General features: G+C 57.8%; 115 protein-coding genes and 1 tRNA gene (2 of these 116 cut by a window edge). 61 read left to right on the top strand and 55 right to left on the bottom strand.

Annotation, left to right across the window (positions count from 1 at the left end):
• The 5 genes from AC2FIS_RS05280 to AC2FIS_RS05300 all read left to right on the top strand — a co-directional run.
• Positions 1-1,091, top strand: partial view of an ABC transporter substrate-binding protein gene (locus AC2FIS_RS05280; RefSeq protein ID WP_058275605.1) — the 3' portion only. Its footprint begins 496 nt before the window's first position; the window shows 1,091 of its 1,587 coding nt (coding positions 497-1,587); the start codon falls outside the window, past its left edge; its stop codon occupies positions 1,089-1,091.
• 15 nt (positions 1,092-1,106) lie between these two features.
• The gene (locus AC2FIS_RS05285; protein WP_058276793.1) at positions 1,107-2,063 is read left to right on the top strand and encodes an ABC transporter permease; all 957 of its coding nucleotides are present in this window, start codon (positions 1,107-1,109) and stop codon (positions 2,061-2,063) included.
• A complete protein-coding gene (locus tag AC2FIS_RS05290) occupies positions 2,063-2,878 on the top strand; it encodes an ABC transporter permease (RefSeq protein WP_496720964.1) in 816 nt (271 codons plus the stop codon). Before AC2FIS_RS05285 ends, AC2FIS_RS05290 begins: the two co-directional genes overlap by 1 nt.
• Positions 2,875-4,512: an ABC transporter ATP-binding protein gene (locus AC2FIS_RS05295; RefSeq protein WP_496720719.1), complete on the top strand. Its 1,638-nt coding sequence runs from the start codon at positions 2,875-2,877 to the stop codon at positions 4,510-4,512. The genes AC2FIS_RS05290 and AC2FIS_RS05295 overlap by 4 nt, the downstream gene beginning before the upstream one ends.
• 158 nt (positions 4,513-4,670) lie before the next feature.
• Positions 4,671-5,507, top strand: a complete 837-nt coding sequence (locus tag AC2FIS_RS05300) for an alkaline phosphatase family protein (protein ID WP_282119042.1) — start codon at positions 4,671-4,673, stop codon at positions 5,505-5,507.
• Positions 5,508-5,511: 4 nt separating this feature from the next.
• Here AC2FIS_RS05300 and AC2FIS_RS05305 read toward each other — a convergent pair whose 3' ends face one another.
• From AC2FIS_RS05305 to AC2FIS_RS05340, 8 genes are all read right to left on the bottom strand, one after another.
• The gene (locus AC2FIS_RS05305; protein ID WP_496772247.1) at positions 5,512-6,435 is read right to left on the bottom strand and encodes an alpha/beta hydrolase; all 924 of its coding nucleotides are present in this window, start codon (positions 6,433-6,435) and stop codon (positions 5,512-5,514) included.
• Positions 6,436-6,447: 12 nt separating this feature from the next.
• The gene (locus AC2FIS_RS05310) at positions 6,448-8,337 is read right to left on the bottom strand and encodes an acyl-CoA synthetase (protein ID WP_496772248.1); all 1,890 of its coding nucleotides are present in this window, start codon (positions 8,335-8,337) and stop codon (positions 6,448-6,450) included.
• Between the two features lie 154 nt (positions 8,338-8,491).
• Positions 8,492-10,312: an ABC transporter transmembrane domain-containing protein gene (locus AC2FIS_RS05315; protein ID WP_496767767.1), complete on the bottom strand. Its 1,821-nt coding sequence runs from the start codon at positions 10,310-10,312 to the stop codon at positions 8,492-8,494.
• Positions 10,313-10,439: 127 nt separating this feature from the next.
• Positions 10,440-10,514: transfer RNA gene (locus AC2FIS_RS05320), tRNA-Gly, on the bottom strand.
• 136 nt (positions 10,515-10,650) lie between these two features.
• Entirely contained in the window at positions 10,651-11,787 is a 1,137-nt protein-coding gene (gene nagA / locus AC2FIS_RS05325) for an N-acetylglucosamine-6-phosphate deacetylase (RefSeq protein ID WP_496772249.1), read from the bottom strand.
• Positions 11,784-12,812 (bottom strand): SIS domain-containing protein, encoded by a 1,029-nt coding sequence (locus AC2FIS_RS05330; protein WP_496772525.1) that lies wholly within the window; start codon positions 12,810-12,812, stop codon positions 11,784-11,786. Before AC2FIS_RS05330 ends, nagA begins: the two co-directional genes overlap by 4 nt.
• A 19-nt stretch (positions 12,813-12,831) precedes the next feature.
• Complete coding sequence (locus tag AC2FIS_RS05335) at positions 12,832-13,581, bottom strand: GntR family transcriptional regulator (RefSeq protein ID WP_496772250.1); 750 nt, start codon at positions 13,579-13,581, stop codon at positions 12,832-12,834.
• Positions 13,568-14,443: a glucosamine kinase nucleotide-binding domain-containing protein gene (locus AC2FIS_RS05340; RefSeq protein WP_496772251.1), complete on the bottom strand. Its 876-nt coding sequence runs from the start codon at positions 14,441-14,443 to the stop codon at positions 13,568-13,570. The genes AC2FIS_RS05335 and AC2FIS_RS05340 overlap by 14 nt, the downstream gene beginning before the upstream one ends.
• A gap of 169 nt (positions 14,444-14,612) precedes the next feature.
• On the opposite strand from AC2FIS_RS05340, the gene AC2FIS_RS05345 reads away from it, so the two are divergent.
• The 7 genes from AC2FIS_RS05345 to AC2FIS_RS05375 all read left to right on the top strand — a co-directional run bounded on the left by AC2FIS_RS05345 (position 14,613) and on the right by AC2FIS_RS05375 (position 22,743).
• Positions 14,613-15,500 carry an N-acetylmuramic acid 6-phosphate etherase gene (locus AC2FIS_RS05345; RefSeq protein WP_496772252.1) on the top strand — a complete coding sequence of 296 codons (888 nt, stop codon included), beginning with the start codon at positions 14,613-14,615 and terminating at the stop codon, positions 15,498-15,500.
• 25 nt (positions 15,501-15,525) lie between these two features.
• Positions 15,526-16,779, top strand: a complete 1,254-nt coding sequence (locus tag AC2FIS_RS05350) for an ABC transporter substrate-binding protein (protein ID WP_496772253.1) — start codon at positions 15,526-15,528, stop codon at positions 16,777-16,779.
• A gap of 72 nt (positions 16,780-16,851) precedes the next feature.
• Positions 16,852-17,766: a carbohydrate ABC transporter permease gene (locus AC2FIS_RS05355; protein WP_113789909.1), complete on the top strand. Its 915-nt coding sequence runs from the start codon at positions 16,852-16,854 to the stop codon at positions 17,764-17,766.
• Between the two features lie 10 nt (positions 17,767-17,776).
• A complete protein-coding gene (locus AC2FIS_RS05360; protein ID WP_058275926.1) occupies positions 17,777-18,616 on the top strand; it encodes a carbohydrate ABC transporter permease in 840 nt (279 codons plus the stop codon).
• Positions 18,613-19,647 carry a Gfo/Idh/MocA family protein gene (locus AC2FIS_RS05365; RefSeq protein WP_496772254.1) on the top strand — a complete coding sequence of 345 codons (1,035 nt, stop codon included), beginning with the start codon at positions 18,613-18,615 and terminating at the stop codon, positions 19,645-19,647. Before AC2FIS_RS05360 ends, AC2FIS_RS05365 begins: the two co-directional genes overlap by 4 nt.
• Positions 19,644-20,639 (top strand): ABC transporter ATP-binding protein, encoded by a 996-nt coding sequence (locus AC2FIS_RS05370; RefSeq protein ID WP_496772255.1) that lies wholly within the window; start codon positions 19,644-19,646, stop codon positions 20,637-20,639. The genes AC2FIS_RS05365 and AC2FIS_RS05370 overlap by 4 nt, the downstream gene beginning before the upstream one ends.
• A gap of 214 nt (positions 20,640-20,853) precedes the next feature.
• Positions 20,854-22,743 (top strand): PhoX family protein, encoded by a 1,890-nt coding sequence (locus AC2FIS_RS05375; protein ID WP_496772256.1) that lies wholly within the window; start codon positions 20,854-20,856, stop codon positions 22,741-22,743.
• A gap of 50 nt (positions 22,744-22,793) precedes the next feature.
• On the opposite strand, the gene AC2FIS_RS05380 is transcribed toward AC2FIS_RS05375, so the two are convergent.
• Together AC2FIS_RS05380 and AC2FIS_RS05385 are read right to left on the bottom strand one after the other, a co-directional pair.
• A complete protein-coding gene (locus AC2FIS_RS05380; protein ID WP_108859338.1) occupies positions 22,794-23,360 on the bottom strand; it encodes a tetratricopeptide repeat protein in 567 nt (188 codons plus the stop codon).
• Between the two features lie 30 nt (positions 23,361-23,390).
• A complete protein-coding gene (locus AC2FIS_RS05385; protein ID WP_496769002.1) occupies positions 23,391-23,879 on the bottom strand; it encodes an Lrp/AsnC family transcriptional regulator in 489 nt (162 codons plus the stop codon).
• A gap of 102 nt (positions 23,880-23,981) precedes the next feature.
• On the opposite strand from AC2FIS_RS05385, the gene putA reads away from it, so the two are divergent.
• Both putA and AC2FIS_RS05395 read left to right on the top strand, forming a co-directional pair.
• Positions 23,982-27,383: a bifunctional proline dehydrogenase/L-glutamate gamma-semialdehyde dehydrogenase PutA gene (gene putA, locus AC2FIS_RS05390; RefSeq protein ID WP_496772257.1), complete on the top strand. Its 3,402-nt coding sequence runs from the start codon at positions 23,982-23,984 to the stop codon at positions 27,381-27,383.
• 42 nt (positions 27,384-27,425) lie between these two features.
• Positions 27,426-28,169: a rhomboid family intramembrane serine protease gene (locus AC2FIS_RS05395; RefSeq protein ID WP_496704744.1), complete on the top strand. Its 744-nt coding sequence runs from the start codon at positions 27,426-27,428 to the stop codon at positions 28,167-28,169.
• A 7-nt stretch (positions 28,170-28,176) separates the two neighbouring features.
• Here the strand turns inward: AC2FIS_RS05395 and AC2FIS_RS05400 are convergent, their stop codons facing one another.
• Positions 28,177-28,998, bottom strand: coding sequence for an IclR family transcriptional regulator (locus AC2FIS_RS05400; protein ID WP_282119029.1), 822 nt, complete (start codon positions 28,996-28,998; stop codon positions 28,177-28,179).
• 190 nt (positions 28,999-29,188) lie between these two features.
• On the opposite strand from AC2FIS_RS05400, the gene bhcA reads away from it, so the two are divergent.
• The 4 genes from bhcA to bhcD are packed head-to-tail and all read left to right on the top strand — an operon-like array spanning position 29,189 to position 33,532.
• On the top strand, positions 29,189-30,379 hold the full coding sequence (gene bhcA / locus AC2FIS_RS05405; RefSeq protein ID WP_496772258.1) for an L-aspartate--glyoxylate aminotransferase BhcA: 1,191 nt from the start codon (positions 29,189-29,191) through the stop codon (positions 30,377-30,379).
• 11 nt (positions 30,380-30,390) lie between these two features.
• Positions 30,391-31,377 (top strand): beta-hydroxyaspartate dehydratase BhcB, encoded by a 987-nt coding sequence (bhcB, locus tag AC2FIS_RS05410; RefSeq protein ID WP_496772259.1) that lies wholly within the window; start codon positions 30,391-30,393, stop codon positions 31,375-31,377.
• Complete coding sequence (bhcC, locus tag AC2FIS_RS05415) at positions 31,374-32,537, top strand: 3-hydroxy-D-aspartate aldolase BhcC (RefSeq protein WP_496772261.1); 1,164 nt, start codon at positions 31,374-31,376, stop codon at positions 32,535-32,537. Before bhcB ends, bhcC begins: the two co-directional genes overlap by 4 nt.
• An 11-nt stretch (positions 32,538-32,548) precedes the next feature.
• Entirely contained in the window at positions 32,549-33,532 is a 984-nt protein-coding gene (gene bhcD, locus AC2FIS_RS05420; RefSeq protein WP_496772262.1) for an iminosuccinate reductase BhcD, read from the top strand.
• 55 nt (positions 33,533-33,587) lie between these two features.
• Here bhcD and AC2FIS_RS05425 read toward each other — a convergent pair whose 3' ends face one another.
• Complete coding sequence (locus tag AC2FIS_RS05425) at positions 33,588-34,373, bottom strand: inositol monophosphatase family protein (RefSeq protein ID WP_058275936.1); 786 nt, start codon at positions 34,371-34,373, stop codon at positions 33,588-33,590.
• A gap of 96 nt (positions 34,374-34,469) precedes the next feature.
• A complete protein-coding gene (locus AC2FIS_RS05430) occupies positions 34,470-35,375 on the bottom strand; it encodes a LysR family transcriptional regulator (protein WP_496772526.1) in 906 nt (301 codons plus the stop codon).
• 94 nt (positions 35,376-35,469) lie between these two features.
• Here AC2FIS_RS05430 and metF point away from each other — a divergent pair, with 94 nt between their 5' ends.
• Both metF and AC2FIS_RS05440 read left to right on the top strand, forming a co-directional pair.
• The gene (gene metF / locus AC2FIS_RS05435) at positions 35,470-36,336 is read left to right on the top strand and encodes a methylenetetrahydrofolate reductase [NAD(P)H] (RefSeq protein ID WP_496772263.1); all 867 of its coding nucleotides are present in this window, start codon (positions 35,470-35,472) and stop codon (positions 36,334-36,336) included.
• Positions 36,337-36,513: 177 nt separating this feature from the next.
• Positions 36,514-37,164 carry a J domain-containing protein gene (locus AC2FIS_RS05440; protein WP_496772264.1) on the top strand — a complete coding sequence of 217 codons (651 nt, stop codon included), beginning with the start codon at positions 36,514-36,516 and terminating at the stop codon, positions 37,162-37,164.
• 50 nt (positions 37,165-37,214) lie between these two features.
• Here AC2FIS_RS05440 and AC2FIS_RS05445 read toward each other — a convergent pair whose 3' ends face one another.
• Complete coding sequence (locus AC2FIS_RS05445) at positions 37,215-37,733, bottom strand: YHS domain-containing (seleno)protein (RefSeq protein WP_496772265.1); 519 nt, start codon at positions 37,731-37,733, stop codon at positions 37,215-37,217.
• Between the two features lie 250 nt (positions 37,734-37,983).
• On the opposite strand from AC2FIS_RS05445, the gene yghU reads away from it, so the two are divergent.
• Complete coding sequence (yghU, locus tag AC2FIS_RS05450) at positions 37,984-38,862, top strand: glutathione-dependent disulfide-bond oxidoreductase (RefSeq protein ID WP_496772266.1); 879 nt, start codon at positions 37,984-37,986, stop codon at positions 38,860-38,862.
• A 41-nt stretch (positions 38,863-38,903) separates the two neighbouring features.
• On the opposite strand, the gene AC2FIS_RS05455 is transcribed toward yghU, so the two are convergent.
• Positions 38,904-39,692, bottom strand: a complete 789-nt coding sequence (locus AC2FIS_RS05455) for an SseB family protein (protein ID WP_496772267.1) — start codon at positions 39,690-39,692, stop codon at positions 38,904-38,906.
• The gene (locus tag AC2FIS_RS05460; protein ID WP_496772268.1) at positions 39,685-40,272 is read right to left on the bottom strand and encodes a uracil-DNA glycosylase family protein; all 588 of its coding nucleotides are present in this window, start codon (positions 40,270-40,272) and stop codon (positions 39,685-39,687) included. Before AC2FIS_RS05460 ends, AC2FIS_RS05455 begins: the two co-directional genes overlap by 8 nt.
• A gap of 229 nt (positions 40,273-40,501) precedes the next feature.
• On the opposite strand from AC2FIS_RS05460, the gene AC2FIS_RS05465 reads away from it, so the two are divergent.
• The 4 genes from AC2FIS_RS05465 to AC2FIS_RS05480 are packed head-to-tail and all read left to right on the top strand — an operon-like array spanning position 40,502 to position 45,063.
• Positions 40,502-41,161 carry an ABC transporter ATP-binding protein gene (locus tag AC2FIS_RS05465; protein WP_496772269.1) on the top strand — a complete coding sequence of 220 codons (660 nt, stop codon included), beginning with the start codon at positions 40,502-40,504 and terminating at the stop codon, positions 41,159-41,161.
• Complete coding sequence (locus tag AC2FIS_RS05470) at positions 41,139-42,713, top strand: KpsE/RkpR family capsule polysaccharide export protein (protein WP_496772270.1); 1,575 nt, start codon at positions 41,139-41,141, stop codon at positions 42,711-42,713. The genes AC2FIS_RS05465 and AC2FIS_RS05470 overlap by 23 nt, the downstream gene beginning before the upstream one ends.
• A 5-nt stretch (positions 42,714-42,718) precedes the next feature.
• A complete protein-coding gene (kdsA, locus tag AC2FIS_RS05475) occupies positions 42,719-43,552 on the top strand; it encodes a 3-deoxy-8-phosphooctulonate synthase (protein WP_496772272.1) in 834 nt (277 codons plus the stop codon).
• Between the two features lie 14 nt (positions 43,553-43,566).
• Complete coding sequence (locus tag AC2FIS_RS05480; RefSeq protein ID WP_496772273.1) at positions 43,567-45,063, top strand: phosphomannomutase/phosphoglucomutase; 1,497 nt, start codon at positions 43,567-43,569, stop codon at positions 45,061-45,063.
• Between the two features lie 56 nt (positions 45,064-45,119).
• On the opposite strand, the gene AC2FIS_RS05485 is transcribed toward AC2FIS_RS05480, so the two are convergent.
• Positions 45,120-47,069 (bottom strand): AsmA family protein, encoded by a 1,950-nt coding sequence (locus AC2FIS_RS05485; RefSeq protein WP_496772274.1) that lies wholly within the window; start codon positions 47,067-47,069, stop codon positions 45,120-45,122.
• A 94-nt stretch (positions 47,070-47,163) separates the two neighbouring features.
• Between AC2FIS_RS05485 and rimO the strand changes: the two genes are divergently transcribed.
• Positions 47,164-48,552 carry a 30S ribosomal protein S12 methylthiotransferase RimO gene (rimO, locus tag AC2FIS_RS05490; RefSeq protein WP_496772275.1) on the top strand — a complete coding sequence of 463 codons (1,389 nt, stop codon included), beginning with the start codon at positions 47,164-47,166 and terminating at the stop codon, positions 48,550-48,552.
• 610 nt (positions 48,553-49,162) lie between these two features.
• Here rimO and AC2FIS_RS05495 read toward each other — a convergent pair.
• On the bottom strand, positions 49,163-49,351 hold the full coding sequence (locus AC2FIS_RS05495; RefSeq protein ID WP_113789885.1) for a hypothetical protein: 189 nt from the start codon (positions 49,349-49,351) through the stop codon (positions 49,163-49,165).
• Positions 49,352-49,566: 215 nt separating this feature from the next.
• On the opposite strand from AC2FIS_RS05495, the gene AC2FIS_RS05500 reads away from it, so the two are divergent.
• Positions 49,567-49,809: a CDGSH iron-sulfur domain-containing protein gene (locus tag AC2FIS_RS05500; RefSeq protein WP_058275570.1), complete on the top strand. Its 243-nt coding sequence runs from the start codon at positions 49,567-49,569 to the stop codon at positions 49,807-49,809.
• Here the strand turns inward: AC2FIS_RS05500 and AC2FIS_RS05505 are convergent, their stop codons facing one another.
• The 4 genes from AC2FIS_RS05505 to AC2FIS_RS05520 form a co-directional block, all read right to left on the bottom strand.
• Positions 49,810-50,070: a DUF6455 family protein gene (locus AC2FIS_RS05505; RefSeq protein ID WP_496772276.1), complete on the bottom strand. Its 261-nt coding sequence runs from the start codon at positions 50,068-50,070 to the stop codon at positions 49,810-49,812.
• Positions 50,071-50,136: 66 nt separating this feature from the next.
• On the bottom strand, positions 50,137-50,412 hold the full coding sequence (locus AC2FIS_RS05510) for a DUF6455 family protein (protein WP_496772277.1): 276 nt from the start codon (positions 50,410-50,412) through the stop codon (positions 50,137-50,139).
• A 68-nt stretch (positions 50,413-50,480) separates the two neighbouring features.
• Positions 50,481-50,849, bottom strand: a complete 369-nt coding sequence (locus tag AC2FIS_RS05515) for a YigZ family protein (protein ID WP_496772278.1) — start codon at positions 50,847-50,849, stop codon at positions 50,481-50,483.
• Positions 50,846-51,553, bottom strand: coding sequence for a M48 family metallopeptidase (locus AC2FIS_RS05520; RefSeq protein ID WP_496772280.1), 708 nt, complete (start codon positions 51,551-51,553; stop codon positions 50,846-50,848). The genes AC2FIS_RS05515 and AC2FIS_RS05520 overlap by 4 nt, the downstream gene beginning before the upstream one ends.
• A gap of 122 nt (positions 51,554-51,675) precedes the next feature.
• Here AC2FIS_RS05520 and AC2FIS_RS05525 point away from each other — a divergent pair, with 122 nt between their 5' ends.
• On the top strand, positions 51,676-51,924 hold the full coding sequence (locus tag AC2FIS_RS05525) for a DUF8831 family protein (protein WP_108859312.1): 249 nt from the start codon (positions 51,676-51,678) through the stop codon (positions 51,922-51,924).
• Here the strand turns inward: AC2FIS_RS05525 and AC2FIS_RS05530 are convergent.
• Positions 51,912-52,187, bottom strand: a complete 276-nt coding sequence (locus AC2FIS_RS05530) for a DUF167 domain-containing protein (RefSeq protein WP_496772281.1) — start codon at positions 52,185-52,187, stop codon at positions 51,912-51,914. The two genes, AC2FIS_RS05525 and AC2FIS_RS05530, sit on opposite strands and share 13 nt — an antisense overlap.
• 138 nt (positions 52,188-52,325) lie before the next feature.
• On the opposite strand from AC2FIS_RS05530, the gene AC2FIS_RS05535 reads away from it, so the two are divergent.
• Both AC2FIS_RS05535 and AC2FIS_RS05540 read left to right on the top strand, forming a co-directional pair.
• Positions 52,326-52,904 (top strand): nitroreductase family protein, encoded by a 579-nt coding sequence (locus tag AC2FIS_RS05535; protein ID WP_496772282.1) that lies wholly within the window; start codon positions 52,326-52,328, stop codon positions 52,902-52,904.
• Positions 52,901-53,599, top strand: a complete 699-nt coding sequence (locus AC2FIS_RS05540) for an EI24 domain-containing protein (RefSeq protein ID WP_496772283.1) — start codon at positions 52,901-52,903, stop codon at positions 53,597-53,599. Before AC2FIS_RS05535 ends, AC2FIS_RS05540 begins: the two co-directional genes overlap by 4 nt.
• 3 nt (positions 53,600-53,602) lie before the next feature.
• On the opposite strand, the gene AC2FIS_RS05545 is transcribed toward AC2FIS_RS05540, so the two are convergent.
• The gene (locus AC2FIS_RS05545; RefSeq protein WP_058275562.1) at positions 53,603-53,878 is read right to left on the bottom strand and encodes a DUF1467 family protein; all 276 of its coding nucleotides are present in this window, start codon (positions 53,876-53,878) and stop codon (positions 53,603-53,605) included.
• A 21-nt stretch (positions 53,879-53,899) separates the two neighbouring features.
• On the bottom strand, positions 53,900-54,304 hold the full coding sequence (gene mce / locus AC2FIS_RS05550; RefSeq protein ID WP_282168947.1) for a methylmalonyl-CoA epimerase: 405 nt from the start codon (positions 54,302-54,304) through the stop codon (positions 53,900-53,902).
• A 134-nt stretch (positions 54,305-54,438) separates the two neighbouring features.
• On the opposite strand from mce, the gene AC2FIS_RS05555 reads away from it, so the two are divergent.
• Positions 54,439-55,155: a response regulator gene (locus tag AC2FIS_RS05555; RefSeq protein ID WP_282168948.1), complete on the top strand. Its 717-nt coding sequence runs from the start codon at positions 54,439-54,441 to the stop codon at positions 55,153-55,155.
• A 248-nt stretch (positions 55,156-55,403) separates the two neighbouring features.
• Here the strand turns inward: AC2FIS_RS05555 and aspS are convergent, their stop codons facing one another.
• The 4 genes from aspS to AC2FIS_RS05575 all read right to left on the bottom strand — a co-directional run bounded on the left by aspS (position 55,404) and on the right by AC2FIS_RS05575 (position 59,655).
• The gene (aspS, locus tag AC2FIS_RS05560) at positions 55,404-57,179 is read right to left on the bottom strand and encodes an aspartate--tRNA ligase (RefSeq protein WP_496772284.1); all 1,776 of its coding nucleotides are present in this window, start codon (positions 57,177-57,179) and stop codon (positions 55,404-55,406) included.
• A gap of 78 nt (positions 57,180-57,257) precedes the next feature.
• Positions 57,258-57,929 (bottom strand): CPBP family intramembrane glutamic endopeptidase, encoded by a 672-nt coding sequence (locus AC2FIS_RS05565; protein ID WP_496772285.1) that lies wholly within the window; start codon positions 57,927-57,929, stop codon positions 57,258-57,260.
• Entirely contained in the window at positions 57,926-58,573 is a 648-nt protein-coding gene (locus AC2FIS_RS05570; RefSeq protein WP_496772286.1) for an aminotransferase class IV family protein, read from the bottom strand. Before AC2FIS_RS05570 ends, AC2FIS_RS05565 begins: the two co-directional genes overlap by 4 nt.
• On the bottom strand, positions 58,528-59,655 hold the full coding sequence (locus AC2FIS_RS05575; RefSeq protein WP_496772527.1) for an aminodeoxychorismate synthase component I: 1,128 nt from the start codon (positions 59,653-59,655) through the stop codon (positions 58,528-58,530). Before AC2FIS_RS05575 ends, AC2FIS_RS05570 begins: the two co-directional genes overlap by 46 nt.
• 176 nt (positions 59,656-59,831) lie before the next feature.
• Between AC2FIS_RS05575 and carB the strand changes: the two genes are divergently transcribed.
• From carB to AC2FIS_RS05590, 3 genes are all read left to right on the top strand, one after another.
• A complete protein-coding gene (gene carB / locus AC2FIS_RS05580; protein ID WP_496772287.1) occupies positions 59,832-63,176 on the top strand; it encodes a carbamoyl-phosphate synthase large subunit in 3,345 nt (1,114 codons plus the stop codon).
• A 253-nt stretch (positions 63,177-63,429) separates the two neighbouring features.
• Positions 63,430-63,840: a VOC family protein gene (locus AC2FIS_RS05585; protein WP_472723148.1), complete on the top strand. Its 411-nt coding sequence runs from the start codon at positions 63,430-63,432 to the stop codon at positions 63,838-63,840.
• Between the two features lie 94 nt (positions 63,841-63,934).
• Positions 63,935-65,065, top strand: coding sequence for a hypothetical protein (locus AC2FIS_RS05590; RefSeq protein WP_472723147.1), 1,131 nt, complete (start codon positions 63,935-63,937; stop codon positions 65,063-65,065).
• Positions 65,066-65,101: 36 nt separating this feature from the next.
• On the opposite strand, the gene AC2FIS_RS05595 is transcribed toward AC2FIS_RS05590, so the two are convergent.
• Genes AC2FIS_RS05595 through AC2FIS_RS05605 form a run of 3 tightly spaced genes read right to left on the bottom strand, consistent with a single transcriptional unit; the run spans position 65,102 to position 69,662 of the window.
• Positions 65,102-68,149, bottom strand: coding sequence for an efflux RND transporter permease subunit (locus AC2FIS_RS05595; RefSeq protein ID WP_496772288.1), 3,048 nt, complete (start codon positions 68,147-68,149; stop codon positions 65,102-65,104).
• 11 nt (positions 68,150-68,160) lie between these two features.
• Positions 68,161-69,198: an efflux RND transporter periplasmic adaptor subunit gene (locus AC2FIS_RS05600; RefSeq protein ID WP_496772290.1), complete on the bottom strand. Its 1,038-nt coding sequence runs from the start codon at positions 69,196-69,198 to the stop codon at positions 68,161-68,163.
• Entirely contained in the window at positions 69,195-69,662 is a 468-nt protein-coding gene (locus AC2FIS_RS05605; protein WP_496772291.1) for a MarR family winged helix-turn-helix transcriptional regulator, read from the bottom strand. Before AC2FIS_RS05605 ends, AC2FIS_RS05600 begins: the two co-directional genes overlap by 4 nt.
• 168 nt (positions 69,663-69,830) lie before the next feature.
• Here AC2FIS_RS05605 and AC2FIS_RS05610 point away from each other — a divergent pair, with 168 nt between their 5' ends.
• Positions 69,831-70,955: a beta-ketoacyl-ACP synthase III gene (locus AC2FIS_RS05610; RefSeq protein WP_496772529.1), complete on the top strand. Its 1,125-nt coding sequence runs from the start codon at positions 69,831-69,833 to the stop codon at positions 70,953-70,955.
• A 10-nt stretch (positions 70,956-70,965) separates the two neighbouring features.
• On the opposite strand, the gene AC2FIS_RS05615 is transcribed toward AC2FIS_RS05610, so the two are convergent.
• A complete protein-coding gene (locus AC2FIS_RS05615) occupies positions 70,966-71,970 on the bottom strand; it encodes a hypothetical protein (RefSeq protein WP_496772292.1) in 1,005 nt (334 codons plus the stop codon).
• A gap of 63 nt (positions 71,971-72,033) precedes the next feature.
• Positions 72,034-72,495, bottom strand: coding sequence for a hypothetical protein (locus AC2FIS_RS05620; RefSeq protein WP_058275729.1), 462 nt, complete (start codon positions 72,493-72,495; stop codon positions 72,034-72,036).
• A gap of 355 nt (positions 72,496-72,850) precedes the next feature.
• Here AC2FIS_RS05620 and AC2FIS_RS05625 point away from each other — a divergent pair, with 355 nt between their 5' ends.
• Positions 72,851-73,429 (top strand): thymidine kinase, encoded by a 579-nt coding sequence (locus AC2FIS_RS05625; RefSeq protein WP_496772293.1) that lies wholly within the window; start codon positions 72,851-72,853, stop codon positions 73,427-73,429.
• Here the strand turns inward: AC2FIS_RS05625 and AC2FIS_RS05630 are convergent.
• The 5 genes from AC2FIS_RS05630 to AC2FIS_RS05650 form a co-directional block, all read right to left on the bottom strand.
• Positions 73,426-74,376, bottom strand: a complete 951-nt coding sequence (locus AC2FIS_RS05630) for a 2-hydroxyacid dehydrogenase (RefSeq protein WP_496772294.1) — start codon at positions 74,374-74,376, stop codon at positions 73,426-73,428. The genes AC2FIS_RS05625 and AC2FIS_RS05630 overlap by 4 nt on opposite strands.
• Positions 74,376-74,714, bottom strand: coding sequence for a tRNA-binding protein (locus AC2FIS_RS05635; RefSeq protein WP_282151761.1), 339 nt, complete (start codon positions 74,712-74,714; stop codon positions 74,376-74,378). The genes AC2FIS_RS05630 and AC2FIS_RS05635 overlap by 1 nt, the downstream gene beginning before the upstream one ends.
• Positions 74,707-75,522: a pyrroline-5-carboxylate reductase gene (gene proC / locus AC2FIS_RS05640; RefSeq protein WP_282151762.1), complete on the bottom strand. Its 816-nt coding sequence runs from the start codon at positions 75,520-75,522 to the stop codon at positions 74,707-74,709. Before proC ends, AC2FIS_RS05635 begins: the two co-directional genes overlap by 8 nt.
• A gap of 36 nt (positions 75,523-75,558) precedes the next feature.
• A complete protein-coding gene (locus tag AC2FIS_RS05645; RefSeq protein ID WP_058275545.1) occupies positions 75,559-76,059 on the bottom strand; it encodes a type III secretion system chaperone family protein in 501 nt (166 codons plus the stop codon).
• Between the two features lie 313 nt (positions 76,060-76,372).
• Complete coding sequence (locus AC2FIS_RS05650) at positions 76,373-76,621, bottom strand: accessory factor UbiK family protein (RefSeq protein ID WP_496772295.1); 249 nt, start codon at positions 76,619-76,621, stop codon at positions 76,373-76,375.
• Between the two features lie 97 nt (positions 76,622-76,718).
• On the opposite strand from AC2FIS_RS05650, the gene lgt reads away from it, so the two are divergent.
• The 5 genes from lgt (at position 76,719) to AC2FIS_RS05675 (ending at position 80,937) form a co-directional block, all read left to right on the top strand.
• On the top strand, positions 76,719-77,606 hold the full coding sequence (gene lgt / locus AC2FIS_RS05655; RefSeq protein WP_496772296.1) for a prolipoprotein diacylglyceryl transferase: 888 nt from the start codon (positions 76,719-76,721) through the stop codon (positions 77,604-77,606).
• Positions 77,603-78,670, top strand: a complete 1,068-nt coding sequence (locus tag AC2FIS_RS05660; protein ID WP_496772297.1) for a class I SAM-dependent methyltransferase — start codon at positions 77,603-77,605, stop codon at positions 78,668-78,670. The genes lgt and AC2FIS_RS05660 overlap by 4 nt, the downstream gene beginning before the upstream one ends.
• Complete coding sequence (pgeF, locus tag AC2FIS_RS05665) at positions 78,667-79,425, top strand: peptidoglycan editing factor PgeF (RefSeq protein WP_496772298.1); 759 nt, start codon at positions 78,667-78,669, stop codon at positions 79,423-79,425. Before AC2FIS_RS05660 ends, pgeF begins: the two co-directional genes overlap by 4 nt.
• A 337-nt stretch (positions 79,426-79,762) precedes the next feature.
• The gene (locus tag AC2FIS_RS05670) at positions 79,763-79,900 is read left to right on the top strand and encodes a hypothetical protein (protein WP_496772299.1); all 138 of its coding nucleotides are present in this window, start codon (positions 79,763-79,765) and stop codon (positions 79,898-79,900) included.
• Positions 79,901-80,154: 254 nt separating this feature from the next.
• The gene (locus AC2FIS_RS05675; RefSeq protein ID WP_113790034.1) at positions 80,155-80,937 is read left to right on the top strand and encodes a Hint domain-containing protein; all 783 of its coding nucleotides are present in this window, start codon (positions 80,155-80,157) and stop codon (positions 80,935-80,937) included.
• A gap of 116 nt (positions 80,938-81,053) precedes the next feature.
• Here AC2FIS_RS05675 and AC2FIS_RS05680 read toward each other — a convergent pair whose 3' ends face one another.
• The gene (locus tag AC2FIS_RS05680; RefSeq protein WP_058275538.1) at positions 81,054-81,554 is read right to left on the bottom strand and encodes an Lrp/AsnC family transcriptional regulator; all 501 of its coding nucleotides are present in this window, start codon (positions 81,552-81,554) and stop codon (positions 81,054-81,056) included.
• Between the two features lie 226 nt (positions 81,555-81,780).
• Between AC2FIS_RS05680 and trxB the strand changes: the two genes are divergently transcribed.
• From trxB to AC2FIS_RS05705, 5 genes are all read left to right on the top strand, one after another.
• Positions 81,781-82,722, top strand: coding sequence for a thioredoxin-disulfide reductase (gene trxB / locus AC2FIS_RS05685; RefSeq protein WP_282118987.1), 942 nt, complete (start codon positions 81,781-81,783; stop codon positions 82,720-82,722).
• A gap of 4 nt (positions 82,723-82,726) precedes the next feature.
• Complete coding sequence (locus AC2FIS_RS05690) at positions 82,727-83,203, top strand: RES family NAD+ phosphorylase (protein WP_496772301.1); 477 nt, start codon at positions 82,727-82,729, stop codon at positions 83,201-83,203.
• Positions 83,204-83,254: 51 nt separating this feature from the next.
• Positions 83,255-84,925 carry an adenylate/guanylate cyclase domain-containing protein gene (locus AC2FIS_RS05695; protein WP_496772302.1) on the top strand — a complete coding sequence of 557 codons (1,671 nt, stop codon included), beginning with the start codon at positions 83,255-83,257 and terminating at the stop codon, positions 84,923-84,925.
• Positions 84,926-85,131: 206 nt separating this feature from the next.
• A complete protein-coding gene (locus AC2FIS_RS05700) occupies positions 85,132-86,850 on the top strand; it encodes a bifunctional sulfate adenylyltransferase/adenylylsulfate kinase (protein ID WP_496772303.1) in 1,719 nt (572 codons plus the stop codon).
• Between the two features lie 111 nt (positions 86,851-86,961).
• A complete protein-coding gene (locus AC2FIS_RS05705) occupies positions 86,962-87,819 on the top strand; it encodes a glycosyltransferase family 32 protein (protein ID WP_496772304.1) in 858 nt (285 codons plus the stop codon).
• On the opposite strand, the gene AC2FIS_RS05710 is transcribed toward AC2FIS_RS05705, so the two are convergent.
• The 4 genes from AC2FIS_RS05710 to AC2FIS_RS05725 form a co-directional block, all read right to left on the bottom strand.
• A complete protein-coding gene (locus AC2FIS_RS05710) occupies positions 87,816-88,685 on the bottom strand; it encodes a hypothetical protein (protein ID WP_496772305.1) in 870 nt (289 codons plus the stop codon). The two genes, AC2FIS_RS05705 and AC2FIS_RS05710, sit on opposite strands and share 4 nt — an antisense overlap.
• Positions 88,682-89,569, bottom strand: coding sequence for a PhzF family phenazine biosynthesis protein (locus AC2FIS_RS05715; RefSeq protein WP_496772306.1), 888 nt, complete (start codon positions 89,567-89,569; stop codon positions 88,682-88,684). The genes AC2FIS_RS05710 and AC2FIS_RS05715 overlap by 4 nt, the downstream gene beginning before the upstream one ends.
• A gap of 96 nt (positions 89,570-89,665) precedes the next feature.
• Positions 89,666-89,890 carry a DUF1150 family protein gene (locus AC2FIS_RS05720; protein ID WP_058275531.1) on the bottom strand — a complete coding sequence of 75 codons (225 nt, stop codon included), beginning with the start codon at positions 89,888-89,890 and terminating at the stop codon, positions 89,666-89,668.
• A gap of 5 nt (positions 89,891-89,895) precedes the next feature.
• Positions 89,896-90,309 (bottom strand): Hsp20 family protein, encoded by a 414-nt coding sequence (locus AC2FIS_RS05725; RefSeq protein ID WP_058280036.1) that lies wholly within the window; start codon positions 90,307-90,309, stop codon positions 89,896-89,898.
• A gap of 164 nt (positions 90,310-90,473) precedes the next feature.
• Here AC2FIS_RS05725 and AC2FIS_RS05730 point away from each other — a divergent pair, with 164 nt between their 5' ends.
• The 4 genes from AC2FIS_RS05730 to AC2FIS_RS05745 all read left to right on the top strand — a co-directional run bounded on the left by AC2FIS_RS05730 (position 90,474) and on the right by AC2FIS_RS05745 (position 93,083).
• The gene (locus AC2FIS_RS05730; protein ID WP_058275529.1) at positions 90,474-90,698 is read left to right on the top strand and encodes a YdcH family protein; all 225 of its coding nucleotides are present in this window, start codon (positions 90,474-90,476) and stop codon (positions 90,696-90,698) included.
• A gap of 77 nt (positions 90,699-90,775) precedes the next feature.
• Entirely contained in the window at positions 90,776-91,261 is a 486-nt protein-coding gene (purE, locus tag AC2FIS_RS05735) for a 5-(carboxyamino)imidazole ribonucleotide mutase (protein WP_058275727.1), read from the top strand.
• On the top strand, positions 91,258-92,016 hold the full coding sequence (locus AC2FIS_RS05740; protein WP_496772309.1) for an NAD(P)-binding domain-containing protein: 759 nt from the start codon (positions 91,258-91,260) through the stop codon (positions 92,014-92,016). The genes purE and AC2FIS_RS05740 overlap by 4 nt, the downstream gene beginning before the upstream one ends.
• The gene (locus tag AC2FIS_RS05745; RefSeq protein WP_496772311.1) at positions 92,016-93,083 is read left to right on the top strand and encodes a 5-(carboxyamino)imidazole ribonucleotide synthase; all 1,068 of its coding nucleotides are present in this window, start codon (positions 92,016-92,018) and stop codon (positions 93,081-93,083) included. Before AC2FIS_RS05740 ends, AC2FIS_RS05745 begins: the two co-directional genes overlap by 1 nt.
• A 1-nt stretch (position 93,084) precedes the next feature.
• Here AC2FIS_RS05745 and AC2FIS_RS05750 read toward each other — a convergent pair whose 3' ends face one another.
• The 5 genes from AC2FIS_RS05750 to AC2FIS_RS05770 all read right to left on the bottom strand — a co-directional run bounded on the left by AC2FIS_RS05750 (position 93,085) and on the right by AC2FIS_RS05770 (position 98,060).
• Entirely contained in the window at positions 93,085-94,236 is a 1,152-nt protein-coding gene (locus AC2FIS_RS05750; RefSeq protein ID WP_496772312.1) for an alpha-D-ribose 1-methylphosphonate 5-triphosphate diphosphatase, read from the bottom strand.
• Entirely contained in the window at positions 94,233-95,006 is a 774-nt protein-coding gene (locus AC2FIS_RS05755; protein WP_496772313.1) for an alpha/beta fold hydrolase, read from the bottom strand. The genes AC2FIS_RS05750 and AC2FIS_RS05755 overlap by 4 nt, the downstream gene beginning before the upstream one ends.
• Positions 95,007-95,044: 38 nt before the next feature.
• A complete protein-coding gene (locus tag AC2FIS_RS05760; protein ID WP_496772314.1) occupies positions 95,045-95,887 on the bottom strand; it encodes a DMT family transporter in 843 nt (280 codons plus the stop codon).
• A gap of 187 nt (positions 95,888-96,074) precedes the next feature.
• Entirely contained in the window at positions 96,075-97,718 is a 1,644-nt protein-coding gene (gene groL / locus AC2FIS_RS05765; RefSeq protein WP_496772316.1) for a chaperonin GroEL, read from the bottom strand.
• Positions 97,719-97,772: 54 nt separating this feature from the next.
• Positions 97,773-98,060, bottom strand: a complete 288-nt coding sequence (locus tag AC2FIS_RS05770; RefSeq protein ID WP_058275523.1) for a co-chaperone GroES — start codon at positions 98,058-98,060, stop codon at positions 97,773-97,775.
• Between the two features lie 227 nt (positions 98,061-98,287).
• Between AC2FIS_RS05770 and bla the strand changes: the two genes are divergently transcribed.
• Complete coding sequence (gene bla, locus AC2FIS_RS05775) at positions 98,288-99,169, top strand: class A beta-lactamase (protein WP_496772530.1); 882 nt, start codon at positions 98,288-98,290, stop codon at positions 99,167-99,169.
• On the opposite strand, the gene AC2FIS_RS05780 is transcribed toward bla, so the two are convergent.
• Positions 99,166-99,840 carry a DUF2161 domain-containing phosphodiesterase gene (locus AC2FIS_RS05780; RefSeq protein WP_496772317.1) on the bottom strand — a complete coding sequence of 225 codons (675 nt, stop codon included), beginning with the start codon at positions 99,838-99,840 and terminating at the stop codon, positions 99,166-99,168. The genes bla and AC2FIS_RS05780 overlap by 4 nt on opposite strands.
• 19 nt (positions 99,841-99,859) lie before the next feature.
• Here AC2FIS_RS05780 and AC2FIS_RS05785 point away from each other — a divergent pair, with 19 nt between their 5' ends.
• The 8 genes from AC2FIS_RS05785 (at position 99,860) to AC2FIS_RS05820 (ending at position 107,304) form a co-directional block, all read left to right on the top strand.
• Positions 99,860-100,936: a TraB/GumN family protein gene (locus AC2FIS_RS05785; RefSeq protein ID WP_496772318.1), complete on the top strand. Its 1,077-nt coding sequence runs from the start codon at positions 99,860-99,862 to the stop codon at positions 100,934-100,936.
• A 106-nt stretch (positions 100,937-101,042) separates the two neighbouring features.
• Positions 101,043-101,963 (top strand): manganese-dependent inorganic pyrophosphatase, encoded by a 921-nt coding sequence (locus AC2FIS_RS05790; protein WP_496772319.1) that lies wholly within the window; start codon positions 101,043-101,045, stop codon positions 101,961-101,963.
• 134 nt (positions 101,964-102,097) lie between these two features.
• Positions 102,098-103,168: a DUF389 domain-containing protein gene (locus tag AC2FIS_RS05795; RefSeq protein WP_496772320.1), complete on the top strand. Its 1,071-nt coding sequence runs from the start codon at positions 102,098-102,100 to the stop codon at positions 103,166-103,168.
• 109 nt (positions 103,169-103,277) lie between these two features.
• A complete protein-coding gene (locus AC2FIS_RS05800) occupies positions 103,278-104,153 on the top strand; it encodes a TIGR01459 family HAD-type hydrolase (protein ID WP_496772321.1) in 876 nt (291 codons plus the stop codon).
• A gap of 100 nt (positions 104,154-104,253) precedes the next feature.
• Positions 104,254-104,697 (top strand): MaoC family dehydratase, encoded by a 444-nt coding sequence (locus tag AC2FIS_RS05805; protein ID WP_058275996.1) that lies wholly within the window; start codon positions 104,254-104,256, stop codon positions 104,695-104,697.
• 170 nt (positions 104,698-104,867) lie between these two features.
• Entirely contained in the window at positions 104,868-105,800 is a 933-nt protein-coding gene (locus tag AC2FIS_RS05810) for a bifunctional riboflavin kinase/FAD synthetase (RefSeq protein ID WP_496772322.1), read from the top strand.
• Positions 105,797-106,270 carry a YcgN family cysteine cluster protein gene (locus AC2FIS_RS05815; RefSeq protein ID WP_282151787.1) on the top strand — a complete coding sequence of 158 codons (474 nt, stop codon included), beginning with the start codon at positions 105,797-105,799 and terminating at the stop codon, positions 106,268-106,270. The genes AC2FIS_RS05810 and AC2FIS_RS05815 overlap by 4 nt, the downstream gene beginning before the upstream one ends.
• On the top strand, positions 106,270-107,304 hold the full coding sequence (locus AC2FIS_RS05820) for a threonine aldolase family protein (protein ID WP_496772323.1): 1,035 nt from the start codon (positions 106,270-106,272) through the stop codon (positions 107,302-107,304). Before AC2FIS_RS05815 ends, AC2FIS_RS05820 begins: the two co-directional genes overlap by 1 nt.
• 39 nt (positions 107,305-107,343) lie before the next feature.
• Here AC2FIS_RS05820 and AC2FIS_RS05825 read toward each other — a convergent pair whose 3' ends face one another.
• Together AC2FIS_RS05825 and AC2FIS_RS05830 are read right to left on the bottom strand one after the other, a co-directional pair.
• Positions 107,344-108,156 (bottom strand): alpha/beta fold hydrolase, encoded by an 813-nt coding sequence (locus AC2FIS_RS05825; RefSeq protein ID WP_496772324.1) that lies wholly within the window; start codon positions 108,154-108,156, stop codon positions 107,344-107,346.
• Positions 108,153-108,755: a 2-hydroxychromene-2-carboxylate isomerase gene (locus AC2FIS_RS05830; RefSeq protein ID WP_496772325.1), complete on the bottom strand. Its 603-nt coding sequence runs from the start codon at positions 108,753-108,755 to the stop codon at positions 108,153-108,155. Before AC2FIS_RS05830 ends, AC2FIS_RS05825 begins: the two co-directional genes overlap by 4 nt.
• A gap of 107 nt (positions 108,756-108,862) precedes the next feature.
• Here AC2FIS_RS05830 and AC2FIS_RS05835 point away from each other — a divergent pair, with 107 nt between their 5' ends.
• Together AC2FIS_RS05835 and rpiB are read left to right on the top strand one after the other, a co-directional pair.
• Positions 108,863-109,882 carry a ribose-phosphate pyrophosphokinase gene (locus AC2FIS_RS05835; protein WP_058275513.1) on the top strand — a complete coding sequence of 340 codons (1,020 nt, stop codon included), beginning with the start codon at positions 108,863-108,865 and terminating at the stop codon, positions 109,880-109,882.
• Positions 109,883-109,942: 60 nt separating this feature from the next.
• A complete protein-coding gene (rpiB, locus tag AC2FIS_RS05840; protein ID WP_496704819.1) occupies positions 109,943-110,392 on the top strand; it encodes a ribose 5-phosphate isomerase B in 450 nt (149 codons plus the stop codon).
• Positions 110,393-110,448: 56 nt separating this feature from the next.
• Here the strand turns inward: rpiB and AC2FIS_RS05845 are convergent, their stop codons facing one another.
• From AC2FIS_RS05845 to atpD, 3 genes are all read right to left on the bottom strand, one after another.
• The gene (locus AC2FIS_RS05845) at positions 110,449-110,799 is read right to left on the bottom strand and encodes an H-type lectin domain-containing protein (RefSeq protein ID WP_113789831.1); all 351 of its coding nucleotides are present in this window, start codon (positions 110,797-110,799) and stop codon (positions 110,449-110,451) included.
• Positions 110,800-110,915: 116 nt separating this feature from the next.
• Positions 110,916-111,326 (bottom strand): F0F1 ATP synthase subunit epsilon, encoded by a 411-nt coding sequence (locus AC2FIS_RS05850; RefSeq protein ID WP_058276005.1) that lies wholly within the window; start codon positions 111,324-111,326, stop codon positions 110,916-110,918.
• A gap of 12 nt (positions 111,327-111,338) precedes the next feature.
• Positions 111,339-112,038 carry the 3' portion of a F0F1 ATP synthase subunit beta gene (gene atpD, locus AC2FIS_RS05855; RefSeq protein ID WP_496772326.1) on the bottom strand. Its footprint extends 725 nt past the window's final position, so the window shows 700 of its 1,425 coding nt (coding positions 726-1,425); its start codon lies off the right edge, out of view — the gene reads right to left on this strand; the stop codon is at positions 111,339-111,341.

The raw sequence follows: 112,038 nt of genomic DNA on the forward strand, positions 1-112,038 counted from the left end.
GCGACAATTTCCAGGTCACACTGACCGAGCCAAATGCCGACTTGCCTTATCTGATGGCCGACTATCACCTGATCATTCAGCCTGATGGTGGAATGGAAAACCCAGGTGCGGGCATTGGCACCGGACCATACCAGTTGGAAGTCGACGAGCCCGGCGTACGCCACGTGTTCAAGAAGTTCGCCAACCACTGGAACCCCGATTTCGGCAATTTCGACAGCGTCGAAGTAATTGTCATCAACGATGCGACTGCTCGTACGGCTGCTCTGCAATCCGGTCAGGTTCATGCGATCAACCGCGTCGAACCAAAGGTTGCCGATCTGCTGGGCCGCGCCCCGAACTTGACGGTGCACTCGACCGCCGGCCGTGGACATTATGTGTTCATCATGCATTGCGACACCGCGCCGTTCGACAACAACGAACTGCGGCTGGCGCTAAAACACGCAATCAACCGCCAGGACTTGGTCGACAAGGTTCTGCGCGGCTACGGCACAATTGGCAACGACATGCCGATCAATGCGGCATACCCGCTGTTTGACGGCTCTATCCCGCAACGCGACTACAGCCTTGAAAAGGCGGCAGAGCACTATGCGAAGTCGGGCCATGACGGTTCGCCGATCATCCTGCGTGTTGCAGATGGCGCCTTCCCGGGTGCCGTTGACGCAGCGGCCCTGTTCCAGCAAAGCGCGGCTCAGGCCGGTATCCCGCTGGAAATCAAGCGCGAGCCCAACGATGGCTATTGGTCCGAGGTCTGGAACGTTCAGCCGTTCTGCGCATCCTATTGGGGTGGCCGTCCGGTGCAGGATCAGATGTACGCGACAGCGTATCTGTCGACTGCCGACTGGAACGACACCCGCTTCAAGGTGCCAGAGTTCGACGAAATGCTGTTTGCAGCACGGGCCGAACTGGACAACGACAAACGCAAGGACATCTACAGCAAAATGGGCATGATGGTCCGCGACCAGGGCGGTCTGATCTGCCCGATGTTCAACGATTTTGTCGAAGGCGTCACCAATCAGCTCGAAGGTTGGGAAAGCGACCCAACCCAAGAGATGATGAATGGCAACATGTCACGCAAGATGTGGTTCGCCTGATAGGGCCCACGGATAATGCATCCTATCATCAAACTGGTTTCCCAGCGCCTTGCGCTGGGACTCCTGCTTCTCTTCGGTGCATCGGCTCTGATTTTCGGCCTCACCGAAGCCCTGCCTGGGGACGCTGCGCAAGCGGTCCTTGGCCAATCCGCAACCCCCGAGGCGCTGGCAAACCTGCGCGAGGAAATGGGCCTCAACCGTCCCGCTCTAACCCGATATTTCGAATGGTTGGGCGGCATCCTGCAGGGCGATCTGGGTCAGTCTTTGACCAACAAACTCGACATCGCAGAAAGCATCGGAAAGCGCTTGGGGAACACCCTGTTCCTAGCATGTGCTGCAGCCGTGGTTTCCGTGCCGCTAGCTATCTTTCTAGGCCTTCTGGCCGTTCGGTACCGCAACCGCTGGCCTGACAAACTGATTTCTGCAATCACCCTGACAACGGTTTCAATCCCGGAATTCCTGATCGGTTACGTGGTGATCTACTTCGTCTCAGTGAAACTGGGCTGGTTCTCCTCACTCGCAATGATCAACGACACAATGTCCTTCGGGCAAAAGCTCAATGCCATCGCCCTGCCTGCCTTCGTTCTGACACTGGTGGTTCTGGCGCAGATGATGCGAATGACCCGCGCTGCGATCCTGAACCTGATGCAATCGGCCTACATCGAAACGGCTGAACTGAAAGGCCTCTCGAATTTTCAGGTCATTGCACGCCATGCGTTTCCCAACGCGATTTCCCCTATTGTCAACGTTGTGATGCTGAACCTGGCCTATCTGGTTGTGGGCGTCGTCGTTGTCGAAGTGGTGTTTGTATATCCTGGCATGGGGCAATATTTGGTGGATTCGGTGACCAAGCGTGACGTGCCGGTCGTTCTGGCCTGCGGCGTCGTCTTTGCCGCTGTCTATATCGGGCTCAACATGGTTGCCGATATCGTGTCCATCCTTGCCAACCCAAGACTGAGGCATCCGAAATGATGAAGAACATTCCTATTTCGGCTGCCATCGGTCTGTTTTTCACCGGACTGTACTTTTTCATGGCCCTCGCAGCCCCACTGATCGCCCCTTACGGAATGGCCGAAGTGGTCGGTGATGTGTGGGAACCGTCAAGCGCCGAGCATCTGCTGGGTACGGACAATATCGGGCGCGATCTGCTGACACGTATGATCTATGGTGGTCGCACGACAATCTTTATCGCTGCGATGGCCACAATCCTCAGCTTTATCACAGGCACCTCGCTGGGCCTTTTGGCTGCGGTTCTGGGTGGTTGGGCTGACCAGGCGCTTAGCCGGACGGTTGACCTGATCATGTCGATCCCGACGCTGATCCTGGCACTGGTTATCCTGGCGATTGTTCCGGTGACCGTTCCGATCCTGATCCTTGTGATGGGGCTGTTGGACGCCACACGTCCTTACCGACTGTCTCGATCGGTCGCCGTGGACATCAACGTGATGGACTATGTCGAAGCCGCAAAGCTGCGCGGTGAAGGTCGACGCTGGATCATCTTCCGGGAAATCCTGCCAAACGCTCTGTCGCCTCTGGTGGCTGAATTCGGGCTGCGGTTCATCTTCATGGTCCTGTTCATCTCGACCCTGTCGTTCCTGGGTCTGGGCGTCCAGCCGCCGCTGGCGGACTGGGGCGGCATCGTGAAGGAAAACAAGGACGGGATCGTCTATGGCATCGGCGCGGCCCTGTACCCCGCTGTCGCCATCGCAACGCTCGCCATCTCGGTCAACCTTGTGGCTGACTGGGTTCTGAACCGTACCACATCGCTGAAAGGAGGCCGGGGATGAGTGATACCCTTCTCAAGGTCCGCAACCTCAAGATCGGCGCGACCGTCTATCCGCCGGGTGAAAAACCCCATGACATCGAAATCGTGCACGGGGTCAGCTTTGACCTCGAACGCGGCAAGGTGTTGGGGCTGATCGGTGAATCGGGTGCCGGTAAATCGACCATCGGTTTGGCGTCCATGGCTTATGGCCGCGGTGGCGTCGAACTGACCGGTGGAGAAGTCTGGGTCAACGGGCGCGACATTCTGAAGACCCCGCATAGCGATATCCGCAATCTGCGTGGGGGCGAAGTTGCCTATGTCTCGCAATCCGCGGCCGCGTCGTTTAACCCGGCCAAGAAGATCATGGATCAGGTGGTCGAAGCGGCGGTCGAACATAAGAAGTTTTCACGTAAAGAGGCCGAAGGCCGTGCGCGGGAACTGTTCGCCAAGCTAGGGCTGCCCGATCCGGACAATATCGGTGATCGTTACCCGCACCAGGTCTCGGGCGGTCAGCTACAGCGTTGCATGACGGCGCTGGCACTGTGCCCCGAGCCTGATCTGGTTGTGTTTGATGAACCGACCACAGCACTGGATGTGACCACGCAGATCGACGTTCTGATGGCGATCAAAGAGGCCATTCGCGATACTGGCGTTGCTGCGCTCTATATCACGCATGACCTCGCCGTTGTCGCTCAGGTCAGTGATGACATTATGGTTCTGCGGATGGGCAATACGGTCGAATATGGCAATACCGACCAGATCATCAACAACCCGCAGGAAGAGTATACCAAGGCGCTGGTCTCGGTCCGCTCGATCGAGCACGAAGAGAAGAAGCCTACACCGGATGCGGTTTTGAGCGTCGAAGGTATCACCGCGCGCTACAAGGGTTTGAATTTCGACGTGCTACACAACGTCAATGTCGATCTTCACCCGGGGCAGACACTGGCGGTTGTCGGCGAATCCGGCTCGGGCAAGTCGACACTGGCACGGGTGATCACAGGCTTGCTGCCGCCGCGCGATGGTGAGATCACCTTTGCTGGCCGCAAGCTTAGTGGCGATCTGAAAGGCCGCAGCCGTGAAGACCTGCGCGAGTTGCAGATGATCTACCAGATGGCCGACGTGGCAATGAACCCACGCCAGACCGTTGGTACGATCATCGGACGCCCGCTGGAGTTCTACTTCAACATGCGCGGTGCCGAAAAACGCAAGCGGATCGTCGAACTGTTGGATGAGATCGAACTGGGCGAAAAGTACATGGATCGCTATCCGGCGGAACTGTCAGGTGGTCAGAAACAGCGTGTCTGTATCGCGCGGTCGCTGGCGGCCAAGCCCAAGATGATCATCTGTGACGAGGTCACCTCGGCGCTTGATCCACTGGTGGCGGACGGCATCCTGAAACTGCTGTTGGACCTGCAAAAGATCGAGGATGTGGCATACCTGTTCATCACCCACGATCTGGCGACGGTGCGCGCGATCAGCGATAGTATCGCGGTGATGTATCAGGGTCGCGTGGTTCGCTATGGGTCGAAAAGCGAGGTGCTGAGCCCGCCGTTTGACGACTATACCGATCTGCTTCTCAGTTCCGTCCCCGAAATGCATCTGGGTTGGCTGGAAGAGGTCGTTGCCCACCGCAAAATGGAAAGCGCCGGAAACTGACCCCTGCCCTTTCCGTGACAGGTAAGTGAAAAATTGAAATCCCGGCGCCTTGGTCGATGACAGGTGTCGGGATTTTGCTATTGGGGGCGCGAACAGGCAGACCCCTGATCGAGAATCCCCTAGGGTCGCCCGAAATATTTAGTCAAAAGGCCAATGACATGGACCGCAAACTACTCCTTATCATCCTGGACGGTGTTCCGTGGCGCAATTTCCGACGGTTGTTCGGTAACCTTGAAGGTTGGGTCGACAGCGGTGAGGCGCGCGTGTGGAAACTGCGCGCTGTTTTGCCGTCCACGTCCGCCAGCTGCTATGCCTCGATCCACACCGGTGTCACACCACAGGAGCATGGCTGTACCGGCAACGGTAATGTCTTTCGCCTAGGCCATAAGGACGTCTTCAGCCAGGTCCGTGAAGCTGGTGGTGTAACCGGTGCGGTCACCCACAGCTATTGGTCGCAGTTCTTCAACCGCCACCCGTTCGATTACGTCCGCGACATCGAATATGATGAGCCTGAGAGCAAGACAATCAACCACGGCCGCTTTCACACCATGACCGGCTATGGCAAAGCCAATCAGATGACCCCGTCTGACGTGGATCTCTATGCCACTCTGACCAACCTTTGCCTGCGTCATGGGCTGGATTACGGCCTGCTGCATGCCTGCACATTGGATAGTATGGGGCACCGTTTCTACCATGATTGCGAAGAGATGGACCACGCCTGTTTCGTCGCAGACGAGATGCTGGCCCCCTTCATCCCGCGTTGGCGGCAACTAGGCTATGAGGTCATCGTGACCGCCGATCACGGTCAGGACGAACGCGGACATCACGGCGGGCGCAGCCCGCTGCAACAGGAAACGGCACTGTACTACTTTGGCGACGCGGAAGGCCCCGAGGTCGACACGGTGATCGACCAGCTACGGCTGGCGCCTACAATCCTGAACCGGATGGGTGCGCCCATTGCTGAAACGATGAAGGCACAGTCTTTCTTGAAGTAACGGGTTAGTCGTAGGGCCAGATCTGCTGGCCCAGCGCCTCGATCGCGACTGAGATTCGCTCAAAGCTGTCTACCGCCCGCTTAACACTGGTACGCGCGCGCAGATAGCCGTGAACGAGACCCGGCTCGTTGATCCAATGCGCTTGCCCTCCGGCGGCGGAAATCTTGTCGCAATAAGCGCCACCATCATCCCGCAGCGGATCACAATCTGCAGTCACCACCACGGTCGGCGGAAGACCCGAGAAATCTGTGTCATGAAGCGGCGCGAAGGTCGGATCATCTTGCGGGACATCACCACCACAACGCACTTTTTCGTAGAACTGAATCTCATCCAGCGTCAAAAGCGGCGCGTGAGCGTGCTCTATATACGACCCTTTCGTGCTGTCACCACCCAAACCGGGGTAGATCAAGACCTGCCCCAGCACATGGTCCAACTTACCTCGTCCGTATTGGGCGACTGCGGCCGCCAGGTTGCCACCGGCACTGTCACCCGCAAGGACAATCGGGTCGCCGAATTCCTGCGCCACCCAGTTTGTCGCATTCCAGCTGTCCTGAAACTGCGCCGGGTGGACATGTTCAGGACACAGACGGTAGTCCACGGCCACAACCCGATATCCGGTCTGCGCGCAGATCTCGGCGCAAACATCATCGTGGCTGTCCAGACCTCCAACAACAAATCCGCCACCATGAAAATAAGTGACGGTTCGCGTCGGCTGACCCGCATTGTAGACCCGGACAGGCACGCCAAATGCCTGCCTGTCCTCAGTCTCGACCCCCTGCGGGCGGGGTTGGCGAAAGTCGCGACACATCGTGTCGTACACCCGGCGCTGATCCTCGATCGACTGTTCGACCGCGTCATCGGGATAGCTTTCAGCCGTTCGTTTTATGAACGCCCAAGTCTCTTCATCAATCAGACGTTCATAATCCATGTTTCCTCCCGGTCAGGCAGCCCACTCCCACGGCCGGGTGAACGATCCCAGCACTTTGCTGACATCGTCCTCTGCGGAACCCTTCGCGTCAAGCTGCGCAACGAGTCCACGCTTCTTATCGTCGATGACCGAAATGACCCGTGCCTCAAGACCAGCCTCTTCCAACGCGCCGTTATAGATACGCGTGATCGCCTGTTTGCGAAGTTCGGGCTTAAAGACCTTACCGACCGCAGTTTTGGGCAGCTCGTCCAGAATGGTCATGTGCTTGGGTTGTGCCGCGCGTTCATGGACATGCACATTGCAATACTCCATCAGCTCTTTCTCGGTGACCGAGGCCCCATCGACCAGTTCGACAAAGGCGCAAGGCACCTCGCCCGAATAGGCGTCAGGCTGCCCGATGGCACCGGCAAACGCGACAGCATCGTGCCCCAGCAGAGCTTCTTCGATCTCGGCCGGGTCAATGTTGTGACCGCCGCGAATGATCAGGTCCTTGGCACGACCTGTGATCCACAGATAGCCGTCCCCGTCAAAACGTCCCAGATCACCTGTGCGCAGGTATTTGTCGAAGTGGTAAAGACCTACGTTCTTATCCGCCTCAGTATAGGTATTGCCCGCAAAGACACCGGGGTTCGAAATGCAAATCTCACCAATTTCATCTGCGGCGCATTCCTTTGGTCCGTCCGGACCATCCTGCAGGATTTTCACATCTGTATAGGGGAACGGAATACCGATCGAGCCAATCTTCTTTTCCCCGTCCACCGGGTTGCAGGACACCAGACAGGTGGCCTCGGTTAGCCCATAGCCTTCTACGATGGTCACACCGGTCGCTTCTTCGAACCTGCGGAACAGTTCGACGGGCAAAGGCGCTGAACCTGAGAACGCCGTCTTTACGCTTGAGATGTCCGCATCTACGGGGCGCTGCATCTTGGCAGCAATCGCTGTGGGTACGGTGATGATGAACGTTACTTTCCAGCGCTCAATCAATTTCCAGAAATTGTCGAAAACACCGTCGCCGCGATATCCCGCAGGCGTCGGGAAAACCACATGCGCGCCGGATGAGACGGCAGCCATCATGATCACATGCACAGCAAAAACGTGGAACATGGGCAGCGGGCACATGATCACGTCCTCGTCCGAGAACAACAGAGTGTTCCCCAGCCAGCCGTTGTAGACAAGGCCCGAGTATTTGTGCTGCGCGACCTTCGGCATGCCCGTTGTGCCGCCGGTGTGGAAATAGCAGGCAACGCGATCTTCCTTGCTGTCTTCGAAAGTCAGCGTCGTAGGCTGCTTGGCCAGTTCTTTATTGAAGTTCTTGTAATCCGCATGGGCCAGTTTTTCCTTGTCGCCCATCTTTGGACGCAGGAACGGCACCAGCCAGGATTTTGGCGGCGTCAGATAGCGGTTGAGATCAATCTCGAGAATGGTTTTGACGTTGGGCGCGTGGCGCACCGCCTCTTCGACCTTTTGCGCCACATCCGTTTTGGGGAAGGACTTCAACGTCACAACCACTTTGGCACCGGTTTCGCGCAGGATTGCGGCGATCTGCTCGGGCTCTAGCAGCGGGTTGATCGGGTTCACGATCCCTGCGACTGCACCGCCCATCATGGTGACCAGCGTTTCGTTACAGTTGGGCAGCACATAGGCCACCACGTCTTTCTCACCGACACCCAAAGACCGAAAAAGGTTCGCTGCCTGATTGACTTTGCCAAGCAGTTGCGACCACGTCAGAGTCTCGGCCTTGTCTGTCGGACCAGACATGAGCTGAAAGCTGACCGCATCACTGTTCGGAAATTTGCCTGCTGTGCGTGACAGCAACTGGTGGAAAGTGACCGGAACATCCCGATCCTCCCACGACATTTCCTGCTCCATTCTCGCCTTGTCTTCCAAACCCACAAAGGCCATGTGACTCCTCCCTGTTTTTCTCCCGCGTCTTGCGCGGTTTTTTCCAAAACAAGATGGAAGCAAAACCCCGCAGGTGCAAGCGACGGGTTAGAGGGGCCACGCCCAAATTTGTAGAATTACGCAGCGGCGTAAAACTGACTTCCCCAACGTCAGGCTATTCTGCCGCAACTCCGTCGGTGAATTGCAGGCGCGCCAGACGGGCATACAAGCCATCCTGAACGACCAGATCCTCGTGCGTGCCTTGGGCCACGATCTGACCGGCTTCCATCACAACGATCCGATCCGCCTTTTTGACCGTCGCCAGACGGTGGGCCACGATCAGTGTGGTACGCCCGGCGCGCATCTGGTCAACCGCGCCCTGAACCGCGCGTTCGCTTTCGGCATCCAAGGCCGAAGTCGCCTCGTCCAGCAGCAGAACCGGAGCATCACGCAAGATGGCGCGGGCAATCGCTATGCGTTGTTTCTGACCGCCCGACAGCATAACGCCGCGTTCCCCGACAAAGCTGTCATAGCCTTCGGGCAGTTTCGAGATGAACTCATGTGCCGCAGCTGCACGCGCGGCGGCCTCAACCTCGGCATCCGAGGCGTTCAGACGCCCGAACCGAATATTCTCGCGGGCCGAGGCTGCAAAGATGATCGGGTCCTGGGGCACCAATGCCATGTGCTGCCGGAAATCGGATCGGTCGAGGTCACGCAGGTCAACGCCGTCCAGACTGACATGACCTGCATCCGGATCGTAGAACCGCTGGATCATTTGAATCACTGTGGTTTTGCCTGCACCCGATGGACCAACGAAAGCCACGGTTTCACCCGGTTGGATCGACAGGGTCAGATGGTCCAGGGCCACAACATCCGGACGGGCCGGATAGTGGAAGATCACATCCTCAAAACGGATCTCGCCCCGAACAGGTGTAGGCAGCGATGCTGCCTTGTCCGGATCAATCACGGTATCCTGCGCATTCAGCAATTCCACCAGGCGCTCGGTCGCGCCGGCTGCACGTTGCAGCTCGCTCCAAATCTCAGAGAGGGCGGCGACAGAGCCGGCCATGATGATTGAATAGATCACGAACTGGATCAGAACACCTTCGGTCATCACGCCGTTGCGAACGTCGTTTGCCCCCATCCACAGCACGCCGACGATGCCTGAAAATACAAGGAAGATAACGATTACCGTCATTACAGCGCGCGTTTGAATACGCCGAAGAGAAACCGCATAAGAGGTTTCAGTCATATCGCCGAACTGCTTCCGGCTGGCTTTTTCATGCGTAAAGGCCTGAACGGTTTGAACCGCACTCAGTGCCTCGCCCGCGTTACCCGACGAGGCCGCAATCCAGTCCTGATTTTCGCGGCTGAGGACCCGCAAACGACGCCCCAGAACAAGTATCGGCACCACCACAACCGGGATCAGCAAAAGCACCAAACCCGTTAGCTTGGCCGAGGTCAGCAGCATCAGAACCAAACCACCCGCGAACAAAAGCATATTGCGCAACGCAATGGATACGGACGATCCCAGCACAGACTGAATCAGGGTCGTGTCCGTGGTGATACGGCTGAGAACCTCTCCGGTCATGACCCGTTCGTAGAACTCGGGGCTCATTCCTATGACGCGGTTAAACACGGCCTTGCGGATATCGGCCACAACGCGCTCACCCAACCGGGTCACCAACGCATACCGGATGCCAGTTCCCACTGCCAAAATCGCGGCAATGCCCAGTGCCGCCAGAAAGTACCAATCCAGCAATTCGCCATCTTCAATTCGGAAATTGTCGACTACTCGGCGTACCGCAAGTGGCAGGGTTAGCGTCATGCTGGCCGTCAACACCAGCGCCAATACCGCACCCGTCATCAGAGCCCGATACGGCTTCATAAATGGCCAAAGAGACGACAGAACGCCTATCTTCCGCGATCCAGCACGCTCTTCCGTGGCACCGGGTGCAGGTTTGCCCTTAGGCGTGGCTGAGGCAGAGTTCGCCATAATTGGCCCTTACGTCTTTTTCGCACTTAAGTGTTCGCTTCTTGGCGGCCACGGCAAGCCGGGTCAAGAACCACAATATATGACCCAACATAAAAGGGCTATTTGACGCAGAATTTTAGGGCTGATTTGGAGCGGGCGGCGGGAATCGAACCCGCTTCATCAGCTTGGAAGGCTGAGGTAATAGCCAGTATACGACGCCCGCTCAGCGCTGGTCGGTTTAAGCGATGCGTCAGATATCGTCAAGCGCCGTTCGAAGCCAGATTTCAAATTCGTCGACAAAAATTGACAGGCGGTATACCGCATCCCGCAGACAGTCGGTCTGGCAGTTAAAGACAAACTCAAGATTGCGCGGGCAGCCATTCGCAACGGCTGAAATCGGCAGATATCCGGATTACCGAACCGTATTCAAAGACCGTTGGCGGGGCCAACCCGATCAGCTGAGCCGGATAAGAAGTGGCCGCCGCCAGTGCGTCCTGCAACGGCACGCCGACTTGATTGACCAGCACGCCAACGGCGGTCGTCAGGTCCAAATCTGCGCCGGCCAGCGTTCCGTCCGCCAGTGTCAACCTGCCGTCGGTTCGCGTGATTTTGCGGCCTTCAAGGGTGAATTCGGTTTGATCAGTACCCGCCACAGCCATTGCATCGCTGACCAGAAAGATTTGACCCGGCGCAGTTTTCGCAGCCCAGGCAGCGCGCATCGCGGCGGGGTGCACATGGACACCATCGGCAATCATCCCTGCAGACAGCGTTCCGCTGGCCAGCGCCGCGCCGACGAGGCCGGGTTCACGATTGCCCAGCTGACTCATCGCGTTGAACAGATGGGTTACGCAACGCGCACCGGCGGCAGCATACCGCTGGCAAGTCGCAAAATCCGCATCGCTGTGCCCGAGCGAAACAAGGATACCAGCGTCGCTCATGGCGCGGACTTGCTTCTCGGACACAGCCTCGGGGGCGACAGTTACCTTCAGGCAGGGAAGTGCATTTGCGGCTTCTATCAGCGTGTTCAAATCCGCCGCTTCCATCGGCCTTATCAAATTACCGTCGTGCGCCCCTTTCCGCGCGACCGACAAATGCGGCCCTTCCAAATGCAATCCGGCAACGCCCGGCACCTGTGCACGTACCGCCTCGATCGTCGCATCTATTGCTGCGCGGGTTTTGGCGGGTTCGTCGGTGATCAGCGTGGGCAGCAGCGAAATCACACCCAATCGGCGATGGGCACCGGCGATTCTGCGGATCGTTTCGACCGACGGATCATCGTTGAACATAACGCCATCGCCGCCATTGACCTGCAGATCCACAAAACCGGGGCTGAGGATATCGCCGTTCAGATCTACAACGTCCTTTTCCTCGGTCACCTCAGCGTCAGGGAAAACTTCACCCACCCGCCCCTCGCGAAAAACAATCGCGTGGTCGTTTAACAACCGGCTGCCGTCGAAAATCGGCCCGTTTCGAAAGATCACCTTGCGTTCTGTCATACCGTTTCGGTCACTTTTTTAAGGTGCCGCGGTGCGTCCGGGTCGATCCCCCGCGCACTGGCGACGGCCTCTACCATGCTGTAGAAAGACGTAATCGCCGTTATTGGGTCGGTGATCCAATGATCCGTTCGAACCACTGGCAGAGCCTGCGCGCGCGATACTTTGGTGGTCGTCGCAAAGACCGCTGCCCCTTTTTCGGCCAAGGCATCAGCCGCATCGGCAGTCGCCTGTTCAGCTGCATCATTGGCCGCGAACGAAATCACCGGAAACCCTTCTTCGACAATCGACACCGGGCCATGCAGCACTTCGGCCGCTGAATAGCTTTCGGCATGGATTTGGCAGGTCTCCTTGATTTTCAACGCAGCTTCATCAGAGATCGCATAAGAGGGCCCCCGGCCAAGCGTAAACAAAGACCGCCCGGTGATTGTTTCGGCTGCAGCCGACCAATCGCATTGGGCCGCTCGCGCCAGGTATTCGGGCAAGGATTGGATCGCCCCGATCAATTCAGCATCCTCTTTGACCTCGGCCAGCAACCATAGACCGGACACCAACGAGGTCACAAATGTCTTGGTTGCTGCGACGCTCAACTCTGGCCCCGCGTGCAATGGCAGAACCGCATCCGCCACGTCGGCCAGGCGCGATTCCAAGTTGTTGGTCACCGCAATTGTCAGTGCGCCAGAGTTTCGCAAAGACCCTGTCAGGCCCACGATATCCGGGCTTTGGCCGGACTGCGAGATGGACAGGCAGACAGATCCTTTTGCCCTGAGATCCACCCCGTAAATCGAACTGACGGACGGCCCTACTGAGGCAACCGGTAATCCCAGAAGCAGTTCACTGGCGTATTTCAAATAGCTGCAGGCATGGTCGGATGATCCCCGGGCGACCGAGATCAAAAAACGTGGATCCGTATCCCTCACGCTTTGCGCAGCTGCTCGGATATTGTCTGCCCCCGTGCTCAACAGTCTGTCAACGGCATCAGGGATCTCCAGGATTTCCTGACGCATTTTCGAGTTCTTTTCGGACATTTGATCCCGGTCCTTCCGGTTATAGGCGCAATTCAGCGACAAAGTCATAAGCGTCGCCGCGATAGAGCGACCGCGTCATCTCTGCGACCCGCCCGTTTTTTAGAAATGAGATACGCTCGATGTTCAGCCCCGCCGCACCTTCGGGCACCTCCAGCAGTTCGGCTTCTCGCGCGGCTAGATTCAGAGCCGATATCTTTTGCACCGCGCGCACCGGGCGGCGCCCCAGACCATCAAGCACTTCGTACAGAGACGTGGTGACTTCGATTGGGTTCGGCAGAATATCCAGCGGCAGCGCAGCACGTTCCAGCGCCAGCGGACGCCCGTCCGCCTCGCGCAGGCGGTAAATGCGGGATATCTGCTCACCCTCTGATAGATTCAGCGCGTTGATCTCTTCCCGGGTTGGCGCAAATACTCCTCGCTCCAACCACTTTGACGTCGTCTCCATCCCCCGGCTCGACATATCTTCGGTGAACGAGGTCAGGTGTTTCAGCGATTGTTCAACCCTTTGAACACGTTCCCGAATGAAGGACCCTGACCCCTGCCGCTGCTCGATTACACCTTCCTGCACCAGCTCCTGAATCGCCTTGCGTACGGTTACGCGGGATAATTCCGTGATTTCCACCAGTTCCCGTTCGGATGGCAACGATGAGTTCGGCGCAAGGACGCCCGTGTCGATCCCCTCTTGCAACCTGCGCCGCAACTGCACGTAGCGGGGACCATTTTCAGGGGTCAGCCAAAGATCAGAGCGTAGGAATTCAGCAATGCTCATGCGAGACCTCCTTCGCCAAAGCCAGCGCCCCGGTCAACGGATCGCCCGATGGAGGGCGTATCTCTGACTGCATGGCAGCAGGCAGATAGTCCGCATAATGCGGAGAGATACCGCCGGTCAGGCAGATCGCGACTTCTGGCTGCCATCCGAGACGTGCCGCCATATCGGCGATGTAAGTAGCACCGGCCTGCATAATTTTTCTGGCTACGTCATCTCCGGAAACTGCTGCAGTGGTAACCACCGGGGCCAACGCGCCTAACTCTGTCGGCGTCGCCCGTCCGGCAAATTCGACGATCCCTGCACTACCGCCAAAATCATCCAGCAATTTCTGCGTAATATCGCTAGTGACCTGAATTCCATCCACGGAATTCAATGCTTCTGCCAATGCAAAACGCCCTACCCATTGCGCAGATGCTTCATCCCCCAATACTGGCCCCCACCCCCCGGCAAACCGCATCACCCGATCTCTCTGAGAAGCAACAAACGACCCCGTACCACAATGCGCGATAAGCCCATCCTGAGACCCAAGCGCACCGCGAAGCGCGGCGGGCCGGTCATCTGAAACGCGCGCACACGTCAGGCCCAGCGCGCTCTGCACGCGACCGGCAATATGGTCATCTGTGACGCCAGCCAATCCGACAAAGGCGGGCAACTGAGTCAGGTCTTGAACATCTACAGCAAGCATTTGTGCAATCTGGGTGATCCCCGATTTCATCTGCAGAACGGACGCATCGAAGTCCGTCGAGACATTGGCAGCCCCGGTTTCAACGGAATGGACGATACCAGCGACTTCACAAGCAACCCGGCATCGGGTTCCGCCACCGTCTATGGCCAGTACATCATTGCTCAGAGACTCAGTCATGACAATACCATTATAATACCTATTTGAATTTAGGAAGGCTAAAATGGACCAATTCCTGCAGATTCTCCCTATTTTGATACCGAATACGTTGATTTCCGCCGGAAAAATAAAATTATGGACAAGTGGTATTGAATAGGTATTGTATTGGGAACCGCAAAGGGGGATTCTTTTGACGCTGCCGCCAACCGAACAACTGCATCCAGACGCCATCAAGCTGGACCCACAAGACCCTGTCGCCTCAGCTCGGGCGCTGGTTGAGGGGCAGATTGCAGCCGCGACCTCGGCGCGGGGCGCACTGGATGCGATCGCGCGGGGCGGCAACGCCATGGCGCAGACGATCCGCGCGGGCGGCGTTTTGCACTATGTGGCGGCTGGCTCATCCGGGTTGATGGCTGCTGCCGACGCACAAGAGCTGGGCGGCACCTTCTCAATCCCCGCGAACCAACTCCGTATACATATGGCCGGCGGCCTGCCTACCGGTGTCGAAATGCCGGGTGGCGCAGAAGACGAGGCCGACGGGCTTGAGGACGCGCTTTCGACACTGCAACCGTCGGACACGATCATCGCGGTGTCCGCAAGCGGATCGACGCCATACACCCTGACTGCCAGCAATATCGCACAGTCACATGGCGCAACCGTTATCGGAATTGCCAACAATGCAGGCAGCCCTTTGCTGGAAAGCGCGGATATTCCGATTCTTTTGGCAACGCCGCCGGAATTGATCTCGGGCTCGACGCGCATGGGCGCGGGAACGGCCCAGAAAATCGCCCTGAACATGCTGTCATCGCTCATGGCACTGCAACTCGGCCACGTTCACGGCGGCATGATGGTCAACCTTCGCGCCGATAACGACAAGCTGCGCGCGCGCGCAACTGGGATCGTCGCGCGGACCGCCAAAGTTGATATCGAAACAGCAAGGCGCGCGCTGGATGCCGCAAACGGGGACGTGAAGCCGGCGGTTTTGATCGCGGCGCGCGGCATGTCACTCAAGGATGCCTCGACCGTTCTGGATGCAAGCGACGGAGTTCTGCAATCCGCGCTGGAACAAGATAAATGACTGCTAACCAACTGGGAGAACACGAATGAAACGCAATAGCCTGAAACTGGCCTTACTGGGCACGACCCTGATGGCTTCAAGCGCCTATGCCGAGGACGTCACGCTGATCATCGAAAGCTGGCGCAATGACGACCTGACCTTGTGGCAGGAACAGATCATCCCGGCGTTCGAAGCCAAACACCCCGGCATCAAACTGCAGTTCACGCCCTCGGCTCCGGCCGAGTACAACGCTGTGCTGAACTCGAAACTGGATGCGGGTTCAGCCGGTGACCTTATCACGTGCCGCCCGTTCGACGCCTCTTTGGCGCTATTTGAAGCGGGGCACCTGAGCGATCTGTCTTCGGTCGAAGCGATGAGCAACTTCTCGGACGTGGCCAAATCCGCATGGCAGACGGATGACGGCTCGGCCAGCTTCTGTGTTCCCATGGCGTCGGTGATCCACGGCTTTATCTACAACAAGGATGCGTTTGCCGAGCTGGGCATCGAAGTCCCAACGACTGAAGAAGAGTTCTTTGCAGCACTCGACAAGATCAAAGAAGACGGCACCTACATTCCGATGGCGATGGGCACCAACGATCAGTGGGAAGCCGCCACAATGGGCTACAACAACATCGGTCCGAACTACTGGAAAGGTGAAGAAGGTCGTCAGGCCCTTATCGCGGGCGAGCAGAAACTGACAGATGAAGCCTGGACCGCCCCCTACGCCACTCTGGCACGCTGGGGACAGTATCTGGGCGACGGGTATGAGGCACAAACCTATCCCGACAGCCAGAACATCTTCACCCTGGGCCGGGCTGCGATCTACCCTGCCGGATCGTGGGAAATCGCTGGCTTCAACACACAGGCCGACTTTGAGATGGGGGCATTCAAGCCGCCAGTCCAAAACGCAGGCGACACCTGCTATATCTCGGACCACACAGATATCGGCATCGGCATGAACGCCGCCACCGAAAATCCCGAAGCGGCCAAAACATTCCTGGCGTGGGTCGCAAGCCCCGAGTTTGCCGAAATCTTTGGCAACGCCGTGCCGGGCTTCTTCCCGCTGTCCAACACTCCGGTCGAGCTGGCAGATCCGTTGGCCAAGGAGTTCGTCGGATGGCGCGATGAATGTGAATCGACTATCCGTTCGACATATCAGATCCTGTCGCGCGGCACGCCGAACCTTGAGAACGAGACCTGGGGCGCGTCGGTTGCCGCCATCAAGGGCGCCAACAGCCCCGAAGAACTGGGCGCAGACCTGCAAAAAGGTCTGTCCACCTGGTACGCTCCGCACCAGTAAACCGTGATCTGACACATACCCGGGCGGTAGTGATCGCCCGGGTATCCCCGACACCCCATTGAAAGCAATCCCATGAACCGCCCCCGCTTCCGCTGGCATATCCTTGTGTTTCTTGCACCGGCCGTTCTTGTTTACACGGCGGTGATGATCTTCCCGCTGTTCAACACGCTGCGTCTGGCGCTCTATACCGAGATTGACCAAAGCCGCGTATTCGTTGGATTGCAGAACTTTCAAACCCTGTTCTTTGATCCGATCTGGTCCGAACAGTTCTGGAACGCACTGGGCAATAACTTCTGGTTCTTCCTGATCCACATGCTGGTTCAAAACCCGATCGGGATCGCCTTGGCCGCCCTGCTCAGCCACCCGCGCCTGAGGTTTGCGGCCTTGTATCGGTCGGCGATCTTCATTCCCACGATCCTGAGCTTTGTGATTGTCGGGTTCGCGTGGAAACTGATCCTCTCGCCGATCTGGGGAATCGCGCCGTCGATGCTGGACGCCGTCGGGCTCAAGTCGCTGTTCGCCCCATGGCTGGGGAAAGAGGAATACGCGTTGACCACACTGGCGCTGGTCTCGGTCTGGCAGTTTGTCGGCATCCCGATGATGCTGATCTACGCCGCCTTGCTGACCATTCCGGAAGAAATTCTTGAGGCTGGAGAGATCGACGGAATCACCGGAACCGCGGCCTTCTGGAAGATCAAACTGCCGCTGATCCTGCCTTCGATCGGGATCATCTCGATCCTGACCTTCGTGGGGAATTTCAACGCATTCGATCTGATCTACGCGTCACAAGGCGCGCTGGCGGGACCGGACTTCTCGACCGATATTCTTGGTACCTTCATGTACCGCACATTCTTTGGCTTCCAGCTGCAACTGGGTGACCCGCATATGGGTTCGGCTATCGCCGGGGCGATGTTCGCCATCATCCTTGTGGGTGTCTGTATCTACCTGTTCGGCATCCAGACCCGGATGCGCCGGTATCAATTGTGAGGGCCACGCGATGAACAAAGCACGTCATAACCCCCTCAACATGGTCGCGATGCACGGCGCGCTGATCCTGTACACACTGATCGCGCTGTTTCCGGTCTTTGTTATCCTGATCAACAGCTTCAAATCCCGCCGCGCGATCTTTCGCGAACCACTGGCCCTGCCCAATGCGGACAGCTTCTCGATGATCGGCTATGAGACGGTGATGAAGCAGGGTGACTTCTTCCTGTATTTCCAGAACTCGATGATTGTCACCGTGGCATCGCTGTCCTTTATCCTGTTGTTTGGCGCGATGGCCGCCTATGCGTTGTCGGAATACCAGTTCAAGGGCAACCTGATCATGGGGCTGTACCTCGCGCTGGGGATCATGATCCCCATCCGCATCGGCACCGTGGCAATCCTTGAGATGATGGTGGCGACCGGGCTGGTAAACTCGCTCTGGGCGCTGATCCTAGTATATACGGCTCAAGGGTTACCACTGGCCGTATTCATCCTGTCCGAATTCATGCGACAAGTCAGCGATGACCTGAAGAATGCCGGGCGCATCGACGGTTTGTCCGAATACACGATATTCTTCCGCCTTGTTCTGCCTCTGGTCCGGCCCGCGATGGCGACCGTGGCCGTGTTCAACATGATCCCGATCTGGAACGACCTTTGGTTCCCGTTGATCCTGGCCCCAGCCGAAGAAACCAAGACCCTGACGCTGGGAAGCCAAGTGTTCATCGGCCAGTTCGTGACCGATTGGAACGCAGTTCTGTCGGCCCTGTCGATGGCTATTCTGCCGGTGCTTGTCCTGTACGTAATCTTCTCGCGACAGCTGATCCGCGGCATCACATCCGGAGCAGTCAAATGACCCGCGTTCTGGTTGCAGGTCTCGGCAATATGGGTTTGAGCCACGCGCTGGCGCACCATCACCGCCCCGACGCGCAGATCGTTGGTTTGGTGAACCGGTCTGGCCGTGTGGATCACCCGCATCTCACCGATTATCCGGCCTATTCCGATTTCGACTTGGCGCTGGCCGAAACCAAACCCGATCTGGTCGTGGTCGCGACCTACTCTGATAGCCACGCGGACTTTGCATGTGCGGCCATGGAGGCCGGCGCACATGTGTTTGTTGAAAAACCGCTGGCCACCAATGTCGCCGACGCACGACGTGTGGTTGAGGCAGCCGCGCGGCTGAATCGCAAGCTAGTGGTTGGATATATCCTGCGCCATCACCCCTCTTGGATGCGGCTGATCGATGAGGCGCGCAATCTTGGCGGGCCCTATGTGTTCCGGTTGAACCTGAACCAGCAGTCGTCGGGCGCGGAATGGGAAACGCATAAGGCATTGATGCAGACCACTTCGCCCATTGTCGATTGCGGCGTGCACTATGTCGACGTGATGTGCCAGATCACCGACGCGCTGCCCGTCCGGGTGCATGGTATGGGCCTGCGCCTGTCGGATGAAATTGCACCGGACATGTACAATTACGGCCAGTTTCAGGTGGTCTTCGACGACGGCTCGGTCGGCTGGTACGAGGCCGGATGGGGCCCGATGATGTCGGAAACCGCGTTCTTTGTGAAAGATATCGTGTCGCCCAACGGGTCCGTTTCGATTACCGATGGGAACAAGGGTGCGTCTGCCGACATCGACGGCCATACCAAAGTCGGCGGCTTGCTGGTCCATACACCGCAAGGCGACCACACCATCGAGATGCCGGACGAACCCGGCCATCAAGACCTTTGTGATGCTGAGCAGGCTTATATGCTGCGCGCCATCGCCGAAGATATCGACCTGACCCGTCATATGAATGACGCCATCCAATCGCTCGCCATTTGTCTGGCTGCGGATCAAAGTATCCGAACCGGCCAGCCCGTTTCCCTTGAGGAGCCCGCATCATGACCGCCCTGACGCTGAACAATGTGAACAAGTCCTTTGGCAACGTGCATGTCCTGAAAGACATCACGCTGGAGGTCGAAGAAGGTGAATTTGTCGTCTTTGTCGGCCCGTCGGGCTGTGGCAAGTCCACCCTGCTGCGGGTGATTGCGGGGCTCGAGGATGCATCGTCCGGTGAGATCAACATTGGCGGGCAGCAAGTCAATCTGGTACCGCCATCCAAGCGTGGGATCGCGATGGTTTTCCAAAGCTATGCGCTCTACCCGCACCTCAGCGTTCGGGGCAATATGACCCTTGCACTGAAGCAGGAAAAGCAGCCCAAATCGGAAATCGAAGGCCGCGTGGCCAAAGCCAGCCGGATGCTGAACCTTGAACCCTATCTGGACCGCTACCCGTCCGAGTTGTCAGGCGGCCAGCGCCAGCGTGTCGCCATCGGGCGCGCCATTGTACGTGAACCTAAACTGTTCCTGTTTGATGAGCCGCTGTCCAATCTGGACGCCGCCCTGCGGATGAACACACGGATCGAGATCGCCAATCTGCACCGGGCACTGGATGCATCAATGATCTATGTGACCCATGATCAGACCGAAGCGATGACGCTGGCCGACAAGATCGTTGTTCTGCGCGATGGTCGGGTCGAGCAGATCGGTAGCCCGATGGAATTGTACAACAACCCCACAAATCAGTTTGTCGCCGGGTTCCTGGGCTCACCTTCCATGAACTTCCTGCCTGAAGCGTTAGTTCAAGAAAGCGGTCAGAACACGATCGGAATTCGCCCCGAGGACCTGTTCCTGTCAGATGACGGCCCGCTTGCCGCGCGTGTCAGCCACGTGGAAAAGTTGGGCGGGGACACCAATGTGATAGCCAAAGTTCAGGACCACGACGTCACAGCCCGTTTGTTTGGCCAACATGCCATCGCAGAAGGTCAAGAATTGCGATTCGGATATGCATCCGAGAAGGCCTATCGCTTTAACGAAGCAGGGCAGCGGCTGGCTTAAACCTGCATTTCGCTGGGATCACGCAACCTGATCGTAACAACTACATTTTACCAAGATAACAAGCGCGGCTGGCAGAAAGCTTTGGTTTGCCTTCGCCAGCCGATTGGCTTTTCTGCGTGGACAGGTGAAGTCATTAATATTGTTGTTAAGAACATGTCACAAAGACGCCCTACATGCCTTTCATCGACTACCTAAAGACAGCCAGGAGCCATTCATGAAAGACGTTGATACCACCACCCTGTCCGCCGACGATTGGGACGAGCTGCATTTCCCCCGCCCCGAGGAAAACGATTTTGACCGCGTCGTCGAAAGCGCCATCTCGCGCCGTGGCTTTCTGGCTGGTGTAGTGGCCTTTGGCTCGGGTGCCGCAGCAATGGGCACGGGCCTGCTGGGCTCAACTGCAGCACACGCTGTTACGGCCTCGCGCTTTGCCTTCACGCCAATCGCTGCCCAGACCGACGGCACCGTTCACGTGCCGGAAGGCTATGAGTGGAAGGTTATGACCCGCTGGGGCGACCCGCTGTTCTCGGATGCCGACGGCTATGACATCACCGATGGTGGCCCGATTGAGAAATCGGATCGCATCTTCGGCGAAAACACCGACGGGATGGAGACCTTCTCGTTCCAGGGTCACGAGCTGATCGCGATCAACCACGAATATCCGAACCGCAAGATCAACATGCCCGTCGCTCAGGAAGGTGTTCCGGCCAGCGCCGAGGACGTTTTGAAACTGCAGAACATTCAGGGCGTGACTGTGATGGAAATCACCGAAAGCCCCGATGGCTGGTCAGTTGTCAAAGACAGCCCCTTCAACCGCCGTATCCACCACAATACGCCAATGAAGATCGTAGGCCCCGCCGCTGGTCACGACCTGCTGAAAACTGAAGCTGATCCGACCGGAACCACGTCGCTAGGTACGGTGAACAACTGTGGTGCGGGTAAAACTCCGTGGGGTACCTACCTGACCTGCGAAGAGAACTTTAACGGCTACTTCGGGTCTAGCGATGAAAACGCCAGCTACGACCAAAAGGTTGCAGATGGGTTCAAACGCTATGGCGTCAAGGCCGAAAGCTGGAACGGCTATGAACTGTTCGATGCTCGTTTCGATACGTCGAAAAACCCGAACGAGCCGCACCGCGCGGGCTGGATCGTCGAAATCGACCCGACCAAGCCCGATAGCACGCCGGTCAAGCACACCGGGCTGGGTCGTTTCAAACACGAGAATGCCGAGGTCACTCTGGCCGCAGATGGTCGTGTTGTTGTCTACATGGGCGACGATGAGCGGGGCGAGTACCTGTACAAGTTTGTGTCGAACGGCACCTACCAACCGGGAGGTGAAACCGAGGGCCTGCTGAACGACGGCACGCTCTACGTCGCAAAGTTCAACGACGACATGAAGGGCGAATGGCTGGCTCTGACACCGGAAACCACCGGGATGGACGAAGCCGATATCGCAGTCTTTACCCGTATGGCCGCGTCCAAGGCCGGCGGCACGACCATGGACCGCCCTGAATGGGTCGCATCCAGCCCTGTTGCGGTAGAAGCGTATTGCTGTCTGACCAACAACAAGAACCGCGGCGTGAAGGCTAACGCCGGTGGAGATGACACCTCGGTCAACGCCCCCAACCCGCGCGAGGCCAACAAGTACGGTCAGATCGTGCGCTGGCGCCCCGCAAATGACGACCACGCCGCCGAAGGGTTCGATTGGGACCTGTACGTGATGGCGGGCAATCCGACGGTTCACTCGGACGATCGCGCCGGCTCGGCAAACGTGAATGAAGGGAACCTGTTCAACTCGCCCGATGGCATGGTGATAGACTCCACCGGGTTGATCTGGATCCAGACGGACGGCAATGACGACAACGAGGGAGACTTCGCAGGCAACGGCAACAACCAGATGCTGGTTGGGGATCCGATCACCGGCGAGATCGCGCGCTTCATGACCGGCCCGAACGGCTGTGAGGTCACCGGTCTGGCCTGGTCCGGCGATCTGCGCACCATGTTTGTCGGCATCCAGCACCCCGGCAGCAACTGGCCGGACGGCGGAACGCCGAGATCATCGGTTATCGCCATAAAGCGCACCGATAATGGTCTGGTCGGCTAAAATCTTAATAATCAAAACGCCCCCGGCCTTGCGGCTCGGGGGCGTTTTTTTCAGATATCCTCACCCGGCACTGCAAGCGGTCCGCCCGGGGCCATGAGATGACGTTCCGATAGCCAAGGGTTCAGTTCCAATGCCTGGGACAACGCCTCACGCGCTTCATCAACGCGTTGAAGCCCCAACAAAGTCAGCGCTCGGCCACTGATCGCGGCGACATGGTTGGGCGACAACTCGATTGCCTTGTCCAGGTCGGGCAGTGCGGATTGAAAATCCTGGCGCAGGTAGTGGGCGAATGCGCGTTGGTTGTACCCTTCGGCGTAGGACGGGCAATACGCAACCAACTTGTCAAAATCTTCAATCGCGCCTAGCAGGTCCCACGCATTTCGACGTGTCATGCCACGATCCAGAACAGCCTGCGCGCTTTCGTCCGGGGCATCGGTCCAGAACTCCCATAACTGACCGGACAGTGCACGAGCGGACTGTTCGGTTTCAGCGCTCTGTATCTGTTCCAGAACCGCCGATACATCCGCGGAATGGTCTGGCGCGACAGGGCAGTCCTGAGCATTGGCCGCAAAAACGGTCGCAGCATAGAAAATTGAGGCGTAAGCAAAGCGTTTCATGCGCCAATGGTGACGCGTGCAACGTGTTCGTCAACCCATCGCATCCAAGGCCCCAGACATCCCGGTCTCTTTCACAGCCTCCATCGCGACAAAGGTTGAGGTGCTGGCGACATGCGGCAATGATGAGATCTTTTCGGCCAGAACCGCGCGGTATTCCGACATAGACCCGGTGCGAATTTTCAGAAGATAGTCAAAATTCGACGCAATCATATGGGCTTGTTCGATCTCAGGCACTTTACGAACGGCCGCGTTGAAATCGGCTAAAGCTCTCTCGCGCGTGTCAGTCAATCGGACTTCGACAAAGGCTACGTGGTCCAAACCAAGTCGAATGGGGTCCAGCAAGGCACGATATCCGGTAATGATGCCATCAGCCTCAAGTCTCTTCACACGTGCTTGAGTTGGGGATTTCGAAAGCCCGATACGCCGCGCGAGATCGGCGATGGGGATCCGGCCGTCCTCGGCCAGAATCGCCAGAATTGATCTGTCGAACCTATCCAGCCCCGGAAAGTCTTTTTGCATCGCTCAAACCCCTGAAATCAGGCCAATCGCCTAGCCGTAGATAAAACTAAGGCAATCGTCCCGGAAGATCGACACTATATTACTCAAAAGACCGGAGGACACATGTCACACAGCCTGCGCGCCCGCATTGATGCCAAAACCTATGCCGATCCGTCGGAAATTCTTGACGCGTTGATCGCAAATGCTGATCTGAGCGAAGCCGACCGCAACGCGATTTGTGCGTCTGCGGCGCAATTGGTGCGTGATATCAGGTCCAGCACCTCACCCGGTATGATGGAAGTGTTCCTTGCAGAGTATGGCCTCTCCACGGACGAAGGCATCGCGTTGATGTGTCTGGCCGAGGCGCTGCTGCGCGTACCAGACGCCGACACGATCGACGCGCTGATTGAAGACAAGATCGCCCCGTCGGATTGGGGCAAGCATCTGGGTCGGTCTTCTTCATCGCTGGTCAACGCGTCCACGTGGGCTCTGATGTTAACGGGCAAGGTTCTGGACGAAGACAAGACCTCTCCAGTCGGTGTCTTGCGCGGTGCGATCAAACGGCTGGGCGAACCCGTGATCCGCACGGCCGTCGGGCGCGCGATGAAGGAAATGGGTCGCCAGTTTGTCCTGGGCGAGACCATCAAATCCGCCATGGATCGCGCCAGCGGGACGGAGGCTAAGGGCTACACCTATTCCTACGACATGCTGGGAGAGGCGGCGCGAACCGAAGCCGATGCCGCCCGCTATCACCTGTCATACTCGCGCGCGATTGCTGCAATCGCCGAGGCCTGCATTCACGACGATATCCGGGCCAACCCGGGGATTTCCGTCAAGCTGTCGGCGCTGCATCCACGCTATGAACTGGCGCAAGAAGCAGAAGTCATGGAAGAACTGGTGCCCCGGATGCAGGCTTTGGCCCTTTTGGCCAAGGCGGCAGGTATGGGCCTAAATGTGGACGCTGAAGAAGCAGATCGCCTTTCCCTGTCTCTGCAGGTGATCGAGGCGGTGATGGCCGAACCGGCCCTGGATGGTTGGGACGGCCTGGGTATCGTCGTTCAGGCTTATGGCCCGCGTGCCGGGATCGTGCTGGACACACTGTATGACATGGCCGGGCGTCATGACCGAAAGCTGATGGTTCGCTTGGTTAAAGGGGCCTACTGGGATACCGAGGTCAAACGAGCTCAGGTTGAAGGCATCGATGGCTTTCCCGTGTTCACTCGCAAGGCGGCCACGGACATTTCCTACATCTCGAATGCGCGCAAACTGCTGGGTATGACCGATCGAATTTACCCGCAATTTGCCACCCACAACGCCCATACGGTCGGCGCGATCCTTCACATGGCCGACGACCAGCCATTCGAGTTCCAGCGCCTGCATGGAATGGGAGAAACCCTGCACCAGCTTGTCAAAGACCAAAACAACACACGGTGCCGGATCTATGCGCCGGTCGGGGCGCATCGCGATCTGCTTGCCTATCTGGTGCGGCGTCTGTTGGAGAACGGTGCAAACTCATCATTCGTCAACCAGATTGTAGACGAGAACGTTCCGCCGGAAGAGGTCGCCGCTGATCCGTTCCTGACCATTGTGGATCAAGTACGACCGCTGCCAACCGGACCGAACCTGTTCCAACCGGAACGCGTCAATTCGAAGGGTTTCGACCTTCACCACACCCCGACATTGGACAAGATCGACGCCGCGCGGGATGCTTTCCGGGCGCACCACTGGTATGCCCAGCCGCTGCTGTCCGGCGATGCATGCCCGGAACAGGACCAACCGGTCACCAATCCGGCCCAACCGCAGGATCGCCCCGGAGCTATCGCCCCCGCCAGCGCCGAGGATGTCGAGCTTGCCCTGAATTCCGCGGCACCGTGGCAGGCACCACCAGCAGAACGGTCGCGTATCTTGAATACTGCTGCCGATCTATATGAGGCTCATTTTGGCGAGCTTTTCGCCTTGCTCGCGCGCGAGGCAGGTAAGTCCCTGCCTGATGCCGTTGCCGAACTGCGTGAGGCGGTCGATTTCCTGCGCTACTACGCTGCGAACATTCCCAAAGCGGAACCGGCAGGCGTTTTCACCTGCATCAGCCCGTGGAACTTCCCGCTCGCTATCTTCACGGGCCAGATTTCAGCAGCCTTGGCCACAGGCAACGCAGTTCTGGCCAAGCCCGCACCGCAAACGCCACTGATCTCGCATCGCGCCTTGCAAATGCTGCACGAGGCCGGCGTTCCCCGCGACGTGCTGCAATTATTGCCCGGCGGCCCGTCCGTTGGCGCGGCGTTGACCTCTGATCCGCGTGTATCTGGCGTGGCGTTTACCGGTTCGACGGCGACCGCGTTGAAAATACGCGCAGCCATGGCCGATAACCTGCGCCCCGGCACGCCTCTGATCGCCGAGACCGGCGGGTTGAACGCGATGATCGTGGACAGTACCGCCCTGCCCGAACAGGCCGTTCAGTCCATCATCGAAAGTGCGTTTCAATCTGCCGGGCAGCGGTGTTCTGCCTTGCGGTGTCTCTATGTCCAGGAAGATATCGCCGACGATTTGCTGACAATGCTAACCGGTGCAATGCAGGCTCTACAGGTCGGAGATCCTTGGTTGATCTCAACCGATTGCGGACCGGTTATTGACGAGTCGGCGCGCCAGGGCATTGCAGATCACGTTGCCAATGCCCGCGCCGCAGGCCGCGTTTTAAAGGACACGCCCATACCGCCGGAAGGGACGTTCATCGCCCCAACACTTATTGAGATACCCGGCATTTCCGCGCTGAAGCGTGAGATTTTTGGCCCTGTCCTGCATGTCGTTCGCTTCAAGGCATCTGAGATTGATCAGGTGATCGCCGACATTAACGCAACCGGGTACGGACTGACATTTGGTTTGCACACACGTATTGACGACCGGGTGCAACACATCACCGAAGCGGTGCATGCGGGCAATATCTACGTCAACCGCAACCAAATCGGCGCCATCGTAGGATCTCAGCCATTTGGCGGTGAGGGGCTTTCGGGCACAGGCCCCAAGGCGGGTGGGCCGAATTACATGACGCGGTTCTGCGCCCCGGACCGGCAGCAGTCCGACGAACAATGGGACCACCCAATGAGCGAGCTTCCCGATGTTCAGGGTACGCCCGCGTCGGTGCAGACCCAATCCCTGCCCGGCCCGACGGGCGAATCCAACCGGTTGAGCGAATTCCCACGCGCGCCATTGCTGTGCCTGGGTCCCGGAGCCGAGGCCGCACGTGTACAGACCGACGCCGTTCAGGCGCTGGGTGGTACGGCCATTCAGGCGACCGGTTCGTTAGACTTGCATCGGTTGGAGAACGTGACCGGGATATCGGGCGTTCTTTGGTGGGGCGATGACGACACAGCGCGTGAGATCGAACGTCACCTCGCCCGCCGGGACGGTCCGATCCTGCCGCTGATCCCCGGCCTTCCGGACCGCGCACGAGTTCTGGCCGAGCGCCACCTGTGCGTTGATACAACAGCCGCGGGCGGCAATGCCGCATTGCTTGGGGGTGCGGCGTAAGCATGCCTTGACGCTGGGTCGGGAAAAGCCCAGCGTCGCCTCATGTTTCCAATCCGCGACCATAACCCTTCGGGGCGAACACCCTATGTCGTCTATCTGCTGATGGCGGCCAATATCCTGATATTCCTCAGCTATGTGGGTATCATGAACGATGTCCGGCTGATCAATCAGCTGTACTACGACTATGCGATTATCCCGGCGCGGATCACGGACGGTTTTGCTTTTGAGACGCTGGTGACCTCGATGTTCCTGCACGGAGGTTGGATGCATCTGGCCGGAAACATGCTGTTCCTGTGGATTTTCGGCGACAACCTCGAAGATGAAATGGGCCACCTGCCCTTTCTGCTGTTCTATATTGCAGCCGGAATCGGGGCGGGTCTGATCCATGTTTTCACAGCGCCGGGCTCGGTCGTGCCGACCATTGGCGCATCCGGTGCGATTGCGGGTGTCATGGGTGGTTACTTGCTGCTGTTCCCCAAGGCCCGCGTGGATATCCTGCTGATCCTCATTGTCTATTTCCGCATATTCACAATACCTGCCTTTGTCATGCTGGGGGTTTGGTTGGCTATGCAGTTCTTTGGCAGTCTGGCCAGCAACCCGGACGAAGGCGGGGTGGCCTATTGGGCGCATACGGGTGGGTTTTTCGTGGGTCTGATCTTGTGCATCCCAATCTGGCTGCGGCGCGGCGGCACTGATTTTTGGGGCCGAACCCACGGCCATCCGCCGCATCCTGAACACAAGTACAAGCTAACTCAGTCGCGTATTCCCCGCGTACCCCGCAGGTAGCAGGGCTTCAGGTTTTCGGGGTCTGGCCGCCGCTAAGATGGGTGATTTCCCGCGCTGCGGCCAGAACCAATTCACCCAGCGCATGCGCTCGATCCGCGCCAAACCGAGCGGTCGGACCCGATACCGAGATCCCTGCACATGGCTCCCCCCGGTCATTGAAAATCGCCGAGCCGATACAGGACATGCCCTGATATCTTTCTTCTCGGTCATGCGACCAGCCGCGTGCACGGGTCTTGGAAAGATCCTGTTGAAGTCCGTCGCCCGGTATCTGCGTGTTCGCGGTGAATTCCACCGGATCAATTGCCTCTAGCGTTTTGGCCAACCCCGTTTCGGTCATCGCGGCAAGGATCGCCTTGCCGGTGCCCGAGGCATACATCGGCGTTCTTGCCCCGGGCGGGAAAAAGGCGCGAATGGGGTTCGGAGTTTCGACCTGCCCGACAAAGACCACCTCGGACCCATCCGGAACCGCCAGGTTGGCGGTCTCACCGCTCTCCTGCATAAGGCGTCTCAGGATTGGGCGCCCGATTTCAAGCACGCTGTTGCGGCGCAGGAACGAAGCGCCGGTCCGGTATGCCTCGATCCCGATCATCCATTCCTGACGCTCGTCGTCAAAGGCAACAAAGCCGTGTTTCTGCAAGGTCACCAGAATGCGGTGCGTCGTGGCCGTCGGAACATCGATCTCGCGTGCCAGATCGCTGAGTGCCGCGCGTTCCAACCGGGCCACCGTTGTCAAAACGCCCAGCGCCCGATCCAGCGATTGCATGGTCCCGGCCGAGCTTTCCTTGAACAGGGATTTGGGTCTGCCGCGCGGTCTTTTCTGATTGTCCATCACCCTACTCCCTTGCACAACGCCAGAATATTTCTGAACCATCCATTTTTGAGATTCAAAAATGAAAAACGAAAAACTGCATAAATACAGCGCGTTAAATATTTAATCGCAAAAATGAAAATATTTTTCAAGAAAATTGCGCGCCGTGAGGTTTTCCCGGACACTTACATCCAAAGCGGAGGAATAACAGATGTCCAACCAAAACCCGGTTTTCATACCCGGCCCAACCAACATCCCAGACCGGTTGCGTCTTGCCATGCAGGTTCAGACGCAGGATCACCGCGCACCGGATTTTGTCGAAACCTTTGCGCCCGTTCTTGAGGACACAAAAAAGGTGTTCGGCACCACGACCGGCCAGATCGTGACCTTCCCAGCCAGCGGCACCGGTGGGTGGGAAGCAGCCGTAACCAACACACTCAGCCCCGGCGACAAGGTTCTGGTTGCGCGCTATGGCGTGTTCAGCCACCGCTGGATCGACCTGTGCGAGCGTCATGGGCTGGACGTTCAGATCGTCGAATGTCCTTGGGGCACCGGCGCGCCCGCTGATCAGTTTCAGGCCGCTTTGGCCGATGACACTGCGCATGAAATCCGCGCTGTTCTGGTCACGCACAACGAAACGGCCACTGGGGTGCGTTCGGACATCGCCGCGGTTCGCCAAGCGATGGATGCAGAAAATCATCCTGCGATGCTGTTTGTCGATTGCGTCAGCTCTTTGGCCTCGATGCCGTTCGACTTTGACGCTTGGGGCGTCGATATCGCCGTATCGGGGTCGCAAAAGGGGTTTATGCTGGCGACCGGCATGGCAATCCTATGCGTCAGCCCAAAGGCACAGGACGCGATGAAAAGCGCCAAGCTACCGCGTACCTTCTTTGACTTCGACGATATGATGGCAGCCAATGCCTCGGGCGGGTTTCCCTATACTCCGCCGCTGCAACTGATCTACGGCATGCGCGAAAGCCTCAAGATGCTGTTCGAAGAAGGGCTTGAGAACGTTTATGCCCGGCATTTCCGACTGGCCGAAGGTGTGCGCCGCGCCGTTGACGCATGGGGGCTGAAACTGGTCGCGCAATCGCCCGATCTGTATTCTGACACTGTCAGCGCGATCTACGTGCCCGACGGGTATGATAGCAACACACTCACTGACCACGCGTTCAACGCTTATGGCGTGTCCTTTGGTATTGGACTGGGTCAACTGAATGGTAAGGTGTTCCGCATCGGCCATCTGGGCAGTCTGACGGATGTGATGGTTCTGTCCGGCCTCAGCACAATCGAGATGGCGATGGCCGATCTGAACTATCCGATCACTTTGGGCAGCGGGGTCGCGGCGGCGCAGGATTTCTATCGCACCGGCCCATCTGACCGCGCCCAGGCCGCAGCCTGAGGAGGATGGCAATGCTGGATCACATCCCCGCAGCCGATCTGACAATCGACGATATGCGCGCCGCGCATGAACGGATCAAACCCTTCATCCGACGCACGCCGATCATGGTGTCGGACTATTTGAACGACCTGACCGGAGCGCAGCTGTTCTTTAAATGCGAGAACTTTCAAGAGGCTGGTGCGTTCAAAGTACGCGGTGCGAGCAACGCCGTGTTTGGCCTGAGTGATGATATGGCGACCAAGGGTGTTTGCACACACTCCAGTGGCAACCACGCTTTGTCCCTGTCTTATGCCGCTGGACGGCGGGGTATTCCCTGCAACGTGGTGATGCCGCGTACCGCGCCGCAAGCCAAGAAGGACGCCGTGCGCCGCTATGGCGGGACGATCACGGAGTGCGAGCCGTCAACCTCATCCCGCGAGGCGACCTTTGCCGAAGTGCAGGTCAGAACGGGCGGAGAGTTCGTGCACCCTTATAACGACCCGCGCGTCATTGCGGGTCAGGCCACTTGCTCGGCCGAAATGTTGGAACAGACAGACGGAGTGGATGCGGTCATCGCCCCGATCGGAGGCGGGGGCATGGTCTCGGGCACGTGCCTGACTGTTTCGAACCTGGCCCCCGACACCGCGATCTATGCCGCCGAGCCAGAACAGGCGGATGACGCGTATCGGTCCTTCAAAGCAGGCCACATCATTGCCGATGATGCGCCGAAAACGATCGCCGACGGGCTGCTGGTGCCGCTGAAAGAGAACACGTGGCACTTCGTGTCCCGAAATGTGACCGACATTTTCACCGCCTCTGACGACGAGATCATCGAAGCGATGAAGCTGACGTGGAAATACCTGCGCGTCGTGATGGAGCCGTCATCGGCGGTGCCTCTGGCAACCATACTCAAGAACCCGGACGTATTCCGCGGCAAGCGCGTCGGTGTGATCGTGACCGGCGGCAACGTGGATCTGGACAAACTGCCCTGGCTGAAAGGGTTAGGAGGAACGACATGAACAAATCTGTAAACTTCAAAGAACTCGAAGTCGGGTTCGACATCCCCGCCGCCATCGGCATGGATGAAAGCGAAATCCAGACCCCTTGCCTGATCCTGGATCTTGATGCGCTGGAGCGAAACATCAAGAAGATGGGCGATTATGCGAAGGCCCACGATATGCGCCACCGCGTGCACGGCAAGATGCACAAGTCCGTCGACGTCGCCAAGTTACAAGAACAGCTCGGCGGTGCGGTTGGCGTCTGCTGTCAAAAGGTATCTGAGGCTGAGGTATTCGCGCGGGGCGGCATCAAGGATGTCCTCGTGTCGAACCAGGTCCGCGACCCGGCCAAGATCGACCGGTTGGCGCAACTGCCCAAATTGGGCGCGCGCACTATTGTGTGCGTAGACGATATCGACAATGTCGCCGACCTGTCCAAAGCCGCTGTCGATCACGGCACGGAACTTGAAGTCTTTGTCGAAATTGACTGCGGTGCAGGTCGGTGCGGCGTGACCACGACCCAAGCGGTTGTCGATATAGCAAAGGCAGTCAACGCAGCGCCCAACCTGAAATTTACCGGCATTCAGGCCTATCAGGGTGCAATGCAGCACCTCGACACCTATGAGGCGCGCAAAGAGAAGCTCGATACAGCCATCGCCATGGTCAAAGACGCGGTTGACGGTTTGAAAGCCGAAGGCATCGACTGCGAGCTGGTTTCGGGTGGTGGCACAGGGTCGTACTACTTCGAGAGTAACTCGGGCGTTTACAACGAGTTGCAGTGCGGATCCTACGCCTTCATGGATGCGGATTATGGGCGCATTCTGGACGAGAACGGCAAGCGGATCGATCAGAGCGAATGGGAAAACGCGCTGTTCATTCTGACCAGCGTTATGAGCCATGCCAAGACTGACAAGGCCATCTGCGACGCCGGCCTTAAGGCGCAATCGGTCGATAGCGGCCTGCCCTTCATCTTTGGGCGCGATGATGTGGAATACCTCAAATGTTCGGACGAGCACGGTGTCATTGGCGATCCCGACGGCGTTTTGAAGGTGAACGACAAGCTGCGGCTTGTGCCCGGACATTGTGATCCCACCTGCAACGTCCACGATTGGTATGTCGGCGTACGGGACGGCAAGGTCGAGGCTCTGTGGCCCGTGTCGGCCCGCGGAAAGGCTTATTGATGAGGGATGCTATGACCACGCAAGATGGCCTGCTGATTGTGGGCGAAGACCTGTGCGAACAGCTGGTGGGCCGCCAACAGGCCTTTGACGCGGTCCAATCCGTGTTTGGTGCGATGGCCAGCGGCGGGGCACGGAACTTTCCTGTCGTTCGCGAGGCACTGGGCTACGCTGATGCGCTGTATGGTTTCAAATCCGGATTCGATCGGGATGGGCAGGTGTTGGGCGTGAAATCTGGCGGCTATTGGCCGGGCAATGCCGAACAAGGATTGACCAATCACCAATCCACGGTGTTTCTGTTCGATCCCGACACGGGGCGGCTTTCGGCATTGGTGGGTGGCAACTACCTAACGGCCGTGCGAACAGCAGCTTCATCAGCGGTTTCCATCGCACATCTTGCCCGAAAAGACGCCAAAGTGCTGGGCATGGTTGGCGCCGGACATCAGTCGGCCTTCCAGCTACGCGCCGCCGCTGAACAGCGGGGCTTTGAAAAAGTTGTCGCCTGGAATCCGCACCCCGACATGCTGCCGCGTTTAGCGGCTGTCGCAGAGGAAATCGGACTGGAATTCGAAGCCGTCAGTCAACAACAGCTGGGTGCCCAATCGGATGTCATCATCACCATCACCTCGGCGTTCGAGCCGCTATTAATGAAAGACTGGATCAAACCCGGCACGCATCTGGCCTGTATGGGCACAGACACGAAAGGCAAGATGGAGGTCGACCCGGCGCTGGTCGCCTCGGCCACCGTTTTCACCGACGAGGTCACTCAATCCGCGACGATTGGCGAGGCACAGCACGCCATGGGAAGCGGCACTTTGACAGAAACACAAATCACCCCAATTGGTGCGGTCATCAACGGCGATCACCCCGGGCGAAGCAGTGCTGACGAGATCACCCTGTTCGACGGAACTGGCGTGGGTCTGCAGGACCTCGCTGTTGCATCCGTCGCCGCGCGGTTGGCGGACGAAGCAGGTCTGGCGCAACGCGCGACCCTCTAAAAACAAAAAAGCGCGCCTCAATCGGGGCGCGCTTGCGGAATTGCTATGTGGCCAGTCAGCCCCGTATCACCTTGGAAAACTGGTCGAAAATCGGCTCGTTCGAACAGATCACTTCACCGTCTTCCAAAACGTTGCCTTCAGGGTTTAGCGCCTGAACAAATCCGCCCGCTTCTTGGACGATGATGATTCCGGCGGCCACATCCCAGGAATTCAGGCGACGCTCCCAAAAACCTTCGTAACGCCCCGCTGCCACATAAGCCATGTCCAGCGCGGCGGCACCCCAGCGGCGCACACCAGCACAAGCAGGCATTAGACGCGCCAGATCCTGCAGGGTCGCAGGCAGGTCCGAACGGCCACCAAAAGGCAGGCCCGTCGAGAAAATCGACTCGATCATCCGATGACGGCCCGACACGCGGATACGCATGTCGTTCATCCAAGCGCCTTCGCCTTTTTCGGCAAAGAACATCTCATCCTTGGCGGCGTCATAGATAACACCGGCGACGATCTTGCCCTTATGTTCCAGCGCGATTGAGATCGCCCAGTGCGGCAGGCCGTGCAAGAAGTTCGTGGTGCCGTCCAGCGGGTCGACGATCCAGCGGCGGGTCGGGTCTTCGCCCTCAATCACGCCACCCTCTTCGGCCAACCACCCGTAGGTCGGGCGTGCGCCCAGCAGTTCCTCTTTCAGGATCGCCTCGGCAGCAATGTCAGCTTTGGACACAAAGTCGCCTGCGCCTTTCATCGAAACCTGAAGGTTCTCGACTTCACGGAAATCCTTGACCAAAGAACGCCCCGCCTTACGCGCGGCTTTGATCATGATGTTGAGGTTTGCACTGCCAACCATTGTCCAAAGGCTCCTGTCCGGTCAAACCGCGCGTATACTGATGCAAAGCGCCCTTGCCAAGAGGAATGATGCGCATAGCAGACCCGCGTTTTTTGCCTATTGCTCTTGCAGCTTGCGCGCCTCGGTTTCGGCCAGCTGAATCAGCTCTTGTACGAAAGGTTTTTCTAAGTCCTCGGTGCGCACTGCCGCGTAAAGCCTGCGGGTGATGCCGCCCTTGGTCAGGGGGCGAGTGACGTAGTCGGAATTGTACTTCACTTCGCGCACAACCCAGTCAGGCAGCACCGAAATACCGCGGTTCGACGCGACCAGCAAAAGGATCACTGCAGTCAATTCAACCTGCCGGATCGCGGCCGGTTCGACCCGCGCGGGTATCAACAACTGGCTAAACACATCCAACCGGGTGCGCTCGACCGGATAGGTAATCAGGGTCTGACCACGGAAATCCTCGGCCTCGATGAAATCCTTCTGCGCCAACGGGTGGGATGATGCCGCGACAAAGACGGCATCATAGTCAAAAAGTTCAATGAACTCGATGCCCGGCAGGTCCTCGGGGTCGGACGAGACGACCAGATCCACCTCTTCTTTTTGCAGTGCTGGCAGGGCATCAAATGCCAAACCTGGGCGGATATCGACGTCCACATCACCCCATGATTTCCGGAAAGATTCAAGCACCGGGAATAACCATTCGAAACACGCGTGACATTCGATCGCGATATGCATCCGCCCAGCGCGCCCATCCCGAAGCGACGAGAATTCCTGTTGTATGGCCTGAACTTGCGGCAATATCTGTTCGGCCAAACGCAACAGGCGCAGCCCGGCCGCAGACAGTTTCATCGGTTTGGACCGGCGTAGGAACAATTCAACCCCCGCCTGATCCTCTAACCCTTTGATCTGATGACTCAGCGCGGATTGGGTGATGTTCAGTTGATCCGCCGCACGGGCAAGCCCACCGCATTCGTGGATCGCCTTGATCGTGCGCAGGTGGCGGAATTCAATGTGCATTGCAGTGATACTCATGTTGTTCTTGAATAATATGAGTTTGTCTCACATTGCCCGAACTGGCACAAGGTCCCTGCACCAATCAAATGAGGCCGAGATGACCAAGCCAGAAATTTCATTCGAGTTCTTTCCGCCCAAGACGCTCGAAGCCTCGTTTCGTCTTTGGGACACGGTCCAGACTCTGGCCCCTCTAGAGCCGCGCTTTGTCTCGGTCACCTATGGTGCGGGTGGCACAACGCGGGAGCTGACCCGTGATGCGGTGGCGACCCTGCACAAATCCTCGGGGCTGCCTGTTGCTGCGCATTTGACATGTGTCGATGCCTCGCGGCAGGAAACGCTGGAAATCGCGGATACTTTCGCGCGCGCGGGCGTTCAGGATATCGTTGCCCTACGCGGTGATCCGCCAAGCGGTCAGGATCGTTTTGAGCCACACCCTGAAGGTTTTGCAAATTCGGTCGAACTGATCTCGGCCCTGGCTGAGACCGAGATGTTCAACATTCGGGTCGGCGCCTACCCCGACATTCACCCCGAAGCACAGAACGCCCGCACTGACATCGATTGGCTCAAGGCCAAACTGGATGCAGGGGCAGACGAGGCCCTGACCCAGTTCTTTTTTGAGGCCGAGACGTTTTTCCGGTTCCGGGACGCCTGCGAAAAAGCCGGCATAGACAAGCCTATTGTGCCCGGCATTCTGCCCATCGAGAACTGGAAAGGCGCACGAAACTTCGCCAAACGCTGCGGCACACGCATTCCGGATTGGGTCGAGCAAGCCTTCGAAAAGGCCGTGCGCGATGACCGTGAAGATTTGCTGGCCACGGCATTGTGTACCGAGCTGTGCTCGGACCTGATCGACGGGGGCGTGGACAAACTGCATTTCTACACGCTGAACCGGCCGGAATTGACACGTGACGTGTGCTTTGCCCTTGGCATAACGCCGAAGGCTGATCTGCAAAACGTGGCCTAACCGGGTCGGCCCAAAAGACAGTATTCCACTGCCAGGAAAGAAACTAAGAACAATTGCCGCGACGCGCTGCAATTGTTCCCGTAAGCACTTCAATTTTGCGTGAAATTTGACAAATTCACCGTCCTGCTCAAACTGAAGCAGTGACGTTTTTGTATTTTGTAATGAGTAAATTGGGTTATGGAAACTGTTGAGAAGATCAAAGCCCGCACAGAAGCACTGCATGCTTTGGGGTTGGATCAAAACGCCAGTTCGGACGACATCAGAAGCGCTTGGCGGGACATTGCGTTCCATGGTCATCCAGACCAGGCCGAGGGCGATAGTTCCGGATTTACCCGCGCCAAAGATGCATATGATTTTTTGCGCAAGGAAGGGCTGGCGGGCAAGGGTGTTGGATCGGGAAAACCCCGACGCCCGAAACTGCGCCGTCGTATTCTTACACTGGAAACCGCCGACATCAACGCATGCCGCGCCCTGCTGAACACAGCGTTGCCGGACCGATCGGACGAGGTCGAAACGCCGGAGTCTGAACTGATGTGCAAATCGGACCATGTGCCCGATGCGGTCGGGTTCTTTGGACGCCATGTGACATTCTTTGTCTCAACGCCGGTCTATGAAGGTGCAAACCGCGTGGCATTGCCCACGTCGGTTTTGGCAAGCTCACGCCAGACGGAAACCGAGGTACTGAATTTCCAGTCCAACGACTCTGGCGGTGGCGAGGTTGTTGTGCCCGAAGCGATTACTGCGCGTACGTTCCCCGGGGCCAAAAGCGTTCGCATTCGGTTCGATGCCGATCAGCAGATGCGGGACGAATTCTCGTTTGCGCATTGACAAAAAAGCCCGGCTGAAATGAGCCGGGCTTTGACTTGGTGAGTGGCCACTTAGTTTGTAACCGGGCCTTCCGAGGTGAATTTCGGGATCACGCTGGAGGATGCGCCATCGGGTTCGATCCCCGGCCAGTTGCCTTCGGCGAGGTTGATATTGCCTGGCACGTCTTCTTCCCAGAAACCGACGACCACATCGGTGATGTTCAGGTAAAGCTTGTCATCGACGATGCGCCACAGATTCGGGTTTGCAGGGACTTTGCCGCCCTTCGACACACCGTATGCGCAATGTCCGTCATATTGCGGTGCGTAGAAGGCTGGGTTCTCCTGAAATTTGTCGCGGTTCTCTTCAGACGAAAATGCCCAGGTGGCACCATTGTATTCCGCGGTGATATCTGCACGGCCGCGTACAGGTGCGGGCTGAGATTGACCAACCGCAACCTGATCCAGACCGCGGTAGGCGACGACATCGTAGCCGGATACGGCGAACCCGGTGCCATCGATATACTGGTCACCAGCAAAGGCCGGAGCGGCAAGGGTCAGTGCCGCAGCTACAGTCAGGGCAAAACGTTTCATGGTGGTAAGTCCTTTTGTCCTCGGGGTTGTTGATTTACCCGAACTTGCGGGTCTGAACATACAATAGGTGATTCAGATCGCTTGCGAAGTCCCCCTCGCGTCGCTGTGACGTTGAATGAGAATTCGTGAGATGTCGGGTGAGGATTGTTACAAAAACGCTGCGCTCTGGGGGGTTGGACTCGGTGCTTTGCAACATTAGCTGTTGTGATGGACGGACAATTCACCTGCACTTTGCGAAGAAAGGCAAGAAATGAGCGAGCAACCGACCTATACGCCCCCAAAGGTCTGGACATGGGACAGCCAGAATGGCGGCCAATTTGCCAACATCAATCGCCCAATCGCTGGCGCCACCCACGACAAGGATCTGCCGATTGGACGGCACCCGCTGCAGCTTTATTCGCTGGCCACCCCCAATGGCGTCAAAGTGACCGTAATGCTGGAGGAACTGCTGGCGCTGGGTCACGAAGGTGCCGAATACAACGCCTGGCTGGTCAATATCGGCGAAGGCGATCAGTTCAGCTCGGGTTTTGTCGGGGCCAACCCAAATTCTAAAATCCCCGCTCTTTGGGATCGCTCGGGCGACAAGCCGACACGCGTGTTCGAAAGCGCTTCGATCCTCTTTCACCTAGCCGAAAAGTTTGGTGCGTTTTTGCCCGCGTCCGGACCGGAGCGTGCGGAAGTCATGAACTGGGTCTTCTGGCAGATGGGCAGCGCACCCTATCTGGGCGGTGGATTTGGCCATTTCTACGCCTATGCGCCAGAAAAGTTCGAATACCCAATTGACCGCTTTACGATGGAGACCAAGCGCCAGCTGGACGTTCTGGATCGTGAGTTGGCCGACAAGACGTACATCGCGGGCGAGGAATACACTATCGCAGACATGGCGATCTGGCCCTGGTATGGCCAGCTGGTTTTGGGCCGTCTGTACAGCGCCGCAGAATTCCTGGACGTGGAATCCTACAAGAACGTCATGCGGTGGGCCAAGGCCATCGACGCACGCCCTGCCGTTCAGCGGGGCCGCATGGTCAACCGCCCGTTCGGTGAGCCTCATACCCAGCTGCACGAACGCCACGAGGCCAGCGATTTCGAAACCCGCACCCAGGACAAACTGGAAGCTGCTGCGGAATAATCCGAAAAGCCCCGCAGACCATTCGTGTGCGGGGCTTTTTCCTACTTCAGAATAGGCGGTTTATCCGGGTTGCTGCCGGGTATCGTCTGCGCGACAACACGCGCCTCTGGTTGCGGCAGATCGAACCGCAAACCAACCCGCGCTAAAGAGGCAGCAGCCTGATCGTGCGCACCGAAGAACCCGACATCCATTGCCCCTGCCTCAATCCCGGAAAACGTCAACGCCTCGGACGCGGCTTTGGCCAGTGCCGGCTCGGCTCCTTCGACCGCACCAATGAACCCAAGCAGGTGACCGGAACCGCCGCCTTCGGACTTCGTTCCCACCAAATACGCAGCTTCCGCCAGCCCAACTGCGGTGGCAAGTTTTGCGTCTAGCGCGGTCAACAGATCGTCGGGCAGGCCCGCAGGGGGCAAGAACTCTGCCAACCGTTGCTGAACCTCCTCTGGTCCATGCTGCAGAGTTTCCGCCAGCCAGCCCAGCGCCTCGGACGGGATCAGCATAGAGGACGGCGCAACTTCGAGGTTGAGGCCCAGCCCAATCCCCTGCCCCGCGAGCATGGAGGACAACACCCGGCCCGAAAGCGCCACATAAGGGACAGGACGTTCGGCAAACCGCGCCAACCGGTCCTCTCGGTCAAAGGCCAGCACAAAGCGCCCATCGGCGACGTCGAACAACTCGGGTGAGATGTTTTCGCCCTTCGCCTCTTCTATCAGCATCAGAAACAGCTCGCTGTCGGCAAGCCGTTCAAAGAACCGCAATCGCGCTGCATCATCTTGTGGGGCGGCAGTCATTGCGGCGTAGGCAGTGTCCAGAGCCGTGGTTTCAGTCATTCAGAACCTCTTGCACCCGCGCACGCAGAACCGGCAGAAGGTCGGTCTGGAACCACGGGTTTTTCTTCATCCATGCCGTATTCCGCCACGAGGGATGAGGCAAGGCAAAGACGCGCGGCGCATGGTCCCGCCAGTTGCGAACCGTTTCCGTCACCGAGCTGCGCACATGCAGGTGGTATTTATGAGCGTGCCCACCCACCAAAATAGTCAGGGGTATATCCCCAAGCGTTTGCATGACTTTGTTGTGCCAGGTTTTGCCGCACACAGGGGGGGGCGGCAAATCCGCCTTGCGCGCATCATAACCCGGAAAACAAAAAGCCATCGGCACGATTGAAACCCGTGATCGGTCGTAGAACACGGCTTCATCCACCCCAAGCCAATCCCGCAATCGATCTCCGGACGGATCGGTAAACGGCCGACCCGATTCATGCACCCGTGCACCCGGAGCCTGACCGGCAACCAAAATCGGCGTTCCCGGCTGAAACCAGACCACCGGGCGCGGCTGATGGGCGGTCTCTGTCGCGGCAAATCTTTGCGCGCAGATTCGGCAGGCCGAGATTTCTTTCTGTAGCGAATTCATCAGATGGCAAGGTTTCCTGCATCAAATTGGTTGACGGTCATCCTGAAAGATAGTCAACGCAATGCGTGGGTCCAACCGATGGAAAAGTCACAATACTAACAGCACACGTGCCGGTGCATTGATCATTGCCACCAAAACTCGACATAATATGGCCCACATAAAACGTAGGATAACAACCCGATTGTCGGCACATCCGGACTATTAACAAGGTGCAAGCGGCAGGTCCTTAATGCTTGAGTTTGAAAATGTCAGTAAATCCTTCTGGACCGGGACACGCCGCAAGGTGATCCTGGACAGCGTCTCGTTCCGCGTGGAACTAGGCCGCTCGATTGGCATTCTTGCACCTAACGGAACCGGCAAGACCACGTTGATCAATATGATGGCGGGGCTGGAAAAGCCCGATGAAGGCGTGATTCGAAAGTCCTGCCGGGTGTCTTTCCCTATGGGCTTCACCGGAGGTGTTGCGGGTAATTTGTCCGCCCTGGAAAACGCGCGCTACGTCGCCAATATTTACGGGATGGACCCCGATTATGTCGAATCTTATTGCAAGTGGCTGTGTGGATTGGGAGAGTATTTCGACCAACCCTTGGCCACTTACTCCAGCGGTATGAAAGCGCGCTTTACATTTGCTCTGATGTTGGCGCTTGATTTCGACATGTACCTGATTGACGAAGGGATGCCGGCGTCGACGGATGCCGAATTCAACAGGAAGGCCGGTGACATCCTTCGGGAAAAACTGCGGACGACGACGCTGGTGATCGTGTCACACAACCCCTCCGTGCTAGAAAAATTTGCGCAAGAGGCTGCCGTTTTGATGGATGGGCAGCTTTACATGTTCGACACCTTGGAAGAGGCAAAGCAGCTATATGACTACCAAACCCAAGGCTAGCATCTACAACTGGCACCGCAAACGCCGCAACGCGGGAACGGAAGAAGAACGCGCTGACGCCATTTCGCGCATTCGAAAGGCGACGCAGCCACCCGCTGCGGCCAATGACTCGGAGTCCAATACCGAGATTGACGCAATCAAACGTGAGGGGCTGACCGGACGCCAATTACGGATGGCACGCAGACTGGCGCAAAAGAACGGCCTAGACGCGACTTCGGACTATGATGCAGTGCGTTTGCTGCGCCAAAAGGGCATCGACCCGTTTCATCGTGCCAATTTGTTGGGGATGACGGATGAACCGACGCAGAACGAGGATCAGACCAAGGACAAGGTCACGATTCATTTGCCGCAAACGGTCAGCGAAGGTGGAAGGACCCTACCCGGGCCCGAGATGACCCCCGCGCAGAGGCGCGAGTTTGAAATTGGCGAGATACAGAAAGATATCGCCCGCCGTCGCCGTCGCAAGCTGCTTGCATTGTTTGCCCGCCTGGCGGTTTTCGTCTTTCTTCCGACCTTTATTGTCGGTTTCTATTTCTATCGTGTGGCAACGCCCATGTATGCCAGTGACTCGGCCTTCTCAATCCTGCAGGCAGACGGGGGCGGCGCAGCTTTCGGTGGGCTTTTGGCGGGCACACAATTCGCCACCGCACAGGATTCTGTCGCCACACAGGAATTTTTGGAGTCCAAGGACGCGCTGCTGAGGCTTGAGCGCGACATGGGCTATGCAGAGATTTTCAAGCAAGACTGGATCGACCCTATTCAACGGCTTTCGCCGGACGCCACACTGGAAGAGGCCTACAAGCTATTCCGACGCATGATCACGATCGGATACGACCCGAGCGACGGCATTATCCGGATGGAAGTTGCGGCACCTGATCCGCAGATTTCGGTGGCCATCTCTGACCGTCTTCTGTCTTACGCCGAAGAAACCATAAATGGGCTTACAGAACTCAAGCGCGAGGACCAGATGCGCGACGCACTGGATGGTTTTGAAATGGCACAGAAGGAGCGCAGAAAAGCGCAGGAAGATCTGATCGAACTTCAGATTCAAGGCGCACTGCTGGACCCGCAAAACGTCATCGCCAGCTTGCGTGGCCGCATCGACGCCTTGGAAACACAGATTCAGGAAAAAGAGCTGCAACTGGCCGCATTGCTGGACAACCGTCGTCCGAACCAGGCCAAGGTGGATGGTGCTCGTGCGGACATCGCGCGCCTTGAGGTTGTGTTGGCAGAACTCAACGCGGAAATGCTGGATGTGTCTGCAGGCGAAAACTCGCTCGCGCGGCTTAGTGTTCGGATTCAGATGGCGCAGGCCGATCTTGTTGCCAGGGACATGATGCTGCAGACAGCCATGCAGCAAATGGAAACCACACGGACAGAGGCAAACCGCAAAGTGCGCTATCTGACAGTGTCCGTGAGGCCTGTGCCAAGTCAGGAACCCACCTATCCGCGCAAGTTCGAAAATACGATTTTGGCTTTTCTGTTGTTTGCTGGTATCTACCTGTTGATCTCGCTTACCGCGTCGGTCCTTCGTGAACAGGTATCCTCGTAAGACACATGAAACATGTAAAAATCTCCGATCTCACGGTCGGCAATGATCTGCCTCTGACGATCATTGCTGGCCCTTGCCAGCTTGAAAGCGCGGATCATGCGCAAATGATCGCAGGCAAAATGAAAGAAGCCTGTGATGCCGCCGGTGCGCAGTACGTTTTTAAGGCCTCGTATGACAAGGCAAACCGCACCTCAATATCAGGTGTCCGTGGACCCGGAATTGCCAAAGGACTGGACATTCTGGAAGGTGTGAAAAAACAAATTGGGGTGCCTGTCCTGACTGACGTACATACGCCAGAGCAATGCACAGATGCGGCCAATGTTTGTGATGTTTTGCAGATTCCCGCGTTATTGTGCCGTCAAACCGACTTGGTGTTGGCCGCAGCCCAAACAGGCGCAGCGATCAATGTCAAAAAAGGGCAATTTCTAGCACCATGGGATATGGCGAATATTGTCGCCAAGATCGAGAGTGTTGGTAACTCGAATATTCTGCTTACAGAACGCGGCACCTCGTTTGGGTACAACACCTTGGTGACAGATATGCGCTCGCTCCTGCAGATGGCGGCGACGGGCTATCCGGTTGTGATGGACGCAACCCACTCGGTTCAACAGCCTGCAGGGCTTGGAGGTTCGACCGGCGGTCAGCGTGAATTTGCTCCGGTGATGGCGCGCGCAGCTGCCGCCATCGGCGTGGGTGCTGTGTTTATTGAAACACACGAAGACCCAGACAAGTCTCCGTCAGACGGGCCTAACATGATCTATCTGGATCAAATGCCTCAATTGATTGACACTTTGATGCGCTTTGATGCATTGGCCAAAGCCAATCCTATAAAGATTTGAGTAAGAGCAATAGCATGACGAAACCCATCCCTGAGGTGACCCCGAACACCTGGAGTTTTCTACGCGATCCGATGATCAAGCCAACCGGCTTTCGCGAATATGACGCGCGCTGGAAATACCCTGAAGAGATCAATCTGCCCGGCATGACCGCGCTTGGTTTGGGTCTGGGCACACAGATGCGCAAACGTGGGATCGAACCAGTGATTGCGGTGGGCAACGACTATCGCGACTACTCGCTGGCGATCAAAAACGCGCTGATCCTGGGGCTGATGCAGGCTGGCATTCAGGTCAAAGATATTGGCCCCGCGCTTAGCCCTATGGCCTATTTTGCGCAATTCCATCTGGATGTGCCTGCCGTGGCCATGGTCACAGCCAGCCACAACCCGAACGGCTGGACTGGGGTGAAGATGGGCTTTGACCGCCCGCTGACCCATGGCCCCGATGAGATGTCGGAATTGCGTGACATTGTCCTGAACGGCGAAGGCGCCACTCATGAAGGTGGGTCCTATGAATTCGTCGAGGGCGTGAAAGAGGCATACATCGACGATCTGGTCGGTGATTTCAAAATGTCCCGTCCGCTGAAAGTCGTGTGCGCAACTGGAAACGGAACGGCTTCGGCCTTTGCGCCTGAGATTTTTGAGCGCATTGGCGTCGAAATGGTGCCCAGCCACACCCAATTGGACTACACTTTCCCCCACTATAACCCCAACCCCGAGGCTATGGAGATGTTGCACGACATGTCCGCCTCTGTGAAAGCCAGCGGCGCCGATCTGGCTCTGGGCTTTGACGGCGACGGCGATCGCTGCGGTGTTGTGGATGATGAGGGTGAGGAGATCTTCGCCGATAAGGTCGGCGTGATCATGGCCCGCGATCTGGCCAAATTGTATCCGAACTCGACGTTTGTGGCAGATGTGAAATCCACTGGTCTGTTTGCCAGCGACCCTGAATTGCAGGCCCTTGGTGTCAAAGCGGATTATTGGAAAACCGGCCACAGCCACATGAAGCGGCGGGTCAAAGAGATCAACGCGCTGGCCGGCTTTGAGAAGTCTGGTCACTACTTTCTGGCTGAACCTATCGGGCGCGGCTACGACTGCGGGATGCGGGTTGCCGTTGAAATCTGCAAGCTGATGGATCGCAATCCGGACCAAAGCATGTCGGACCTGCGCAAGGCGCTGCCGAAAACCTGGTCGACGCCGACCATGTCGCCCTATGCAGCCGATACCGAGAAGTATGATATCCTTCAGCGGCTGGTCGACAAGCTGGTTGCCAAGGCGGATGCTGGAGACACCTTTGCCGGTCGCGCGATCAAAGAGGTTGTCACCGTCAATGGTGCCCGTGTCATTCTGGACAATGGCAGCTGGGGTTTGGTGCGCGCGTCCTCGAACACTCCGAACCTTGTTGTGGTCTGCGAAAGCAGCGAAAGCGAGGACGAAATGCGCGCAATCTTTGCCGATATCGACGCGGTCATTCGCACGGAACCCGGTGTGGGCGACTACGATCAGACCATCTAAGCGCTACTGCGTTTCGGGGCACCTTCTGCCCCGAAACCCTTGCGTATTGGCGCTGATTAGTTACCGCCAAACAGCTTCAGCAGCCCCTTGTTCACTTCGTCTTCGAGTTTGTTCTTGATGGCGTCTTCGATCTGATCGCTGTCCGTGATCGCCGTATTCAGCTCGTCCCCGACTTTGTCCAAGACTTTTTGCTTGGCCTCATCTTCAAGCTCTTTGGCCTTTCCTTCCGCAACGGCCTCGATGACTTTGGTCAGGTCCGGCTTGATCGACGGATTGCTCCACGGTCCGACGATTTTCACTGGTACCGCGATGCCGTTTCCCGAGTTCGCGCGCAGCGCAACAGGTGTGAAAAGATAGTCGATATCGCGGTTGCCGATTCCGACCCGACCGGAACCGTCAGCCCGGAAGTTATCCAGGGACATCAACAGGTCGTTGTTCCACAATACCCCTTGATCCATGGTGAAGCTGGCGGACAGGCTGTTGAACACGGTTGTGCCGCCCTCGCCCCCGCTGCGGCCCATCAGGCGGTCCAGATCAAACCCCGAGATCACGCCCTTGCCCACATCCACATGCCCCTTGCCGCTGAGTGAACGCATGATCTGATCTTCGGTCTGTCCAACTCCCAGAAACTCAAACGACCCTGATCCGGTGCCGGACAACCGCTCGATCCCGCCAAGGGCGGACAGAGCTTGCTGTACGTCCATGCCATCCGCGGTCAGATTGCCGCCGACCGACAAACCGTTCCGGTTGTTGGCAACTACTTGCCCGTTCAGATGCCCTGAAAACAATGTGGCAGGGTTCATCTGAAGAACCGCTCTGGATCGATCAAGGTTAAGCGTCAGATCACTGGGTCCCAACGTCAGTCCCGGTACGGCAATGGAATTGGCTTTGAGGCGGATTTTACCGTTCGCCAAGGCCAGCGCAGACGCATCAATCGGGGTGGTCGACCACTCTTGGTCAGGCGACGGTGCCGACCCTCCGCCAGCGCCACCAGACGCGCCGTTGAATTGAGTAAGATCTAGGTCACCGCCTTCCAGCCGTGCGGTAATCTGCGGCGGGTCCGAGATAACGATATCTGCCTCACCAGTCAGGCGGTTATTATCCAGCAACGCCACCAAGTTGCGTAAAGATACCCGACCATCACTGGTATAGGTCATTTGCCCGGCCACATCGGCCTCGCGCCCCAGTCCCAATGGCACCCCTACACCGGCCTGCCCAAAAGCAGCCAGCATGCGTTCCGTGTTCGTCGTTTTGGCCAGCAATCTGCCATCCATTTCACCAGCCAGATTGACCCGCCCGACAAAACCGAACTCTCCCCCGGGCGCGGTCATGGTCAGATCCAGCGGCGTTACCGCGCCGGACGCGTAAGCTGGCAGATCTTGAATCTTGAGGTCGACATCGACAGCCCCCCCGGGCACCGCCATTTGAGCCTGTACCTGCAGAGGCGCTGAAACATCCGGCCAACTGGCCGCCAGATTGACATTGGCAAAATCGAACTTGGTCGCGCCATTCTCGATGTAGACCAAGCGCGCGTTCGTCAGCTTCAGATGATCCAGCGTCACCTCGCCCTGCTGCCCTTGTGGTACCGCGCCACTTGCGGCGCCTGTCGAGGCTGCATTTGCGGGTGCCGAAAGTTCCCAATTCCCGCGCCCATCCGAAAGTTCCAACCGCAGAACCGGATTATCGGCGATCACCCGTTTGATGCGCAGGTCCCCGGAGATCAGCGCGGCAGCATCAACCCCCACGGCCAGGCTTTCGGCGCTTAGCATTGGTTCAGGACCGGCCCATTGTGCATTTCCAAAAGTCACCGGACCGGTTTCCAGCCCCAGCACGGGCCAGAAAGACAGGTTCACATCGCCCGTAAGCTTCAGGTCACGCCCGGTTTGGGTGCGGACCTGCTCGGCCAATATGGTGGCCAGCTTTTCGCCGGGCATCAGCAGCAAGGCCCCGATGACCAAGCCAAAAACCGCCACCAACAGGAAAACTATGCGCAACAGCCACTTCATATTCTGCTCTCCGCCTTTTTCATGCGTTAAAAAAGATCATCCAAAGCCTGCGCTACATTTGCAAGGGGAAGCGTTCCCCACTATATGCCGCGCAATGACAACGAACCCGCCAAACCTCCGCCCCGACCTGGCGCCTGCCGCCCGGATGCCCGAGACGCCAGTTTCGAACCAGCCAACAATTGGCATGGTTTCCTTAGGCTGCCCCAAAGCCCTGGTCGACAGTGAGCGTATACTGACCCGCCTGCGTGCCGAAGGATACGGCATCTCGCCCGACTATTCAGGCGCGGATGCCGTGATCGTGAATACCTGCGGGTTTCTCGACAGTGCTAAGGCCGAGTCGCTGGACGCAATTGGCGAGGCATTGGTGGAGAATGGCAAAGTCATCGTGACCGGCTGTCTGGGTGCGGAACCGGATTACATCCGCGAACATCACCCACGCATCATGGCTGTTACCGGCCCGCACCAATACGAGCAGGTGCTGGATGCGGTGCATGCGGCCGTGCCGCCAGATCCTGACCCGTTTGTGGACCTGCTGCCCGCCGCAAGTGTGCAACTGACGCCACGCCATTACAGCTATCTCAAGATATCCGAGGGCTGTAACCACAAATGCAAGTTCTGCATCATCCCCGACATGCGTGGGAAACTCGCCAGCCGTCCGGCACATGCTGTACTGCGCGAAGCTGAAAAGCTGGTCGACAATGGCGTGCGTGAATTGCTGGTTATTTCGCAAGACACGTCTGCCTATGGGTTGGATCGGAAATACGACGTGAACCCGTGGAAGGACCGCGAGGTGCGCAGCCACATCACCGATCTGGCGCGTGAGCTGGGGCAGTTGGATGCCTGGGTTCGGCTCCATTACGTCTACCCCTACCCGCATGTGCGCGAGTTGATCCCCCTGATGGCAGACGCCGGATGCAACATCCTGCCTTATCTGGATATTCCGTTCCAGCATGCCCATCCGGACGTTCTGAAACGCATGGCGCGCCCGGCGGCGGCGGCCAAAACTTTGGACGAGATCGCCGCATGGCGCGCAACCTGCCCCGACATCACCCTGCGGTCGACCTTTATCGTCGGTTATCCGGGCGAGACCGAGGCCGAGTTCCAGACCCTTCTGGATTGGATGGACGAGGCGCAACTGGATCGTGTTGGCTGCTTCCAATACGAAAACGTCGATGGCGCGCGATCAAACGACCTGCCGGATCACGTACCGGCCGAGGTAAAGCAAGAGCGTTGGGACCGCTTCATGGAAAAAGCGCAGGCCATCTCCGAGGCTAAGCTGGCCGCCAAGGTTGGCCAGACCATGGACGTGATAGTGGACGAGGTTGATGACGAAGCCGCCACATGCCGCACCAAGGCAGACGCGCCCGAGATCGACGGGAACCTGTTTATCGATGAGGGGTTCGATGACCTGAAGCCTGGTGACATCGTGTCGGTCGAGATCGATGAGGCCGGCGAATACGATTTATGGGGCACACGTACCTAAACCCAATGTGCCCGTTCACCCCGGATAGGCAGAGCGTGATTTAAGTTTACTGGCTTGAGACGGGATTTTCCCGGACCATGAATGGAAACCTCAACTCGCTAGAAGGAGGGTTTTCATGTCGTACTTTCGTGCAATCTCTTTCAATTGCATGGCCGCGATACTTGCGTCCCAACTTTTTGCCGTCTCGGCGACTGCAGGCAGCATCACCGTTGGAACGAGCGGCCAAGTTGTTGTTGGGTCAAAATCGCAGCATGTTCATAACCGCAATAATATCCGCATTCACCGGCACTACTATTCTCCGAAAGTCTCCGCACCCAAAGTCTACCACCCAAAACCGGTTCCAAAGAACGCGCCCTACGTTCAGAAAAAGCTAAAAAATAAATCCTATCGCTACCTTTATGCGCCACGGTACGGGTCAAAGCGTCAACACTATCACCGCAAGTCATTTGGACAGGGATATTGACGGCTGGTGAGGCGATGATTGCCCATTTTCGGTGCATTCAGATCCGAGCCCGCGTCGGCATAAAGCGGACATAAAAAAACCGCCCAACAAGGGCGGTCGACTGTGTTGAGTAAGCGGGCGGCCAAAACAGGACCGCCCGCAGAATTCTTACTGAGCGACCGGGTTACAGATGGTCTGTCCCGCTTCGGTCGTGGCCAGGTCTGTTCCAGCCGGGCAGCTCGGTGTGCCGAACTTGTCGTATTCAGGCGTGATGTAAACCGGCGTCGGCTCTTCCTGCTGCGAGCATGCAGCCAGAACCAGGGCAATTGCGCTAACGGCAGCAAATTTAAGTTTCATGTCCGTCAATCCTCTAAAAATTTTCTCATATTGCCCTATTATCTGGGGCCAGTCTCAAAATACGACCTCGTTGATATTATTGCAACAAAATCAATCACAGTTTTGTGAGAGCGGCAAAACCATGCTGCTTGCCTAAAGAAACATAAGCGCTCTACACGCCCCGCACGAAGGCCCTATAGTTGTTTCACGACATTAGCCAAAAGCGGAGCAGCCACATGTCAGATCAGCCGAAACCTGCCCAAAAAGCCCCCTACCCGGTCGAAGTGACCGAAGGGAAAACCTACTTCTGGTGTGCTTGTGGCAAGTCAGAACGCCAGCCCTTCTGTGATGGTTCACACAAGGGAACCCAGTTTGAACCGGTGAAGTTTACTGCCGAGACCAGCAAAAAGGTGTTCTTTTGCGGGTGCAAACAAACGGCCAATCCGCCGCTGTGCGACGGTTCGCATTCCAAGCTCTGACTAAGTCTTCAAAGCGTTCAGCGTTTCCTCATTCGCGCAGAATTCAGGGGCCGAATCGGCTTTGACCTGTTGTTTCGACAGCCACAATTCGCATTGGTCGCTGCACCCAGAGGCACGACAGCGCGTCACGATCTCCGCATAACCATTGGTGGTCAACCGCCCCTCGACCATCGCTTCGGTCAACGAAACATCCATACATCTGGCCACCGACCGGGTTAGCCAAAAGTGTTTCTCCACGTCGCCCAGAGTATCTCGGGTCATTGGCAGGTCTGCCTTTTGTTTGCACAAAGCGCCGTCAAACACAGCAATGGCGCGGCATGATTTTTCTTAACCGTCGCGCTTGCTTTCCAGCAGCGAAGTGAGGCGGTCAAACAGGGACGTGTTCCTGCAGTATTCCGGGGTTTTCTGGCCTTGGGCAGATTGTGCCAGAAACTGCGCGCAATGATCTGGGTTCGAACAATCTCTGCAACGCAGGACCGCATCAGAGATCTGGTCAATCGAGACGTCGCCGCCTATGGCCGCATCTTCCAGGTCGACCCCGACGTGGGTTGCCATCTGGTCTACCAGTTCCGCATGTCGTTTCAGAGTATTTTTGCCAAGCATTGCGCTGTCTCCCTGTCGCACAGTTCTGACAGGATAGCGCAGTGACCCGAACAGGCATTTGACTCAGGTCAAGACCCGGCGCCGATATGGTCCAGATAGGCGCGGGTGGCGTCCTGCACCCTGCGAAAGCGGTCACCGCCTAGTTTTTTGCCCCCGTACCAGCGGGTGACAATGATGACGTGGCCCTCCAGTCCGGCCCTTTCGAGCATGCGCAGGATGACCATTCCGGCACCACTTTCGCCGTCGTCGGCCTTGAGGGCCCCCGTCGGCAAGATCGTCGCCCAGGTATTGTGCGTCGCCTTGGCATAGGCTTTGTCGGACTTGAGGTCTTGCAGCACAGCGTCCACGTCTTCGCGCGTTTGCACCGCAGACCCAGACACCGCGTATTTAGATCCGCGATCCGTCAGGATTACGCCCAGCCGTATCGTGGAGCTCATTGCGTCAGTCCAAGCTGTCGCGCGGTGTTCCTGACCATCTTAACGCGTTGTGCATTGGGGGGGTGTGTGCCCAGGAACTGATCGCCCGGGTCGGGAATGCGTTCAAAGTATTTTGCGCCGATCAACGGGTTATAACCTGCGTTAAAAGTAATGATTGTGCCCAACTGGTCGGCCTCCAGTTCGAAGTCTTTGATATAGACCTGCGCCCCGACCTCTGCCCCCAATTTCTGTGCCTCTTCAATACCCGCACCGTCCGCGCCACCTAACCGTGCCAGTTCACCGAAGATGGCAGCGCTGTCCTGTGCGTTCTTGGACTGTCTCGGAATGTGCCGCAGGATGTGATGCGCTGCTTCGTGCCCCATCACAAAAGCCAGCTCATCCGCGTTGTCCGCGGACTCGATCAACGCTCGGGTAAAAATGATGACCGGCTGTTTCTTGTTGTCCAGCGTTTGAAAGGCATTGGCCTGAGCATTCGGGTTTAGATCAACCAAAGTCGTAAATTCGCAATTTGTCACGTTTGACCGCCGCAGACATTCCTTGCGCGCCTGTTCCCCAACCTGCCTACTGACCTGCTGGAACATTTCGGCTTCGGCCTTAAACTCCTGGACCTCCTGCGCCCATTCGGCAGCGGTTTGAACACGTAATGAATTGGCGCTGCACGCCGCCAGCAACAAGGAAAGAAACAAACAGATCAGACGGCGCATTCATAATCCTTTGAAACGGTTGGCCCGTTTTCACGACCATAACGCGGAGCTGCGGCGATCACCACAGGCCGATTGGCACAGTACGGGTTGCATTGCATTCGACTGACCTGCACTCTGCTTTCATGTTTTCGATTGAGCATGAATTCGACTCGACAGTCATTACTCTAGTGGACGAAGGCCCAAAGCCTTTGCAAGAGGATGTCGTCATCAACAGCTTCGCCGAATGTGTGACGCTTGAACAATTGGACCCGCGCACGGATCAGATTCAGAGGATCACGTTATCCCCTGAACAGGTGCGAGATCTGGCGGCGGCTTTGGACTTGCCGGAAGGCGTGTACCAAATCCGGGAAACACCGGATCAGGGTGAATAGACAAATACATTGTCGCGCGACGTCTGCCCCCGCCTGAGGATCAGAGTGGACGGTGCGACCCCCATTGCCACGGCCAATATGTTGCGCACCGCCTCGTTTGCCTTGCCGTTTTCGGGCGGCGCGGTGACGAAGATGCGAATGTTTCCCTGATCGGTCAAAATCCCATCCTTCGCAGCTTTCGGCGTGACCCGGACTTCGATCCCTTCATCGGGTACGGCGCGGGCGCTCAGATCCGGTACATTTCGCAGGTTTGGTTTGGCCATCTTCCCTCTCTTCTTCTTGAACACCCTTGCACGAACGCTCAGGGAGTGAAATTGATCTCGTGCATCCAGCTACTTGCCCTTGAAACCCGCCAGATGTTCAACCACATACACAACCGCCTATGTAAAGGAAGTTAACATATGTCCTTGAAGAATCCGGCCGCTCTGGAGTTTCTGCAATCGCGCCGGTCGCGCCCTGCAAAAACGCTGATTGAACCCGCGCCCACGCGGGACCAGCTGTTACCCCTGCTAACGGCCGCGGCGCGCAGTCCGGATCATGGCAAGCTGGAACCCTGGCGTTTTATCGTGCTTGAGAAAGGTGCCATGCCGCGCCTGGCGCAGCTAACCGAAGATTGTGGCGCTGCCCTTGGCAAAACTGCTGAGGATATCGCCAAAGCCCGCAGTCAGTTCGACATGGGCCATCTGGCGGTCGCCGTGATCGAGGTTCAAAAGCCGTCCGAGAAAATCCCTGCAATCGAACAGACCTATTCCGCTGGCGCAGTGTGCCTGGCTTTGCTGAACGCGGCGCTTGCTGCCGGTTGGGGCGCGAACTGGCTGTCCGGTTGGCAGACCCACGACCGCAACTTTTGCCAAAAGGCGTTCGGGCTGCAAGAAAATGAACGCGTCGCGGGTCTGGTCCATATCGCGACCGAGGGCAAAGCACCGCCCGAAAGACCCCGCCCTGACGTGGATGGGTTGACGCAATGGGTTTCGGAATGACCATTCTCAACGCCTTTTTTGCAGCGCTGGGACAGATCGGCGACCCAAAGTTCCGGGCTGTCCTGTGGCGCGGCGTTGGTCTGACGATCGTTTTGCTGATCGCCGCCTGTGCTTTGGCGATCTGGCTGATCAACCGACTGTCGGGGAACGAGATCTCTCTGCCCTTTATCGGGGCCGTGCCGTGGCTGAACGACGTGCTGAATTATTCCGGCATCTTTGTCGTCCTGATCCTGCCAATATTTCTGATGGTCCCGGTGGCCTCGGCGATTACGTCGATGTTTCTGGAAGACGTTGCGCAAGCGGTCGAAGACAAGCATTACCCAACTTTACCAGCAGTACCCGGCATTCCGTTCAGCGAAAGCCTGCGCGACGGGCTGAGCTTCATGGGGGTTCTGATCGTTGCCAACCTACTGGCCCTGATCCTCTATGCGATCTTTACTCCGCTCGCCCCCTTCATCTTCTGGGGCATGAACGGTTTCTTGTTGGGGCAGGAATACTTTACGTTGGCTGCCATGCGCAGGTTGGGTCGCGAAGGTGCACGTAAGCTGCGCGCCAAACACGCAACGACCATCTGGATGGCAGGCATTTTGATGGCGATCCCGCTATCTGTGCCGCTGGTGAACCTTGTGATCCCAATCCTTGGGGTCGCAACATTTACCCATATCTACCACAAGCTATCAGGGCCTATGGCTTAAAGATCAGCCGCGCGGCTCCAGCTGGTTCAACCAGTCGAAATCACGCACAGAAATCACGCCGGACAGGATGATGCCTGCTATGATGGCCCAGAGCACCACCGTGATACCGGTGGTGATCCACATCTTTTTCTTCAGGTGATGCTCTTCCGGTGCGCCCGCGTGGGTGCCCGGAACGATATCACCCAGATCCCCCTGCGTCTTGATGCGGATTGGCAGCACCACCAGCAAGGTCATGAACCAGATCACGGCGAACAGAACGGCCGCACCAGTAATCGACATCTCATCCCCTCCGGGGTTAGGTTACACCTGTTCCAGCTCGACCAGGCAGCCGTTAAAATCTTTGGGGTGCAAGAACAGCACCGGTTTACCATGCGCACCGATCTTGGGCTCACCCGAACCCAGCACGCGCGCGCCGGTTTCCTTCAGGTGATCGCGGGCAGCGATGATATCCTCGACCTCATAGCAGACATGGTGGATGCCGCCAGCGGGGTTCTTTTCCAGAAACCCGTTGATCGGGCTGTCATCGCCCATCGGATAGAGCAGTTCGATCTTGGTATTGGGCAGTTCGATGAACACAACTGTGACGCCGTGATCCGGCTCATCCTGCGGCGCGCCAACTTTCGCGCCCAGCGCGCTGCGGTACTGCTCAGAGGCAGCCTCAAGATCGGGTACGGCAATGGCTACGTGGTTCAGGCGACCAATCATGGAACTCTCCTCTATTCTGCGTTGCAGCGGTTATGGGGGCTGATTGAACAAAGAACAAGTGCGCCAAATTGCCGTTAACGCCCTGTTAGCCAGAAGTTCCTAGCGTGAGGCATCTGCTGATTAGGAGTTCTGCCATGGACGATTCGAGCCCCTTCGCCTCTCCCGCGCAGCCGACGGCCACGCGGCCCCTGCTGGGACAAACTATTCTGGTTGTGGAAGACAGCCGCTATGCCTGCGACGCCATCCGGTTGATGTGCCTGCACAGCGGCGCGCGCATCAGGCGGGCGGATTGCCTGCAATCGGCACGGCGTCACCTGCAGATCTACCGCCCGTCTGTCATCATTGTGGACATGGGTCTGCCGGACGGGTCCGGCGCGGATCTGATCGCCGATCTGTCTGAGGCTGCGCCCCGCATTGGGGCCATTCTTGGCATGTCCGGGGATGACCACATGAAACGCACCGCAATGCGGGCCGGTGCCGACGGGTTTTTAGCGAAACCCCTAAAATCGCTGGCTTATTTTCAGACGTCCATCCTGGAACGTTTGCCCGAAGATCGCCGCCCCAACAGCCTGCATGCCGTCCGGGATGAGATCATTAACGCCGATCCGATGGCCTATCAGGATGATATGGCCCATATCGCCGACATTCTGGCCAGTCCGAATGATCAGCGCACGCTGGATTACGCGGCACAGTTTCTGCGCGGGGTCGCCCGCGATGCCGAGGATACGGTTTTGGCAGAAGCGGTGCAGCGGCTTGCCGAATCCCGGGCAGACGGGACCCCAGTAACGGCCGTGGCCGCTCAGGTCGCCGGGATTGTGCAGTCCCGTTTGGAACAGCGTGAGGCGATTTGAGATGATGACCGCTTACTTCATAACCGCAACGATCCTGTGTCTTTGGGTCTACTGGCAAACCCGCGCCACCGCCCGCGATATTCGCTCCAGCCGGAAGTCATTTAGGGACCCGTGGGAATAGGCCCCCGACTAACGGGCTATGCAGACCTGCGACCAAGCTATGAATACCGGTCCATAGCCATGACCTTTGCAACAGCGTAAGCCACAAAAAAACCCGCTGCAGGGTCAAGCAGCGGGTTTTGCTATTCTCAGTCCTGAGGGATGATCCGTAGGCCCAGCTCCATCATCTGATCCGAGGTCGGATCGGATGGTGCATCCATCATAAGATCCTCGGCACGCTGGTTCATGGGGAACATCATGACCTCGCGGATGTTGGCTTCATCGGCCAGCAACATCACGATACGGTCGATGCCAGCGGCGCAGCCACCGTGCGGCGGGGCACCATAATGGAACGCGTTGAACAGCGCACCAAAGCGGCTTTTGACTTCATCCTCGCCATAGCCTGCCAGCTCAAAGGCCTTCAGCATGATCTCGGGCTTGTGGTTTCGGATTGCGCCCGACACCAGCTCATACCCATTGCAAGCCAAGTCGTACTGATAGCCTCGCACATCCAGAGGATTGCCTTCCAGAGCCTCCATTCCGCCCTGCGGCATCGAGAACGGGTTGTGTTCAAAGTCGATGGCACCGGATTCTTCGTCCTGCTCGTAGATCGGAAAATCCACGATCCAGGCAAAGGCGAAGCGGTCTTTCTCGGTCAGGTTCAGTTCCTCACCGATCACATCACGCGCTTTACCAGCGACCTTTTCAAAGGCTTTGGGCTTGCCACCCAGGAAGAATGCCGCATCGCCAACGCCCAGCCCCAGTTGCTGACGGATGGCCTCGGTACGTTCGGGGCCGATGTTTTTGGCCAGCGGACCGGCGGCCTCCATCCCTTCGCCCTGATCGCGCCAGAAGATGTAGCCCATGCCGGGCAGACCCTCTTTCTGAGCGAATGCGTTCATGCGGTCGCAGAACTTACGGCTACCACCGGTCGGCGCGGGGATGGCGCGGATTTCGGTGCCTTCCTGCTCCAGCAGCTTCGCGAAAATCGCGAAGCCAGACCCGCGGAAGTGGTCAGAGACCACTTGCATTTTGATAGGGTTCCGCAGATCGGGCTTGTCGCTGCCGTACCACAGCGCCGCATCTTTGTAGGAAATCTGCGGCCATTCCTGATCGACCTTACGCCCTCCGCCGAACTCTTCGAACACACCGGTTAGAACCGGCTGGATCGTGTCGAACACGTCCTGCTGTTCGACAAACGACATCTCAAGGTCAAGCTGGTAGAAATCGGTGGGCGAGCGGTCGGCACGTGGGTCTTCGTCACGGAAGCAGGGCGCGATCTGAAAGTACTTGTCGAAGCCCGACACCATTATCAGCTGTTTGAACTGCTGTGGGGCCTGCGGCAGCGCGTAGAACTTGCCCGGGTGCAAACGCGACGGCACAAGGAAGTCACGCGCGCCTTCAGGCGAAGATGCGGTGATGATCGGCGTCTGATACTCGCGGAAGCCCAGATCCCACATACGCTTGCGCATCGAGGCGACAACGTCCGATCGCAAGGTCATGTTGTTCTGCATCGCCTCGCGGCGCAGGTCCAGGTAACGGTAGCGCAGACGCGTTTCCTCGGGGTATTCCTGATCTCCGAACACCATCAGCGGCAGCTCGTCCGCAGCACCCAGAACCTCAAGTTCACGAACGTAAACCTCAATCTCGCCGGTCGGCAGTTTCGAGTTCACAAGTTCCGGGTCACGTGCTTTGACGGTGCCGTCGATGCGGATACACCATTCCGAACGTACTTTCTCAAGCTCGGCAAAGGCAGCACTGTCGCCGTCACACAGAACCTGTGTCACACCGAAATGGTCGCGCAGGTCGATGAACAGCACGCCGCCGTGATCTCGGACCCGATGCACCCAACCGGACAGGCGGACGGTTTCACCGACATTGGCGGCGGTCAGTGCGGCGCAGGTGTGGCTGCGGTAGGCGTGCATGGATATATCCCTTCGGGCGCAGAATTCGTCGCGCCGGTACACCCTGTCAGGCTTGGAAAGTCAAGGCAGGTCGCGCTGTCAAAACGGCCTTTGCACGTTGCCGGAATAGAAATAGATGCCCAGACCCGCCGCAAAGATGATATTTCCCGCAATCGCGTGCAGCAGGACCGCATAGACAAACGACCCGCGTTGGCGGTAGGCCCAAGTGAACAACAGCCCTCCGCCAAAGGTCATGACGGCGACGATCCAGCTCCAGTACATGAGGTGGGCCAGCGAAAACAGGGACGCGTTCAGAAGGTAAGCCGCCTTCCCGTTTGGCAGGATCGCCTGGTAGCGGCGGAAAAACAGCGACCGGAACAAAAGCTCTTGCGGCAGGGCCGAAGCAATCGGGTAAGCCAGCCAGATCACAGCCAGAAATTCGGGCCGATAGAGAAGCATGCGAAAGGCAGCATCCGGTCGCGTCGCCATGACGACCGCCGAGCAGAAAGCAATCATGGTCACAGTGAACAAAGCAAGCTCGCGCCAACTCCAGTTGCGCCAGTTGTACCGAAGCTCGGCCCAGGCAAAACCGGGCGTGTAATGGAGCAGGATGATACCGATGGCCGTGAAGGTGAACAGCGACGGAAACATCCAATTCGGAGGGAAGAAGACCGCGATCAGAACTGGTACTGCGACAAAGAACAGACCGAACTCCAGCCGTAGCCGCCCGTGATGCGCCCCGTCATGCGCCCAATCGCTTTGTTTGCTCACAATACCGCCAACTCCGCCCGGATCAGGCCACGTAAGGAATTCCCTACGAAAACTTTTTCCGCGTTTTTCAGATCGGTCAAGAACAAGACGCTTTCGGTAACCTGTTTATTATCAATCAGTTCTTCACGCAGAATTCCCGGAAGCAATCCGCAGGTCAGCTTTGGCGTCAGACGTCGGCCGTCCGGCATGTGCAGGAACAGGTTGGTGATGGTCCCTTCGCACAGCTCGTCACGTTCGTTCAGGAACAGAAATTCGTCTATTCCGTCCGGCAACGATGCGCGGGCCGTGTCATAAACAGAGCGTTGAGTCGTCTTGTGCTGCAACCAAACATCCGACGCGGATAGCCGTATTTTGGTGACCGCGACCCGCCATAATGGTGGGTTATCGGCCAGTACTCCGGTTGTGACATCGTATGTTCCATCAACTGCCAGCGTAAGCCGGCACCGCAGAGGTGATTGCCCTACGACAGTGTCCAGTGCCTGGATGGCGGTGCCCGCATCGAAAGGAATGCCCATGGCCGCAGCTGACCGAGCCATACGGGCCAGATGCCGATCTCGGCGAACAAACCCTTGCCCGGGTCGAAAGGCGAGTGTTTCGATCAGGCGGAAGTCAGGGTCAGCTGGTGGGCAAAGCGAGCTTTCCATAGCGCTTCCTCATATTCCGATGGGGCCGTGCTGTCCCAGATCACACCACCGCCGACATTGAGTGTGGCCGCGCCATCCTCGACCATCAGCGTCCGGATCGCCACGTTGAATTCGGAACGCCCGTCCGGCGCGGCCCAGCCGATCGCACCGCAATAAACATCGCGAGGCCAGGGTTCGAGATCGGACAGAATCTCCATGGCACGAATTTTGGGGGCACCGGTGATAGAACCGCAGGGAAACAGTGCTGTCAGGATATCGGACAGCTCGGCGCCCATATGCAGCTGCGCCTGCACCAGCGAGATCATCTGATGCACGGTCGCATAGGTTTCGACCTTGAACAGTTCGGGCACCTTAACGGATCCGGGCATCGCGACGCGGCTGATATCGTTGCGCAACAGATCGACGATCATCAGGTTTTCAGCCCGGTTCTTTTCGTCGATCGCCAGGAACGCGCGACGCCGGGCGTCTTCAGCCATATCCTCGCTGCGGGGTTGGGTCCCCTTCATCGGGCGGGTTTCGATCCCGCGGTCCGCGTTTGTGCGAAAGAACAGTTCAGGCGACCGGCTGAGTAGATCGGGCAACCCATCCTGCTGGATCAACGCGCCATGACCTACGGGCTGTCCGGCCGTGAGCGCGGCATAAAGCGCGGCGCTATCGCCCTCTACAGTCATATCAATCGGGAATGTCAGGTTGGCCTGATAGATATCCCCTGCCCCAATGGCGTCATGCACGTGTTGAAACGCCTGCGTGTACCGCACCTCGTCCCAGCGCGGTTCAAAATGGGTCACTCCGCCGGATGCAGCGGGCAATTCCCGCTGAATGGGGTGATCATAAACGCCGAAGCATAGTAAAGGCAGCCGACGGCCTTCTGGCATGCGCTCAGAGAGACGCGGTTCCAGCACGTACCCCAACTCATAGCTGGCATAGCCGGCCAACCAAGCCCCTTGTGCGCGCGCCTCGTCCAGCGCCTCCAACGCGTGGGGCACGTCCTCCGCATTGTCCGCGCGGATCATCTCGGCTGGCCGGTCGAAACTGGTTCCTGACCCGGCTGGCCCCTGATCAAAACGAATACGCAATTGCATCCTCATTTGCCGTGCTGCGCGGTATAGAGAATACGCCGCCAAGGGAAAGGGGGGAAAGCGGCAATTTCGCCCCTGTTTCCGATCCCCCTTGCACCTTTTCGCGCGGTCCCTATAACGCAGGACAATTTGGGCGCTTGGGGGTGCCCTGAATCGCGGACAATCGAAGGAACGTGGCCATGCCGAGAAGAACCGACATTCAGTCGATCATGATCATCGGGGCGGGCCCCATTGTTATTGGTCAGGCTTGCGAGTTCGACTATTCCGGCGCTCAGGCCTGCAAGGCACTACGGGAAGAAGGATACCGGGTCATTCTGGTGAACTCAAACCCCGCCACGATCATGACCGACCCCGGGCTGGCCGACGCGACATATATCGAACCGATCACGCCAGAAGTTGTCGCCAAGATCATTGAAAAAGAACGCCCCGACGCGCTGCTGCCCACCATGGGCGGGCAGACCGGCCTGAACACCTCGCTCGCGCTGGAAGAGATGGGCGTGCTGGACAAGTTTGGCGTCGAGATGATCGGTGCCAAGCGCGACGCCATTGAAATGGCCGAAGACCGCGCCCTGTTCCGCGAGGCGATGGACCGGCTGGGCATCGAAAACCCCAAGGCCGAGATCGTGACTGCCCCTAAGAACGAACGCGGCAAGAAAGACCTGGACGCCGGTGTGGCGCTGGCCCTCGAAACCCTTGAAAATGTGGGCTTACCCGCCATCATCCGCCCCGCCTTTACGCTGGGCGGCACAGGCGGCGGCGTGGCGTATAACCGCGAAGACTATATCCATATTTGTCGGACCGGCATGGATGCCTCGCCAGTGGGCCAGATCCTGATCGATGAAAGCCTTTTGGGCTGGAAAGAATATGAGATGGAGGTGGTGCGCGACACCGCCGACAATGCAATCATCGTCTGTTCCATCGAAAACATCGACCCAATGGGCGTGCACACGGGTGACTCGATCACCGTTGCCCCGGCCCTGACGCTGACCGACAAAGAATACCAGGTCATGCGCAATCACTCGATTGCCGTGCTGCGCGAGATCGGGGTCGAGACCGGCGGATCGAACGTGCAATGGGCGATCAACCCGGTCGACGGTCGGATGGTCGTGATCGAGATGAACCCGCGCGTATCGCGGTCTTCGGCGCTGGCGTCAAAGGCAACCGGTTTCCCGATTGCCAAGATCGCCGCCAAGCTGGCTGTGGGCTACACGCTGGACGAGCTGGACAACGACATCACCAAGGTCACCCCGGCCAGCTTTGAGCCGACCATCGACTATGTTGTCACCAAGATCCCAAAATTCGCGTTCGAGAAGTTCCCCGGCTCCGAGCCCTACCTGACCACCGCGATGAAATCGGTAGGTGAGGCGATGTCCATCGGCCGCACGATCCACGAATCGATGCAAAAGGCGCTGGCCTCGATGGAATCAGGCCTGACCGGGTTTGATGAGATCGAAATCCCCGGCCTGAACGTTGGCGTCTGGGAAGAAGTCGACGACAAGGCCGCCGTTATTAAGGCAATCAGCCAGCAGACACCTGACCGCTTGCGCACCATTGCGCAAGCCATGCGTCACGGGTTGACCGATGATGAGATCTTCGGCGTCACCAAGTTCGACCCTTGGTTCCTTGCCCGTATCCGCGAGATCATCGAAGCCGAACGCCAAGTACGCAAAGACGGCCTGCCAGTGACCGAGGAAGGCATCCGTAAGCTCAAGATGCTGGGCTTTACTGACGCGCGTTTGGGCAATCTGACTGGTCGTGACGAAGACAACGTCCGCCGGGCGCGCCGCAATCTGGGCGTTACAGCCGTGTTCAAACGCATCGACACCTGCGCCGCCGAGTTCGAGGCGCAGACGCCCTATATGTACTCGACCTACGAAGCGCCCATGATGGGTGACGTTGAATGCGAGGCGCGTCCGTCTGACCGCAAGAAAGTCGTCATCCTTGGCGGTGGCCCGAACCGGATCGGTCAAGGCATCGAGTTCGATTATTGCTGCTGCCACGCCTGTTTTGCGCTGACCGAGGCTGGTTATGAAACCATCATGATCAACTGCAATCCCGAGACCGTGTCGACCGACTACGACACCTCGGATCGTCTGTATTTTGAACCGCTGACTTTTGAACACGTCATGGAAATCCTGACAAAGGAACAGGAAAACGGAACACTGCACGGCGTGATCGTTCAGTACGGCGGTCAGACGCCCCTGAAACTGGCCAACGCGCTGGAAGCCGAAGGCATTCCGATTCTGGGCACCACTCCGGATGCCATCGATCTGGCCGAAGACCGTGAACGCTTTCAGGCGCTGGTCAATGATCTGGGCCTGAAACAGCCCAGAAACGGCATCGCATCAACCGACGCGCAGGCGCTGGATATTGCTGAAGAGATCGGTTTTCCGCTGGTGATCCGCCCCTCTTACGTTCTGGGCGGTCGTGCGATGGAAATCGTGCGCGACATGGACCAACTGAGACGCTACATCAACGAGGCTGTGGTCGTCTCCGGCGACAGCCCTGTGCTGCTGGACAGCTACTTGGCGGGCGCGGTTGAGCTGGACGTGGACGCGCTGTGCGACGGCACCGACGTGCATGTTGCGGGCATCATGCAGCATATCGAAGAGGCCGGTGTGCATTCCGGCGACTCGGCCTGTTCGCTGCCGCCCTACTCGCTATCGGCAGAGATTATCGATCAGATCAAGGGTCAGACGTTCAAGTTAGCCAAAGCGCTGAACGTTGTCGGCCTGATGAATGTGCAGTTCGCGATCAAGGACGATGCGATTTACCTGATCGAAGTGAACCCGCGCGCCTCGCGGACAGTACCGTTTGTGGCCAAGGCGACCGACAGTGCGATTGCTTCGATTGCAGCGCGCGTCATGGCAGGTGAGAAACTGTCGAACTTCCCCATGCGCCCCGCGTATAAGGAAGGTCAGGACACCAAGATTGCCGACCAGATGACGCTGGCCGATCCGGACATGCCGTGGTTCTCGGTGAAAGAGGCTGTTTTGCCTTTTGCCCGCTTCCCCGGCGTTGACACCATTTTGGGCCCGGAAATGCGTTCCACCGGCGAGGTCATGGGCTGGGACCGCGACTTCCCACGTGCCTTCCTCAAGGCGCAGATGGGGGCAGGCATGGTTCTGCCTTCCTCGGGTCGCGCGTTTATCTCGATCAAGGACGCGGACAAGGGTGCGGCCATGCTTGAAGCCGCTCAGGTTCTGCTGGAACAAGGCTTCTCGCTCGTCGCGACCCGTGGCACACAAAGCTGGCTGGCCGAGCAGGGCGTTGCCTGTGAGATCGTCAACAAGGTCTATGAGGGCCGCCCGGACGTGGTCGATATGTTGAAAGACGGCCAGGTTCAGCTGTTGATGAACACCACCGAAGGTGCGCAAGCGGTTGAGGACAGCAAAGCCATCCGATCCATCGCTCTGTATGACAAGATCCCGTACTACACGACAGCTGCCGCAAGCCACGCCGCCGCGTTGGCAATCAAGGCGCAGGCCGAGGGTGATGTCGAGGTTAGATCGCTGCAGGGCTGATCGGCCTTAACCTGCTTACACGACCGACCGTTTCGCGCGCCCGTTGACCTTATGTCGCCGGGCGCGCATCTTTTCTGTGATTGAGCAGAAGGAAAAAACAAATGCGCAGGTTTATGGTTTTCGCCGCAATGATGACGCTTGCAGCGTGTGATGTACCCTTGGTCCCGTTGATCTAAAACAGCTTTCAGTGCTATTTTTCTGAAACCCTCCGATATAAAAGACGTGTGACACTGTCCCGAAATCGGGGGAAGCCGTGCGCCTTTACGCCACATATGGAACAAATGACCTGTCGCGGGCCATTACGTTCTATGACGCGATCTTTTCTGTCCTGGAACTGCCACGCCTTCCGGGATGGACCAATGATCGCGCGGGTTGGGGAACCGAACCAGACGATGGGACCGGGTTCTGGATATGCACGCCCTTTGACGGGAACCCTTCAAAGGTGAGCAACGGGACGATGATCGCATTTCCTACGCAAAGCGCCGCAACGGTCAGACAATTTCACACCGCGGGGTTGGAGCATGGCGGCACAGACGCCGGCGCCCCGGGCACTAGGGACTATTACGCTCCTGATTTCTATGTCACTTATCTGCGTGACCCTGACGGGAACAAACTGTCCTGTTTTCATTATCACTATGACCCGGCAAGGGATCCGGGAGACTGAACCCAGCGCAAAAAATACCGGAGATCTCGCGATCCAGGCGCATGTAAGTTGGCGGCAACCATTTGAAATTGCCAGCAAGGATAAGGCAACGACATTGACACAAGAGCACTATCCGGTTTTTGCCTCCAGCAGCCTGACGGAACTTGGGCTAAGCCGCGAAATGAAACCGGGCCATGTTGGCCCGGACTATACCGAGCACGTGTACGACTATGACACGTTCTGGTACGATGCATTTTGGGACCGAGGCAGCCTGGTGGTTTTTTGTCCCAAACTGTTCGGCCTGTACCACTTGATCCGAGAAGGCCAGTTTTACCTGGATGAAGACAAAGTCGGAAAACCCCGCCTGAAGTCCCATGAATTCTATGATGCATTGATCATCCGGGCATCAAAGAAGCCACAAACCCTTAGGTTCGAATGGGGCGGTTCAAGTGTCGAGTCCCCGGTGAATTCGGTCCAGCAAGATTCAGCCCCTCACACTGGGAAAAACGTGGCCGTAACCTTGTCACGTGACAACGACCTGACCTGGATTGAAGATTTTGCCCGTTACCATTGTCAGATGCATGGGCTGGAGCAGATGCTGTTCTTCGACAATGCCTCAACTCGGTATGGGCTGGACGACATCCGCGAGGCGCTGAGGCGGGGTGGAATCCATAACCCAACGGTGCTGTCCGCGCCTTTCAGGTACGGTGTTGTTTCGCAAAACAGAAAGGGCAAAAACCGTTACAATACGATGTTTCTGCAGACTTCGCTGCTGAACATCGCGCGCTTGCGGTTTCTTTCGGGCGCTCGCGCAGTTCTGCAATGTGATATTGATGAACTGGTCTGGTGCAAAAGCGGTTCAATTTTTGACCTCACCCAAAAGCGGCCAACCGGGTTTGTCCGCCTGGGTGTGGAATGGCGGTATCCGGATGCAGGTTGCACCGAAAATTTTCGACATTCCGATCACATCCGCAAAAAGGCGGACGACAAACTGTGCAGAGCCAAATACTGTATTGCGCCCTCTGGTCCGCTTTGGTTTACGTCATGGCACGTCCACACAATCGGGCTGTTGAAGTCACGAGGCAGTCTGATCACCCCAAAATCCAATGGCATCTGGCATTGCAAGGGAATCACGTCGAGCGCTTGGCGAAGTTATGACACTAATGCCCGATCCAACTATGACATGGCCCCTGAAACGCAGGCGGCCTTAGACCGTGTCAATTGGTCGAAAAACCCGGCCGGTTAAAACTCCGGCCGGGTGTTTCAACCATGATCTGAGCGGTTAACCAGCGGCTGCTTTCATCTCGCGCCTTTCGTCCCGCGCGAAGAAGATCATGTAGAAGACGGGCGCTGCGACCATCGTCAGGATTGTCGCGAAGGCCAGGCCGCCCATAATCGTTACTGCCATGGACTTGAAGAACGCATCCGTCAGCAATGGCGCCATGCCCAGAATAGTGGTGATCGCGGCCAGCATCACTGGGCGCAGACGTGAGACCGAAGCCTCGATGATCGACTCGCGCAGACCTTTGCCGGTTTCGCGGACCAGATCGATTTCCTCGACCAGAACAATTCCGTTCTTGATCAGCATTCCCGACAGGCTGAGCAGACCCAGCAGCGCCGTGAATGTGAACGGCAGACCCGTGCCCAGCAGCCCAATGACTACGCCATTCACGGACATCGGCACCAGCAACCAGATGATAATCGGCTGACGGATGGCGTTAAAAATCAGCACCGAAATCAGCACCATGATCAGCAGGCTGACCGGCAACTGACGGCCCAGGCTTTCGTTGGCGTCACCGGCGTTTTCGAACTCGCCACCCCACTCCATGCGATACCCTGCGGGCAGTTCCATCTCTTCGATGGCAGCGCGCACTTCCGAGTGGACCTGAGCCGCCGTCAGACCCGCCGGAATTTCGGCGCCGACGGTAATGGTCAGCACCCGGTCACGACGATGAACCAGCGTGTTGAGCGATTTGTACTCGAACCCGTCGACCATCTGTTCGATTGGCACAAACTTTTCGGACTGATCCGAGTACACGACCTGATCGACGATCGAGTAATCTCCGTCCGCAGGGCGGCGGATGATGATCGGGATCAAACGGTCGCGTTCCCGGAAGACACCCGCCCTGATGCCATCGGTCGAAAATTGCAGCGTTCCGGCGATATCTTCACGGGTGACACCGGCAGTCTGCGCTCGTTCTGTGGCATAGATAGGCTGAACCGCCAGTTCTTTCTCACGCCAGTCCTGATAGACATGCAAAGCGTTCTCGGACGCACCGCGCATCCGCTGAATCGCCTCGTCCGCAAGCTGCCGCAGAACGGCTGGGTCACTACCCGAGAACCGGGCCTGGATCGGATCACCGCCGCCGGGGCCAAAGATCAGACGCTTGGTGCGGAACTCACCTTCGGGGAATTGAGCCGAGCCAAACGCCTCTAGATCAGCCTGCAATGCGGGAATGTCATCCAGAGTTTCGGTACGGATGATCATGTGGCCATAGCTGGGGTTCGGTTTCTCTGCCGAATAGGTCAGTAGAAACCGGGTTGCCCCCTGCCCAACAAATGTGGTTACGGCAACGACATCGTCGCGTTTGTCCAGCCATTCTTCGAATACAGCCATATCCTCGGCCGTTCGCGCGATGGGCGTACCTTGCGGCAGTTTGTAGTGCACGAAGAACAGCGGCGTGTTCGAATCCGGGAAGAACTGCTGTTTGACCAGTCCAAACCCGGCGAAACAGGCAACAGTGACGCCAATCAAACCGGCAACAACCAGCCAGCGGAACCGGAGCGCCCAGCGCAGGATGCTGCCGTAGACACGGAACATGATCCCGCCATAGGCATCCACAGCGCCTGCCTCACCCTGCTTGAAGAAATAGTGGCCCAGCATTGGTGTCACCGTCAGAGCCAGCACCCAGCTCAGCAGCAGTGAAATACCGATCACCGCAAACAGAGAGAACAGGAACTCGCCCGTCGCATCGGGGCTAAGACCGATCCCTGCAAAGGCCATGATCCCGATGACGGTCGCGCCCAACAACGGGATTTGCGTCTTGGAGGCAGCCTCATCCGCGGCATCGCGCGAGTTTTTCCCGCGCAGCATCGCAATCTGCATGCCCTCAGCCACAACGATGGCGTTATCCACCAACATACCCATCGCGATAATCAGCGCACCCAACGAGATCCTCTCCATCTCGATTGAGAACATCGACATGAACAGCAGCGTTCCCACCACGGTCAGCAACAGGGTTGAGCCAACAACAACCGCCGCGCGCCATCCCATAAACACCGCGAGTACGATGACCACAATGGTCACGGACATGGCGAGATTTACCAGAAAGTCATTCGAGGCCTGCTCGACCACCACGTGCTGTTGGTAGATCGGCAGGATTTCGACGCCAAACGGGATTTGCGAGTCCAGCTCGGCGAGTTTTGCATCAGCGCGTTTGCCGACCTCGACAATGTTTTCGGTAGACAGACCCGCAATGCCCAATGTGAAAGCTTCGGTCCCGTTGAACCGGATCATCACCTCGGGGTCGGTCTGGCGACCACGATACACGTCGGACATATCAAACAGGTTGATCACCTGCCCTTGCGAGCCTACCGACAATCCCGCAATCGCTGAGACACTGTCCGACCCTTCGGCAGTAAGGATGGTCGTGCGGTCATTCTCTGAGCGGACCGAGCCCGAAGCGTTCACCGAATCCGCATTGGCAATGGCCTCGTTGAGGGACTGCAGTGGCACATTCTGGTTCACCGAGATGGCCAGATCGGGCTCTACAAAGATCGCTTCTTGCGGCAGGCCCATCACTTCTACGTCTGCGACGCCTTCGACGGTCAGCAATTCGCGCCGCAAATAGGTCGACAGTTCGTGTTTTTCAGCGTCTGAAAACCCATCAGCCGTTACCGCATAAAACAGCCCGAACACGTCGCCGAACCTGTCATTGACCAGCGGTGCCTGCACACCGGAGGGCAGACTGCGGGCCGTATCACGCACTTTGGCGCGCAGCTTGGTCCAGATTTCAGGTAATTCGGTTCCGTCATATGTTGATTGGATCTCAACCTCGATCAGCGAAAGACCGGGCTGGTTCACGGATGTGATCGTATCAACCTCACCCATTTGCTGGATGGCGGATTCTAGTGGCTCGGATACCTCCAGCGCCACCTGTTCAGCGGTTGCACCGGGATATTGGGTCACGATGACCGCGTTTTTGATGGTAAAGGCCGGATCTTCCAGACGTCCCAACGAGAGGAAACCCCAGACGCCACCAAACAGGGCTATCAGGATTATCAGCCACGTATAGATCGGGCGGTCAATGGATGCGCGCGCAATGTTCATCGATCCGCCCTTCAGTTCGCAAAGCCAGCAAAGCGGCGAACGGCTTGGCCATCTGTCAAGGTGCTGCCACCCGCGACGACGATCTCATCGCCATCGTTCAACCCGGTCAAAACGCGGACTTCGCCGGTCTGTGTGGGCTCGATGGTAACCGGCACAAGCTGGACGGCGCCTTCATCGGCCCCAACCGGTGAAAACACCATGACGCCCAGACCGCCCTCTGCGTCCGAAATGATGGCCGTTGCAGGCACAACGATACCTGTCCGGGCGTCCTGGACCTTCACATTCACGGTCACTGACGAACCCGGCAAAATCTGCAATCCTTCAGGTGGCGTGAGGCCAAATTGGATGCGGAAAGTCTGACCCACGCTCGAGGTTTCGGCGTCAAATTCCCGGATCTGCAGAGGGAAGACCTCGTCGCTGGTTGGAAACTTCGCCGCAATCGCAATGTCATCTTCCTGACCCGATCGTTGGAACAGGATTTCCGGAACATCTACTTCGATCCGCAATTCGGACATATCGTGGATACGCACGATGGGCGCCCCTGCGTTTACGGTCGTGAAAGCCTCGACCGTTCGGCGCGAGACCAGCGCGTCAAACGGCGCGGTCAGTGTTGCATGTTCCAGATCGTATTCTGCATCGCGGACGGCGATATCCGCCAGTTGCGCTTCGGTTTCCGCGTCATCCACTGCCACCTGACTGGCTGTGGTTCCGCGCAGACGGGAAAGGCGGGCGACGGTACGATCTGCCTGATCCTTTTGCAGGACAGCGCGGTCATAGCGGCGCTGGAATGGTTCCTGATCCAATTGTGCGATCAGCTCGCCCTTGGGTATCACGAACCCCTCGGTTACCGGCATTTCGACGATTTGCCCGGAAACCTGGAAGGCCAGATCGACCGTCTGTCGCGCAGCGACGCGTCCAAAAAACTGGCGCGAAAAACCGGGTGATGTCTCTTGGACCATCATTAGTTTTACGGGTTTGGCGCTATCCTGCGCCAAAACAGAGGTGGCAAACACGGTCAGAGCGACGCTCAGTACAGTGAAGAGTTTCATTTCTTCAATCCCTCAGGAATTCCTGTTTTCATTATGTTTTCCCGGATCTTCCGGGCCAGTCGTGCAAATTCGGCAGTTTCGTCAGCATCCAGACCAGAGGCTCGGCGGAACAGATCCCCCGCTTCGGACATCAGCACCTGTCGCATCTCAAGCCCCTTGTCCGTCAGAACCAACAACCACGCCCGACGGTCCTCCGGATCGCGCTGGCGGGTCAGGTATCCTGCCTCTTCTAGCGCGTCAGCGGTTGACGTGATGGTGGACGGCACCGTCAGCATGTCTGCAGCCAAAACGCCCATGCGTTTGGGTCGCTCAAGCTTGACCATCATATGGCATTCCTGATGGCTTAGCCCGACCTCTAGTGCGTCTAGGCTTTCTTCCAGTTTCCAGTAGAGCGCATAGACCCCCATCATCGCCTGCACTTCGGGGCTGAGGCCGCGGACCAGCGCACTGTCGTCATGGGTCATCGGTGAATCCGTTTGTAACTTTGGCCTCGCATATACTTCGAAATATGAACTATTCAAGATGTGAAGCGGATTTCAGTGCAAACTTTGACATTCCCTTGGGTCAACGTCTCTTGATCTAACCCTTGTATGACTGCATTTTGGGCGAATCCGAAACATTCAGGTCTTATCATGTACACGCCCGCGATCACCGGCTCAGGTGTTTTCACCCCCGAAAACGTCATCACCAACGCCGAACTTGTCACGGCCTTCAACGCCTATGCCGACAAGATGAACGCCCAAAACGCAGACGCAATCGCGGCGGGTGAGATTGAGCCGATGCAGCATTCGTCAGAAGAATTCATCTTCAAGGCCTCGGGCATCGAGAAACGCTATGTGATGGACAAGGACGGTGTTCTGGACCCTGACGTGATGCATCCCTTGTTGCGTCAACGTGGCGATGACGAACCGGGCATCATGACCGAGATGGCCGTGGACGCATGTAAAAAGGCACTGGAACAGGCCGGGCGCAGCGCCGAGGACGTCGATCTGGTGATCTGCGCCGCGTCTAACCACGAACGCGCCTATCCCGCCGTCGCGATCGAAATCCAGCAAGCGCTTGGAATCAACGGGTTCGGGTTTGATATGAACGTCGCCTGTTCTTCGGCCACTTTCGGGATTCAGGCCGCCGCAGACATGGTTCGCTCCGGCTCGGTCCGTGCCGCATTGGTGGTGAACCCCGAGATTTGTTCAGGCCATCTGGAATGGCGCGACCGCGATTGTCATTTCATCTTTGGCGACGTGGCCACCGCCACTTTGATCGAACGGGTCGAAGACGCGAAGGGTCCGCATTTCGAGATTTTGTCGACACGCTGCGCGACCGAATTCTCGAACAATATCCGCAATAACAACGGCTTCCTGCGCCGCTCTCGCCCTGACGGGGTGGTCGATCGACGTGACATGCAGTTCATGCAGAACGGGCGCAAAGTCTTCAAAGAAGTGCTGCCGATGGTCAGCAAGCACATCTCGGATCACATGGACGCGGAAGGCGTGAACAGCGATGACCTGAAACGCCTGTGGCTGCATCAGGCCAACAAAACGATGAACGATTTCATTGGTAAGAAAGTGCTGGGCCGCGAGCCTGAAGCAAGCGAACAGCCCAACATCCTGCAGGATTATGCCAACACCTCCTCGGCCGGGTCCATCATCGCGTTTTCCAAGTATTCGGATGATCTGTCAGATGGAGATGTCGGCCTGATCTGTTCCTTCGGCGCGGGGTATTCAGTTGGATCGGTGATTGTTAAGCGCCACGGGTGATATGCCGAGATCACTCGGGGCAAACACCAAGCCAAGGGCCGTCGCGGCTCTCGCGTGTTACTTCCAACCAACGGTTCGGCCCTGACTTACACCATTGGTACAAGGCTGGGTCTAGTGGCCGAGTGAACGTCGCTACAACCTGATCCGTGTCCAAATTGACCTGCTTTAAACCAGCTTCGGGCAATACCGCTTTCAGCGCATCACCTAGTGCGGACAACCCGGCCCGTGCCGCAATATCCGACGTCGGGAATTGTGTCGAAATATGAAATCTGGAAAACGCCACTTCTTCATCTTTGGGCATTCCCCTTAAACTAGCGACAATCAGCTTTCGTCCCAGATCCTGAGAGGCAAGTTCACAGCCTCTGCTCGAGTTCCGGGGGCGGGGCCATTTCCAAAGTTCGAATCCCAAATAGATCTGGAGTTGCCCCTCTTTTGGCAAAACGTAGCGGCCGGGACTTGTTTTGATGTCAGCAACGCTCATTGCGCCATCAATTAGCCAGACAGCGTCATCGGTCACGTCCGCGGTCACTTCGGCCAACTCTTTCAGCTTGAACTTTTCATCCAAGACCGGACGCACCAACATCGCATTTGGAAAAGCCTGCGTACAGACCTTCAAAATTACCCGAGACGTTTCGAGCGTGATCCGATCCAAGTAAACTCGAAAGTAAGTTGCTTCGCCGGACAAGTCAGTGTTTCTGTCTGCATCAGGGCTGGTTTCCGTGGGTAGAACACCCTGAACAGTGACACCATAATAGTGGCAGAACTGCTTCAGCGAAATCGTCCCGTATAAGATCGGGCCAACATCCGCCTCAAGAATCGGTTCGGCGCTGGCGGGGTCGGCACCGGGCTTTTCGGCAATTTGAACCCTCAGCCGGCCGCCTCGGTAACGAACATAAACATCTCGTTCGTCATGGGTTTGACCATAGAACTGGCTCGGACATGACCCGCCGCCGTTTAGCAAGGCAAGGTCAAGATTCAGAGGGTCAGGAAGCTTGGGCGTATGGAAATTGAACATAGCTTGTCGCCTGATCCCCATGCGAGAGGCTATTGACCGTAGCGAAAAGAAAGCAAACCGCCGTCAGCTTACGCTTTCCTCTTCCAGATGCAGCTTCATATCCAGCAGAACTTGTTGCAGCTGGCTGGTTTCCCTCAGAAGGCGCTTGGCTTCGTTCACCGTGATGATGCCGTCCTCGATTGCCGACTGATACTCGGTCATTAGCATCGCAAACCGCTGGCTCAGCGCGATGACGTCCGAATTCACTCCGCCAGTACGGGGGCTGTCGTCGTTGCGCCCGTCATAGGACAGGGTGATGTTCTTCAGATCGGCCAGCGCCGAGGTGACGTGAGGGAAGTTTGCCACTGCCTCAAGCCGCGCCACCGCATCGACCGGCATGAACCGATCGGTATGTTCGACATTGTCAGAATAATAACGGCCCAACGTGGCTTTGGATTTGCCTGTAATCTCACACGCGGATTCGATTCCCACGTCTTTAACCAGCGCTTCAGTGTGTTTCTTCAGGTAGGCCCCGATATCTGCCATGTTTTTACCTTTACTGCCTGCACGCCCCACTAAATCTGCCATTGCGGGGGAAAGGGAAAAGAAAATTCCCATACTCGATTCATAATTGAAATGTCATATGTTGGCTATCCCTCAGATATGCGGGGGTTTTGTGAGTGAGTGGCGGCATTTAATGCCGGTAATGAGTGATTGCGGGTCGGTATTCTTGTCCCGCTACGGTTAGGCCACATGTTGGCCGACGGCGTCGCTGTTGTTGAGGCGGGGGATTCCATCCCCAATGGGCTTACGCTCGACCTCTGCAACAATGACGGCGACGTCGCTTATTAATGACTTTTGATGGCTTGCCCGAACAGGACAGGCGTTTTAGACCCGATCCATGGCAAAGTTATACTTCAATTATTCGACGATGAACGCGGGAAAATCGACCGTGTTACTACAAGCCTCGCACAATTACCGTGAGAGGGGGATGGACACCTATTTGATGACCGCGGCCCTTGATGGCCGGGCCGGTGTTGGCAGGATTGCGTCGCGGATCGGCATATCGGCTGATGCGGACACGTTCGCCGCCGGAACCGACGTTTTTTCGATGATTGAACAGCGCCTGAAAAAAGGGAACATCACCTGCGTTTTTATTGATGAGGCGCAATTTTTGACCGAAGAGCAAGTCTGGCAATTGGCCCGTGCAGTGGATGACCTGCGGGTGCCTGTCCTTGCCTATGGCTTGCGCGTGGATTTTCAGGGCTGCCTGTTTCCCGGCTCCGCTGCCTTGCTGGCATTGGCAGACGAGATGCGCGAAGTGCGGACCATTTGCGAATGCGGCCGCAAGGCGACGATGGTCATCCGTCAAGACGAAAACGGCAACGCCATCACCGAGGGCGCGCAGGTGCAGATCGGCGGCAATGAAACTTATGTTTCGCTGTGCCGCAAACACTGGCGCGAGGCCGTCGGGCGCTAGACCGGGTTCGGCAAAGATCGCCCCGCGACGAAAGCAGTAACGTTGTCCAGCGCTATATGCCCCATATCGGTGCGCACCTCTTCGGTCGCGGTGCCAAGATGGGGCAGTATCGTCACATTCTCCATATCGCGCAGGGCCTGCGGAACGGTGGGTTCGAACTCATACACATCAAGGCCGGCGCCTGCGATCTGACCGGATTGCAGGGCAGCGATCAGGGAGGATTCGTCCACAACTTCTCCGCGCGCGATGTTGATCAGGATGCCCGAAGGTTTCATCGCCTCCAGCACCGGCGCATTGATCAGGTGGCGCGTTTCCGCACCGCCGGGCACGGCGAGTACCAGGAAATCGACCGCAGCGGCCAGTTCTTTCAGGTCCGGTATGTTTTCTGCGGGAAATTCCACCTCTTTCGGGCTGCGCGACTGATACGCCACGTCCATCCCGAAACCGAAATGGCAACGCCACGCAATCGCTTGGCCAATACGGCCCATCCCGACGATCCCAACGCGTTTTCCGGTCACATGATGACCCAGCATTTGCGTCGGATGCCAGCCTTGCCAGTTGCCCGAACGGACCAGCCGTTCCCCCTCGCCCGCGCGGCGCGCGGACGACAACAGCAAGGTCATCGCGATGTCAGCAGTGGCATCGGTAACCGCACCGGGGGTGTTAGTGACCTGAACCCCTGAGGCCTGCGCGGCAGCGACGTCGATATGATTGTACCCTACACCGAAATTGGCCAGCAGTTTGCAACGCGGTTGCGGCACTTCGGAGAAAATTGTGGCCGAAAACTGATCGCCCAGGGTGGGCACGACCACATCAAATTCAGCCAATGCGCGCCGCATTTCGTCGGGCGACATTGGCAACGTGCTGCTGCGGATCTCGACGTCGAATTCGGCGCGGGCGCGCGCCTCGACAGCGGCGGTCATGGGGCGTGCTATCAAAAGTTTCATCAGTGCATCCGTCCGCCGGTTGGAACCTCGCCATCTGGACCTATCAGAACGATCTCGCCCTTGTCGTCGGGCAGGCCCAGCACCAGAACCTCGGACATGAACTTGCCGATCTGGCGCGGCGGGAAATTGACAACGGCCATCACCTGCTTGCCCACCAGCGTCTCCGGATCGTAATGCGCCGTTATCTGGGCCGAGGTTCTGCGCTCGCCAATTTCGTCACCAAAATCGATCCACATCTTGATCGCGGGCTTCCGGGCCTCTGGGTAAGGCTCGGCGCGGACGACCTTACCGACCCGGATGTCGACCTTCAGAAAATCATCGAATGAAATCTCACTCACGGGACAGCTCCTTGGAACGCTCGGTTGCGGCCTTGACGGCGCGGTGCAGCAGGTCGGGGAAACCTTCTTCCTCATGCATCAGCACTTCAAGCGCGGCTTGCGTCGTACCGTTGGGCGACGTCACGTTAACGCGCAATTGCGAGGGGTCTTCCTCGGCCGCCATGGCCAAAGCCCCTGCCCCGGCCACGGTCGATTTGGCCAGCTTCATCGCCAGATCATGCGGCAAGCCCTGTGCTTGTCCTGCCGCTGCCAGCGTTTCGATCAGGTGGAAAACGTAAGCCGGACCCGAACCGCTCAGCCCGGTCACCGCGTCCATCTGCGCCTCATTCTCAAGGCGAACTGTGTCGCCAATTGCGGATAGTAGGTTTTCCGTTAGGGCTATATCGGCGTCTGAGGCGTTTGAATTGCCGATCAATGCTGTGATCCCCTGCCGGATCGCCGCCGGTGTGTTTGGCATCGCCCGCACGATTGGGGTGCCTTCACCCAACAAAGCTTCAAAGGTAGCGATCGATGTGCCCGCTGCGACTGACACAAACAGGCTGCCGCCTCCGCCCAGTGCTTTGATCGCTGGCAGCGCCTCACCCATCATCTGCGGCTTGACGGCCACCAAAACGACCGCCGGGGCCTCGGGTAATGGAGTGTTGATATTGACGCCCTGCGCCTTCAGCCAATCCGAAGGATACGGGTCGATCACCCAGACGGCTGACGCAGGAAGGCCATGCTCCAGCCAACCGGCGAGCATGGCCGAACCCATCTTGCCGCACCCCAGAAGAACCAGCCCCTGCTCGGCGACGCGTGACATGTCCATGATTGCCCCTCTCCTTATCCGGTTTGGGGCAAATCTTTACGCGCGGCCGTAGGCCTCTGCAATGGCGACCTGCATGGCATCCTCGGGATCGCGGTTGCCCCAGGTGACCAGTTGGATCGCGGGGTAATAGCGCTCGGCGCTCAGAACCGCCGCGGTGATCATCGTGTCGATCTGCTCCGGGCTGGCCATCTGGCCACCCGCAAGAACCAAACCGTATCGGTAGACCATCAGCTTTTGATTGGCCCAATACGTAAATGCACCGGCCCAGCACTGATCATTCATCTTGTTGAGCAGTTCATAAAGCACGTTCTCGCGCTCGGAAGGCGGTTCCATTTCGAAAGAACACACCATGCGGAGCGTTTCGTCATAGTTGGACCAGGCCAAGGTGATCGAATAGGTGCGCCACTGGCCTTCGACAGCCATGGCAATCTGATCATCCCCGATCCGGTCGAAATCCCAGTCGTGGTGTTCGGCAAGATGTTCAACAATGTCGATTGGATGAAGGTCTTCTTCGAGAAACTGTTCGGAAAGGGCCATAATGCCACCTCACTAATCTCTAGCCTTTTAGGGGCTGGCAGCGCCCCAGCGCTAGTTGCTTGCTCTACAAGCCGGGCTTCCCCCGTCTGCCTGTACTAGATATGGTGCGCCGCTGGCAGGGTTCTGGCAACCCTATTTGTTGGGGATAACATCAATAAGTTGTGGACAGTCGGCAACGGCGATCAAAATATTGGTATCACAGCCAGCTTTGTCTTGATTAAATTTGGCAAGACGTCAGAATACACAACACCGCACAATCCCAGCGTGGATTGCGCGGCGGATTTCTTTTTTCAAAATCTCGAGTGTGCGGAACTTATTTGTCCAGCTTGGCTTCAAGCGCCTCAAGGCGTGCCTCAAGCGCTGCGTTTTCTTCGCGCGCTTTCTGGGCCATGGCGCGCACAGCATCAAATTCTTCGCGCGTGACGAAATCGCGGTCGGCCAGCCAGCGGTCGATCATCGACTTCATCGCGTTTTCGGCCTCGTCCTTCGCGCCTTGGGCCACGCCCATGGCGTTGGTCATCAGTTGGGAAACGTCATCAAGAATCTTGTTACGGGTTTGCATGGCTTTACTCCGGTATCGCGGTTGGTCTCTATATGGGTAAAGAATGGCCCGGGCTCAAGGTTGACTTGCCCCGCTAACCCCGGGCAATGAGACGCACATGCAGGCTGTTCTGAATTTCCCCGACCTTTCGCCCGAAGTTTTCTCGATCTCGCTGTTCGGGATGGAGTTCGCACTTAGATGGTACGCGCTGGCCTATATCGCCGGTATTCTGATCGCATGGCGATTGGGTACTGCGGCGCTGAAGCGTCCGGCCCTTTGGCCTGATCAAACACCACCGATGAAACCGCAGCAACTAGAGGATCTGATCACCTGGATCATCCTTGGGGTGATTCTCGGCGGGCGACTGGGGTTCGTTCTGTTTTATCAACCGGCCTATTACTTATCGCATCCACTAGAGATTTTGATGATCTGGCAGGGCGGCATGGCCTTCCATGGTGGCTTGCTGGGGGTCGTCGTTGCGTCCTATCTCTATGCTCGGCGTTACCAGGTGCCGGTATTGTCTTTGGCCGATCTGATCGCACATGCTGTGCCGCCCGGGCTGCTGTTAGGGCGGTTGGCGAACTTCACTAATGCCGAGCTTTGGGGGCGACCCAGCGACGTTCCATGGGCGGTGATTTTTCCAGGTGGTGCCGCACAGGACTGCCCGGGTGTTGTGGCCGGGATGTGTGCCAGACACCCTTCACAACTTTATGAAGCCGCACTGGAAGGTTTGTTGCTGGGCGCACTTTTGCTGTGGATGGCTTATCGACGTGGGGCGTTTCACAAGCCCGGTCTGGTGATGGGTGTATTTCTGGCAGGTTATGGTGCCTCGCGTTTCATTGTTGAGTTCTTTCGTCAGCCTGACGCACAGTTCGTCTCGGCCGGGAATCCGCTGGGGCTGGCATGGCACGTGGGTGGCTATGGCCTGACCATGGGGCAATTGCTGTCGCTGCCAATGATCGCACTTGGCCTTTGGTTTGCGCTGCGCGCGCGACGCGCTCAATGAACCTTAAGGATCACCTACTGGCGCAAATTGCGCTGAATGGCCCGATGAGCGTGGCCGATTTCATGACTGAATGCCTGCTGAACCCTAAGTTCGGATACTACACCACCCGCGATCCGCTGGGTGCGCAGGGGGATTTCATCACTGCTCCGGAAATCAGCCAGATGTTCGGAGAGTTGATCGGGCTTGCCCTGGCGCAAAGCTGGATGGATCAAGGCAAGCCGGACAGGTTCGTACTGGCAGAGCTGGGACCGGGGCGCGGCACCCTGATGGCGGATATCCTGCGCGCGACCAGCAGCGTATCTGGATTTCACAAGGCCGCAGATATTGTGTTGCTCGAAGCCTCCCCTGCCCTGCGGGACAGGCAGGCGCAATCGCTGAGCGATCACAGCCCGCGCTGGATCGATAAACTCACCGACCTGCCCCAAGCCCCCCTGTTTTTGGTGGCGAACGAGTTTTTTGATGCCCTGCCAGTCCGCCAATTCATACGTGACGGCGATGGCTGGTGCGAACGTCTGATCGGTGTGCAGGGCGAATCGCTGACGTATGGACTGGGGCCGAACACAGCTCAGGTCGCGCTAACGGATCGCATGATCGACACCCAAGATGGCGATCTGGTTGAACTTTGCACGGCCGCAATTCCGATCCTGACCGTGATCGCTGGGCGGATCGCCACTTATGGCGGGGCGGGTCTGATCGTGGATTACGGTGACTGGCATTCGCTGGGCGACACGTTTCAAGCTTTGCAATCACACGAACGTGTTGATCCCCTGCAAGCTCCGGGCCAGGCGGATCTGACCACGCATGTAGATTTCGAACCCCTTGCTATTGCCGCGCGCGCCGCCGGTTGCGCCCATACAAAGCTGACACCCCAGGGCATGTTTCTGGAACGGTTGGGCATCACGGCCCGCGCGCAGGCGCTGGCTGCGCCACTCGGCGGGACTGAGCTTGAGACGCTCATTGCTGCACATCGCCGGTTGACGCATCCCGAGGAAATGGGAAATCTGTTCAAAGTACTGGGCCTCTATCCTTCTTATGCTGCACCTCCACCGGGACTGGAACCATGACATTGGAAATTCTGACCTCGGACGTCCTATCGCCGGTCCGCCACGGGTTCTTCAGCCGTCGGGGCGGTGCGTCTTCCGGAATATTCGCGGGATTGAACTGCGGCTATGGCTCGTCTGACCAAACCGAAGCGGTGGCAGTGAACCGCCAGCGCGTGGCCGCCGCTATGGAGGTCAGCCCGGACGCATTGGTCGGCGTGCATCAAGTGCATTCCCCAACCGTTCTGACGGTGGACGCCCCGATAAATGGCGACAAACCCAAAGCAGATGCCGTAGTCACCGCAACCCCGGGACTGGCACTGACGATTCTGACAGCGGATTGCCAGCCGGTCCTGTTTGCCGATTCTGACGCGAATGTGATTGGGGCTGCGCATGCCGGGTGGCGCGGTGCTTTGGACGGTGTATTGGAGGCAACCCTGGACGCAATGGAGTCATTGGGCGCGCAGCGAGAAAATACCGTCGCAGTCATTGGTCCTACTATTTCACAAGGCGCCTATGAGGTCGGCCCGGATTTCCTGGATGAATTCGCTGCGGATTCGCCCGATAATCTCAGGTTCTTTGCAAACGGTAATGGGGATCGGTTGCAGTTCGACCTGCCCGCCTTTGGTTTGCACAAGTTGCGGCAAGCTGGCGTGGGTCAGGCCGAATGGACGCGGCACTGCACCTATTCAGACCCGGACAGATTCTATTCCTACCGCCGCTCAACCCACGCGAAAGAGGCCGATTACGGCCGCCTGATTTCCGCCATTAAATTATAACCCGCGCCCCAATTGTGGCAGAATCGCCGCTTTTTTGCCACAATTGTTGTGTCTGTTTGAGTCGAGACATTTTGATTTTTATTGTCCGCACTCAGATGTTTATCAAGCGATTTTCCAGCAGTGCGAGGCATTCCGAAAGAAGAGGATCTGCCGACCTTCAACTTTGCTGCTTTGACCCCGGATCAGCCTTATCGGTGCCGTATTGACGCATCACAGTGATCCGACAAGGGAAACCGGGTGTTCAACCCGATACGAGCAGGAATAATAACATGAAGGTTAAATCTCGCTTTCTCAGCGCCGTTGTTGCGGCGACGCGAGAGCAGGCACCGGAAATGCCGTGGAAACGGGTTTCCAGTTCTTCGGTCAGGGTAGCGCGCCGCTTGGCACGCCAACGCTGACCAAAGCCCGAGGAACCATGCTGCCGGTTCCAAGGGTCAAGACGCACATCGGAGGGGTGCTCCGGGCCGATGTGTGACTAACCGCTGAAATTTCCAGCGGCCATGTTCAGGGGTGTGTGTGCGCAGGTAATTTCCGCCTGCGTTTTAGTGAGTTTGTCTGGGGGGTCAGTGTGTTGACCAAAGAAAAGCGGAAATTTATCGCGTCGCGACGCCGGAATGGCGCGCGCATTATGGTCGCTCTCTCATTAAAGACAAAGAAAACGCCGGTCAGGTTGCCCTGTACGGAGGGCTCTACCCGTCTGAACGGTATTTTAGAGGGGACGGAATAAAAATGACAATTCCACATTCCTTGACGCGCGCAGCCAGAAACGCGGTCGAAACTTCGGCCATGCTGCGCGAAATCCCAAGGACAAAAGCAAGACCAAAGGCGCAGTTGCGGCGCTATGAGGTCAGTACCTTGATGCCGAACGGAGATGTTTCGCAAACGCGCCACATCGCTCCGGCATTGCCCATGTTCGAAGACGCCTTTTGTGCCTTTACACGCGGATCCCTGGTGGAAACCGAAAACGGCCCATTAGCGATCGAAGATCTGCTGCCGGGCGATTTGGTTCTGACACAGGATGGCGCGCTGCAGACCGTGTTGTGGAAGGGGTCGGTGACCCTGATTCCCGGACGCGAGGATTCGCGTGGGCGAACACGCCCGCTAACTCGGATCATGGCCGATACATTTGGCATGCAAAAACCGCTGTCCGGCGTAATCGCGGGACCCGCAGCACGTCTGCTGGGCGCACCTGCGCATCTGCGCCATTTGCACGACGGGGCCGAAATTCTGACCCCTGTCCATGAGTTCCAGGACGGTATGAGTGTGATCGAAACGCTGCCGCCGACACCGATTGAACTGTTTCACATCTGCCTGAAACGTCACTCGGTCATCAAAGTCGACGGCCTGCAATTCGAATCCTACCATCCGGGTGTCAACGCCGTGCGTCAGGTCAGCCGATCGCTCAGGTCGATCTACCTGAACTTGTTCGCGCATATCGAATCGCTGAACGATTTTGGCCCGCTGGTTCTGCCGCGCGCCGGAGACGGTGAGGTAGATGCGCTTACGGCCTGAAAACAAAAACTAACTGCAGTGTGGGGGCATTATGCAGCTGATAATTAGTTGGGTTTTATCTTTGACGGTCGCAGCTTTTCTGCCGCCGTCAAAACCGCATCAAAAGCGAATGATGTTCACGCCGTCCGGTTCATTCGTTCTTCCAGAACGTCGAAGGGAACGCCGGGTTCGTCTTTGGCGCCGCGAATAACCAGCGATGTTTTTACGCTGGCTACATTGGGCGTAGTCAGCAGCTCGCCCGTTAGAAACTGCTGAAAACTGCTCAGGTCGGGGGCGACGCATTTCAGGATAAAGTCAACCTCGCCGTTCAACATGTGGCATTCCCGAACCAGAGGCCATTCGCGGCAGCGTTCCTCAAATGCGTTAAGTTCGGATTCGGCCTGGCTTTCCAACCCCACCATGGCAAAGACCTGAACCTCGAACCCCAACTCGCGTGAGTTCACATCGGCATGGTAGCCGCGAATAAGCCCGGATTCTTCCAACGTACGCACGCGCCGCAGGCAAGGCGGCGCTGAAATACCTACGCGTTTTGCCAACTCGACATTGGTCATGCGACCGTCTGCCTGCAATTCTGCCAAAATCTTGCGGTCAATCTCATCCAGCCGTATCGCGACCATGAAATGCTCCTAATTTTTCGGTTGTTATATCAGCACCCGACCAATGCGCAATTATCTTTCGCACCTGCGCAATATTCTATATTTTCAATGTTCTTTTTTTGGGCACCTTGCCGCAAATGCATGACTGCCTGTCAAAAGGTTGGGGGTTTAAGCCCTGCGCGACGCTCGCTATATCCATCCGTCAGGGGCCACGCGCCCCAATCAGGCAGATCGAGTTGGGGGTACTATGGCCGAAACACGACACACCAGGGTTCTGATCATCGGATCGGGACCGGCCGGTTACACGGCCGGCGTTTATGCAAGCCGCGCGATGCTGGAGCCGATTCTGGTTCAGGGCATCGAGCCGGGTGGCCAGCTGACCACAACGACCGAGGTCGAAAACTGGCCCGGAGACACCGAGGTTCAAGGCCCCGACCTGATGGTGCGCATGCAAGACCATGCCAAGGCGATGGGCTGTGAAATCATCGGTGACATCATCAACGATCTGGACCTCAGCAAACGCCCGTTCACCGCAACCGGCGACAGCGGCACTGTTTACACAGCAGATGCCGTCATTCTGGCCACAGGCGCGCGCGCCAAATGGCTGGGCCTGCCGTCGGAAGAGAAATTTAAGGGCTTTGGCGTTTCGGCTTGCGCGACCTGCGACGGCTTCTTTTATCGCGGACAGGAAATCGTGGTCATCGGTGGCGGCAACACCGCCGTCGAAGAGGCGCTGTTTCTGACTAATTTTGCCAGCAAGGTCACTTTGATCCACCGTCGTGATGAGCTGCGCGCGGAAAAGATCCTGCAGGACCGGCTGCTGAAGCATGAAAAAATCGAACCCCTGTGGTTCCACGAGTTGGAAGAAGTGACCGGCACCGATGCCCCGCTGGGTGTCGAAGGTGTGCGGGTCAAAAACGTGAAGACCGGCGAGATTACCGAGATCCCCTGCAAAGGCGTTTTTGTCGCGATCGGACACGCACCTGCCAATGAACTGGTCAAGGACTCACTGGAAAGCCATATGGGCGGCTATGTCGTGACCAAGCCAGGTTCGACCGAGACCTCGGTGCCGGGTGTTTTTGCCGCCGGGGATCTGACGGACCATATCTACCGGCAGGCTGTGACCAGCGCCGGCATGGGATGCATGGCCGCGCTGGATGCCGAGCGTTTCCTGGCCGAACAGGATTGATCTGATGCTGGAATTCTCCGGCCCGGTCTGGAGAATTCTTTTTCTGACGCAATTGGACGCCCCTTTGGCCCCTGCAAGGGCGCCCAAGGGGCGTTTTCATTACTCGGGGCAGACGGCGCTTTACGCATCGCTCAGCGCAGAAGGTGCCGGAGTTGCCTTTCGGCGATATGTCTCGGTGGGCGATCCGCCACGGGTCTTACAGCGGGCAACCGTGACAGGCGCAAAACTGGTCGACTTACGTGGACAGCGCGAGGCATCGGTCGTTTGGCAGGACATTCACAGCAAACGGGGCATCTCGCCGACATGGCGATTCTCGGACCGCGCGCGTGACGCAGGCGCTGACGGGTTGCTATACAGCTCGCGCTCGCGCCCCGAACTTAGCCACATCGTCCTGTTCGACCCGTCGCCTTCGCTGATCCGGGTGAATACGCCGCCAACAGATTGGACACCGCCCTATCCGCAACCTGCGCTTGACCGCTAGGCTGCGGCGTATCAGACTCGGCCTCAGGCGAGACCAATGCAGGTGATCTGATTGAAAACTGTTCTGTGGCAAGGCGGGTGGGCAACCCGGCTGAGGATCGGCAGCGGCCTGGTTCTGTTCGCTTTTGCGTTCTTTCACTTCATCAACATCGGCCTTGGTTTGTTTCACACGGACTACTTGCATGGCATGCAGGATGCCCGGCATGTGATCACACGCCACGATGTCGGCAGCATAATACTCTATGCTGCTCTTTTGATTCACGCGGGGTTAGCCCTGTACTCGATCAGCCAGCGCCGGACTTTGCGCATGCCGTTCAGCACGGGGTTGCAGATGGTTCTCGGGTTGTTGATCCCACTGCAGCTGATCTCGCATATCGTGCAAACGCGCTATGCAAACACAGTCTACGATGTGAACGATGAAATGGGCTATATCATCGTTCTGATGTGGCCCAGCTACGCGGTCTGGATGCAAAGCCTGTTGTTGCTGGTGGTGTGGGTACACGGCTGTATCGGACTGCACATGTGGCTGCGGCTGACCCGCTGGTGGCCCAAGCTGGTGCCATATCTGATTGGCCTGGCTGTGTTTGTTCCGACATTTGCCCTTGCCGGAGTGTTGACGGAAGGGCGCCGGATCTGGGCTGATTTTGCAGACCCGTTTTTGCGCGAACAATATATCGAGCACTACAACTGGCCCTCTCCCGAAGACTTCCAGCACCTGTTCAGCGTAAAAGACAATGCGCTCATGGCGTTCTGGGTGGCCCTTGGCGCATCCCTGGCGGTGTTTGCGATCCGCAAGCTGTGGCGTCGCCGACATTCCGTGCGCGTCAAGTACGCTCAAGGCCCTGAGGTCGTTTCCGAAAAAGGGATGACCCTGCTTGAAATTTCCCAAGCCAACGGCATTCCACACACGGCGCTGTGCGGTGGCAAAGGGCGCTGCACCACCTGCCGCGTGATTGTCGAGGCGGGCGGGGATCAACTGCCCGAACCTGGTGAGGTCGAAGCTCGAAGCCTAGCTGCGGTCAGCGCCCCGGCGGGTGCCCGGCTGGCATGTCAAATCCGACCGATGGCTCCGATCACAGCGTTTCGCATGTTCCGTCCAGATGGAGCCCGACACCGGGCACATGCAAGCCAGGGTCAGGAACGGCAATTGGCGGTCCTGTTTTTGGACATGCGCGGCTTTACCTCACGCACAGCTGGCCAACTGCCCTATGACATCGTTTTCCTGCTGAACCGCTTTTTTGACGCCATCGTTCCGGCGATTACGGCTGAGGGCGGAGTGGTCGACAAATACATGGGCGACGGCCTGTTGGCCGTGTTCGAAACCGCCGACGCGCGAAGCTCTGCGCGTGCCGGGATGAAAGCGGCCATTGATATCAGCCTTGCCTTGCAGCGTTTCAACCAGCAGCTGGAAACAGAAGGCAGCCCCCGGATCCGCATCGGAATGGGCCTGCATCTGGGGGACCTTGTTCTGGGTGAAATCGGTGCCGCAGGCCACGCCGCCCGTACAATCATCGGCGACACCGTGAATGTGGCCAGCCGGTTAGAGGCCGAAACCAAGAACCTGGGCTGCGAACTTCTGGTCTCGGAAGAGTTATTGTTGGCGGCAGGATATGACGGCGATATGCGGCAGGTTCGCCCATTCGACCTGCGTGGCGTGACGCGCCCGATTCCTGCCCTGCCCGTCCCCAAAGCCGCAGATCTGAACGCCAGTGTTGCTGCATAAGAACACTCGCTCTCAATTCTGCGGAATTGTTGCCCGCCTCGGGAACCAGCTTCGCAGATTGCCACACAAACCGGAATATCCTTCCATTGCGGGGAAAAACCGCGCATATCGTCCTTTGTTTCACCAAGGTATATGGACTTCACCCAAAAGCCGGGGCAAACGCCCCTTAATCACTGGCAAAACAGCACTTCGATAAGAGTATTCCTATGACGATGTTAAGTAACCTGGCCCCAATCCCCGAATTGTTCGTGTCCTACGATTCAGCACAGAAACTGAAGGTGGAAGCCGCAGATCTGACCAGCTGGGACCTGAGCCCGCGCCAGATCTGCGATCTGGAATTGCTGATGAACGGCGGGTTCAACCCTCTCAAAGGTTTCCTAGGCGAGGCGGACTACGACAACGTCGTCGAGAACATGCGTCTGGCCGATGGTACCCTTTGGCCGATGCCCATTACTCTGGACGTGGACGAGGCGTTTGCAGACAAAATTGAATTGGGCCAGGACATCGCTCTGCGTGATCAGGAAGGCGTCATTCTGGGCACCATGACAGTCACCGACCGCTGGACGCCTGACAAAGCGCGTGAGGCCGAGAAAGTCTTTGGTGCAGATGACGACGCCCACCCGGCAGTGAACTACCTGCACAATGTGGCCGGCAAAGTTTATCTGGGCGGTCCTGTGGTCGGTATTCAACAGCCGGTTCATTATGACTTCCGCGCGCGCCGCGACACTCCGAACGAGCTGCGCGCCTATTTCCGCAAAGTCGGCTGGCGGCGTATAGTGGCGTTCCAGACCCGCAACCCGCTGCACCGCGCGCACCAGGAATTGACCTTTCGCGCCGCGAAAGAGGCGCAGGCCAACCTGCTGATCCATCCGGTCGTGGGCATGACCAAACCGGGTGACGTGGATCATTTCACCCGCGTGCGCTGCTATGAGGCGGTACTGGACAAATACCCGGCCTCGACCACATCAATGTCGCTGCTGAATCTGGCAATGCGCATGGCTGGCCCGCGCGAGGCCGTCTGGCACGGGCTGATCCGCGCAAACCACGGCTGCACGCACTTCATCGTTGGCCGCGACCATGCGGGCCCGGGCAAGAATAGCCAGGGCGAAGATTTCTATGGCCCCTATGACGCGCAGGATCTGTTCCGCAAATACCAGGATGAGATCGGCGTCGAGATGGTTGATTTCAAACACATGGTCTTTGTGCAGGAACGCGCGCAATACGAGCCGAACGACGAAATCCTCGACAGGGACAACGTCACCATCCTGAACATCTCGGGCACTGAACTGCGCCGCCGTTTGCGTGAAGGTCTTGAGATTCCGGAATGGTTCTCGTTCCCCGAAGTTGTACAGGAACTGCGCAGCCGCTTCCCGCCGCGTTCACAGCAGGGATTCACGGTGTTCTTCACCGGCTTCTCAGGCTCGGGAAAATCGACGATAGCCAACGCTCTTATGGTCAAGCTGATGGAGATGGGCGACCGCCCTGTTACCTTGCTGGATGGTGACATCGTTCGGAAAAACCTGTCGTCCGAACTGGGCTTTTCGAAGGAACACCGCGACCTGAACATCCGCCGCATCGGCTATGTGGCCAGCGAGATCACCAAGAACGGCGGCATCGCAATCTGCGCCCCGATCGCGCCCTATGCCACGACCCGCCGTGCGGTCCGGGAAGAGATCGAACAATTCGGTGCCTTCTGCGAGGTTCACGTGGCCACCACCATTGAGGAATGCGAACGCCGCGACCGCAAGGGACTGTATAAACTGGCCCGCGAAGGCAAGATCAAAGAGTTCACCGGAATCTCGGATCCTTATGACGTTCCCGCGGACCCTGAACTGAGCGTCGAAACCGAAAATGTCGAGGTCGACAACTGCGCCCATCAGGTTCTGCTGAAACTGGAAAGCATGGGCCTGATTGCGGCATCCTAATTGCTACAACGAACAAGCAAAGCGGCCAGCAGTGGCCGCTTTTTTTGTTGGATTGACAAGCGCACGCTGCCTTGGTGCAAATGCAGATCCTAACCAAAACGCAAAGTGCCCATGACCCGCGACCTGCCTGCAATTGCCAGTTTCTGGTTCGGTTCAGATCTGAGCTGGCTCGAGGCGTTATGCATTCAATCCTATCTGGATAACGGTCACCGGTTTATCCTGTATACCGTGCATGACATCCAAGGCGTGCCTAACGGTGCCGAGATACGGCCCGCATCTGATATCCTTTGGCCCGCACCATTTGATTTCAAACCGGAAGACCGGTTGGGGGTCGCAGTATTTTCTGACATCTTTCGGCTGCGGCTGATGCAGAAAAGCCCGTTCATCTGGGTCGATCTGGATGCATATTGCGTCAAGCCATTCGACTTTTCTTCGCCTTACGTTTTCGGGTCGTCGCAATCAGGCACCTTTCCCAATGGTGTTCTGCGTCTGCCACCAGACTCAGAGACACTGGCGTTATGGATTGACTTCGTGACCTCTGCCAACCCAACCCAGCCCTGGCGTGGCGGTCGGCTGTTTCGACACAATCGCAGGCGCACCCGAAACGGTGAAACCTGGGGCATTGAAACACTGCCCTGGGGCAGCTCTGGCCCCAAGGCGTTGGAGTTCTTTCTGCGCCAGACCGGCGAAGACAGCCACGCGATGCAGCCGGAAGTGTTCTATCCTTTGGACAAGGATCAGCTATGGCAACTGCACGATCCGCGCATTTCCACGGCCGAGATCGAACGGGATAAAGTGCATTCAGTCCACATCTACGGACATCAGAAAAAGTTCATGGCAAGCAAAACCGCCGGGCTGCCGGTCAGCGGATCATATCTGCAGCGGCTTTGCCTTCGACATGGGATCGACGCCTCGGCGAATCCGATCTTGCCGACGGGATGGCTGGCCCCGCGGCCATCGAACCACTAGGCTGCGTTTATTTGTTCGCGCAGGGTCCGCACAGCACGGCCTTCAAAGTCACCGAACTCTGCCGCCTTGCTTTGCGCAGCTTTCATATGCGGCAGGCGTTCGGCATAGTCGTCAGCGGACAGGCTGTTGATCGCGCGATGAATGTCGGCCTCGGATTCACAGAGGATCATACCGGCTGTGTCCATGAAGTCCCCTATATTCGGACACCCCCAATAGATCGGGACCGTTGAGCATAAGATCGCATCTGTCAGCTTTTCCGAGAAATAGTTCTTTTCGCGAACATTCTCGATCACAACGGAATAGCGATACGGGGCCAAGCCGTCGGATTTGCGGTCAAATGGCGTGTATCCCCGCCCCATGATATCAACGTCAGCACCCGTTTCCCGCACCCAGTCAATCACCGAATGGCGCAGTTGGTGCCCCTCCAGATCGCGTTTGGCTGAGGCAATGAGCGAACAGGACTTCGTTTTCTCTACGTTAAGGTCACGCCAATCAGGCACCATCGTCACGCCGTAGGGCAGAAACACCGCATTGGGAAGGTTTCGCAACAGCACATCATGAAATGTCATCACCCGAAAGAACCGCCGCCATGTGTAGCGGAGCATCTTGTCGTGCTTGGCGTGAATGGCCGACGGTTCGCCCATCATCAGCGAAATCCGGGCGCGGGTGCCCCGGCGCAGGCGCAAATGCACGGTAGAATTGGGATACATAATCAGATGGTCGGTACGCTCAAGATCGCCAACTGTTTTGCCCATCAAGCGCTCGGGGCACCCTTCGGGCCAGATCAGATCGGACAATGGAACCGAAGCCAGTTTCGGCCCTAATCGATGCCCGTAAGGCAGGATGGCGATCGCGGGTTCGGTCATGACAGTTGCCCGGGAAAATTGACCTGACCGCGCATTAGAATATAGCCGCGACCCGCCACCTTGATACCGGTCATTGCATCGGCGTGTCCAACGCGTGTAACAGTCGCTTGGCCGGGGCGGCCCAAGTCATGGCCCTGTTCTGCCGTAAACGTATCTTTGGGCATCAAGCCATACTTCCACAGATAAGCTGCCATCGCCCCGGTTGCGGATCCCGTGAACGGATCCTCGGGCGGGCTGGGCGGCAGCATCAACAGACGTGAGAATGTGTCGCCCGCCTCGGTCGCACCTTCCAGCGTTACAAGGAAGGGCTCGGCCATGTCCGACCCCGAATACCCGCCTGCTTCGATCACTTTTCGCAAAGGTTCTTCAACCAATTTCGCGGCGCGCAAGGCTTCATGATCGCGCAATACGGTGACACAAAAGGGCAACCCGGTGGATACCATCTGAGGTGGCGAGATGATCGCGTTTTCCGGTAGGCTGATGGCGGCGGCAACCAGATTGGCAGGAACCGTCGCACCGAATTGCGGGGCAACCTGCGTCATCTCAATTTCATCACCATTGAGTTGGATGGAAACGATCCCTGCCCCGGTTTCCAGTGTCAGTGCATCCCCCTGAAACAGACCCCGCGACCGCATCGCCGCGACAGTGGCAATGGTAGGATGCCCCGCAAAAGGGATTTCACGGCTGGCCAGAAAATAGCGCACCTTGATATCAGCCACATCCGACGGCCCGGTAAAGGTACATTCGACCAAGGACGTTTCGCGCACGTAAGCCGTACAGACATCTTTGGGTAGGACGGCCCCACCATGCACCACGGCGCATCCATTGCCGCCAAATGCGCGGTCGCTGAATGCGTCCACCCAGTCAAAATCAAACCAACTCATGTTTGGTGCCTCCGCCCTGCGAACCCGTATTGGTTCGCATATCTCACCCGTGGGGCGGCGGATGTCACGGGAAAATCACACGCTGCCGGGGCCGTTTTAGTGCACGGCCACCGGGGAAAAGTCATGTTCGCGCGCCAGAATAAAGGCCAGCTTGCGATCTGCGACCAGGGCCAGTTGCTGACCATCCGAGTCATGCACAGCGTAGAGCTGATCCAGATCACCAGCCTGTTCGCGCACTTCACGCGGCAGGTCAGCCACATCGACGGCTTTTACATAGACGATCCGGTCGCCTTCGGTGTTGATTTCAATCGGTGTATTCATTGCTCTTACCCCTTCCGTATATTGATTGTCTGAACCACGGTTTCAGGCACGGCGCGGGTCAGATCCACATGCAGCAGACCGTTTTCCATGATCGCCTCGCCCACCTCGACACCGTCCGCCAGCACAAACATGCGCTGGAACTGACGCGCCGCGATGCCGCGATGCAGAAAGATGCGCCCCTCGCTATCGTCGCGTTGACGGCCCCGGATCACCAGTTGGCGATCCTCGATGGTAATCGACAGGTCCTGTTCCGCAAAACCGGCCACAGCCAGGGTGATGCGATAGGAAAAATCCGAGGTCTGTTCGATGTTATAGGGCGGGTATCCTTCGTTTCCGGCCTTTGCAGACCGTTCCAGAAGGCGTTCCAATTGCTCGAACCCCAAAAGATGCGGGTATGAGCCAAGAGTAAGTTTCGACACGTATTTTCGTCCTTTATTGCCAAAGCGACGTATGGTGCGGTCCCGTTCTGGCAACCGCGTATGATAGAATATGGGAATATCCGGGGATGTCCACAAGGTCTGGCCGGATAAAGCCTGACACACTATCTTGTGTGGGAAGCACCACAACAACAACCGAGTCGCTCATGAACGCGCCCACTGACATTTCAATGAAGACAGATGAAGTTCTTCGGGTCGAACTGGAGGTCTTTCGCCGCCAGCACCGCGATCTGGACGAGGCGATCGAAGCGCTGCAAGCCACGGGGACGTCGGACCAGTTAACGATCAAGCGGCTGAAAAAGCAGAAACTGCGCCTTAAGGACATCATTCGCCTGATCGAGGATCGTCTGACCCCGGATATCATCGCCTGAAGGCCCTGTACCGCATTGCCAGATAGGCCGATTTGGCTATAGTGCGCGCTCTTTCGACAGGCAAGGGCGACAAGCGGATGAGCGATGTGAAAGTGGGGATCATCATGGGCAGCCAGTCGGACTGGCCCACGATGAAAGAAGCCGCAGATATTCTGGATGAACTGGGCATTGCGTATGAAAAACGCATCGTTTCGGCCCACCGCACCCCTGATCGCCTTTGGGACTATGGCAAAACCGCTGTTCAGCGCGGCTTGGATGTGATCATCGCCGGCGCGGGCGGTGCTGCGCATCTGCCAGGGATGATGGCCTCAAAAACCCGCGTGCCGGTGATCGGTGTGCCGGTGCAAACACGGGCCCTGTCCGGCGTCGATTCGCTGTATTCTATTGTGCAGATGCCCAAAGGTTTCCCGGTGGCGACGATGGCCATCGGATCGGCCGGTGGGGCCAATGCCGGATTGATGGCGGCCGGTATCCTTGCCCTGCAAGACCCAGCGCTGGCAGATCGTCTGGATGCATGGCGCGCGGCCCTTTCGGCCTCGATCCCCAAGGAACCGCAGGGATGAGCCGTATCGGCTTCATCGGAACCGGACATATTGCAGCCCCCATTGCGCGTTTTCTTGTGGCCAAAGGGCACGAGATCGCTGTGACTGAGCGCAACGCCACAGTGTCCGCCGAACTGAAAGCTGAACTGGATGTCGTGGTCGCGAACCCACAAGCGGTTCTTGACGCATCAGATATCGTTTTTCTTTGCCTGCGCCCCCAAATCGCCCCGGAAGTTTTGGAACAGCTAAACTTTCGCTCAGATCAGCAGATCGTGTCGGTGATGGCGGCTGTATCGGCGGATCAGCTTGCTGCGTTATGCGCGCCCGCAATTGACTTTGTACAAACGATCCCATTGGGGTTTCTTCAACAAGGTGGATGCCCGCTTGCAGCGTTCGGCAACGACACATTGCTGGCTGAATTGTTCGAACCCGAGAACCCGGTCGTTAAGGTATCCAACGAGGCCGCGCTGAATGCACATTTTGCCGTCTGCGCCATGGTCCCAGGCCTTCTGGACGTGTTGGCAACAGGTGCCGAGTGGCTGGCCGAGCAAACGGGCGACGCGGATGCCTCAGAGTTTTATACGACACAGCTGCTATCCGGGTTTCTGCACACAATGCAATCCGGGCAAGCCGGGCGTTTGGCCGAAGAACGGGACGCGCTGGCAACTGATGGAACACTCAGCCTGCAAATGACGCAGGCCTTGCATGCGGGCAACGCACATGATGCGCTGCGCTCGGCCTTGCAGGCGATTGGAAAAAAGTTGGAGACTGACTGATGACGGACATGCTTGCTCCGGGGGCGCGGATTGGAATTCTGGGCGGTGGCCAGTTGGGCCGAATGTTGTCCGTCGCGGCGGCCCGGTTGGGCTTTGTAACCCACATCTATGAGCCGGGTGCCAACCCACCCGCCGGTCAGGTGGCGGATCATGTGACGACTGCAGCTTATGATGACGCTGCGGCACTGAAGGCCTTTGCCGAGTCCGTCGATGTCATCACCTACGAATTCGAAAATATCCCGACCGAAGCGCTGGACCTGTTGGAAGCACATCGCCCGATTCATCCGGGGCGCGAGGCGCTGCGTGTCAGTCAAGATCGACTGACCGAAAAGACTTTCCTTGCCGGGTTGGGTTTGAAAACAGCGCCGTTCGCCGACATCACCAATCTGGACAGCCTAAAGGCTGCGATTGACCAGATTGGCACGCCAGCCATCCTGAAAACACGTCGTTTCGGCTATGACGGCAAGGGACAGGCGCGGTTGCGCGGCCCCGAGGATGCCGAGGCCGCACTGGTCGATATGGCGGATGCACCCGCGATCCTTGAAGGGTTCGTCAATTTCAGCCACGAGGTATCAGTCATCGCCGCCCGCGGCATCGACGGACAGGTGGCCTGTTTCGATCCCGGCGAGAACGTACACCGCGATGGCATTCTGCATACAACGACGGTCCCTGCCCGCCTTGCCCCGGCGCAACGAACCGATGCTGTTCTTCTGGCCGCCAATATCTTGAACGCGCTGGATTACGTCGGTGTCATGGGTGTCGAACTGTTCGTCACGTCAGAAGGTTTGATCGTGAATGAGGTTGCGCCTCGGGTGCACAACTCGGGTCACTGGACACAGAACGGCTGCGCTGTGGATCAGTTCGAACAGCATATCCGCGCCGTGGCGGGGTGGCCCTTGGGTGATGGGCAGCGCCATTCGGACGTGGTCATGGAGAACCTGATCGGCGACGATATGGACCGCGTGCCAGAGCTGGCGAGGGAACGCGACGTAGCGCTGCATCTCTATGGCAAGGCTGAGGTCAAACCGGGCCGCAAGATGGCGCATTTCAACCGCATTTTGCGGTAACTCAGCCCACGAACCGTGCGGCGATATCGCCTGACATGAAGCTAACCCGCCCGCCCGCCAGCGTGGCGGCGACGCGGTGGGATTGCGCCTCAAGGATCACCATGTCTGCGCGCTGACCCGGGGCGAGAGTGCCCCGGTCCTGCAGCCCTAGCACCCGTGCTGGCCCTGATGACACCAGCGCCCACGCCCCTGCCAAATCCAGCAGGCCAGATTTGGCCAGCATCAGCGCAGCGCGTCGCGGGCTGGGATAGTGATAGTCCGACGCCAGCGCGTCGCACAGCCCCATCGTGATCAGGTCCAGCGCGCTGACATTGCCCTTATGCGATCCACCACGCACCACGTTGGGGGATCCGAGGATAATGTGATCCCCCGCGGCCCGTGCAGCCTCAGCAGCCTCTAGCGTTTCTGGGAATTCCGCTATCTGCGCCCCCCGCGCCCGCCAATCGGCACGAGTTTCGGCCGTTGCGTCGTCATGGCTGCCCATACGGACACCCTGCTCGGCCAGAGACTCGCAGAGTGTGTCCAATGCAGCGGGCACGTCATCCCGGCGGGCATGCATGGACAGCAGCATCTCAAAATGTGCGTCCGGATTGCGTCCGGCCTTAAGCGCCTGACCCGTCAAACGTGGCGGCTTGCGCCCCTCGGCCAGCCGGTCATGCGGCAAGTGGTCGTTGAACACGACATAGGGCACCTGCCAATCGATGATGCGTTCAGGCAGGCTGGGGTATTCCGCCAGCATGTGTGTTTCGAACCGTAGCTGAGGTAGCAGATCAGTCACCACACGATCTTTGACCGACGCGATGGCATCAAACACTTGGCCTGCGAATTCAGGGCCGCGCACGCCGCCCTCCCAACTGAGGAACTGGGCCAGAACCGCCGTCGTGATCCCGTTGGCGGCCAGTTCGGCCTCGACCGACAGGATGCCCTCGTCCATCTGCTTCATCGCCCCGCGGCGCGGCGCGATATGACGCTCGAACCCGTCGCCGTGCAGGTCGATGATACCGGGCATCACGAGATACCCGGACAGATCGATTGTTCGGCCTGCGCGGTCCTCTTGCACGATCCCCTCTGCAATGGGCAGGTCTGCACGAGTCATCCCTTGGTCCGGCAACAAGACCTCTGCGCCGGATAAAGTCAGAGAAAGTGCAGTCATTGGGAGGGTTCCGACGCGGGTTCCGAACAATCCTGCCCTATGCAGATTTCGTCGATGATTTCCATCACCCCATCCAGCCATGTGATCTGTGGGTCAAACTGTCCAAACTCGATGAAATGCAGCGCCTGCGCCATCACACGCGGGTTGTTCATCATGAAAGTGTGGGTCACAGGCAGGACGATATGGTCCGCCATCCCGTCGACCTTGGTGGTTTCAACCGAGACCTTGCCGTCATCCGAACCATCGATCATCGACGAAAACAGCGGGTTCAACGAATTCTCACCAGCGATGACACCCAGCTCAAAGTCCGCAGGCGGCAGTTGCCTTGGGATACCTTCGGGGCCCGTGCCCAGTGCCAGGCCAGCCGGGCCATTCAGCATCCCGAACACTTCATACGCGCTAAGTTCGTCCACCAACTGACTGCCCTGATTGGGCGGGCCGAGCATGACCACGCGACCCAGATTTTCCGGATGGTTATCCTGCAGCCAATAGCGCAACAGGATACCACCCATCGAATGCGCAACCACATTGACCTTGTCGTCACCGCATTCGGCAAACGCGTCCGGCAGTGTCTGTGCAGTCAGTTCGGGAATAGGTAGGTCAGTGGACGGATATCCCGGGCGCACAACGGTATAACCATGCGTCTTGAACAGCTGTTCCATCACGGTAAAGGACGCTTCGGTCCGTGCCAGCCCATGCAGCAGGACCACGCATTTTGCCTGCACAATGGCAGGCACAAAGAACAGAAAGAGGGCAAGCAAATAACGCATAGCCGCCAGATAAGGCCTAACGTCCAGCGAATAAACCCCTACCGCGGCGTCCTGCGCAGAACGGCCAGTGCAATTCCGCCCAATACCAGACCCGCCCCCAGGATCAGGCGCAGACTGGCGGCCTCACCCAGCAGGAGGACACCGCCAATAATGGCTAAGATCGGAACGCTGAGTTGCACGACGGCCGCCGTTGTGGGCGTCAATTCCCGTAGAACCTGATACCAAAGCGCATACCCCATCCCCGAAGTGACCGCGCCGGCCAACGCGGCCAGCAAGTATCCGTTAGCGGTCATGTGCCACGCCCCTCCTGTCGCCAACAAAGCCAGCGTTGTCACTGGCAATGCCACGACGAAATTGGCCGCGGTGCCGGATAAGGCATCCGGTTCGGACCTGCCAACCAGCGAATAGATCGCCCAGCCGATCCCGGCGGCAATCATCAGGGCTGCTCCGACCGGGTTGACCTGTATCGATCCGGACGGCCAAAGCACGTAGCCCAACCCCAGCAACGCGATTGCGGCGCCCGCGATCTGCCGACCAGTGGGCAGCGTGCCTTTCACTGATGTCACAGTGAACATCGTCACCTGCACCACCCCAAACAGGATCAGCGCTCCAAGACCCGCGTCCAGCGTCAGATAGGCGATAGAGAATCCGATCATGTACAGGGACAACGACCCCGCCCCGGCAACCCTGCGCCGGTCAAACAGGGGCAAATGGCCAGCCCTCAATAGAACCAACCCGGCCAGCACCACTGCACCGGCTAAAACCCGCACCACGGCAAAGGCAGCGGGATCGCTGGCACCGCTATCAATCGCTAGACGATTAAGTATCGAGTTGGACGCAAAGGCGCACATCGTCAGGCACGTGAGTAGGAACAGTTTCATATCAACCGCATAGCCGGTTTCGGCGCGTTTTGCACACTCACATTCCTGCGGGATGGTCCGCAAAACGAAACGGGGCCGCCCGAAGGCGACCCCGTCCCTAGATACTAAGGCTTCCCTCTCGGCAGCTTGGCCTTACAGCCAAGCGCCTGTCGGGACCGTCAGAATTCGCCGAGGCGAACTCGACGTCTTACATCATGCCGCCCATGCCGCCCATGTCGGGCATGCCGCCGCCAGCAGGCGCGCCTTCTTTGGCAGGCTTGTCAGCAACCATTGCTTCGGTGGTGACCAGCAGGCCAGCAACCGATGCTGCATCTTCCAGCGCGGTGCGGACAACTTTGGCCGGATCGATAACGCCGAACGAGAACATGTCGCCATATTCTTCGGTCTGAGCGTTGAAGCCGAATGCAGCATCTTCGTTTTCACGAACCTTGCCAGCAACAACCGCACCGTCAACACCCGCGTTCTCGGCGATCTGACGCAGAGGCGCTTCGATGGCTTTGCGAACGATGTTGATGCCTGCATCCTGATCAGCGTTTGCGCCTTTCAGCGACTCCAGTGCTTTACCGGCCTGAACCAGAGCAACACCGCCACCGACAACAACGCCTTCCTGAACAGCTGCGCGCGTTGCGTTCAGAGCATCGTCAACACGGTCTTTGCGCTCTTTCACTTCAACTTCGGTCATGCCGCCGACGCGGATAACAGCAACACCGCCTGCCAGTTTGGCAACGCGCTCTTGCAGCTTCTCACGGTCGTAATCCGACGAGGTTTCTTCGATCTGAGTGCGGATCTGAGCAACACGTGCTTCGATCTCGGCTTTTTCGCCAGCACCGTCGACGATGGTGGTTTCGTCTTTGGTGATTTCGATTTTCTTGGCGGTGCCCAGCATGTCCATGGTGACGGACTCGAGCTTCATGCCCAGATCTTCGCTGATGACCTGACCACCGGTCAGGATTGCGATGTCCTGCAGCATGGCTTTGCGGCGATCGCCGAAGCCCGGTGCTTTGACAGCAGCAATTTTCAGGCCGCCGCGCAGTTTGTTAACAACCAGAGTTGCCAGCGCTTCGCCTTCAACGTCTTCTGCAATGATCAGCAGCGGCTTTTGCGACTGGATCACTTGCTCGAGCAGAGGAACCATCGGCTGCAGCGAGGACAGTTTCTTTTCGTGCAGCAGGATCATGCAGTCTTCGAGATCTGCGATCATCTTGTCGGCATTGGTCACGAAGTAAGGCGACAGGTAGCCACGGTCGAACTGCATGCCCTCGACAACATCGGTCTGGGTTTCCAGGCCTTTGTTCTCTTCAACGGTGATGACGCCTTCGTTGCCAACCTTCTGCATCGCGTCTGCGATCTGCTGACCGATTTCAGTTTCGCCATTGGACGAAATGGTGCCAACCTGAGCAACTTCAGCGCTGTCTTTGACTTCACGCGATGCTTCTTTAATGCCCGCGACAACCTTGGCGGTTGCCAGGTCGATGCCGCGCTTCAGATCCATCGGGTTTAGGCCCGCTGCAACCTGCTTCAGTCCTTCGCGAACGATTGCCTGTGCCAGAACGGTTGCGGTGGTGGTGCCGTCGCCGGCTTCGTCATTGGTGCGGCTGGCGACTTCTTTCACCATCTGCGCGCCCATGTTTTCGAACTTGTCTTCCAGTTCGATTTCTTTGGCAACCGATACACCGTCTTTAGTGATGCGCGGTGCGCCGAAGGATTTGTCCAGAACCACGTTGCGGCCTTTGGGGCCCAGGGTCACTTTGACAGCATCGGCCAGGATATTCACACCTGACAGCATGCGGTTGCGGGCATCGGTGTCGAACTTGACGTCCTTAGCAGCCATGTTGTTTCTCCTTGAGAAAAATGTTGGAAATGAAGATCAGAGAAGCGCGGGCGCTTACTCGATGATCCCCATGATGTCGCTTTCTTTCATCATCAGCAGCTCTTCGCCGTTGACCTGAACCTCGGTGCCCGACCACTTGCCGAACAGGATCTTGTCGCCAGCTTTTACAGCCATTGCGATCAGTTCGCCGCTGTCCTTGCGTGCGCCTTCACCGGTCGAAACGACTTCGCCTTCGCTGGGCTTTTCTTTTGCGCTTTCGGGAATGATCAACCCGCCTGCGGTTTTCTCATCGCTTTCGGTACGACGAACCAGCACGCGGTCATGAAGCGGTTTCAATGCCATCTTTGCAGCTCCTTGGGCTCAAAGTTTATCTATCCTCCCCCCGCCTTTCAGCGAGGCGTTAGCACTCGGTAGTAGAGAGTGATAACGACGCATAGCTAGGGGGTCGAAATGACCGAGTCAACAAGTTGCCTAAATATTTTTCGCACATAGAACCACAAACCGTCCGGTTTACTCGGCGCCCTAGCTAACTAAGGTGATGGCGACCACATTTGACCAAGGCAGATTCGATGCGTGGGCTCCGGACAATCACAACTATCTTGTTGTTTTTAATTACTATTACTGTTGGTTTAGCCATATCAGCGCAGGCGCAGACCCTTACCGAAACGGTCCAGAGGTGGGAGCGCCGCCTTGATGCCCGGATCGGGCTGCTGCTTTATGATCCCAGCAACGAATGGGAGGTCTCACACCGCGCCGATGAGCTGTTTCCGATGTCCAGCACGTTCAAACCGCTCTTGTGCGGCGCTGTGCTGGCAGAGGTGGACGCAGGTACGGAAAGCCTGTCAGATCACGTCACGTACCAGTCAACGGATCTGGTAGATTACTCCCCTGTCACCAGCAAACATGTTGAGACCGGTATGACTGTCGGCGCGCTATGCGAAGCAACGATGACGATCAGCGACAATGCTGCGGCCAATCTGCTGTTGCGCCGTCTGGATGGGCCTGCCGGACTGACCGAGTTTCTTCGGACAAACGGCGACGGCATCACCCACCTGGATCGATGGGAGACGGCCTTGAATGAAGCCACTCCGGGCGATCCGCGCGACACTACAACGCCTCGGGCAATACTGGCGACGCTGGACCGGTTGTTATTTGGCCGGGCGCTCTCACCTGCATCCTCCACTCAGCTCAAGCAATGGATGATAGACGATCAAGTGGCCGACGGGCTTATCCGCGCGCACGTGCCCGACGGGTGGACGATTGGGGACAAGACCGGTGCCGGAGGCCACGGCAGCCGTGCGATCGTTGCCTTTCTGCAGACACCCGAGCCCCGCACCTATCTGGCCGCCATCTATCTGACCGAAAGCGATGCGCCATTTCCTGAACGCAACGCCGTCCTTTCAGATATCGGCCGCGCCATGATTGCCGAAATCACCGCACGGCCTGACTAGTTCGCATCTTCCCAGCTATAGGCCCAGTGCTTCAACCCTTCGGCCCCCGTAGCCGACAGCGCATAGACCCCCTTATCGACCTTGTCGAACCACCCGTAGTGATTGTCCCGCATCAGGCGCGTGGCCTCGGCGACGCCGGTGGATTGGGCGACGTCCGCCCCCTTTGTCGCGCCGCATTCGGCCAGATGGGCTGCACATTTCAGCGCGTCCTGACGATAGGCCGTCACGATCCCGTGCCGGGTGGCCCCACCTGCGTTGGGATCACCTTCAAGCCGGTCAAATTCACGCAGCAGACGAGCAGCTTTTGCTTTGTTTTTTCGCGGTGCATACGGGCCCGGGTCACATTGCACCTCGACCGCGCCGTCGGCACGTACAGTGATCAGACCAAGACCAAGCCTGCGGCACAGCGCCAAATTGTCCTTTAACGCGCGCCGCGCGGTTCGCCCTTTTGGTTTGCACACACCGACATAGACCTGATCAGTCACCCTTAACCGCGTGATCGCCTGATGAAACAGCGCCAATGAGAACCGCAGCTTCAGCTCAACAATCACCGGCTCATCGCCACCCCGAACAGCGACGATATCGGCAGCGCCGACTTCGCCTTTGACGGTATAGCCCTGACGCTCGAACAGCGCCTTGATCGGCGGGTATAGATCCTGCTCGCGGTCCATTCCGCCATGCTATGCAAATTTGCCGCGAACGCCAGCCATCACCGGCATCTGGCTTGAATACATTGCTGCGCAAAGGCAATGTCGCGGTCACACTGAAGTTTCCGAGATGATCCTTATGCGCCTGTTTGCACCGCTGCTTTTCCTTTTCCTGCCCGCCGCCGTACAGGCCGCATGCGAAGGGAATGATCTGAGGCCGGGACTGAGCCCTGCGGTAAAGTCCGAACTGCAACAGGCAGTGGCCGATATCCCATTTCCCGAAGGTAACCACTGGATCGCTTCCAAGGGCGACACGGTTCTACACCTTGTTGGCACGTTGCATGCCAATGACCCACGCATGGACGCAGTGGTCGAACGGCTAACGCCGGCCCTCAGCGATGCGGACGCGTTTTACTTCGAGGTCACGCAGGAAGAAATGGACGCGTTCGAACAAGACCTGGCCAAGGACATGAGCCCGGTGATGATCACCTCGGGACCCAGTCTGATTGATCTGATGTCCGAGGAAGACTGGTCGGCCTTGTCAATCGGGCTGTCCGAACGCGGTATCCCCGGCTGGATGGCAGCCAAAATGCGACCCTGGTTTCTGAGCATGATGCTGGGCGTCCCCCCGTGTATGATGCAGGACCCCAGTGCGAGCCACGGGATGGACGCCCGTCTGGATCAACTGGCTGACGAATTGGGCCTCCCCAAACGCCCGCTTGAACAGGTTGCCGATCTTATGAGTATGTTCGACAGCTACCCCATCGAAAAGCAGGTCCAGTCCCTTGTGCGGATGGCCGGTGCCATGGGCGGCAGCGAGGATCAACTGGCCACGATGGCCAATGCATATCTGGAAGAGAAACATGTTGAAATCATTCAGCTCGCCCGCCTGCAGGGTTTGGAAGACTCGGGCCTGCCGCCCGAGGTGTTCGACGAGGAATGGAATGATTTCGAGCAAAAGCTTCTTGTCGAGCGCAACAGCAACTGGATGCAGAAAATTCTGAACATTCAAGACCAAACTGTCGTGATCGCGGTCGGTGCCGGGCATCTTGGGGGCGACTACGGGCTGCTGAACCAATTGCAACAGACTGGGTACACCCTGACCCGCGCCCCGTTCTGACCCACCTCGATTTCAGACCAACCGTCGCAGCGTAAACACTGTCGGGTGACAACCCCGGCGGACCGCCCTATAAGGCGCGCAAAATGATCACCCTCAGGACGCTGACATGACAACGCTCGTATTTGGACATAAATCCCCCGACACCGACTCCACAGGTTCACCTATCCTGTGGTCATGGTACCTGAACGAAATCAAAGGCGAACAGGCTGAGCCGGTTTTGCTGGGCGAACCCAACACCGAAGCGGCATTCCTGCTGCAGCGCTGGGACCTGCCAAAGCCGCGCATCATCGAGGACGTGGCCGAGGGCGCACCGGTAGTCATCGTGGACACCAACAACCCCGCCGAGCTGCCAGCCAGCGTAAACAGCGCCGACATTCGCGCGATCATCGACCACCACAAGCTGGTTGGTGGACTGGAAACCAAAGGCCCCATCGACATCACCGTGCGCCCGCTGGCCTGCACGGCGACCATCATGATGGACCTGATCGGTGACGACGCCGCCAAGATGCCCGACGCCATCAAAGCCGCGGCGTTGACCTGCATCCTGTCGGATACGCTGGAATTCCGCTCACCCACCACCACCGCACATGACCGCGCAGTGGCCGAGAAGCTGGCCGCTGATCTGGGCCTGGACATCGCGACCTATGCCGCGGAAATGTTCGCGGCCAAATCGGATGTATCGTCTTTCTCGGACGCCGAACTGATCCGCATGGACAGCAAGGAATATGAGGTCGACGGTACCAAGTTCCGCGTTTCGGTTCTGGAAACCACTGCACCGGGCGTCGTTCTGGACCGCAAGGCCAGCCTGGCGGGTTCGATGGCTGACGTAGCCAAGGAAGACGGCGTTGATCAGGTTTTGATGTTCGTAGTCGATATCCTTAACGAAGAGGCCACTCTGCTGGTACCCAACGATCTGGTCAAAGGCGTCGCGGAAAAGAGCTTTGGCGCAAGCGTGGATGGCGATGCCGTGGTCCTGCCCGGCATCATGAGCCGCAAAAAGCAGATCATCCCGAACCTCAAGGTTTGACGCTGACAAACATCCCAACCGAAAGGCGCCCAACACGGGCGCCTTTTTTCTTTGCTACTAATGTTTTGCGCGAACGGTATCCGTTGGTAGTCTGACATCAAAAGCCAGACAGCGAATTGGGTCAGACGACGTTCATGAGTTCCCGCAAGTTCAGCACCACACGCGACATCCTGAGATTTGAAGGCAAGGACAAATCTGCCTATTGGCGACGGTTTGCCATGCTTCTGACCTTATCCGTGGTGATCGCCACGATGGGCATGCTGCGAGATTCCGGTGCGGTGGTCATTGCCGCAATGCTTGTTGCGCCATTGATGACACCTATCCTTGGGGTTGCTGCGGCGATGGTCATGGGGTGGCTGGGTCGCGCGTTCAAACTGGCTTTGATTGTCTGCGCCGCTGCGGTGATCAGCGTCTTACTGGCGTGGCTTCTTGTCTATGTCGCAGACGTCCCGCGCGGCATCCTGATCCCCGATCAGGTTATGGCCAGAACGGATCCGGGCACCGAGGATCTGATCGTTGCGCTGGCTGCCGGGGTAGCCGCCGCTTACGTTCAGATCAACCGGTCCGAGGTCAGCCTGCTTCCCGGTGCAGCCATCGGTGTTTCGCTGGTGCCGCCCCTGTCTGCTTCGGGTGTGTTGCTGTATTTCAACGAACCAGCCGAGGCCTATGAGGCTGGCCTGCTGTTTGCCACCAACCTTGGCGCGATCATTCTGTCGGCCTGCGCGGTTTACATCGTATATGCGGCGCGGGCGGTGGTGTTTAGCAAGGGTCGGCGCAAGCTGAACTTCACCGCAAGCGTGGTGGTGACACTGGCATTCCTGGCCTTCGTTGTCCTTCAACTGGGAAAGTCGACCTACAACCGTTACCTCGAGACCCGAACCGAGGCGCAATTGGCGCAAACGATCCGGGACTGGGCCGATCCGGTGTCGGTCGAGATCATCCGCGTGGACGTGAATGCCAAACGCAAACACGCCGATATTTGGCTGATCGTGGACCTTCCGATTGAAGCCGCTTACAAAGTATCCTCGATTGCCGGTTTGCTGCCCGAGACCCTGCGCGACACGCCTTTGGTCGACGTACTTCAGAAAGAACTGGGGCCGGGTTATCTGGTCGTAGTGCGTTTCCAGAACAGGATCGGCGCACAGATCATATTGGGCACCGAAAACGTCCAACAAGCACCCGATGTCGAAGAAATCGTCGAATGACACGATCAGACACACCGTGTTCGACCCGCAATTGGTATTGCGGGATGGCCAAGAGGTGAAAGCTTTGCCATAGCTGTCACAACTCAGAATTTCAGATCCCGAGGCTCCCATGACCCAGATCATCCACACGCTTTCCGAGATTTCAGGCCGCTACAAGGCACTGTTCGTTGACCTGTGGGGATGCGTTCACAACGGCATCACTGCCTATCCCGACGCGGTCGCGGCTTTGCAAAACTACCGGGCGCAAGGCGGGATCGTTGTGCTGGTCACCAACTCACCCAAACCGCGTGCTGGCGTGGCTGAACAGCTTGGGCAGTTCAATGTCCCCGCAAATGCCTATGACACCATCGCCACCAGCGGGGACTCGGCGCGGTCCGCCATGTTCCGTGGGGCGGTTGGTGAAAAAGTCTATTTCATGGGGGAATGGGAACGCGACGCGGGTTTCTTTGAGCCGCTGAAAATACTACACCATCCGATCCACATCGAACGTGTCCCGCTGGATGAGGCCGAAGGGATCGTCTGCTGCGGGCCGTTCGACCCAATGGCGGATCCGGCGGTCAATCGCGCCGATTTCCTCTATGCCAAGCAGAAAGGCATGAAGCTGCTCTGCGCCAACCCCGACATCGTTGTTGACCGGGGCGAGATACGCGAATGGTGCGCCGGGGCGTTGGCGAAGCTGTATACCGAGATGGGCGGCGAGAGCCTGTATTTCGGAAAGCCCCACCCGCCGATCTATGATCTGGCGCGGCGCAGGCTGCAGGAATTGGATCATGACATCCCTGATGGCGACATTCTGGTGATCGGCGACGGCCCGCATACGGACATTCTGGGCGGTATGGGCGAAGGGATTGATTCTCTGTTCATCTCGGGTGGTTTGGCCGCAGCGGAAACAAAAACTGAGCATCATCCGCACCATGAATCCTTAAGTGATTATATTGCAAAGGAAAACATCAATCCAACCTACACAATCGGTCGATTGAGGTAGTCAGAAAAGACTTGATTTTCTGCAGTTGCGAAGTAATAAAGTTGCCAAACGTGGGCGGCGTACGTTTTTTTGTTGCCCTTTGAACTCGAGTGAGGGCGACATGTTGGATAATCTTCCGCGCGGCACGATCTGTATTGAAGACATCGAGATGGGCATGACCCGCCACCTGCGCAAAGTGGTGACGGACGAAGATATCGAGATGTTCGCGCAGGTTTCGACGGATCGGAATCCGGTACACCTGGACGACGACTATGCCCGCGACACGATCTTCGAAGGTCGTATCGCCCACGGCATGTTGACGGCGGGTCTGATCTCGGCCGTGATCGGCGAGCAGCTGCCGGGCCACGGCACGGTCTATATGGGGCAGTCTCTCAAATTCCTGGCTCCGGTGCGCCCCGGTGATATGGTCTATGCCGAGGTCAAGGTGATCGACATCGACTTTGCCAAGCGTCGCGTGAAGCTGGATTGTCACTGTGCGGTCGATGGCAAAAAGGTGCTGGTGGGTGAAGCCATGGTTTTGGCCCCATCACGCAAGTTCGACTAAGGCAACAGGACCCCAACACTGACGAAGGGCGCCGGATACGGCGCCTTTTTTGTTGCGCAGCCTTCGAACAGCAATCGTATTGGCGCAGATTGATATCCCTGCCTGCACTGCCAGGCATTTGTACCAATCAGGTGCTTGAACCCGGTCTCCAGTCCCGCTAGGCAAGCTGCATGCAGATCATCCGTGATTTCCAGTTTGTCGAGCCAGAAGACCGCGGTGCCAGTGTGGCAATCGGGAACTTTGATGGCGTGCATGTGGGCCATCAGTCGGTGATTGAGTTGGCCTGCAATGTGGCCCCCGGCGCACCATTGGGTGTGCTGACGTTCGAGCCACATCCGCGCGAATATTTCGCGCCTGACGCCCCACCCTTTCGTCTGATGCGAGGGAATGCACGTGTGCATCGGTTGGAGAAACTGGGTGTGCAAAAGCTGTACGAATTGCCGTTCAATGCAGCGCTTGCCGGTCTGACGCCCGAAGGCTTTGCCCGCAATGTCATCTGCGAGGGACTTGGTCTATCGCACGTCGTGGTCGGCGCGGATTTCTGCTTCGGTAAAGGGCGCAGTGGCACCGCCGAAGACATGGCCCGGTTCGGGCAAGAAATGGGGTTTGGCGTCACCATTGCACCGCTGATGGAACGGTCTGACGACGTGGTATCCTCGACTGGTATCCGCACCGCGCTGACCGATGGCCGCCCCCGCGACGCCGCGGCAATGCTGGGCCATTGGCACCGGGTCGAGGGCGAGGTGATTGGCGGCGAACAACGCGGACGCGAGCTTGGGTTCCCCACCGCGAACATGTCCATCGAAGGGTTACACCCGCCGAAGTTCGGCGTCTATGCGGTGCTGGTCGATGTGCTCGACGGACCTCATCAGGGCAGCTATCACGGCGCCTCCTCTGTTGGCGTGCGACCCATGTTCAACGGAGAGGTTCCCAACATCGAAACCTTCCTCTTCGATTTCTCGGGCGATCTGTATGGTTCAACCCTGTCCGTCGGCCTGGTCGAATACCTGCGCCCCGAGATGACGTTTGACGGGCTGGATGCCCTGATCGCGCAGATGGATGCCGATTGTGACAAGGCGCGCACCCTGCTGGCTGCGCTATGACCACCGATCCGATCGACCGCAAAGGCCTTGGCCCACGGTTCTGGGAACGCAAACCGCTGACCAAGATGAACCAGCGCGAATGGGAAGCCTTATGCGACGGCTGCGGCAAATGCTGCCTGAACAAGCTTGAGGATGAGGACACCGGAGAGGTCGCCCTGACCTGCGTCGCCTGCCGTCTGCTGGACGATGAGACCTGCCGCTGCACGCAATACGACATCCGCCACCAATTCGTCCCAGAATGTATCGTGATGAAACCCAACAACATCGACGATCACGCCTATTGGCTGCCCCAAACCTGCGCCTATCGGCTGCTGTGGGAAGGGAAACCACTTTACGACTGGCATCCCCTAATATCAGGTACACCGGACAGCGTGCACGCCGCCGGCATGTCAGTTCAGGGGCGCACGGTGTCCGAATTCGAAACCCCCTTGGAAGAGTGGGAAGACTATATCATTGAGGAACCCAGCTGATGTATTTCGCCTCTGACAATTCCGGTCCGGTTCACCCACAGGTCATGGCCGCATTGAGCGAAGCCAATCAGGGCTATCAAATGGCCTATGGCGCGGACACCCTGATGAACGAAGTGCGCGATCGTATTCGCGGAATCTTCGAAGCGCCAGGGGCCGCAGTTTATCTGGTGGCCACCGGGACAGCCGCGAATTCGCTGGCTCTGGCGACACTCTCAAACCCATGGGAAACCATTTTCTGTTCCCCCGTCGCGCATATCCATGAAGATGAATGCAACGCGCCCGAGTTCTATAGCGGCGCAAAGCTGACACTGGTGCCGGGCGGCGACAAGATGGAGTCCGCAGCGCTGCGTCGCTCGATTTTGGCCGAAGAAACACGTGGCGTGCACGGCCCCCAGCGTGGGCCCGTGTCGATCACGCAGGTGACAGAGCGTGGCTCGGTTTACTCACTGGCCGAGTTGCAGGCGCTGTGCAGTATCGCCAAGGAATACGACCTGCCAGTTCATCTGGATGGTGCCCGGTTTACCAACGCGTTGGTCGCGCTCGATTGTTCACCTGCTGAGATGACGTGGAAAGCGGGCGTGGATGCGGTCAGCTTTGGCGGCACCAAGAACGGGTTGATGGGTGTCGAAGCGGTAGTTTTCTTTGACGAATCCAAGGCCTGGGAATTCGAACTGCGGCGCAAGCGAGGTGCGCATCTGTTCTCCAAGCATCGTTACTTGTCCGCCCAGATGGCCGCATATCTGAACGATGATCTGTGGCTGCAGATGGCGCGACAAGCCAACGCCAACTGCGCGCATCTGGCCGATGGTCTACGCGGCAAAGGCGCGACCTTTCTACATGAGCCGCAAGCCAACATGATCTTTGCGCAGTTTTCGCGCGCGCGTCACAAGCAGTTGCACCAAGCGGGTGCGGTTTATCATCTGTGGGGCGCAGAGCTGGACGGTGCGGATGACGACGAGATCCTGGCCTGCCGACTGGTCTGCGACTGGTCGATCAACTCAGATGATATCGACCGGTTCATCGGCTTGTTGTGATTTCAGGGATTAGGGGTGTCATCCTGTCAACAACATGATTCAGGATAGACCACCCCAAAACTTTCGAATGACGGCAGCCGTCTGATCCGGGTGAGTGATTGGGACCATGTGGTCAGCACCCGAAACAACGCCCGTTCTGGCATTGGGAAGCCGCCGGGCAAGACCTTCTCCGATCGCGGGCATGACGGGGTGCGTCTCAGACCCGCTCAGGATCAGAACCGGCATAGATGCGCGGTCCAGAACGCCAGGGTTCAGCATCCCCTTCTGATCAAGGAACAAAGCGTCATCAACGGCGGGCACAACGTGAATACCACGGATCATTCCCGCGCGTGTCCGCTCTGGCAATTCGGGCCATCGTGGGCCGTCCTGTGCGCCCCACATCCGGTTGAACAAACGGGCGGCCTGCTCAAAATTTCCGGCCGCGAGCGCATCAGAGACAGGTTTCGCCTCTTCATCATGTTGCCGCACCAAATCGGGCGTGTCCTGAATCGCAACCGCAAAGAACACAGGCTCGATCAGGACCGCACTGCGGACCAGGTCCGGAAACTCGACAGCCAGCCGAAGGGCTAGCATCCCGCCAAAGGAATGCCCGATCACATCCATCGGTTCGGTCAGATGCGCGGCCGACAGTTGGGTCACTTGGTCAAAGAAATCCCCGTGCCCATCCCAATCCGCGCTGCGGCCATGGGACGGCATGTCGGGGCCCGTAAATGTCGCCTCGCCCTCTAGAGCCGTCGCCAGCCCCGACCACGCCCCGGAATGCGCGATTGTGCAGTGCAGGGCGAGCACCTCGCGCGCGCCCTGCCCCAACGTTCTGACAAAGATCTTGTCTGTCAGGGGGGTGTCCCTCACCCCTTCAGTTCCGACAAATGGCGATCCAGATCATCCAGCCGGTCCTGCCCCCAGAACCGCTGATCGTCTTCGGTGATGTAAAACGGCGCGCCAAATACACCGCGATCCACGGCCTCTTCCAGATTGGCGGCATAAGTTTCCGCGCCCACCAGAAGGCCGCTATCCGCCAGCCCCGGATTAAAACCGGCCTTTGTCAGGCAATCGCGGATCACATCGTCCTGCGCGATGTCTTTCTCCTCGGCCCAACAGGCCCGCACAAAGGAATGCGCAAGTTTGCCAACATCCCCTGACCCGTCCTTGATCGCAGCGATGATCGCATAGGATGACGGCGCCGCATTGGTCGGCCAATGCGCGGGCTGATGATTGAATTCCATACCAAGTTGCTTGGACTGTCGCTGTAGTTCCTGCGCCCGATATTCGATGCGAGAGATGTGGCGGTCTTTGGGAGGAGTGCCCCCCGTACGCCCAAACAGAGCGACAATATCCAGCGGTTTGTAGTTGATCGTCGCGCCATGTTTCGCCGCCACCTCTTCCAACCGCATACCTGCAAGGTAGGTATAGGGCGAGAGTGTCGCAAAATAGTAGTCAATCTGGGTCATCTGCACTTTCTCCGCTGCGTTATCTTTGCTGGACGTTAGACCCGTGCTAAGCGGTGTCAACATCACGAATCTGTCACATTGCCATTGCTGCCCGGGGACCTCAGCCGATGCCGACACTCAACGAACCCAAGCTTATCGCTGGGAACGCCAACCTTCCTCTTGCCGAATCCATCTCGCGACGCATGAGCCTGTATCGCGGCGTCGATCAGAATCTTGTCGATGCGCGGGTCGAGCGCTTCAATGACGGCGAGATTTTCGTCGAAGTGTTCGAAAACGTACGCGGTGAGGATATGTTCATTGTCCAACCGACATCGAATCCGGCGAATGACAACCTGATGGAGTTGTTGATCATCGCCGACGCGCTGCGCCGGTCTTCGGCACAGCGTATCACCGCCGTGATCCCCTATTTTGGTTACGCCCGTCAGGACCGCCGCACCAAGGCGCGGACGCCGATCAGCGCCAAACTGGTGGCCAACATGCTGACCGGTGCCGGGATCGAGCGGATCCTGACAATGGACTTGCACGCAGCCCAGATTCAGGGGTTCTTCGACATGCCAGTCGACAACCTTTATGCATCGCCGATTTTTGCGCTGGATGTGAAACACCAGTTCCAGGACAATCTGGACGAGCTTATGGTCGTATCGCCTGACGTTGGGGGCGTCGCTCGCGCGCGCGAGCTTGCCAAGCGCATCAACGCCCCCTTGTCGATCGTGGACAAGCGCCGCGAAAAGGCTGGCGAAGTGGCTGAGATGACAGTGATTGGCGACGTCAAAGACAAGATCTGCCTGATCGTCGACGACATGTGCGACACTGCCGGTACGCTGTGCAAGGCCGCTCAGGTCCTGCTGGATAACGGCGCGAAAGAGGTGCATTCGTACATCACCCACGGTGTCATGAGCGGCCCGGCAGTCGAGCGTGTGACGAATTCGGTAATGAAATCTCTGGTGCTGACCGACACGATCCAGCCCACCAAAGAGATCACCAACGCCAAGAACATCCGCATTGTGCCAACCGCGCCTATTTTCACTCAGGCGATCCTGAACATCTGGAACGGGACAAGCGTGTCTTCGTTGTTCGAGGACAAAACTCTGACACCGATTTACGAGTCGATGTATCACATGGACTGACCGAGTTGGGCGGCGTAACAGCCGCCCTTTTTTGTCAACACAACAAGGCAGGACGTACCCGTGACAGCCTCAAAACGCATTGTTCTTTCTAGTGACCACGCAGCCATCGAGTTGCGCCAGGCGGTCGCCGACCACATCGCAGCGCAAGGCTGGGAAGTCGTCGATATCGGTCCCAAAACACTTGAAAGCACGCACTACCCCGTACACGGTAAAGCTGCGGCTCAGGCTGTTGCTGCTGGTGATTGCCACCTTGGGATCGTCCTATGTGGTACTGGTCAGGGGATCATGATGGCGGCCAACAAGGTTCCGGGCATTCGCTGTGGCGTATGTTCTGACGCCTTTTCGGCCCGCATGATCCGCGCGCACAACAACGCCAACATGCTGTCGATTGGCGCGCGTGTCGTGGGCGAAGGTCAAGCCCTTGATATCGTCGACGCTTTCCTCGGCACTGAGTTCGAAGGTGGCCGCCACGCAACTCGTGTGGACATGATCGAAGCGTCGGACGACTAACCCGCCTTACCTATCCCGAGACCTCACATTGGCCCCCTGACAGGGGACCTGTCGCGTTAAGAGATATTCCAATCATCGTCATGGGCCACCTCTCCGATGGCGGTCCATGTGACACGTATCCGGGCGATCCGTGTATCCGACCATGTGCGGAAAACGGCGCTAAAGCCCTCTGGCGTGATGTCTTCGGCCGTAACTTCGGCGCGCAGAGCGGAAGATGTATCCACATCCCACAAAGAGACACCGATCTGAACCACTGGATTGGATCGGAACGGTTGCTTGAACGTAACGCTCGATCGCCGCTGGCGCGGTCCTTCGCCCGTCCACATTTCGCCACCATCGGCGAATTCGGAAAAAATAACTGCCTCGCCTTGGTCAATACCAATTGGATGGGTTCGAAACGTCTTCATTGATTTGTCTTTATCTATGTAATTCCGGACCTTAACCCGTCACACTTGTAAAATCACGATAAAAAAACGGCCCCGTGTTTACGGGGCCGTTTCTGACTGTCGGAATACGATGAGCCTTACAGGCTCATATGCGTTCCAAGGGCTTCCATGTCGGCCAGCAGTTTGGCAGCGTCATCGACAATTGTCTGATCATCGCCTGCCTTGGCTGCTTCGTGCGAAGCACGCGCCTCGGCGACCAGATCGTCCAGATGCGACCGTGTCACTTCGGCGACCGGAATGGCCTTTTCGGCCAGAACCGACAGGCCATCGCCATTGATCTGAGCAAACCCGCCGGTGACCAGGTATTCACTGGACCCTTCGGGTGCCTCGACCTTCAGGATGCCCGGGCGCAGCGTGGTGATGGTGGGGGCATGATCAGGCATTGCCGTCATGTCCCCGTCCGCGCCGGGAAGCTGGACCGCGGTCGCGCTGAGCGAAGCAAGGCTCCGCTCGGGGCTGACGAGGTCGAATTGCATCGTGTTTGCCATCAGGTGTGCTCCTTAGGCGGCTTCTGCGGCCATCTTCTCCGCTTTGGCGATCACGTCCTCGATGCCGCCAACCATCAGGAAGGCTGCCTCGGGCAGGTGATCGTATTCGCCGGCCACAACGGCCTTGAACGACGCGATGGTGACATCCAGAGGAACCTGAACGCCCGGCGAACCGGTGAAGACCTGTGCCACGTCGAACGGCTGCGACATGAAGCGTTCGATCTTACGGGCACGGGCCACGGTCAGCTTGTCCTCTTCCGACAGTTCGTCCATGCCGAGGATGGCGATGATGTCCTGCAGCGACTTGTAGCGCTGGAGGATCTGCTGAACGTCGGTCGCAACCTTGTAGTGCTCTTCGCCAACGATGGCCGGGTCGAGCAGACGCGAGGTCGAGTCGAGCGGGTCAACGGCCGGGTAGATACCCTTTTCCGAGATCGCGCGGTTAAGAACGGTGGTCGCATCCAAGTGAGCGAACGAGGTGGCCGGCGCAGGGTCGGTCAAGTCATCCGCAGGAACGTACACGGCCTGAACCGATGTAATCGAACCCGACTTGGTCGAGGTGATGCGTTCCTGCATCGCGCCCATGTCGGTCGCCAGTGTCGGCTGATAGCCCACAGCCGAAGGAATACGACCCAAAAGGGCGGACACTTCGGAACCAGCCTGCGTAAAGCGGAAGATGTTGTCGACGAAGAACAGAACGTCAGCACCGGTG

This window comes from Ruegeria sp. CDSB113 (genome assembly GCF_059611045.1).

Bases quoted from the DNA above. Each gene is read 5' to 3' on its own strand.
- AC2FIS_RS05440 (WP_496772264.1), top strand. From the start codon at position 36,514: ATGGAAACTGTTGAGAAGATCAAAGCCCGCACAGAAGCACTGCATGCT.
- AC2FIS_RS05755 (WP_496772313.1), bottom strand. From the start codon at position 95,006: ATGCGTTATTTGCTTGCCCTCTTTCTGTTCTTTGTGCCTGCCATTGTG.
- yghU (WP_496772266.1), top strand. From the start codon at position 37,984: ATGAGCGAGCAACCGACCTATACGCCCCCAAAGGTCTGGACATGGGAC.
- AC2FIS_RS05395 (WP_496704744.1), top strand. From the start codon at position 27,426: ATGTTTCCAATCCGCGACCATAACCCTTCGGGGCGAACACCCTATGTC.
- AC2FIS_RS05515 (WP_496772278.1), bottom strand. From the start codon at position 50,849: ATGAGCTCCACGATACGGCTGGGCGTAATCCTGACGGATCGCGGATCT.
- AC2FIS_RS05445 (WP_496772265.1), bottom strand. From the start codon at position 37,733: ATGAAACGTTTTGCCCTGACTGTAGCTGCGGCACTGACCCTTGCCGCT.
- AC2FIS_RS05350 (WP_496772253.1), top strand. From the start codon at position 15,526: ATGAAACGCAATAGCCTGAAACTGGCCTTACTGGGCACGACCCTGATG.
- metF (WP_496772263.1), top strand. From the start codon at position 35,470: ATGACCAAGCCAGAAATTTCATTCGAGTTCTTTCCGCCCAAGACGCTC.
- bhcD (WP_496772262.1), top strand. From the start codon at position 32,549: ATGACCACGCAAGATGGCCTGCTGATTGTGGGCGAAGACCTGTGCGAA.
- AC2FIS_RS05540 (WP_496772283.1), top strand. From the start codon at position 52,901: ATGACCATTCTCAACGCCTTTTTTGCAGCGCTGGGACAGATCGGCGAC.
- AC2FIS_RS05340 (WP_496772251.1), bottom strand. From the start codon at position 14,443: ATGACTGAGTCTCTGAGCAATGATGTACTGGCCATAGACGGTGGCGGA.
- AC2FIS_RS05680 (WP_058275538.1), bottom strand. From the start codon at position 81,554: ATGGTCGCGATACGGCTGGATGAGATTGACCGCAAGATTTTGGCAGAA.
- AC2FIS_RS05520 (WP_496772280.1), bottom strand. From the start codon at position 51,553: ATGCGCCGTCTGATCTGTTTGTTTCTTTCCTTGTTGCTGGCGGCGTGC.
- AC2FIS_RS05360 (WP_058275926.1), top strand. From the start codon at position 17,777: ATGAACAAAGCACGTCATAACCCCCTCAACATGGTCGCGATGCACGGC.
- AC2FIS_RS05630 (WP_496772294.1), bottom strand. From the start codon at position 74,376: ATGAAACTTTTGATAGCACGCCCCATGACCGCCGCTGTCGAGGCGCGC.
- proC (WP_282151762.1), bottom strand. From the start codon at position 75,522: ATGGACATGTCACGCGTCGCCGAGCAGGGGCTGGTTCTTCTGGGGTGC.
- AC2FIS_RS05795 (WP_496772320.1), top strand. From the start codon at position 102,098: ATGAGTTCCCGCAAGTTCAGCACCACACGCGACATCCTGAGATTTGAA.
- kdsA (WP_496772272.1), top strand. From the start codon at position 42,719: ATGAAACATGTAAAAATCTCCGATCTCACGGTCGGCAATGATCTGCCT.
- AC2FIS_RS05820 (WP_496772323.1), top strand. From the start codon at position 106,270: ATGTATTTCGCCTCTGACAATTCCGGTCCGGTTCACCCACAGGTCATG.
- AC2FIS_RS05480 (WP_496772273.1), top strand. From the start codon at position 43,567: ATGACGAAACCCATCCCTGAGGTGACCCCGAACACCTGGAGTTTTCTA.
- AC2FIS_RS05285 (WP_058276793.1), top strand. From the start codon at position 1,107: ATGCATCCTATCATCAAACTGGTTTCCCAGCGCCTTGCGCTGGGACTC.
- AC2FIS_RS05375 (WP_496772256.1), top strand. From the start codon at position 20,854: ATGAAAGACGTTGATACCACCACCCTGTCCGCCGACGATTGGGACGAG.
- AC2FIS_RS05705 (WP_496772304.1), top strand. From the start codon at position 86,962: ATGACCCGCGACCTGCCTGCAATTGCCAGTTTCTGGTTCGGTTCAGAT.
- AC2FIS_RS05380 (WP_108859338.1), bottom strand. From the start codon at position 23,360: ATGAAACGCTTTGCTTACGCCTCAATTTTCTATGCTGCGACCGTTTTT.
- AC2FIS_RS05500 (WP_058275570.1), top strand. From the start codon at position 49,567: ATGTCAGATCAGCCGAAACCTGCCCAAAAAGCCCCCTACCCGGTCGAA.
- AC2FIS_RS05385 (WP_496769002.1), bottom strand. From the start codon at position 23,879: ATGCAAAAAGACTTTCCGGGGCTGGATAGGTTCGACAGATCAATTCTG.
- AC2FIS_RS05535 (WP_496772282.1), top strand. From the start codon at position 52,326: ATGTCCTTGAAGAATCCGGCCGCTCTGGAGTTTCTGCAATCGCGCCGG.
- AC2FIS_RS05485 (WP_496772274.1), bottom strand. From the start codon at position 47,069: ATGAAGTGGCTGTTGCGCATAGTTTTCCTGTTGGTGGCGGTTTTTGGC.
- AC2FIS_RS05430 (WP_496772526.1), bottom strand. From the start codon at position 35,375: ATGCACATTGAATTCCGCCACCTGCGCACGATCAAGGCGATCCACGAA.
- groL (WP_496772316.1), bottom strand. From the start codon at position 97,718: ATGGCTGCTAAGGACGTCAAGTTCGACACCGATGCCCGCAACCGCATG.
- AC2FIS_RS05425 (WP_058275936.1), bottom strand. From the start codon at position 34,373: ATGGTTGGCAGTGCAAACCTCAACATCATGATCAAAGCCGCGCGTAAG.
- AC2FIS_RS05530 (WP_496772281.1), bottom strand. From the start codon at position 52,187: ATGGCCAAACCAAACCTGCGAAATGTACCGGATCTGAGCGCCCGCGCC.
- AC2FIS_RS05300 (WP_282119042.1), top strand. From the start codon at position 4,671: ATGGACCGCAAACTACTCCTTATCATCCTGGACGGTGTTCCGTGGCGC.
- bhcB (WP_496772259.1), top strand. From the start codon at position 30,391: ATGCTGGATCACATCCCCGCAGCCGATCTGACAATCGACGATATGCGC.
- AC2FIS_RS05620 (WP_058275729.1), bottom strand. From the start codon at position 72,495: ATGGCAGATATCGGGGCCTACCTGAAGAAACACACTGAAGCGCTGGTT.
- AC2FIS_RS05830 (WP_496772325.1), bottom strand. From the start codon at position 108,755: ATGACCCAGATTGACTACTATTTTGCGACACTCTCGCCCTATACCTAC.
- putA (WP_496772257.1), top strand. From the start codon at position 23,982: ATGTCACACAGCCTGCGCGCCCGCATTGATGCCAAAACCTATGCCGAT.
- AC2FIS_RS05675 (WP_113790034.1), top strand. From the start codon at position 80,155: ATGACAATTCCACATTCCTTGACGCGCGCAGCCAGAAACGCGGTCGAA.
- AC2FIS_RS05800 (WP_496772321.1), top strand. From the start codon at position 103,278: ATGACCCAGATCATCCACACGCTTTCCGAGATTTCAGGCCGCTACAAG.
- AC2FIS_RS05760 (WP_496772314.1), bottom strand. From the start codon at position 95,887: ATGAAACTGTTCCTACTCACGTGCCTGACGATGTGCGCCTTTGCGTCC.
- AC2FIS_RS05470 (WP_496772270.1), top strand. From the start codon at position 41,139: ATGACTACCAAACCCAAGGCTAGCATCTACAACTGGCACCGCAAACGC.
- AC2FIS_RS05555 (WP_282168948.1), top strand. From the start codon at position 54,439: ATGGACGATTCGAGCCCCTTCGCCTCTCCCGCGCAGCCGACGGCCACG.
- AC2FIS_RS05290 (WP_496720964.1), top strand. From the start codon at position 2,063: ATGAAGAACATTCCTATTTCGGCTGCCATCGGTCTGTTTTTCACCGGA.
- trxB (WP_282118987.1), top strand. From the start codon at position 81,781: ATGGCCGAAACACGACACACCAGGGTTCTGATCATCGGATCGGGACCG.
- AC2FIS_RS05460 (WP_496772268.1), bottom strand. From the start codon at position 40,272: ATGAATTCGCTACAGAAAGAAATCTCGGCCTGCCGAATCTGCGCGCAA.
- AC2FIS_RS05400 (WP_282119029.1), bottom strand. From the start codon at position 28,998: ATGGACAATCAGAAAAGACCGCGCGGCAGACCCAAATCCCTGTTCAAG.
- AC2FIS_RS05810 (WP_496772322.1), top strand. From the start codon at position 104,868: ATGCAGATCATCCGTGATTTCCAGTTTGTCGAGCCAGAAGACCGCGGT.
- AC2FIS_RS05525 (WP_108859312.1), top strand. From the start codon at position 51,676: ATGTTTTCGATTGAGCATGAATTCGACTCGACAGTCATTACTCTAGTG.
- AC2FIS_RS05495 (WP_113789885.1), bottom strand. From the start codon at position 49,351: ATGAAACTTAAATTTGCTGCCGTTAGCGCAATTGCCCTGGTTCTGGCT.
- AC2FIS_RS05770 (WP_058275523.1), bottom strand. From the start codon at position 98,060: ATGGCATTGAAACCGCTTCATGACCGCGTGCTGGTTCGTCGTACCGAA.
- AC2FIS_RS05510 (WP_496772277.1), bottom strand. From the start codon at position 50,412: ATGCTTGGCAAAAATACTCTGAAACGACATGCGGAACTGGTAGACCAG.
- nagA (WP_496772249.1), bottom strand. From the start codon at position 11,787: ATGACAGAACGCAAGGTGATCTTTCGAAACGGGCCGATTTTCGACGGC.
- carB (WP_496772287.1), top strand. From the start codon at position 59,832: ATGCCGAGAAGAACCGACATTCAGTCGATCATGATCATCGGGGCGGGC.
- AC2FIS_RS05745 (WP_496772311.1), top strand. From the start codon at position 92,016: ATGACGGACATGCTTGCTCCGGGGGCGCGGATTGGAATTCTGGGCGGT.
- AC2FIS_RS05575 (WP_496772527.1), bottom strand. From the start codon at position 59,655: ATGCAATTGCGTATTCGTTTTGATCAGGGGCCAGCCGGGTCAGGAACC.
- AC2FIS_RS05370 (WP_496772255.1), top strand. From the start codon at position 19,644: ATGACCGCCCTGACGCTGAACAATGTGAACAAGTCCTTTGGCAACGTG.
- AC2FIS_RS05330 (WP_496772525.1), bottom strand. From the start codon at position 12,812: ATGTCCGAAAAGAACTCGAAAATGCGTCAGGAAATCCTGGAGATCCCT.
- AC2FIS_RS05625 (WP_496772293.1), top strand. From the start codon at position 72,851: ATGGCAAAGTTATACTTCAATTATTCGACGATGAACGCGGGAAAATCG.
- AC2FIS_RS05815 (WP_282151787.1), top strand. From the start codon at position 105,797: ATGACCACCGATCCGATCGACCGCAAAGGCCTTGGCCCACGGTTCTGG.
- AC2FIS_RS05750 (WP_496772312.1), bottom strand. From the start codon at position 94,236: ATGACTGCACTTTCTCTGACTTTATCCGGCGCAGAGGTCTTGTTGCCG.
- AC2FIS_RS05295 (WP_496720719.1), top strand. From the start codon at position 2,875: ATGAGTGATACCCTTCTCAAGGTCCGCAACCTCAAGATCGGCGCGACC.
- AC2FIS_RS05730 (WP_058275529.1), top strand. From the start codon at position 90,474: ATGAACGCGCCCACTGACATTTCAATGAAGACAGATGAAGTTCTTCGG.
- lgt (WP_496772296.1), top strand. From the start codon at position 76,719: ATGCAGGCTGTTCTGAATTTCCCCGACCTTTCGCCCGAAGTTTTCTCG.
- rimO (WP_496772275.1), top strand. From the start codon at position 47,164: ATGACAACGAACCCGCCAAACCTCCGCCCCGACCTGGCGCCTGCCGCC.
- AC2FIS_RS05700 (WP_496772303.1), top strand. From the start codon at position 85,132: ATGACGATGTTAAGTAACCTGGCCCCAATCCCCGAATTGTTCGTGTCC.
- AC2FIS_RS05465 (WP_496772269.1), top strand. From the start codon at position 40,502: ATGCTTGAGTTTGAAAATGTCAGTAAATCCTTCTGGACCGGGACACGC.
- bhcC (WP_496772261.1), top strand. From the start codon at position 31,374: ATGAACAAATCTGTAAACTTCAAAGAACTCGAAGTCGGGTTCGACATC.
- AC2FIS_RS05355 (WP_113789909.1), top strand. From the start codon at position 16,852: ATGAACCGCCCCCGCTTCCGCTGGCATATCCTTGTGTTTCTTGCACCG.
- AC2FIS_RS05600 (WP_496772290.1), bottom strand. From the start codon at position 69,198: ATGAAACTCTTCACTGTACTGAGCGTCGCTCTGACCGTGTTTGCCACC.
- AC2FIS_RS05505 (WP_496772276.1), bottom strand. From the start codon at position 50,070: ATGACCCGAGATACTCTGGGCGACGTGGAGAAACACTTTTGGCTAACC.
- AC2FIS_RS05710 (WP_496772305.1), bottom strand. From the start codon at position 88,685: ATGACCGAACCCGCGATCGCCATCCTGCCTTACGGGCATCGATTAGGG.
- AC2FIS_RS05650 (WP_496772295.1), bottom strand. From the start codon at position 76,621: ATGCAAACCCGTAACAAGATTCTTGATGACGTTTCCCAACTGATGACC.
- AC2FIS_RS05740 (WP_496772309.1), top strand. From the start codon at position 91,258: ATGAGCCGTATCGGCTTCATCGGAACCGGACATATTGCAGCCCCCATT.
- pgeF (WP_496772298.1), top strand. From the start codon at position 78,667: ATGACATTGGAAATTCTGACCTCGGACGTCCTATCGCCGGTCCGCCAC.
- AC2FIS_RS05455 (WP_496772267.1), bottom strand. From the start codon at position 39,692: ATGACTGAAACCACGGCTCTGGACACTGCCTACGCCGCAATGACTGCC.
- AC2FIS_RS05835 (WP_058275513.1), top strand. From the start codon at position 108,863: ATGCCGACACTCAACGAACCCAAGCTTATCGCTGGGAACGCCAACCTT.
- AC2FIS_RS05850 (WP_058276005.1), bottom strand. From the start codon at position 111,326: ATGGCAAACACGATGCAATTCGACCTCGTCAGCCCCGAGCGGAGCCTT.
- AC2FIS_RS05845 (WP_113789831.1), bottom strand. From the start codon at position 110,799: ATGAAGACGTTTCGAACCCATCCAATTGGTATTGACCAAGGCGAGGCA.
- AC2FIS_RS05305 (WP_496772247.1), bottom strand. From the start codon at position 6,435: ATGGATTATGAACGTCTGATTGATGAAGAGACTTGGGCGTTCATAAAA.
- aspS (WP_496772284.1), bottom strand. From the start codon at position 57,179: ATGCACGCCTACCGCAGCCACACCTGCGCCGCACTGACCGCCGCCAAT.
- mce (WP_282168947.1), bottom strand. From the start codon at position 54,304: ATGATTGGTCGCCTGAACCACGTAGCCATTGCCGTACCCGATCTTGAG.
- AC2FIS_RS05715 (WP_496772306.1), bottom strand. From the start codon at position 89,569: ATGAGTTGGTTTGATTTTGACTGGGTGGACGCATTCAGCGACCGCGCA.
- purE (WP_058275727.1), top strand. From the start codon at position 90,776: ATGAGCGATGTGAAAGTGGGGATCATCATGGGCAGCCAGTCGGACTGG.
- AC2FIS_RS05545 (WP_058275562.1), bottom strand. From the start codon at position 53,878: ATGTCGATTACTGGTGCGGCCGTTCTGTTCGCCGTGATCTGGTTCATG.
- AC2FIS_RS05310 (WP_496772248.1), bottom strand. From the start codon at position 8,337: ATGGCCTTTGTGGGTTTGGAAGACAAGGCGAGAATGGAGCAGGAAATG.
- AC2FIS_RS05365 (WP_496772254.1), top strand. From the start codon at position 18,613: ATGACCCGCGTTCTGGTTGCAGGTCTCGGCAATATGGGTTTGAGCCAC.
- bla (WP_496772530.1), top strand. From the start codon at position 98,288: ATGCGTGGGCTCCGGACAATCACAACTATCTTGTTGTTTTTAATTACT.
- AC2FIS_RS05645 (WP_058275545.1), bottom strand. From the start codon at position 76,059: ATGGCCCTTTCCGAACAGTTTCTCGAAGAAGACCTTCATCCAATCGAC.
- AC2FIS_RS05315 (WP_496767767.1), bottom strand. From the start codon at position 10,312: ATGGCGAACTCTGCCTCAGCCACGCCTAAGGGCAAACCTGCACCCGGT.
- AC2FIS_RS05335 (WP_496772250.1), bottom strand. From the start codon at position 13,581: ATGAGCATTGCTGAATTCCTACGCTCTGATCTTTGGCTGACCCCTGAA.
- AC2FIS_RS05605 (WP_496772291.1), bottom strand. From the start codon at position 69,662: ATGACCCATGACGACAGTGCGCTGGTCCGCGGCCTCAGCCCCGAAGTG.
- AC2FIS_RS05790 (WP_496772319.1), top strand. From the start codon at position 101,043: ATGACAACGCTCGTATTTGGACATAAATCCCCCGACACCGACTCCACA.
- AC2FIS_RS05570 (WP_496772286.1), bottom strand. From the start codon at position 58,573: ATGGAAAGCTCGCTTTGCCCACCAGCTGACCCTGACTTCCGCCTGATC.
- AC2FIS_RS05610 (WP_496772529.1), top strand. From the start codon at position 69,831: ATGTACACGCCCGCGATCACCGGCTCAGGTGTTTTCACCCCCGAAAAC.
- AC2FIS_RS05805 (WP_058275996.1), top strand. From the start codon at position 104,254: ATGTTGGATAATCTTCCGCGCGGCACGATCTGTATTGAAGACATCGAG.
- AC2FIS_RS05615 (WP_496772292.1), bottom strand. From the start codon at position 71,970: ATGTTCAATTTCCATACGCCCAAGCTTCCTGACCCTCTGAATCTTGAC.
- AC2FIS_RS05720 (WP_058275531.1), bottom strand. From the start codon at position 89,890: ATGAATACACCGATTGAAATCAACACCGAAGGCGACCGGATCGTCTAT.
- AC2FIS_RS05780 (WP_496772317.1), bottom strand. From the start codon at position 99,840: ATGGACCGCGAGCAGGATCTATACCCGCCGATCAAGGCGCTGTTCGAG.
- AC2FIS_RS05690 (WP_496772301.1), top strand. From the start codon at position 82,727: ATGCTGGAATTCTCCGGCCCGGTCTGGAGAATTCTTTTTCTGACGCAA.
- AC2FIS_RS05660 (WP_496772297.1), top strand. From the start codon at position 77,603: ATGAACCTTAAGGATCACCTACTGGCGCAAATTGCGCTGAATGGCCCG.
- AC2FIS_RS05595 (WP_496772288.1), bottom strand. From the start codon at position 68,149: ATGAACATTGCGCGCGCATCCATTGACCGCCCGATCTATACGTGGCTG.
- bhcA (WP_496772258.1), top strand. From the start codon at position 29,189: ATGTCCAACCAAAACCCGGTTTTCATACCCGGCCCAACCAACATCCCA.